Origin of the sequence: Pseudomonas sp. LAMO17WK12:I10, from assembly GCF_900215185.1 — a bacterium.
Taxonomy (GTDB): Bacteria; Pseudomonadota; Gammaproteobacteria; order Pseudomonadales; family Pseudomonadaceae; genus Aquipseudomonas; species Aquipseudomonas chlororaphis.
Map to the genome: position 1 here is coordinate 114,330 of NZ_OBDX01000004.1, position 109,267 is coordinate 223,596.

A 109,267-nucleotide genomic window follows, 5' to 3' on the forward strand; every position below is an offset into this window, starting at 1 on the left:
AACGGAAATCAATGATTGTGAATGCGGGGTCGGAAGCCGGGCTGTGCGCTGATTTATTGTCGTATTTCGTTACATTTTGGCGGTTTGTGCCGCAGCCTCAACCAAAGCGGCATCCAGCTCCTACAGAAAAAAGACGATTCAGGGAATGCCATTGCGTCCATGCAGCAGGAAGGCCGGGCGTTCGCTGAGCCGTGCGTAATAGGCGGCGACGGCGGGGAAGTCGGGGCGCTCCATGGGCGTCATCATCCAGCGATGCACCGACAGCCCGAGGACGATATCGGCCAGGCTGAACTGCTCGCCGAGCACATAGTCGCCGCTGCTCGCCAGTTGCTGTTCGAGCAGGGCCATCTTGGCGTTCCAGCCGCGCAGGCCGGCGGCGATCCGCTGTGGGTCCTGGAAGTCCGGGTTCTGCCGGACCAGGGCGACGAAGGCGTAGCTCCACGCGGGATTGAGTTCCGTGGCCTGCCAGTCCATCCATTGCTCCACCAACGCCCGGGCCCGGGGTTCGCCGGGCAGCAGCCGTTGCCCGGCGACCTTGCCGGTCAGGTACCGGCAAATACTGTTGGACTCCCAGAGCGCGCCGGCGTCATCGACCAGCACCGGCACCTGGGCGTTGGGGTTGAGCCGGAGAAACTCCGGTGTGTGGGTCGACTGGAAGCCGCTGCCCCAATCCTCGCGTTCGTAGGGCAGGCCCAATTCCTCGCAGGTCCATAGCACTTTTCGGACGTTGATCGACGAGGCTTTACCGAGAATTCTCAGGGTTCCCATGCAAGCTTTCCTTGGCGGGTGGAGGGCCCTGGAAATCTAACAGTGTGCCCCGCCTTAGGCGATGCCAATTTGCGCCGGGATGCTCAGGCCGGGTCCGGCAGTGCAGACGCCGGCAGGCCGAAGACCCGGTCGAACAACCAGTTGAAGACGAAGGTGTAGCAAGGAATGAACAGGATCAGCGCCAGGTCCAGCAGGAAGGCCTGTACCAGGCTGATGTGCATCCACCAGGCGATCAACGGAATCAGGAACAGGATCAGCGTCATCTGGAAACCCACGGCGTGGGCGATCCGCCGCTTGACCGTGCGGGTCCGCGAGACCTGGCGGCTTTCCCAACGCTCGAACAGGCTGGTGTAGATGAAGTTCCAGGTCACCGCGATGCTGGTGATCACCACCGCCAGCGAGCCGGTGCTGCTCGGCGAAGTGCCGGACAGCAAGGCCAGGCCCAGGGCCGAGAAGGTCATGCCGAACACCTCGAACAGTGACACGTAAACCAGTTTGCGCTTGATGCCTTGCATGTTTTTTCCTCCGCGTTCGTTGGCCCGGGCCGCTCCTTTTGCAGGAATGGCTGGCGAATGCGGCGCAAGATAGCTTCAATATGCCTGACAGAAAAAGTCAGTAGCTTTCAGGTTTACTGATAGGTCGACCTCCTAGACAGGCGTCTGCATGAATTTCTCCAGCGACAGCATCCAGTTGTTTCTCGCCGTGCTCGAGCGCGGTTCGTTTTCCGCGGCGGCCCGGGCCCTGGGCAAAGTGCCGTCGGCGGTGAGCATGGGTATCGCCAACCTTGAGGCGGAGCTGGGCTACCCCCTGTTCGACCGCAGCCATCGCGAGCCGGTGCCCACCGCCATGGCCAATGCCCTGGCGCCGCACGCGCGGCTGATCGCCGAGCAGCTCAAGCACCTGCAGGTGCATGCGGTGGAGTTGTCCCTGGGGTTGGAAAGCCGGCTGTCCATCGGCGTGGTCGAGGACATCGACAAGTCCCGGGTGCTGGCGGCGATCAAGTTGATCGCCGAGCGTCATCCGTTGCTCGACATCGAGGTACTGAGCGCACCCCAGGACGATCTGTTGCAACTGCTGCACACTGGCCGGGTCGCGGTCGGCGTGGCCTTCGCCGGGCTCAGCCTGAACGTGCTGGAGTATTTCCAGTACGTCGGCAGTGAACGGATGATCGCCTGCATTTCCGCGCGCCATCCGTTACCCGAGGCGCCGGACGCCACCCTCTATCTGGAAGAGCTGGTCAACGTGCGTCAGGTGGTGGTTGCCAGCCGCGATTTGCCGATCCGCGACACCCGGCCGCTGATCGCCGAGTCCTACTGGCGCACCGACAGCCTGGCCATGGCCCTGGACATGGTCGAGTCCGGCATCGGCTGGGGCAATTTCCCGCTGTCGGTGATCGCGCCCTTGCTCCAGGCCGGAAGGCTCAAGCGCCTGACCTTCAAGAACATCGACAACGGCCTGCTGCTGCCGGTGCACGCGGTATGGCTGAAGAACCAGCCCCTGCAAAAGGCCGCCCAGGCCTTCGTGCAGTTGCTGGGTGGGCAGGACCCGGCGCTGGCCCCGGTGATTCATGCAGAGGTGAGGCCGTAAGCGCGTGCGCTTATGGGGCTGGGCGGGTGGCGTCGTGCTGCTCGCTGCCTAGCGCCTGGTGATGCAGCCAATCGAGCAAGCGGGCGATGGGCGAGTCCGGGTCGACGGCCTCGGGCGACAACAGGTAGTAGGCGCTGCCGTCGGCGATAAAACCGAAAGGCGCGACCAGCAGGCCCGACTCCAGGTCGTCGCGCACCAGTTGCCAGGGCGCGATGGCCAGCCCCAACCCAGCCACCGCCGCTTGCAGGCTGAAGTAGAAATGCTCGAAGACCTGCTCCGTGCCCGGCGCCTGTTGCATTCCCTTGAGGGTCAACCATTGCTCCCAGGCCGCTGCCCGGGTCGCGCTGTGCAGGCGTGGCGCCGTATCCGATAGCCGTACTCTGCCGCTTGCGTCGCGGGTCCAGCCGACGGCCTGGTCCGGGCGACACACCGGGCCGATTGCTTCATCGAACAGCCACTGCGCGTGGGTGTGCGGTGGCCAGGGAAAGTCGTTGCGGCGGATCGCCAGGTCGATGCCTTGAGCAAAGGCGAAGGGCCCGCCGCCGGCCACCAGTTGCAGGGGGATATCCGGATGAGCGGCGAAGAAGGCCGGGATCCGTGGAATCAGCCAGCGCATCAGCAGGGTCGGTTCGCAGGACAGCACCAGGGCCGCGGCCTTGTCCGGCGTTCGCAGTTTGCGGGCGGCGGCGTCGATCAGGTCGAAGGCATGCTCCACGCTGTGCAGCAATTCGCGGCCGGCCTCGGTGAGAAAGACCCGATGGCTGCGACGCTCGAACAGCCGTGTGCCGAGGTCTTCTTCCAGGGTGCGGACGGCACGGCTGATGGCGCCGTGGGTCAGGTGCAGGGCTTCGCCGGCGCGGGTGAAGCTCTCCAGACGGGCGGCGGCCTCGAAACAGCGCAGGGCGCTCAGGGGCGGCAGGCGGCGATGGGTTGTCTGTGAGTTTTTATCACCGGGAATGTCAGTTTTCATCGTTCGCTCTGTGACGGTTCGTGCCCATAAGGTATGGGCCGGATTCTATAGCGAAGGCGCTTGAAAATGACTGAACTGTTAGTAGTAATCACCATTACCATCCTCGCGGTGCTCAGCCCGGGGCCGGATTTCGCCATGGTCACGCGTAACAGCCTGGTGCTGTCGCGTCGGCATGGGGTGTTCACGGCGCTGGGGATCGGGCTCGGGGTGATGCTGCATATCGGCTACACGCTGTTGGGTGTCGGCCTGCTGGTCAAGGAATCGCTGCTGCTGTTCAGCGTGCTGAAAATCGCCGGGGCGCTGTACCTGGTTTATCTCGGTATCGGCATGCTGCGCAGCCGCGCGGTCGAGGTAGAGGTAACGGTCGATGCGCCGCGGGTCTCGGCGTGGGCGGCGTTGCGTACGGGGTTTTTGACCAATGCGCTGAACCCCAAGACGATGATTTTCGTGGTCAGCCTGTTCATGCAGGTGATGCAGCCAGGTACCGCGCCGGGTGTGCAGATCGGCTATGGCGCGATCATTGTCCTGGCCCATGTGCTGTGGTTCGTGGCGGTGGCGCTGTTCTTTTCGGCGCCGGGCATCCGGGCCCGGCTCATCGCTTACAAGCGGCGTATCGACCAGTTGTTCGGCGTTCTGCTGGTGGGCTTCGGCGTGTTGCTCAGCGCCCTGAGCCTGCGTTCCTGAACGCGGCTCAGGTGCTCTCGCGCACCATCAGCTCGAAGCCCATGTCCACCACCGGCTTGGCCACGCTGTTGCCGGCCATCAGGGTCAGCAGCTGTTCCGCGGCGCGGCGGCCGATGGCTTCGCGCGGGGTGCTGATGCTGCTCAGGCGCGGCACCATGTGCGCCGAGGCGGGCAGGTCGTTGAAGCCCATCACCGCCACTTGCTCGGGGATCCTGATGCCGCAGCGCATGGCTTCCAGCAGGGCGCCGTGGGCCAGGTCGTCGTTGCCGAAGAAGATCGCGTCCACATCCGGGTGACTGTGCATCAGTTGCAGGAAGAGTTCGCCGCCCAGGCCCACCGACGAGGGGCGCGGGGTGAGGACTTCCAGTTTCGGGTCGTAGAGGCCGGCTTTCTCCAGGCCGCGGCGGAAACCTTCGCCGCGCATCAGGGTGCGCTGGTCGAGTTGGGCGCCGATATAGGCCAGGCGCTTGCGCCCGCGGGAGATCAGGTGCTCGGCGGCGGTTTCCCCGGCGTTGTGCTGGGAGAAGCCCACGCAGTTCAGGCCGGCCTCGGGGTTGAGGTCCATCATGTAGACGCAGGGGACGTTGCTGGCTTCGACCATCCGTCGGGCGCTTTCGGTCCGGTCGAAGCCGGTCAGCAGCAGGCCGCGGGGCTGGTAGGCCATGTAGTTGCGCAGCAGGTTTTCTTCTTCGTCGGGGGAATAGTGGAAGTTGCCGATCAGCACTTCGAAGCCCTTGGGCCGCAGAACCTGATGAATGGCTTCCAGGGTATCGATGAACAGCAGGTTGGACAGCGACGGCACCAGCACCACCACCGAATGGCTCTGGGCCGAGGCCAGGGCGCGGGCGGCGGGGTTGACCACATAGTTGAGTTCGCGGGCGGCCTTCTGCACCTTTTCCACCAGTTCGGTGGCCACCGTGTCGATGCCGCGCAGCGCTCGCGAGGCGGTGATCGGGCTGACGCCGGCCAGGCGCGCGACTTCGTTGAGGGTAGGGCGCCCCGTGGTGCGGGTATTTTTATCGTTCTTGGAGGAGGTCATCAGACGGCTTGCCAAACAAAATTCAAGTCACTAAGGTAGCGCTGTCTCGAAACAGCTGCAATGCGTGAGCGCGGTCGGCCTGACCCGCACTCTTTGGTTTCGCGGCCTATATACGCGGCAACCCACAAAAATGACAAGAAGGCGTCGGCAGAAACTATTTTTGCACTAGAGTTTCGAAGAGCGAAGGTAGCGCTGTCTGCGCGCTGAGGTGTTTCATGAGTCAACCCATCACCGCCCTGGTCATCATGGGCGTTGCCGGCTGCGGCAAGTCCAGCGTCAGTCAAGCGCTGTGCCAGCGCAGCGGCGCCACGGCCATTGAAGGCGATACGTTCCACCCTGCCGCCAATATCGCCAAGATGAGTGCCGGTATTCCCCTGAACGACGACGACCGTGCCGGCTGGCTCGACAGCCTGTGCGACGAGTTGCGTCGCGCCCTGGCCGCCGGACAACGTCCGGTGCTGACCTGCTCGGCGCTCAAGCGCAAGTACCGCGACCGCTTGCGCAGCGCCACGCCCGGCCTGGGCTTCGTTTTCCTGCAATTGACACCACAGGTGGCCGCCGATCGCGTGGCCCACCGTCCGGGGCATTTCATGCCTTCGACCCTGATCGACAGTCAGTTCGCGACCCTCGAATCTCCCGTGGGCGAACCCCTGACCCTGGCATTGGACGCCACCATCCACAGCGTTGACCGGCTGGCCGAACAGGCCCATGGCTGGTGGCTGGAGCACGGGCTGGACTCACCCCGATAAGCTTCGGTTCACACAGATAGCGCTATCCCACTCGGCTCACGTTTTTAACGCTTGAATAAAAACAACAAACCGGAGGCAACCCCATGTTTGGCATGTCCCAAGAGACCTATCTGCTGGTAGACGCAGTGGTCACCATTATCGGGCTGATCGTGCTGATCACCCGATTCAAGCTGCATCCCTTCATCGCCCTGACCATCGCCGCGGGTTTCCTCGGCCTGACGTCGGGCATGCCGGTGGACAAGATCATCAAGGCGTTCCAGGACGGCTTCGGTGGGGTACTCGGTTTCGTCGGGATCATCCTCGCGCTGGGCACCATGCTCGGCAAAATGATGGCCGAATCCGGCGGCGCGGATCAGATCGCCCAGACCCTGATCCGCTCGTTCGGCAAGGAGCGGGTGCAGTGGGCGATGATGTTCGCCGCCTTCCTGGTGGGCATCCCGCTGTTCTTCGAGATCGGCTTCGTGCTGCTGATCCCGCTGGTGTTTATCGTCGCCCGGCGCACCGGCGTGTCGATCATCAAGATCGGTATCCCGCTGCTGGCCGGCCTGTCCGCGGTGCACGGCCTGGTGCCGCCGCATCCGGGCCCGCTGCTGGCCATCGGCGTATTCGGCGCCGACATCGGCAAGACCATTCTCTACGGCCTGATCGTAGCCCTGCCGACCGCGATCATCGCCGGTCCGATCTACGGCACCTTCATCGCCAAGCACATCCCGGGTCATCCGTCCCAGGAGCTGGTCGACCAGCTGGCGCGCGAGAACACCTCGGCCAACCTGCCGAGCTTCAGCGTGACCCTGCTGACCGTGCTGCTGCCGGTGTTCCTGATGCTGCTCAAGACCTTCGCCGACGTGGCCTTCCCGGACGGGCATTTCTTCCGTATCTGGATGGACATGATCGGTCACCCGATCAGCGCGCTGCTGCTGGCTCTGCTGCTGTCGCTCTACACCTTCGGTTCGCGCCAGGGCATCGGCTCCAAGCAGATCCTCAAGCTGCTCGACGCCAGCCTGGCGCCAACCGCGGCGATCATCCTGATCATCGGTGCCGGCGGTGGCTTCAAGCAGATGCTGGTGACCAGCGGCGTGGGTGACGTGATCGGCCACATGGCGGTCAACGCGCAGATCTCGCCGATCCTGTTGGCGTGGCTGGTGGCGGCGGTGATCCGGATCGCCACCGGTTCGGCGACCGTGGCGACCATCACCGGCGCGGGCATCGTGGTACCGGTGGTCGGCATGATCCCTGGGGTCAACCGCGAGCTGCTGGTGCTGGCCACCGGCGCCGGCTCGCTGATCCTGTCCCATGTCAACGACGCCGGTTTCTGGCTGGTGAAGCAGTACTTCAACATGACCGTGGCGGAAACCTTCAAGACCTGGACCGCGATGGAAACCATCCTCTCGGTGGTGGGCCTGATCTTCATCCTGCTGCTGTCGCTGGTGGTGTGACCCGAACCCTGTAGCCGCTGCCGAAGGCTGCGATCGGCCGGTACGGCCGTAGCGATCTTGCAATCGCTGAAGGCCCTTCGGTCCTTATCGCAGCCTGCGGCAGCGGCTACAGGATCATGTCGGCTGGTTATTAGCCGGACACAAAAAAACCGCATCGCTGCGGTTTTTTTGTGCCTGCTTATAGGGCGACGCGGATCAGCCTTTCTGCACCAGGCCATCGGCGCGGAACATGCCACGGATGCCGCGCACGGCCTGGCGGATGCGGTCCTGGTTTTCGATCAGGGCGAAGCGCACATGGTCGTCGCCGTACTCACCGAAACCCACGCCCGGCGAGACGCAGACCTTGGCCTCGGCCAGCAGCTTCTTGGCGAACTCCAGCGAGCCCAGGTGCGCGTAGGCTTCGGGAATCTTCGCCCAGACGTACATCGAGGCCTTGGGATTCTCGACCATCCAGCCCAGCTCATGCAGGCCCTTGACCAGCACATTGCGGCGCTGGCGGTACTGCTCGGCGATATCTTTCACGCACTGCTGGTCGCCTTCCAGCGCAGCGATGGCCGCCACCTGCAGCGGGGTGAAGGTGCCGTAGTCGTGGTAGCTCTTGATCCGCGCCAGGGCGCTGACCAGCTCCGGGTTGCCGACCATGAAGCCGATGCGCCAGCCGGCCATGTTGTAGCTCTTGGACAGGGTGAAGAACTCCACCGCGATGTCCTTGGCGCCCGGCACCTGCATGATCGACGGGGCTTTCCAGCCGTCGTAGACGATGTCGGCGTAGGCCAGGTCGTGGATCACCAGCACGTCGTACTGCTTGGCCAGGGCGATCACCCGCTCGAAGAAGTCCAGCTCGACGCACTGCGCGGTCGGGTTGGACGGGAAACCGAGGATCATCATCTTCGGTTTCGGGATCGAGCCGCGGATGGCCCGCTCCAGCTCGTCGAAGAAATCCACGCCCGGCACCAGCGGTACCGAACGCACCTGGGCGCCGGCGATCACTGCGCCGTAGATATGGATCGGGTAGCTCGGGTTGGGCACCAGCACGGTGTCGCCCTGGTCCAGGGTGGCGAGCATCAGGTGCGCCAGGCCTTCCTTGGAACCGATGGTGACGATGGCTTCGCTTTCCGGGTCGATATCGACCTCGTAGCGATCCTTGTACCAGCGCGAAATGGCCCGGCGCAGACGCGGAATACCCTTGGAGGTGGAGTAGCCGTGGGTGTCTTCGCGCTGGGCGACGGTGACCAGTTTCTCGACGATGTGCGGCGGAGTCGCACCGTCGGGGTTACCCATGCTCAAGTCGATGATGTCTTCGCCGCGCCGACGCGCAGCCATCTTCAGCTCGGCAGTGATATTGAATACGTAAGGGGGGAGTCGATCTATACGCGCAAAGCGGCGCGGCGAACCTTGTTCGGCCATTGTTGCCTCGAGTACGTGAGCGCCCGGAACCGTCCGAGCGACGTCGGCCACTGCGGTGGCCTGGGGGCAGACGATAAGGGCTGTGGCGCCAGGCTGTCCAGAGGGGCGCGGCAACTATTTTTTTGCCGGCAGTGGAGTTGCCTGGACAGGGATTTGCATCATGCAGGCTGGATTCGCAGTCCGCGCATTGTGTTTTCCGGGCCCTCCCGCGTTAAATACCCCCCACTCGAACAACCGCATCGAACAGGATGAATGATGGAGTTTACCAGCGGCTTTCTGCTGAGCCTTTCGCTGTGCCTGGACATAGGCGTGGCCAATATCGCGATGATTACCCTGGCCATGCAGCGTGGTTATTTCCAGGGTTTCTGCCTGGGCCTGGGCACCTGTGTCGGTGACCTGATCTACGCCGTCTTGGCGCTGGCCGGCATGACCGTGCTGCTGCAGTACGAAGCGGTGCGCTGGGTGCTGTGGATCGGCGGGTCGGCGCTGCTGGTGTACTTCGCGGCGAAGATGATCTATTCGGCGATCCACCACAGCGCGGTGCTGGCCGAGGCCGGGGAGGTGGACAACGATTCGCCGCGCAAGGAGTTTTTCCGCGGCATCTTCCTGGCCATGTCGTCCCCCAGCGCGATCCTCTGGTTCGCCGCGGTGGGCGGTACCCTGATTGCCCGTTCCGGCGGCGGTGACCTGCTCAGTTCCGGGCTGTTCCTCAGCGGTTTCTTCTGCGCCGGGCTGGCCTGGGTCGTGGGTCTGTGCTTTGCCGCGACCCAGGGCGGCAAGCTGCTGGGCGACAAGCTGTTGCGTTACTCTTACTTGGCATCTGCGGCGATCTTCTGCTATTTCGCGGTCTACGTGATCCTTTCCGGTTACCAGGAATTCATCGTCGGCGCGGCGGTCGCGGAGCTTCCCGCACTCTGACCCAGCGATTCGGGTTTGGCCTCTATACTCCCTGCCGAACCCATTTTTCAGGCAGGAGTCGCATCATGGATGAGCAAAAACAGGTCAGCGGGCCGGTGCCGCGTTTCGAGAAGGGGCGCTTTCTGCTGATCGCCGGTCTGGGCGGGCGTTTCACTCCCGAGACGACGCAGGGCATTCCTGAACTCTGGGAACGCTTCATTCCCCATATCGGCAAGGTTCCCGGCCAGGTCGGGGAGGAGACCTACGGCCTCTGCTGCAACCCCGACGGCAAGGGCGGGTTCGAATACATCGCCGGGGTCGAAATCAGCAAACTCGACGATTTGCCCGAGCTGTACCGCTGGGTCGAGGTGCCGCCGCAGCACTACGCGGTGTTCGAGCACCAGGGGCCGCTGGCGAGCCTGCCGCAGACCTTCCAGTACATCTGGAAAACCTGGCTGCCGCAGTCCGGGCGCGAAGCCGCCGATGCGCCGGAATTCGAACGCTACAGCGCCGACTTCAACCCCGACACCGGCCAGGGCGTGCTGGAAATCTGGCTGCCGCTCAAGGAACAGTGAGCCGCGCCGCGAGCACCGGCCGGGCCCGCGGTGGGCCCGGTCATTTGCCTTTGTTCGGCCGGCGGGCGCGCCACAGGTCGATGGACAGGGTGACGAAACCGAACGCACTGATACCGAACAGCACCAGCAAACCGATCTGAACATTGCTCATGGCGACTTCCGTACTCGACCAGGATGGGATTGATTGAGCCCTGATAAATAACCCGGTCGGTGCGCGGATGACAGCGACTCTACGCAGGTTTTACGGGCTTGCCGTCATTCGATATGCAAGCCTTATTACTTTATGATCGGCGGCATTTCCCATAGCCGATCCGTTCCCCATGACCTTATCCAGCCTGTTGATCCGTCAGGTCGCCGCCGCTGACCTGGACCGCTGCTTCGCCATCGAAACCCTGGCCTACGAAGGCGACGAAGCCGCCACCCGGGAAAAGATCGCCACCCGCATCGCCACCTGGCCCGAGGGCTTCATCGTCGCCGAAGTGGAGGGCGTGGTGGCCGGCTTCATCAATTCCGGGGCGGCCTTCGAGGTCGAGATGGCCGACGAGGCCTTCAAGGAACTGATCGGCCACGACCCGGCCGGGCCCCATGTGGTGATCATGTCGGTGGTGGTGCACCCGGACTATCAGGGCCAGGGTGTTTCCCGGCGTCTGCTGGAGGCCTTTATCGAGCGCATGCGCGGCCTGGGCAAGGCCAGCATCAACCTGATGTGCAAGGAGCGGCATGTGCCCTTGTACGAGCGCTTCGGCTTCGTCTACCTCAAGGCTTCGGCGTCGGACCATGGCGGCATGGCCTGGCACGAGATGGTGCTGGAGTTGTGAGGTCGTAACACAGGTCGTAACGCCACGGCGCAGGAGCCAGGCTTGCCCGCGAAAAGGGCGCCGCGGTCTGGCCGATGTACCGCGTCAGCCTTCATCGCGAGCAAGCTTCGCTCCTATAGAGCCTTCAATACAGGCTGTTCTGCACCCGCTCCGGCATTTCCCGGTCGTAGCGGTCGGCGTCGAACTGGCCGTCGCAGAGGCGCTTGAGGATGGCGCCGGCCGAGGGCAGGGCCGAGCGTTCCAGGTAGTGCTCGGGGTTCCACAGGTCGGAGCGCACGATGGCCTTGGAGCAGTGGAAGTAGGCCGCCTCGACGTCCACCAGGATCACCGTGCGCGCCGGCTTGCCATTCACCGCGAAGCTGTCCAGCAGCGCCGGCTCGGCCGAGATCCGCGCCCGGCCATTGACCCGCAGGGTCTCGCCGATGCCCGGAATGATGAACAGCAGGGCCACCCGCGGGTCGCTGACGATATTGCGCAGGCTGTCGATGCGGTTGTTGCCCGGGCGATCGGGCAGGGCCAGGGTGCGCTCGTCGATGATCCGCACGAAACCCGGGGTATCGCCGCGGGGCGAGCCGTCCATGCCGCCTGGGCCGCTGGTGCTCAGGATCACCAGCGGCGAGGCGCGCACCATGGCCTGGTAGTCCGGGTTGAGGAAGGGGATTTCCTTGCGTACGGCGCGCTCAATGGGCTGGCCGTAGATTGCTTCCAGTTGCTCGAGGGTGGTCAGCATCATGCTTCTCCTGGGTAACGTCAGAACATCAGGGCCAGACGGCGTTCATAGCCGATGCGGCCCCTGTAGGCCTCGCCGCTGTCGACCCAGCCTTGCTTCAGATAGAGGCTGAAGGCCGCGGCGTTGTCCGCGTCCACCGACAGCATCAGCCCCTTGATTTCTGGCCACGCCTGGCGCGCGGCGGCGGGCAGGGCTTGCAGGCAGGCCCGGCCGTAGCCCTGGCCCTGGACCCGCTGATCGACCTGCAAGGCATGCAGGGTGGCGGTGTCGGGGTCGGCCCAATGGGGCAGGAACGGTGGGCGCTTGAGCAGCAGAAACGCCACCGGGACCTCGTCGGCCAGCAGGGCGAAGCCCTTGATCCCGGGCTCCGGCGCCTTGAGCAGGGTATGCAGCGCGGTGTAGATATCGCCGGAATAATGCTTCTGTCGCGGGTGCACTTCGAGCGCGTCGAGCTGCTGCAATTGCCTGGCGTCGAGCTGTTCGTAGGGCACGAGTCGGGTGGTCACTGGGCTGTCCATATCCGGGCACTGAGGGGGCTGGGTAAGTGGCGATTCTAGCGATTTTGCCCAGGGTTCCGGTTTTTTTTCCTGGCCCTGTCGATTGAGCGGGCGGCCAGACGACTAAGGGTGTCTTCACGATTTAACGGTCGCCTGCGGCGGCCACCTTGAGCCCGTATCACTCAATCGCAAGGAGAATCGCCATGAACGCCCAAACCACCGAAAGCGAAATCCGCAGCCTGATCGACGCCTGGCGCCAGGCCGTGATGGCCAAGGACATCGAGCGCATCGTCAGCTATTACGCCGACGACATCACCGCGTTCGACGCCGTGACCGCGTTGCAATTCAAGGGCAAGCAAGCCTACCGCGCGCACTGGAAAGCTTGCATGGAAATCTGCCCTGGCCCGGGCATTTTCGACTTCGAGCAGCTGCACATAGTCGGCGCCAGCGACAGCGCCTTCGCCCACTGGCTGGCCCACTGCGGCGGCACCGACGACAAGGGCGAGACCAAGGCCTGCTGGATGCGCGTGACCGCCGGTTACCAGCGCCTGGGCGGCCAGTGGAAAGTGGTCCACGAACACTGGTCGGCGCCGTTCGACATGCAGAGCGGCACCGCCTTGTTCGACCTGCAACCCTGATCGTCGGGTTTTTCGCCAAAGCCTGAAACTGCAGCCATAGTTGATCAGCCCGATCGAGGAGAGCCCCATGAAATACCTATGCCTGGTCTACAGCGACGAACAGCTGTTGCACAGTCTGCCGGAGAGCCCGAAGGACGCCGAGTGCATGGCGTACGCCGAGTCGGTGCAGGGCAGCGGCCGGATGCTCGCCGCCGAGGCCCTGGAGTCGGTGCAGACCGCGACCACGGTGCGCATGCGCGGCGGCCGGCTGTCGATCACCGACGGCCCGTTCGCCGAAACCAAGGAACAGTTGGCCGGGTTCTACCTGATCGATGCCAAGGACCTCAATGAAGCCATCCAGGTCGCCGGCAACATTCCGGCGGCCCGGGTCGGCAGCGTCGAGGTACGCCCGGTGCGTGAGTTGAATCCCTGATCGCCACCCTGGAAAACGAGCCCTGAAAAAACAAGCATAAGCAGGAGTTTCGCCATGACCGAGCACAGCGTGGGCCGTGCGCCCGCCCAATATGAGTTGTCCATCAGCCGCCTGATCGATGCGCCGCCCGGCAAGCTGTTCCGTGCCTGGACCGAACCTCAGTTGTTGGTGCAATGGTGGGGACCCCACGGCATGACCACCCCGGAGTGCGAAATGGACCTGTGGGTCGGCGGCCAGTTTCGCACCCTGATGCGCGCCCCGGACGGCAACGAATACCCGACCATGGGCGTGTTCCTGGAGATCGTCGCGCCGCGGCGGCTGGTGTTCACCGATGCCTTCCTGCCGGGCTGGATTCCTTCGGGCAAGGCCTTCATGAGCGCCGAGGTGACCTTCGACGACCTGGACGGCAAGACTCTCTACACCGCTCGCGCCATGCACTGGAGCGAAGAGGATCGCCAGGCCCATGAAGCCATGGGCTTTCACGAGGGCTGGGGGCAGAGCCTGGATCGCCTGGAAAGCCTGGTGACCCGAGGCATGCCGGACTGATGCCGACGGCAACGCAAGACAGCGTCAAGGCGCTGGTGGAGACGGTCTACCGCAACGAGTCGCGGCGGATACTGGCGACCCTGATCCGCCTGCTGGGGGATTTTGACCTCGCCGAAGAAGCCTTGCACGAGGCGTTCTTCGTCGCGGTCGAGCGCTGGCAGCGCGACGGCGTACCGGACAACCCGCGGGCCTGGCTGGTGTCGGCCGGGCGTTTCAAGGCCATCGACGGCTTGCGTCGGCGGGCGCGTTTCGCCGCGTCCCAGGCGGCGCTGGTCAGCCAGCTCGAAGAGCTGGAGCAGGCAGACTGGAGCGAGGAAGACCTGGAAGACGACCGCCTGCGCCTGATCTTCACCTGCTGTCACCCGGCGCTGGCGGCGGACGCCCAGGTGCCGCTGACGTTGCGGGAGATCTGCGACCTGACCACCGAGGAAATCGCCCGGGCCTTTCTCTCGGCGCCGGCCACCATCGCCCAGCGCATCGTGCGCGCCAAGGCCAAGATCCGCGATGCACGGATTCCTTATCAGGTGCCGTCCCTGGGCGAACTGCCCGAGCGCCTGGACAGCGTGTTGCGGGTGATTTACCTGGTATTCAACGAAGGCTATTCGGCGTCGATGGGCGCCGAGCTGACCCGCGAAGACCTGACCCATGAGGCGATCCGTCTCGGCCGTCTGTTGCTGGAACTGCTGCCGGAGCCTGAAGTGATGGGCCTGCTGGCCTTGATGCTGTTGCATGAGTCGCGGCGCCTGGCGCGAACCTCGGCCACCGGGGAGCTGGTGCTGCTGGACGAACAGGATCGATCGCTGTGGGACCGCGAATTGATCGCCGAAGGCTGCGCCCTGGTGGAGCACGCCCTGGGCACCCGCCGTTTCGGCCCGTACTGTCTGCAGGCGGCGATCGCCGCGGTGCATGCCGAGGCGGTGACCGCCGGGGAAACCGACTGGCAGCAGATCGTCGGTCTGTATGACGTGCTGTTGCGCGCCATGCCCTCGCCGGTGATCGAACTGAACCGCGCGGCCGCCATCGCCCAGAGGGACGGACCGCTGGCCGGCCTGGAGCGGGTCGAGGCGATCCTCGCCCGGGGCGAGTTGCAGGATTACCACCTGGCCCATTCGGCGCGGGCCGAGTTCTGCCGGCAATTGGGCCGCATCGAACTGGCGCGGGAAGCCTATCTGCGCGCCCTGGAACTGACCCGCCAGGAACCGGAGCGGCGTTTTATCGAGAGCAAGCTCGAAGCCCTGAAAACCCTCTGAACGCCTGCCGAGCCGAAGACTGCGGTCGGCCGAGCGGCCGCCAGCGGGGCGAGCCTCTGCAAAAAACGCTTATTCCAGCATCCGCCCCAGCAACCAGCTGCCCGCCGGACCTGGCGGGTGCAGGCGCGACCACAGGGCATCGACCGCCACGTTGCGCGGCCAGCCACGGGCATCGAGCTCCACCAGGCTGTCGGCGCCGAAACGCTCCACCAGCCAGCGCGGCAGGGGCGCCCAGCCAAAGCCGCCCTGGGCCATTTCCAGCAGCATCAGGTAGCTCGGCGCCGACCACACCCGGCCCCGTGCCCGGCTGTCATAGGGGTTGACGATGGTCGCCAGGCGCAGCTCGCGGTGCTGTTGCAGGCGCGCCTGATCGATATTTTTCAGCACCGCCAAGGGGTGGTTGCGCGACACGAACAGGGCGATTTCGGTGCGCTCGTCCACCGTCGAATGGTCGAGGTCCGCCGGGTATTCGGGCTGCATCTCGGCAAAGGCGATCTGTGCCCGACCGCGCTGGACCAGCTCGATCAGGTCGTCGCATTCGGCGATCAGGCATTCCAGCTCCAGGTCCGGGTAGCGTTGTTCGAAGGCGCTCAGCGAGGTTTCGAAACGATCCGACTGATAGGTGTCGGACAGGGCCACCGTGAGCTTGGCTTCCACGCCCTGGGCCAGCTGGCTGGCGGCCATTTCCAGGCGGCTGGTGGCGGCCAGGATGTCTTCGGCCCGTTGCAGCATGACGTGGCCTTGCGGGGTGAGGGCGGGCTTGCGGCTGCTGCGGTCGAACAGCTGCAGGTCGAGATCGATCTCCAGGCTCGCCACCGCCGCGCTGATGGTCGACTGGCTCTTGCCGAGCTTGCGCGCGGCCGCGGAAAACGAGCCTTGGGTGGCCGCCTGGACAAAGGCCAGCAGTACTTCGTGTGAGGCCATAAACTATCGCCTTGCTCGATGGTTAATGGTTATGAAGTATCGGAACCTAAGGTGATCATGGCAACCACATTCACTTGCGGGAGCCAGATCATGAGCAGCACCAAATCCTTGACCGAACGGGTTTTCCAGGCCGTGGGCTTCGAGCTGCTGGCGTTCGCGCTGTGTACGCCGCTGCTGGCCTGGATCATGGACAAACCCTTTGTCGACATGGGCGTGGCGACTATCGCCATCGGCCTGATCGCCCTGGCCTGGAACGTGGTCTTCAATGGCCTGTTCGACCGCCTGCTCAAGCGCCTGGCCCTGGCGCCCAGCGGCTGGACCCGGGTCGCCCATGCGCTGCTGTTCGAAGGTGGCCTGGTGGCGGTAAGCGTGCCGCTGATTGCCTGGTGGCTGCAGGTCAGCCTGATGCAGGCGTTGATTCTTGACATCGGCGTGCTGCTGTTCTTCCTGCCGTACACCTATGTCTATCACTGGGGTTACGACCTGGTGCGGGAGCGGTTGATGCTGCGTCGCCCGCTCGATCGCGCCAGTTGAAAACCGCAGGGGTCAGCGGGCGGCGTGGTGCCGCTCGATGGCCTCCAGATAGGCCTTCATCGCCCTGGGGACTTCCTGCAACAGCAGAATGCTCTTGAGCTGGCTATTCTCCAGAGCAACCTGGAACAGGCCAATGGGCAATCCGCGCATGGCCGTCACGTAAGCGTCGCGCTCCGCGGCGCTGGCGGTGGGCAGGCGCAGGGCGAGCATGCGGTCGTAGGTTGCCTGGATCCGCGCATGCACGTCCGGGGCCTGGAGCTGGCCGGGGGCGAAGGTGGGGCTGATCATCTGCAGCAGGTCGGGATGGGTCTCGAGGTATTCCATGATCGGCATGATCATCCGGTCGATCACCTCCTGGCTGCTCGACTCGACCCAGGTGGCCGGGTCGATGGCCAGGAGGTTGGCGGTGATCCGGTCGATGGCGTCGATATGGCGCTGGCCCAGGGCGTCGAGCACGCTCTGCTTGTCGCTGAAGAAGTGGTACAGCGAACCGATGGAGGTGCCGGCCTCGCGCGCGAGGCCATGCATGGTCAGGCTGGCCACTCCCTGGCTGACCAGCAGGTGGGCGCAGGCGTCGAGAATCGCCGTGACCCGTTCATGGCCACGAGTCTGTTTCGGCGAGCGCGGGTTTTTGGTCGGGAGCATTTTTGAATCGTTCATGGTCTGAAAGGCAGCAAGGGGCATACATTATGGCGCACCGGGGCGTTTGCAGTCCTCAGGTAAAACTAGACACCATCCTCTACTTTTGCAGAGAATACGCGCCATGGATCAGCGCCTTCCGCTGTCCCACCTGACTCGAAGACCATGACGCTCTCTCCCAGCTGGATCATCTGCGAGCATTGCGATTCGCTGTACGAATCCGTGCCGCTTGCAAAAGGCCAGACCTCCCAGTGCTCGCGCTGCGGGGCGGTGCTGGAGCGTGCCCGGCACCTGAACGTGCAGCAGCTGCTTGCCCTGTCGATCACCGCGGCGCTGCTGTTCGTGTTCGCCAATGCCTTCCCTGTGATCGGCATCAGTCTCGAAGGCCTGAGCAACGAAGCCACCCTCTGGCAGTCGGTCGAAGCCCTGGCCCAGGGCCGCATCAGCCTGATCGCCGCCGTCACCGGCCTGGCCATCATCCTTGCCCCCGGCCTGCAGATTGCCCTGCTGTGCTGGGTGCTGGGCTTTGCCAACATCGGGCGCGCGGCGCCGGGCTTCAAGGCCTGCATGCGGGCTCTGGAACACCTGCGGCCGTGGAGCATGCTGGAGGTGTGCCTGCTGGGCATCCTGGTGGCCATCGTCAAGCTGGCCGGCATGCTCGACGTGCACCCGGGCCTGGGGCTGTGGTCGCTGGCGATGCTGACGGTGCTGATCATCCTGATTTCCGGCAAGGGCATCCGCCGCCTCTGGGACGACCTGGAGGGCCGCTACTGATGAGCCAGCCCCCCTATGCTCGCGATCTGGGCCTGATGCTGTGCCACACCTGCGGCCAGACCTGCCCCCGGGACGTTCACTACTGTCCGCGCTGCGAGGCCGTGGTGCATGCGCGCAAACCCAACAGCCTGAGCCGTACCTGGGCCTTTCTCGTGGCCAGCCTGATTCTCTACATCCCGGCCAACGTGCTGCCGGTGATGTATACCCAGATCTTCGGCAGCGGCAGCGAAAACACCATTCTCAGCGGCGTGCTGGAGTTCTGGCAGCACGGTTCCTGGGACATTGCCCTGCTGATCTTCATCGCCAGCGTGGTGGTGCCGTGCAGCAAGTTCCTGGTCCTGGGGATGCTGCTGATCACCTGCCAGCGCCGCAGCCATTGGGCGATGCGCGAACGCGCCAGGCTGTACCGCTTCATCGAGGTGATCGGTTACTGGTCGATGCTCGACGTGTTGGTGGTCGCCCTGGTGGCGGCGCTGGTGCAATTCCACGCCCTGAGCTCGATCGAGCCGCGCATGGGCATTCTGTTCTTTGGTTTGGTCGTGGTCTTGACGATGTTCGCGGCCATGAGTTTCGATCCTCGGCTTATCTGGGATGTAGAGGTTGAAGATGTCTGATCATCCAGGTTCCAACGCTTCAAGCGCGCCAGCTAGGCCGGGCACCCCCGCGGTCAGGACGCGCCGGTTCAATATTTCGCTGGTGTGGATCGTGCCCATAGTCGCGGCCCTGGTCGGCCTGTCGATGCTGGTGCACAAGTCGCTGTCGGCCGGGCCCGAGATCTCCATCAGCTTCCAGACCGCCGAAGGCCTGGAAGCCAACAAGACCCAGGTCAAATACAAGAACGTGGTGATCGGCAAGGTCACCTCCATCGCCTTGAGCAAGAACCGCGGCAAGGTGATCGCCAAGGTCGAGCTGGACCAGTCGGCGGAGTCCTTCACCGCCGCCGACTCGATGTTCTGGGTGGTGCGCCCGCGCATTGGCGCGGGCGGTGTGTCCGGTGTCGACACCTTGCTGTCGGGGGCCTTTATCGGTGCCGACGCCGGCCAGGAAGAAAAACGCAAGAAAAGCTTCGTCGGCCTGGAAACGCCGCCCCCGGTGACTTACGGGCAAAAGGGCAAGCGCTTCACCCTGCGCACCGATGACCTGGGCTCGCTGGACGTCGGTTCGCCGGTCTATTACCGGCGCATCGAGGTGGGCCAGGTGATTTCCTACAAGCTGTCGGATAACGGCAAGGGCGTGGACGTGCGGATCTTCGTCAACGCGCCCAACGACCAGTTCGTCACCACCGACTCGCGTTTCTGGAACGCCAGCGGCGTGGACGTGACCCTGGGCGCCAATGGCCTGAAGGTCAACACCGAATCCGTGTCGTCGATCCTCGCCGGCGGCATTGCCTTCGTCGAACCCAAGTACAGCCCCAACGCCAAGCCGGCCGAGGAAAACGCCAGCTACCAGCTGTTCGCCGACCAGGACACCGCGCTGGCGCCGCCCGATGGCGACCCGTACTACATGCGCATGCGTTTCGACCAGACCCTGCGCGGCCTGGCGCTCAATGCGCCGGTGGAGTTCCTGGGGGTGAACATCGGCCGGGTGGTGTCGATGGACCTGGATTACGACGAGCAGAAAAAGACCTTCTCCACCGTGGTCGGCGTGGTGATCTACCCGGCACGCCTGGGCAAGGTCCATCAGCAACTGGAGAAGCTCAGCGGTGCCGACGAAAGTCGCGCGGGCTACCTGATCAGTACCTTTGTCCAGCACGGCTTGCGGGCCCAGGCGCGCAGCGGCAACCTGCTGACCGGCCAGCTGTATATCTCCATGGACTTCATCCCCAACGCCAAGCCGGTGACTTTCGATGCGACCGCGCGGCCGCTGGAAATTCCCACCGTGCCGGGCGGCCTCGACAAGCTGCAGGAGCAGTTGCAGCGAGTGGTGGAGAAGATCAGCAAATTGCCGATCGATGCCATCGCCAATAACCTCAATGGCAGCCTGACCGAGATGCAGAAGACCCTGGAGAACGTCAACGGCAAGGTATTGCCAGAAATGCGCGACACCCTGGAGCAGACCAAGAAAACCCTGACCACGGCCAACGACAGCTTCGCCGAGGACTCGCCGCAACGTCTGCAACTGGGCCAGGCGATGGACGAAGTGCAGCGCACCGCCCGTTCGGTGCGGGTGCTCACCGACTTCCTCAGTCGTCATCCCGAAGCACTGATCCGTGGGCGGCTCAAGGACAATCAGCCGGACGCCTACAAATCCTCGACCTCGTCTTCTCGTGAGCCTGAATCGGAAGTCCAGCCATGAAAAAAACTCTAGTGTTGCTGATCGCGTCCCTGGGCCTGGCGGCCTGCAGCTCGGCGCCGACCCATTACTACACCCTGATGCCGCCGGCGCCCGAGCCGGCGGCTGCTGGCGGCGCGGCGTCGGGCCTGCAATTCGAAATGGCCGGGGTGCGCATTCCGATGCAGGTCGACCAGCCGCAACTCGTGGTGCGCCAGGACGGCGGCACCCTGGCGATCCTGGAAACCGCGCGCTGGAGCGCGCCGCTGGTGGATGAGTTCCACGATGCCCTGGCCAGCCAGATGGAGCAGCAATTGGGCACGCGCAACCTGGAGGGTCTGCCCAAGTCCGCGGGGCAGCCGATCCTGTCGTTGCAGACCGATGTGCGCCGCTTCGAATCGGTACCGGGGCGTTATGCGCTGATCGACGTGGTGTGGAACCTGCGCCTGCGCGGTGACGGCGTCGAGCGTCGCAGCCTGACCTGCAGCAGCCGCATCAGCCAGCCGGCCAGCGTCGAGCTGTCGAGCCTGGTCCAGGCCCACCAGCGGGCCATCGACGAGCTGGCCAAGCGCATTGCCGGTACCGCCAAACGCTGGGCGCAAAATCCCGCCACCCGCTGTTCCTGAATCTCCCGGTGCGCCGTGGCGTTCAACCGCTTAGGGTTGAGCGTCTGGCCCGTCAGGAGCTCCCCAGACGGCCACAGTCCATGTAGCCGCTGCCGAAGGCTGCGCTGGGCCGCGAAGCGGCCCCAAAACCTGACCCCGCGATCTTCCTGACATTGCGTGTTGTCCCGTTGGCCAGTCCTGCGGACTGGATCGCAGCCTGCGGCAGCGGCTACAGGTGATCGCGGTGTTCAGTACAATTGGGTGAACAGCCAGTACAGGCTGCCGGATAGCAGGATCGCCGCCGGCAGGGTCAGTACCCAGGCCATCAGCAGGTTGCGGATGGTCTGCATCTGCAGGCCGCCGCCGTTGGCGACCATGGTCCCGGCCACACCCGAGGACAGCACGTGGGTGGTGGACACCGGCAGGCCGAACATATCGGCGGCGCCGATGGTCAGCATCGCCACGGTTTCCGCCGAGGCGCCCTGGGCGTAGGTCAGGTGGGTCTTGCCGATCTTCTCGCCGACGGTGACCACGATGCGTTTCCAGCCGACCATGGTGCCCAGCCCCAGGGCGATGGCCACGGCGATCTTCACCCACAGCGGAATGAAGCGCGTGGCGTTGTCGATCTGCTGCTTGAACAGTTGCAGCTTGCCCTGGGTGTCGGCGTCGAAATCGCCGACCTGGTTCTTGTCCATCAGGCGGATGGTTTCGCTGCTCAGGTACATGTCGTTGCGCACGTTGCCCATGGCTTCAGCCGGCACCTTGGCCAGGGAGCCGTAGCCCTTCACTTCGTCACCGATATGACCGGTCAGGGCGGCCAGGGCCGGGACCAGCTGCGGCGTGGCTTCCTTGCTGCGTACATAGTCGGAAAGCACCGCGCGCGGGTCGGCCGGAGCCGGCTGCGGGGCGTTTTTCACCAGGGCTTGTTGGGTGACTTCGGCCACCGCGGCGAATTGCAGGGCCTGGTCGGCCGGCATGGTGCGATTCAGCGCGTAGGCCATGGGCAGGGTGCCGACCAGGATCAGCATGATCAGGCCCATGCCTTTCTGGCCGTCGTTGGAGCCGTGGGCGAAGGACACGCCGGTACAGGTGACGATCAGCATGCCGCGAATCCACCACGGCTGCGGGGTATTGCCCTTGGGCGCCTTGTACAGCGCGCGGTTCTTGACGAACAGGCGCAGGGCCAGGAGCAGCAGGGCGGCGAAGGCGAAGCCGATCAGCGGCGAGAACAGCAGGGCGTAGCCGACCTTGGTGGCCTGGCTCCAGTCCACGCCGCTGGTGCCGTCGCGGCCGTGCATCAGGGCGTTGGCCACGCCGACGCCGATGATCGAGCCGATCAGGGTGTGGGACGACGAGGCCGGCAGGCCCAGCCACCAGGTGCCGAGGTTCCACAGGATGGCGGCGATCAGCAGGGCGAAGATCATGGCGAAGCCGGCCGACGAGCCGACCTGCAGGATCAGCTCCACCGGCAGCAGGGCGATGATGCCGAAGGCCACCGCGCCGCTGGACAGCAGCACGCCGAGGAAATTGAAGAAACCCGACCAGACCACCGCGAAATGCGGCGGCAACGAGTGGGTGTAGATCACCGTGGCCACGGCGTTGGCGGTGTCGTGGAAACCGTTGACGAATTCGAAGCCCAGGGCGATCAGCAGCGCCACGCCGAGCAGCAGGAACGGGGTCCAGGTGGTGACCGTGGTGCCCAGCTCATGCATGTCGTGCATCAGGCTGTAGGCGGTGAACAACAGGCCCATGGCGAGGATCGCGAAGAACACCACCAGGGTGAAGGGGCTGGCTTTTTTGTCCAGCTGCGGTCTGGCTTCGAGGGCGGGGGAAGGGGAGGCGGCGGTCAGGGAAGGGGTGGCCATTGCCGGACAATCCTGTGGCAGGGAGGAGTGTCGCCCATGATCGTTGCCAAATATTACAGAGAGACTGCCTCAGGTCAGTGTTTGGGTGAATCCTTTAACCACTGGTCAAGAAGCCGCGCCATTTTCTGTAGGAGCGAGCGGGCGGCGATCCGACTTGCCCGCGATGGCGTCTGCAGCCGCTGCCGCAGGCTGCGATCGGTCTGGGCCGGCCGTGGGGCGGCCTTGAAATCGCCGGAGGTCCTGCGGACCTTGCGCAGCCTGCGGCAGCGGCTACAGCGAATAGGGCCTACATATCCTGGCGCTTGCGAAACGCCCAGCGGCCGGCGATGACGGTAAAGGTGGCGACCAGCGCGACGAGGATCCAGAAGCCTTCCGGGTCGGCGGAGAAGGGGATGCCGCCAACGTTCATGCCGAAGAAGCCGGCGATGATGTTGATCGGCAGCGCCAGCACCGTGACCACGGTCAGGGTGAACAGGGTGCGGTTGGTCTGTTCGTTGATATTGGCGGCGATCTCTTCCTGCAGCAGCTTGATCCGCTCGCCGAGGGCGGTGAGGTCGTTGATGATCAGGGCGAACTCCTCGGTGGACTTGCGCAGCTCCTTGACGTCCTCCTTCTGCAGCCATTGCGGCGGCCGGTTGAGCAGCCGCAGCAGCGAGCCCGGCTCCAGCGCCAGCAGGCGTTGCAGGCGCACCAGCGCCCGGCCCCCAGCTCGGCACGGTTGGTGGAGATCCGCGCGGCCAGCAACTGGTCTTCGATCTGGTCGACGTTGAGGCTGGTCTTGCGCACGATCTGGGTCAGCACTTCGCCCTGGTCGCGCAGCAGGTGCACCAGCAGTTCCAGGGGCGAGCGGAAACGTTCGCCGGCCTTGACCGAGGAGCGCAGCTTGTCCACCGAATGCAAGGGTTGCAGGCGCGCGCTGACGATCAGCCGGCTGCGCACGCAGACCCACAGGGTGGAGATGTCCGAGGAAACCATGCTGCCGAAGTTGAACACCACGTCGTTGACCACCGCGAGCAGGGCCGAGTCCACATGCTCGATACGGGTCGAGCGCGAGCCTTCGTGCAAGGCCTCGAAGAATTCCTCGGGCAGGGCCAGGTGAGTCTGCATCCAACGTTCGCAGGCGGCATGGGCCAGGTTCAGGTGCAGCCAGAGAAACGCCTCGCCATCGTCCGGCTGTTGCAGGGCTTGCAGGGCCTTGGCCGAATCCAGTTCGCGACCCCGCTCGCCGGGGCGGAACGCAAAGCCGTAGAGCAGGCCGAACAGATCCGAATCGCGATGGGCATGGTCGATGCTGTGGTTCATGGAGGCTCGCAGGAGGGAAGGCACCTGTAGGCGGTTTTACAGGTTCACTTGAGCCCGATCATCGCAAGGCTTCATGACTGTTTTGTGACGGTTCGAAGTGCAATATTCGGCGGTTATAACCGGCTGTCGGAGGCGCTCAAGAAAGCCTCTTCCAGGCCGATCACGCCTGTGACGACTGCGCGACCGGCTTGCCCCGGTTCGCCTGACAGGGATGTTCGCATGCTACCCATGCCCGCCTCGGGCGTGCTCTATCCCTGTTGAGAGATCTCATTCGATGTCCTTGCAAAAATCCCTGAGAGCGCAAGTCCTGGCTTTGTTGAGCGGCAGCCTGCTGGCGGTGCTGCTGATCGCGCTGGCGTGTTTTCACTTCTTGTCCAATGGCGTGCAAGGTTATCGCGAGCTGATCGAGGGGCCGTTGCGCACCTCGCAGTTGATCGATGAAGCCAACCTGCAATTCAAGGTCCAGGTGCAGGAATGGAAAAACGTGTTGCTGCGGGGCAAGCAGAGCGCCGAGCTGAGCAAATACTGGCAGCAGTTCGAGGAGCGCCAGCGCGATGTACAGGGCATTCTTGGCCAGCTGGCGGCCGAGCCCGGCATAGACGCGGCGCTCAAGGGCCGTATCGAGCGCTTGCGGGAAGAACATCGGGTGCTGGGCACGGCGTACCAGAAGGGCCGCGATGCCTTTATCGCCGCCGGTGCCGATCCGGCCGTCGGCGATGCCGCGGTCAAGGGCGTGGACCGCGCCGCCAGCGAGCAGATGAGCGAACTGGTGAGCGAGCTGCGCAAGCAGGGCAGCGAGCGGTCGCGCGACATCAGCGCCGCCGCCCAGCGCACGGTGTGGATCGGCCTGCTGGTGATGCTGGCCTCGGGTTTGTTGATCGGCCTGCTGAGCCTGTGGCTGGTCAACCGCAGCCTGGTGGAGCCGATCCGCCAGTTGATCGACTACGTGGCGCAACTCAGCCGTGGGCGGATTGCCGAGCGCGTGGCCAGCAGCCGCCAGGACGAGTTGGGCAAGCTGGCGGTGGCCGCCAACACCTTGCGGGATTTCCTCGCTGAAACCTTCAGCCGCCTGCAGCGCAGCGCCACCGACCTGGACAGCTCCAGCGGCGAACTGAATGCGATTGCCACCCTGATGTCCCAGGGCACCAACGATCAGTTCAATCGCACCGACCAGGTCGCCACGGCGATGAACGAAATGTCCGCCACCGCCCAGGAAGTAGCGCGCCATGCGGCGGATGCGGCGCGCGCCGCCGATGACGCCGACCAATCGGCCCAGCAGGGCGAGCAGGTGATGCAGGGCACCATCCACACCATCACCCTGATGCGTGGCGAAATCGCCAACACCGCCGAGGTGATCCGCCGCCTGGAGGCCGACAGCGGGCGTATCGGCAAGGTGCTGGAGGTGATCCGCGGCATCGCCGAGCAGACCAATCTGCTGGCGCTCAACGCAGCCATTGAAGCGGCGCGGGCCGGCGAGGCCGGGCGTGGTTTCGCCGTGGTCGCCGACGAGGTACGCAGCCTGGCGCAGCGCACCGCGGCGTCGATCATCGAGATCAACCAGATTATCCAGAGCGTGCAGACCGGCGCGCTGGACGCTGCCTATGCGATCGAGAGTGGCCAGGCGCGCAGCGATGCCAGCGTCGAGCAGGTGACCCAGGCCGGCGCCATGCTGGAGCGGATCACCGAGGCGGTCGAGGCGATCCGCGACATGAACCGGCAGATCGCCACGGCGGCGGAAGAGCAGACCTCGGTGGCCGAGGACATCTCGCGCAACCTGACCGAGATCACCACGATCGCCAGCACCAACCTGGATAACGTGCAGCGTACCGAGCGCGCCAGCCAGAACCTGCACGAGCTGTCGGGGCAGTTGAATGAGGTGACGGCACGCCTGAGTGCCTGATGCGCCAGCGCATGAAAAAGCCGCGTGGCCTTTCGGCCACGCGGCTTTTTTTGTCCTGAAGAATTACTTGTCTTGCTTGTTGCTCAGGACCTTGCCGGTCTTGGCATCCAGATCGACGTCCCACTCGACGCCCTTGGCGTCACGCAGTTCCACTTGGTAGACGTAGGCGCCGGCCGCTGTCTGCTCAAGCTCGGTGTCGGTGATGTTGGCGGCGGTGGTGCCAGGGTGTTCGGCCAGGGCCGCCTGGTTGAGTTTTTCCAGGTCCATGATGGTGCCGGCCTTGAGCAGGCCCGGGATCAGGTCCGGGCGCACGTCGGCCTGGGCCAGGCCAGCGGTCAGGGTCAGGGCGGTAGCGGCGAACAGGGCAGTCAACGTTTTCATAGGGTCTTTCCTTGGGGTGATTCGTTTAAGTGGGTTCAGGTTAGCCGGTACAACTTAATTCACCCTTAATTCAGCGCAAGCTTTGCGCCGTTTGTTCAATCGCCGTGGCCCTCGGGTCTTTCAAGCTGTGCTCTCGAACAGGAGAGGCAGTGATGAAAGCAATGATCAAAGGCTTGTACGGTCCGGCGTTTTTCGCCGGCTTCATCGGCGCTGGCGTGTGGGTGATGGGCACGCCGGGGCTGGCCCCGGGCTGGTTGCTGCTGGTGTTCGCCGGGGCGCTGGGGGTGTCCTTTGTCGCGGAAGGGTGGTTGCCCTATGAGGTGGACTGGAACCGCCCGCGGCAGGATCGCCTGCGTGACGTGTTGCACGCGCTGGTCAATGAAAGCCTGAACGCCCTGGGGTTACTGCTGTTGCCGGGGCTGGTGAGCCTGCTGGCGTTCGATGGCCTGTGGCCGCGCGGCTGGTCGCTGTGGGCGCAGTTGGCGCTGGCGATGGTCGTCGCCGACTGCGGCCTGACCCTGGCGCATTACTTCAGCCATCGGCTGCCTTGGTTGTGGCGCCTGCACGCGGTGCATCACAGCGTGCAGCGCTTGTATGGCTTCAACGGCTTGATGAAGCACCCGCTGCATCAGTTGCTGGAAGCCAGCGCCGGACTATTGCCGCTGCTGTTTTTGGGAATCCCGTTGCCGGTGGCGCAACTGCTGGCGTTTGCCATTGCCATCCAGCTGCTGTTGCAGCACTCCAATGTCGACATGCGCCCCGGTCCCCTGGGCTGGGTGTTCGCCTGGGCGCCGATGCACCGCTTTCACCACATGAAGTACGGCACCGCCGGCAATGTGAATTTCGGCCTGTTCCTGAATGTCTGGGACTGGCTGCTGGGCACGGCGTTTTATTCCTCGGCCTACCCGATCCGCCAGGGCGACCTGGGCATTGGCAGCCAGCCGGATTATCCGCAGGCGTACTGGCGACAATTGTTGGCACCCTTCAGCAGGCAAGCCGTGCATGAGGAACCGCCGGTGCCCTTGCCGTTGCGCCGTTGAGTCAGTCCAGCAGGCGCAGCTCGATGTGTTGCAGGGCTTGGCGCGCGGTGACGCCGAACAGGGTTTTCAGGGTGCGAGAGAAGTGTGCGGAATCGGCAAACCCGGCGCCATGAGCCGCCTCGGTGATGGCCTGGCCTGCGAGCACCAGGCCCATCGCCAGGCGCAGGCGCCGCCACAGTACCAGGCGCCGCACCGGCAACCCGAGCTGGCCGCTGAACAGCCGTTCGAGCTGGCTCAGGGACAGGTGCGCATGGGCTGCCAGGGCGCTGGCCGAGACCTTGCCGGCCAATTGTCGGTCGAGGACCGCCAGGGCCTTTTCGATCCGCCGGTCCTGCAAGATTCGGCGCGGGCAACGCCGCAGCGCTTCGGTCAGTGCCGGCAGCGTCAGCTCGACACACAGCAGGCTGTCTTGCAGGGCTTGGGCGTCAATCGTCAGCGGTTCGGCGTAGAGGGTGAACAGGGTTCCGGGCGCGTCGAGGATCGCATGCCGTTGCATGGCCGGGATGAACACATGCTTTGCGGTGCAGGGCTGGTCGTCGAGGCTGACGGTGACCGGTGCGGCGGGGGCGAGGATCAGTTGATGGGCGTAGTGGGCGTGGGGCACGGTACGCCCCAGCTCGCCCTGGATCAGTCCGTAGTCACGCCCGAGCCACAGCTGGCCTGTCCACTCGGGCGTGCGCACGGCGACCGGCTCAGTAGCCGTTGGCCTCGAGCAGCTGGCTGACGCTGCCGCTGGCCGGACGCTTGGCGTACTTGAGCAGCTCCGCGGCGCGGTTGGTGAAGATGCCGTCGACACCGGAGTCCAGGACCTTCTTGAAGTCCACCGGCTCGTCGATGGTGTAGACGTGCACCAGCAGGCCCTGGTCGTGGGTGAACTGGTTCATCCAGGGTTGCACCAGGTCGAAGTAGCTCTGGTCGCCACCGTTGGCCAGTGCCGCCGACGGGCCGGTGCCGATGGCGCCCTGGGCCTTGGCGTAGCTGACCCACTGCTCGAACTCGGCCTTGTCCTTGGGCTCCTGCTTGGCGTAGTAGGCCGCCTTGTCCTTCTCGCCGCTGTTGGCGAAGGTCACGTCGGACTTGGGCTGCATGCCGCCTTCACCGATCCACAGCAGGAGGATCTTCGGCACCTTGGGCATTTCTTTCTGCAGCAGTTCCAGGCTGCTCTTCTCGAAGGTCTGCAACACCACCTTGCCTTTGCCCTGGCCTACCGCCAGGTCGCTTTTCGCCAGCTTGGAGCCGGCCGGGCTGAGCCAGCCGCGGTCCTGGAGTTTTTCCTTGAGGTCACGCTCGATGCCGGGGAACTGCTTGGGCTCCTTGGTCTCGATGTACAGGCCGGGCTTGTGATGCGGGTTGCTCTGGGCGATGTCGATGATTTCGTCGAGGGTCAGGATCTTCAGGCCGACGTAGCTCGCACGGGCACGGTCGGGATAGGCCTGGTTGAACCAGCTGCCGGCGTCGAGGGTTTTCAGCTCGGCCATGGTGAAGGCGTTGGCCGGGCTGTCCTTGCGCTCGGGAAACTTGCTGGCGACGTCGGTGGTGCGCTGCAGGTTGTTGTCGTGCAGGGCGAACAGCACGCCGTCCTTGCTGCGTTGCAGGTCCATTTCCAGGTAGTCGGCGCCCAGGTCGCGGGCCAGTTTGTAGGCGGCGGCGGTGGACTCCGGTGCATCGAAGGACGCGCCCCGGTGAGCGATCACCGCGGGGTGTGGAATGCCTTGGCTGACAGCCAGTGCGGTGGGGCTTGGGCTGGCGGCCTGTGCCTGGCCCAGGCCAAGCATCAGGCTCAGCATCAGGGCGCTTTTGGTGAAGGTGGCAGGCATGGTCGAGGTCCTTTCGTGGAGGGCGATTTTCAAAGGACTACCTTTTAACAATTGAATGGCCGTTGTGCTATCGCGAAACCGACATAAATCTGCAGGTGCGGCAAATTTTCCGACGCTTTTGCGGGGTGCTTTGCAGTACGCTTGCGCCCTGAAGTTTCCCCGTCAGAGGGAAGCGCGAAAACATTTCCACCCTTGCCTGGCGTGTAAACCATCGATCACCTGTCCTTCGGGACACTCAGTGAGGTTTACCATGCGCATCACATCCGAACTCATCTGCCAGGCCGCCGACCAGCTCAAGGGTTTTGTCGGTTTCAACCGCAAGAGCGGCCAGCACATCGTGCGCTTCAGCGAAGACTCCTTCGGCATGGACGTCGCCGACGACGCCATCACTCCCGCCAGCGAATTCGTCTGGGCCAGCGCCGAGGGCCAGGTCATGGTGCTCAAGCGCGAGCTGATCCAGTTGCTGCTGGAACAGAACATCGACGACCGCATCAACATCAGCGAACCCTTGCGCGTGTACATGCGCCGCACCGACCTGCCGGAGATTTCGGCGGTGCGCAGCCTGGTGCCGGCGGCGCAATAACCGGGATGCGCGGTGGCCGGGCTGGCGATCAGGTCTCAGCGTTCGAACAGGTAGGCGCGTTCGACCTTGCACACCCGGGTGTGACAGGCCGCGTACCAGTCGCTGCGCCCGCGTTCGCGGGCGATGCGGTGTTCGGCCTGCTGCTTCCAGGCGAGGATCGAGGCCTGGTCCCGCCAATAGGAGACCGTGATGCCGAAGCCGTCCTCGTTACGCGCGAACTCCAGGCCGAGAAACCCTGGTTGCTGCCGCGCCAATTCGACCATGCGTTCGGCGGCCTGCTCGTAGGCCGGGTCCGGCTCGCGGCGCTGGGCGCTGAAAATCACCGCGTAGTAGGGCGCCTCGGGTGTGCGGGCGATCATGCGTGCCGCTCCAGGCAAGCGGCGAGCAGGGCGCTGACCAGGGGCGGCACGACGCCTTTGAGCGCTGCTCGTTCTGGCTGGAACAGGGTGGCGACAAAGAACCGATGGTCGCGCAGTTCCATCGCCCGCAGGTCGCCGGCCGAGTCGTAGCCGCTGGGGCGCAGGTCGTGCTTGAGCAGTTGCGCCGCGAACTGCGGATTGACCCCGTAGCGACAGCGATAACCTTCGCTGATCTGCTGCTCGCCATAGGCTTCGGCGATGCGGCTGCCTGCGCACAGGTGAATGCTGTCGGTGGCTTCCACTAGGGCGCAGGTCAATGGTGTGAGCACGGCGCGCTCGGCCTCGGGATGGGTTTCACCGTGCTCGGCATCGGCCCAACCCAGCACGTTACGCGCGTACTCCAGCACCGCGTGCTGAAAACCGCCGCAGGTGCCGAGGAAGGGCCGCTGCTGCTCGCGGGCAAAGCGGATCGCCCGCAGGGCACCGTCCATCGAGCGGTAGGGGCTGGCGGGCACACACCAGATGCCGTCGAACTCTTGCAGTGGCGCGTCGCTGGTCAGGCTGTCGGTGGCCAGCCAGCGGTAGTGCACCTTGAGGCTGGTTTCCTCGGCGGCCATTTCCAGGGCCAGGGGAATGGCCTGGTGCGCGATGACCTGAGGGTCGTAGTCGCCCACCAGGGCGATGTGCAGGGTCGGCGGATGTGCGATGTGCGGCATGGATTCTCCTGGTAGGGCCAACGCTTGTCGGTTGCTGGATGCCACTATAGATTGGCGCTCACGCACTCAATATTGGCGTTTATCCAAGTGATCAATGCAGCCACGCACTATCGGCTCGACTACTCCGACCTGTCGCTGATCCTCGCCCTGGTGCGTGGCGGCTCCCTGGCCCGTGCGGCGGCGTTGTTGAAGGTCGATGTGTCCACGGTGTTTCGTGCGGTGCGGCGCCTCGAGGCCGCGCTGGGCCAGCAGCTGTTCGACAAGAGCCGCGCCGGCTACCTGCCCACCGGCCTGGCCCGCACCCTGGCCGAGCAGGCCGAACGCGCGGAACAGGCACTGGACGCGGCACAGGTCGGAGTGGAGCAGGGCGGCGCGGTGGTCAGCGGCACGGTGCGCCTGACTTGTACCGACTCGGTGCTGCAGGGCCTGTTGTTGCCGGCGCTGGCGCACTTCATGCCGCGCTATCCGGCACTGGCCCTAGAGCTCAGCACCTCCAATGATTTCGCTAACCTCAGCCGCCGCGACGCCGACCTGGCCCTGCGCCTGACACGCACGCCGCCCGAGCACCTGGTGGGCCGGCAGTTGCGGGCGGTGTCTTACCGGGTCTGTGCCAGCCCGGCCTACAGGCAGTCGGTCGCCTCGACGGATCTGGCCGGGCTGACCTGGATCGCCCCGGACGATTTTCTCCCGGACCACGCCACGGTCGCCTGGCGCCGGCAGGCGTTGCCCGGTGTGGTGCCGGGCTATCGCTGCAACAGCATGCTGGCGGTCAGCGAGCTGGTGAAGGCCGGGCTGGGCGTGGCGGTGTTGCCGGATTTCCTGCTCGACGACACCACTGCCCTGCAACCCCTGAGCGACCCGCTGCCGGGCTGCGACACCGCGCTCTGGTTGCTGACCCGGGCCGACTGCCGGGCGTTGCGCGCGGTGGTGACGCTGTTCGACGAATTGAGCCAGCGTCTGCGCGCGCCGCAGTGAGTCATGCCTGGGGCGGGTCCTTGTGCAGGACGTGCCGGTGCATTTCCGAGGTCAGGCCCTCGATGCGTTCGCTCAGCTGTTTGGTCATCTCGGTCAGGCGGGTGTTCTGCTCCAGCAGTTCGAGCAGTTGCGCGCTGTGTTGCGCGGCTTGCGCCTGACGTTCGCTGTTGGCGATAGCGATGGCTTCGCGGTGCTGGGCATCGGCGTCGGTCTGGGCTTTGTCGCGCGCGGCCTGGCGAGTCTGGGCCAGCAGGATCAGTGGCGCGGCATAGGCCGCTTGCAGGCTGAAGGCCAGGTTGAGGAGGATGAAGGGGTAGGCGTCGAAGTGCGTCACCCCGCTCAGGTTGAGCCCGACCCAGATCAGCACGATCAGGGTTTGCGCGCCGAGAAAGGTCGGGGTGCCGAAAAAGCGGGCGAAGGCTTCGGCCTTCAGGGCAAAGCGGTCGGTGCCGAAGGTCGGGGCCAGATGGGCATGGGGACGGTGGAAACGTAGGTGGTCGACAGGGGCGGCTGAGGCTGTTGCGGATGGGGTCGGGTTCATGGCGGGCTCGGGGCGATGGGACTGCCGGTCACTATAGCCCGTTGCCCGACACCTTCCCTGGCGTCGACATCGTTGATTCAGGGGCGCCGGCTCAGAGCGTGGCACGCTCGTTGGCAAACATGCTCACCGCCTGTACCGCCTCGCTGGCACCGTCGCGAATCTGCAGGATCACCGTGCCGGCCTGATCCGCCAGGTCCACGCCCTTGGCCGCCCGGTCCCGGGTCCCGTCCATGCTTTTGATGGCCTGCTGGGTTTCTTGCTGGATCATGTCGATCATTCCCGAGATTTCCGCGGTCGAGCCGCTGGTGCGGGCGGCCAGTTGCCGGACTTCGTCGGCGACCACGGCAAACCCCCGGCCCTGTTCGCCAGCGCGCGCGGCTTCGATCGCGGCATTGAGCGCCAGCAGGTTGGTCTGCTCGGCGATGGCGCGGATGGTGTTGACGATGGCGGTGATCTGCTCGGAGCGCTCGCCGAGCTTGGCGATCAGGGTCGAGGAGTCTTCGATGTTGGCGGCGATTTGGCGCATCTCGCTGGCCGCCTGCTGGATCACCGCGGTGCCCTGTTCGGCGACTTGCCGGGTTTCCACCGAGATGTGATAGGCCTGGGTCGCGCTCTGGGCGTCCTGGGCGTGTTTCTCCACCCTCGCGGTCACGTCGGAGGCGAACTTCACCACCTTGCACAGGCGCCCGGCGGCGTCATACACCGGGTTGTAATTGGCCTCCAGCCACAGCGATTGCCCGCGTTTGTCGACACGCTCGAACTGCCCGCTGAAGAACTCGCCCTGGTTGAGACGCTGCCAGAAGTCCTGGTAGGCGCTGCTGTTGGCCAGCTCGGGCTTGCAGAAGATCCGGTGATGCTTGCCCTTGAGTTCGGCGAGGCTGTAGCCGAGGCGATCGAGGAAGTTCTGGTTGGCCGTGATGACGCTGCCGTCGAGGTTGAACTCGATCACCGCCATGGCGCGGTCGATGGCGTGCAGCTTGCCCCTGGACTCGCTTTCCTGTTGGACCTTTTCGGTGACGTCGAGAGCGTACTTGACCACCTTGAAGACCTTGCCGTCGGCATCCCTGATCGGGTTATAGCTGGCTTCCAACCATACCGGCTGGCCTTGGGCATTGACGCGTTCGAAGGTCCCCGATTGGAACTGGCCGTTTTTCAGGCGCGTCCAGAGCTCGCGGTATTGATTGCCGCGGGCGAATTCGGCATTGCAGAACTGCCGATGGGGGTGGCCGATGACCTGCTCCGCGCGATAGCCCATGGTCTTGAGGAAGTTGTCGTTGGCCCGCAGGACCGTGCCCTCCAGGTCGAACTCGATCACCGCCATCGAACGGTCGATGGCCTCGAGCAGGCTGGCTTGCTGGTTGATGGTGTGGTGTAAGGCGTCGATGGTTTTGTTATGGCGGTTGAATAACATGATGGCTGGTGCTCAGTGGGAAAAACCTGGAGTCAGTCCCTGTTGTCTGCGCCTGCATGCCGAAAGCCCCCTGGGCCTCGGCCTTGTCTGCTCAATGCCAGCATTCCATGACTGACAGATACCCCTTGGAAGGGCACGCCCCTGTCCGGCGCGTACCCTTGCTCAACGTCTGAGGTGAGACGCTGGGCCTGCGAGTCAATTTAGGGAAGTTATGTTGCACGGCGGCGAATGTGCCGCGCGGCTTTTTGGGTCACCGCATGGCGGCATTATGCCGGCTTGGTGGGGAGCGATGCGGGTAAAAATTGTACAAATCTGCGGTTTTTTACATTTTTGTACAACTTTCAGGAGCCGGTGGACACCGCGAGGAGCGCGTCGTTTATCGGGGTGGCGGCAGCGACTTTGTTGCGCCCGGTGTTTTTCGCGGCATACAGGGCTTTGTCGGCCTCCATGAGCCACATTGCGGCATCGCGCAGCCCCGGGTGCCAGGCGGCCAGGCCGATACTCAGGCTGACCCGGAGTGACGGCACGCCCGGATGGCGATAGTTGCTGAAGACTTGCCGCAGTCGTTCCATCACTTCGTGGGCCTGCTGGATCGAGGTCGTCGGCAGGATCACGCAGAACTCGTCGCCGCCATAGCGCCCGGCCAGGTCGTCCTGGCGCAGGTTGAGCTTGAGGTCCCGGCTCAATTGATGCAGCACGGCATCGCCAAGGATATGGCCGTAGCTGTCGTTGATGTGTTTGAAGTGGTCGATGTCGATCAAGGCAATGGTGCCGTGACAGCGTTGCTGCTGGCATTTGGTGAACTTGAGCTGCAGCAGGTCTTTCCACGCGCCGTGGTTGAGCAGGCCGGTCAGGCTGTCGGTGCGGCTCAGCGCGCTGAGGGTGCGCTTGTGCTCGGCGAGCTTGATCGCCAGCCGGTAGCAGACCATACCCACCGCCATCGGGTAGAGGGTCAGCATCGGCAGGCAGGCGTAGATCTGCAGCTGGGTGGCATCCCCGGTGAAGGCAGGACCGAGCAGCAACCACGACAGCAGTATCCCGCTCAGTTGTGCCATGGAGCCATGGATGAACAGGCGCAGGCCACCGGCCGCGACGTTGTTCATCGCCATCATGGCCAGAATGGTCACCGTGGGGAGCGGATTGAACTGCATCGCCGCCGCCCAGAAACCACCGAAGAGCGAGTCGCACAACAGGTTGCGGCGTTCGGCCTGATAGGGGAAGGCCGCGCGGGTCGAGATCAGGTACGCCAGGTGCGGCCAGATAAAGCCGTTGAACAGCAGGAGCAGCCAAACCCAGGTCGGTTGCGGCAGCGGGTACAAGCCGGCGAATACGCTGAGGCTGCCAATCCCCAGCCCGACGATCCTGGGCAGGTAAATACGTTTGGCAAATGACAGCCCTTTGCCTTGTTGGTTATCCATAAATTTCTGCGCGAGCCCGGGTTTGAAACACTTTGTGGTGTTTTTATTGGCCGTCACCCTTCATTGGGCAAGGCGGCGAATATTGTCATTTATTCCAACAAGAATAATCAGTGTCCTTGCAGGCCATTTAGTGGAACGAGCGTACGCAAATGCCCATTGCAGAGCACTCGGTGCAAGTCATGGCGGTCGCCAGATCCGCTGTCGGAGCAAACCGGGGGAGAAGGGAATCAGGCTTGATAGCAGGCCAGGAACATGTCCAGCGTGGACTCGACGACGCGCTGCTGTTCGTCTTCCTTGAGGGGCGGCTGATTCATGGTGATCTGTGGCCAGAAGGCAAACGCCTTGAGCATGCCGTGGAGCTGCTGGGCGGCGAAGTCCGGGTCCAGCGGCTTGAGCCGGCCGTCCGCCCGGGCCGAGCGAATCCACACCATCAGGCTTTCTTCACGCTCGCCCATGCGCGCCACCATGTACTGGGCGCGCTCGGGGGAATGCAGGGTCGCGGCAATGGCGACCCGCGCCAGGTTGAGGAAGTTGTCATCGGCCAGCAGTTGCAGCTTGGCCATCAACAAGTCCCGCAACTGTTCACGCAGGGTTAATCCGGGGTGGTAAAGAATGTCCGCCCGCGCCCTGATGCTCGCCCATAACTTATGCATGATCTCGGTGAACAACTCCTCCTTGCTGGGGAAGTGGTTGTACACCGTGCGCTTGGACACTCCGGCGGTTGCCGCGATCTTGTCCATGCTGGTGATATCGAACCCGCTGGCATGGAATTCGGTGATCGCCGCCTGGATGATGGCTTCGCGTTTGAGGTCGGTCAGGCGCTTGGGAGCTGTCATAAGTTGGGTTCGATGGCGGTCGTTGGCAGTTATCCGGGGGCAGTTTACTTAGTCCCGGGTTTGTTGCAATCTAGAAAAACTACACTGTGCAGTGTAGATCATGGCAGAAAAAATGATGGTCGGCTGACGCTTGCGTGCATTGGCCTTTGTCGTTCCGCAGAGAATCACCGGAGCCTTGTCGGGTTCCTTGGAGTCACTGATTCATGGCCACTCTCTCTTCCCGTGCAGACAGCGTCTCACGCCCCGAAACGTCCCTGCAGGAACAAGGGGCGTTCCGTAATCACGCGCCGGTCCGGCGTGCCGGGCTGGGCAAGACGCTGAGTATTTTCTGGCGCATGTTGTTCCACAAACCGCGTAATACCCGCCCGGTCGGGGCCATCCCGGTGCAGCCATTGACCCACGAACAGCTGCTGGCGGCGCCGAACCAGAGCGTCTACCGCCTGGGGCATTCGACGGTGCTGTTGAAACTGCACGACAAGTTCTGGATCACCGATCCGGTATTCGCCGAACGCGCATCGCCGGTGCAATGGGCCGGTCCCAAACGTTTCCACCAGCCGCCTATCAGCCTGGAGCAGTTGCCACCGATCGAAGCGGTGATCCTGTCCCATGACCACTACGATCACCTGGACCACCAGACCGTGCTCAAGCTGGCGGACAAGACCCGCCATTTCCTCACCCCCCTGGGCGTGGGCGATACCCTGGTGAAGTGGGGCGTGCCGGCCGACAAAGTGCGCCAGCTGGACTGGTGGGAAGGCACGGAAGTCGATGGCATTCGTTTTATCGCCACGCCTTCCCAGCATTTCTCCGGCCGTGGCCTGTTCGATGGCAACAGCACGCTGTGGGCCTCCTGGGTAATGATCGATGGCGACAGCCGGATCTTCTTCAGCGGTGACACCGGTTACTTCGATGGCTTCAAGCGGATTGGCGAGCGTTACGGCCCTTTCGACCTGACCCTGATGGAAACCGGCGCCTACAACGTCGAGTGGCCGGGCGTGCACATGCAGCCAGAGCAGACCCTACAGGCGCACATCGATTTGAAGGGCCGCTGGTTGTTACCCATTCACAACGGCACGTTCGACCTGTCGATGCATGCCTGGTACGAACCGTTCGATCGCATCCTCTCGCTGGCCTGGGAACGCAGCATCGCCATTGCCACGCCGCAGATGGGCGAGGCCTTCAACCTGGCGCACCCGCAACGGGGGCACGCCTGGTGGATGGAGGTCGACCCCGTGGCCGAGCAGGTAACGGCAAGCGATCTGTAGACCCTTCATCGGCTACTCCCCGAGCCCGGCTATCGCCAGGTTGCCGTGTCCGGGCCTGGGGAGTATCTAGAGAACTCCCCCCAATACCCTCGACGGACCTGGTGATGGCTTATCGGCTTCATCTGTTTGGCGCGTCTGGTTCCGGCACCACGACCTTGGGCCAGGCGCTGGCCCAGCGTTTGGGTATCGCCCACTTCGATTCCGATAACTTCTTCTGGCGCCCCAGCGAACAGCCTTTCAGCCTGCGCCGTCCCCGGGACGAGCGCATCCAGCTGTTGCAGCAGCAGGTGGCCGGGTTGGACAGCTGGGTGCTGTCCGGCTCCTTGTGCGGTTGGGGCGACCCGATGATTGAGGCTTTCACCCATGCCATTTTCCTCCGCCTGGACCCCGAGGTCCGCCTGCAGCGTTTGCGGGTGCGCGAGTTTCAGCGTTATGGCGAGCAGATCCATGAGGGCGGCGAACGCCATCTCGCGACTCAAACCTTTCTTGCCTGGGCGGCTGGCTACGACACGGGAGGCCAAGGTACGCGCAGCCTGCGCCGGCATGAGAGCTGGATCACCGGGCTGAGCTGCCCGGTAATCCGCCTCGATGCCACTCACCGCTCGGTGCAGGCATTACAGGAAGAGGTATTGAGCGCCCTGGATCACTCGATCATGGCGTAGTCGGGCCGTTCCATCGGGTTGGGCGTCGCACCCTTGATGTTCATGCCACGCCCCGGAGCGAAGCCGGGGAAGAACACCAGGCCTTCTGCTTCCAGGCGAAAGGCCAGGGCCAGTCGGGTCACGTCGAGCAATTCGCCGCCCGCCTCGAAGCGGTGAATGGCGGCTATCGAGACGCCGGACTCCTGTGACAGCTGTTCCTGGCTCCAACCCAGCATGGCGCGGGCTTGAATACAGTGTTCTGGGGTGAACTGGAAGAGGGCGATACGTTCCAGGGTGACTTTCATCGCGAGTGCGGCCATGGGATTTCTCCGGAAGCAGGTGAAGATGAGTCGATAAAGTACTGTTAATTTGTACAGTTGTTTTGCTCCCGGATCAAACTCATTTTGCCGATCGCCTCAACGCCTTCGTGACAAGTCTTGTCCCGGCGCTATGCCCCGGTTTCCAGGTAGGCGCTGGGCGGTTGCCCCGCTACCCGGCGGAACATGGTGGAAAAGGCGGCGGGGCTGTCATAGCCGAAATCGAGGGCGATTCGCGTCACCGCCTCGCCTGCGGCCAGTCGGGTCAAGGCCCTGACCACGCAGGCGCGCTGGCGCCACTGGACGAAACTCATGCCGGTCTGCTCGCGGAACAGGCGGTTGAAGGTGCGCAGGCTGATATGCAGCCGTTGCGCCCATTGCTCGGGAGACTGGTGGGCATCGGGTTGTTGCAGGAAGGCCTGGCACAGGGTGAGCAGGCGTGGCATTTCGGGCAGGGGAATGTGCAGGGGCAGACGGGTGGTACGGCTCAGTTCATGCAGCAACAGACTGACCAGCACGCCGTCGCGTCCGTTCTCGTCGTACGCCAGCGGCAGATCCACCGCCTCCATCAGCAACTGGCGCATCAGTGGCGACACGCTGATCACCTGGCACTCATCGCCCAGGGCCGGCATGGCCGCCGGCTCGATGTACAGGCTGCGGGTACTGACCCCGAGCATCAGCACCTCATGGGCCACCCGCGGTGGAATCCATACCGCGCGCTGTGGCGGCACCACCCAGCGGCCATTCGTGGTGCTGACCTGCATCGCCCCGGTGGCGCCATACAACAGTTGCGCGCGACGATGGCTGTGGCTCGGTAACAGGTGGCCCTGGGGGTAATCGGTGCCGATCGCCACCACGGCGCGTGGGGTGTGATCCAGCAGATCGATCGAAGTGTTACGCATGGTGTCGGCGTCCGCGGGTTGGCGTGAATGCAAACAGTATTGGCTGACTTGCTAAAGCCGGCCAAGCCCTGGCGCTCTATCGTCGAGGTCTTCTGCTAACGGAGAACCCTTCAATGTTTTATCTATGGCTGGCTGTGTTCGGCTGCATGAGCGGGATCAGTGCGGTGCTGTTCGGTTTTGGTGGCGGCTTTGTGGTGGTGCCGCTGCTGTATCGCATGTTGCTGAGCAGCCATGGCGCTGACGATGCCGTCGCCCAGTCGGCCATGCATATAGCAGTCGCCACCTCGACCTGCGTGATGATCGTCAACGCGCTGATGGCCACCGGCAAACACCGCCGCGCGGGCAACCTGATACGACACTATCTGTGGCCGCTGGGTGGCTACATCGGGCTGGGAGCGATAGCGGGGGCGGTCCTGGCAATGGCGGTGAGTGGTGAGGCGATGCGCTATGCCTTTATCGCCTACCTGGCGCTGACCATTGCCGATTGCCTGATGCGTCGTGGCTTTCTTGAACAGGGCGACACCCGTGCGCCGCGCTGCCTGGGGCGACTGGAAAACACCGGAGGCCTGGGCATCGGGGCCATTGCTACCTTCCTGGGTGTCGGCGGCAGTGTGATGACCGTGCCCCTGCTGCGCCGCTGTGGCTTGAGCATGACCCAGGCCACCTCCATGGCCAACCCGCTGAGCGTGCCGGTAGCCCTGGCCGGGACCTTGACCTATATGGCCATGGCCGGCTTCAGCCGCTTCGATCTGGGCCCCTGGTTTATCGGCTATATCGACCTGCTGGCCTTTGCCGTGCTGACCCTCGGCTCATTGCTGGGCATGCGCCTGGCCTCACCGTGGATCGGGCGCATTCCCGACCAGTTGCATGCGCGGGTGTATATCGGCCTGCTGGTGCTGGTAATGCTCGGCATGCTGGTCCGCTAAGGGTTAGCCCAGTGCCAACCCCGGCGCTTCACGAATGATGAAGTGGTCGAGGTTCTCGATGTTGGCGCTGAATACCCCGAACGTCTGTTCGGGGTGTTTTTTGCTTGACACCTGTTTCAGCTCCGGGGTCACGCCATAAAAGAAGCAATACAGCTCTTGTTCGCTGTCGATCGCATGCTTGATCTCTTCGAGGAAGGCTTTGCGCTTGCGGTAGCTCTCGATCAGTTTTTTGCTCAGATAGACATTGACCGAGTAGGGCTTCTTTTTCGCCTCGTCCGCCTGTTTGAACCAGACCTTCTGTTCGAAGTCGATGCGAAAGCTCTGGGTGTAGTCCTTGATTTCCTTGATCTTGCCCCAGTAGATCAACCCCTTGTTGTCCAGCAGGTATTCGATCTTCTTGAAGAACGAGGCATAGGACGCCGTGTGTTCGCCAATCTTCAGCGGCATGCGCTTGAGCAACTCCTTGTCGTCGATATTCGACACAAAACACTCCACCGGATGAGCGAAGACACTGGTCTTGTCTGGGGGGCCGGCCTGAGCCGGGGCCGGCGTGCGCGGGCTGGAGGAGGGGGCTGGCGCGGCAGTTCCTGGCGTATCGCCATCCGCTGCGGGGCTGGCGGGCTTGCGCACATATTCGCGGCGGGCCAGCAGCAATTCCGATGGGAAATGCTCCTCCCGATCATCCTCGTCCGGCGTACCCTCCACCCCGGCTGCCAGCGTCCTGCTGGTGCCATACGGGCAGCCGTCGATATGCCGGGTGCCAGGCAGGTTCTTGAAATGCGGGGTGCGGATGTAATTGACGTTCTTGGCATTGAAGGTCCCCAACTGATTGTCAGCGGCAAAGGCGGCGCGACAGGCATCGTTGGGGCACTGGAACTGTTCCTTGGCCGAGTCGAAGGCCATGGTCTCGTCGAAATTCAGATCGCGCACGTCATAGATCGACAGCTTGTCGTCGAGGCTGATGCAGTAGGCGGTGTCGAATTTCATGGGGGCTCGGGTCCTTGAGTGAAGAAGGCTATTAATAGCGGGTGGCGCAGGGCAGTGCACTGATCTTTTCAAGCATGGGCGCTGATCTCGGCATAACCTTGTAGGTAGCACGTTCCACTCATCACCGGAAAAGGCTCAGGTTCATGTCTGACGGTAATCGCATCAATATCGGCTCCATTGGCGATGCCAACCACATCAACATTGCCCAGAATCAGGCGCCCGAGCGCACCAGCATTCAGTTCGTCATCGACCCCAGGAGCGTCGAGCGGGTGAACCGGGGCAGCGTCATCAAAGGCGCGGTGGCGTTTTTTCTATCGCTGCCGGCGCTGGCGCTTTCGGTCATGTCGATCCTGGCCGACGCGTTGGGCATCCTTTCCTACTTCAATGTGGAATCGCGGATCCTGGCCTACCTCATCATGGCCGCCGCCATGGGCGGGGTGATGCTGTGCAACGGCAAGCGCAAGATGGCCACCGCCAGCATTGCGCCCGACCAGGCCCGATTCATCGATGGGCGTTGGGTCGAACGTGATGAAAGTGGCGATTACCTGCTGTATCGCAATACCGCGCCCTGCAATTACGAAAACTGCCACGGTACCGTGCGTATCCAGACGCCACCGCCGCGCGAACAGCATAACCACGATCTGATCGGCGTCTGCGATATCGGAGGCAAGCAACACACCTATCGTGTCGACTTCAATGGCGTCGGCGAACGGCAGCATTTCGACTGGCGTCCACTTGAACAGAACAAGCCATGACCCCGTTCCAACCACTCCCTTGGTAGGGCGAGCGTGCTCGCGAAAAATCCCCTGTCAGGACCCATCAAACTGACAGCCTTCCTGAGTCTTTCCAGGTCATCGCGGCTGCATGAGGGGCACGAAATTTCCTACAGTTCTAATTTACAAAACTCTCACCATATAGAGACGAGTCCTACGCGTTAAAGCTTGTAAAAACAAAAGCTTAGGTGCCTTGATCAGTCCTGGCAGAGAACGTCACAGCTTTGGCAAGGAGGGACAAGTAAGCCTCGAACAAATGGCCGATAAGAAGGCGCCGGCCTCATGAATGAAGGCCCGGTGGGAACCAGCCAGACGGCTTTTCCCCTCACAATAACGAGGACCTTCATATGCCTGTTGTTGCGCGTTCATTGTTGTTTTGTCTGGCCCTGTCCGGCACGGGGACCGTCCTGGCGGAGCAGGCAGCCTTGCCTTATCTGCCGGCCAATCAGTTCCGGCTGGCTGACTACCTGCCACCGCCTCCAACTGTTGATTCATCGTTGCAACAAAGCGATTTAACAGCCGTGCTGGCGGCCCAGGCAGCACGCAGTAGCGCTCAGATGAGCCGGGTCCAGCAGGATGATGAATGGGAAGACAGCGTGTTCCACTTCGCCAGGGAATCCCTCGGCGCCGGTTTCAGCATTGAGCGCCTGCCCCTGACCCGGGCCTTCTTCCGGCGGGCCCAGGAAGACCTGGTGCAATTCCTGATGCCGGCCAAGCACAGCTATGGTCGGCCGCGTCCTTACGAAGCCTCGGCACTGGTGAAGCCGGTACTGCCGCCACCGGAGGGCGATTCCTACCCCAGCGGTCATTCGATGAACGGCTATCTCAATGCCACCTTGCTGAGCATGGCGCTGCCGGAGAAACGCAGCGAGTTGTTCAGCCGCGCACAGATCAATGCCGACAGCCGGGTCATCGCCGGCGTGCATTTTCCCAGCGACCTGGAGGGCGGAAAGATCAGTGCCGCGGTATTGGCGGCCCGGCTGCTGGACGATCCCCGCGCGGCGGCGGATTTCGAGGCGGTGAAACAGGAGATCCGTGGTGCCTTGGCCTCCGCCGATTGAGTTCCGGGTTGGATGATTTGCCTGGAGTCGGGGATACCGGGTCCCAATAAAAAAGCCCTGAGCAAGTCAGGGCTTTTTGATCTTTCGTTGTGCCGATTCAGATCGAAATCGAGATCGGCACAGGGCTGGAGCTTGGAATCAATCCCAGCTCAGCGCGCCGCCAGTCTGATACTCGATCACGCGAGTCTCGAAGAAGTTCTTCTCTTTCTTCAAGTCCATGATTTCGCTCATCCATGGGAACGGGTTGGTGGTGCCTGGGTATTCTTCTTTCAGGCCGATCTGCGACAGACGACGGTTGGCGATGAACTTGAGGTAGTCCTCCATCATCGCCGCGTTCATGCCCAGTACGCCGCGCGGCATGGTGTCGCGAGCGTATTCGATTTCCAGTTGGGTGCCCTGGAGGATCATCTGGGTGGCTTCTTCCTTCATCTCGGCATCCCACAGGTGCGGGTTTTCGATCTTGATCTGGTTGATCACGTCGATACCGAAGTTCAGGTGCATGGATTCGTCGCGCAGGATGTACTGGAACTGCTCGGCGACGCCGGTCATTTTGTTGCGGCGACCCATGGACAGGATCTGGGTGAAGCCGCAGTAGAAGAAGATGCCTTCCAGAACGCAGTAGTAGGCGATCAGGTTGCGCAGCAGTTCCTTGTCGGTGTCGACGGTGCCGGTTTCGAACTTCGGATCGGAGATCGAACGGGTGTACTTCAGGCCCCAGGCCGCTTTCTTGGCGACCGATGGAATCTCGTGGTACATGTTGAAGATCTCGCCTTCATCCATGGCCAGGGATTCGATGCAGTACTGGTAGGCGTGGGTGTGGATCGCCTCTTCGAACGCCTGGCGCAGGATGTACTGGCGGCATTCCGGGTTGGTGATCAGGCGGTACACGGCCAGCACCAGGTTGTTGGCAACCAGAGAGTCGGCGGTGGAGAAGAAGCCCAGGTTGCGCATCACGATGCGGCGCTCGTCGTCGGTCAGGCCTTCCGGGTTTTTCCAGAGGGCGATGTCGGCGGTCATGTTGACTTCTTGCGGCATCCAGTGGTTTGCGCAACCGTCCAGGTACTTCTGCCAGGCCCAGTCGTATTTGAATGGCACGAGCTGGTTGAGGTCGGCGCGGCAGTTGATCATGCGCTTTTCATCGACGGCGACACGGGCGGAAGCACCTTCCAACTCGGCCAGGCCTTCGGCGATGTCGAGCTGGTCCAGAGAGGCCTTGGCACGGGCAACGGCAGCGGAATCACTGGCGGTTACGGCGCGGGCTTCGAGAGCGGCGGCACCGCCGGCGCTGTCGAGTTTGTCCATGGCAGCTTCGGCAGCGTGGCCGGCGTTGGCGCCTTTAACGGCGACTTCGCCTTCTTCTTTGTCGAATTCGTCCCAGCTCAGCATGACGTGTCGTCTCCTGCGTGAGGGCCAGATGCCCGTGTGAAAACTGATGGTTGGCTTTTCACACGGCCGAACTGGCCGCGTTGGATCTTAAGGAATCGTTTGTTGCAGCAGCTAACGCAGGCAATAAACAAAAATATGTACGGGAGTTCCGAGGCGGTTATGGGCACAGAGGACCGAGTCGACTCCTGCGCGGGCTTCGGATTGGCTGTTTATCCCTGTAAGGGAATATTGCAGGCCCGTTTTAAGGCCGCATTATAGGGATTTTTTTGCCGCTGTGGTGCGACGAAGTGGCTCACGATTCGGTCGGCGAGGGGCGTGATCGCGGCGGAGCGAGGGTTTACAAGGCTTTGGCCGGCAAAGATTTTTTTTCACCCGGTTTCGCGGGTTTTTGCCGCCTGGAAACGATCCGAGACCTCGGCTTTTTCGTGCAATGCTCTACAAGCCCCGTAGTACATGGCTTACAGAGAAGGTCGTGGGCTTTGGTAGACAGGATTGTGTTCAATCCATGGTGCAAATTGTCATTCGGATAATTTGCTCAAAAAATAAGCAAAAAAACGCTTTTGCCACTACATCTTGTGTTGGGTGGTCAATTTTTGACCTTTGAAACACTACTTCCCGGGTTGCCACTCGAGGTCGTTCTTGATGCTCGAGAAGGCATTTTCGGACCATCATCAAGCCCCTTGGGGCAATACGGAAACGCTCCCTGCAAGGTGGCTCGACAGATGAAAAAGGGGAGTGCGAAAGCCGTGGTCGCACTGCATTGGGCGATGGCTTGCAACCAGTCTGGATTCAGTTGTGCGTCTGGCCATCTTTGCCGCAAGAAAGATCTCTTGCGGCCGGCAATTGTTAGAACTTGAAGAGCAACTTGAGTATCAGCCGTTAGAGCAGCCGTTACCCATGACGTGGTATTGCAGGATATGTCGCAGGCCTTTCGAATCTTCATATTCCATACGCGCAGGTACAACTTCGCATACATTTGGAACTTCGCTCATGGATATAACTTTGGCGATGTCCAGGTCGGACGAGTAAGAGTATTCCTCTACGGCTGGTTGCTGGCTTGCGACATCAGTCGGGATCTCGTCGGCCATTGCTGTAACGCAAAGACTGCTGAGGGCCAGAACTAATAAAGCTTTCATTTTGATTTCACCTTTCTAAGGTCGTGTAGGGTCACGCAGCCTTTGTGGGGCTGCGTGTGGAACTTGAGTAGAAGTCTGGATTAACTGCCTTCGTGGGGGCTGTAACTTGGTTAATCACATTGCCTTGTTGGCGAGGTTGATTTTAGGCGCCTGAGTAGGCGCTATACAGGCGTGCTTTTGATAAACACTATTGACGGTTTTTGTAACAATCCCGGTAAAAACGACCCCCAGTGACCTGGCAGCGGTCTTCTACTTGCCGCAGAAACTGCCGCAAGTCCCGTAATAGAGGGGGTAAAGCACTTTCCAGAGGGATCGGCTGGGGGTTGTTACTACCATCGTCGAATGGTTCTATAGGCCCGCCCCGGCTACAACGGGGTCATACAACAACAACTATGTCACCGAGGTAAGAAAGATGAGTGCGGCTTCTCTGTATCCCGTTCGTCCCGAGGTTGCGGCCAACACGCTGACTGACGAGGCGACCTACAAGGCCATGTACCAGCAGTCGGTCGTCAACCCGGACGGCTTCTGGCGCGAGCAAGCCAAGCGCCTCGACTGGATCAAGCCTTTCACCACGGTGAAGCAGACCTCCTTCGACGATCACCATGTCGATATCAAATGGTTTGCCGACGGCACCCTCAACGTTTCCTACAACTGCCTGGATCGCCATCTGGCCGAGCGCGGCGATCAGATCGCGATCATCTGGGAAGGCGACGATCCTTCCGAAAGCCGCAACATCACCTACCGCGAACTGCACGAACAAGTCTGCAAGTTCGCCAACGCCCTGCGTGGCCAGGACGTGCACCGCGGCGACGTGGTGACTATCTATATGCCGATGATTCCCGAAGCCGTGGTCGCCATGCTGGCCTGTACCCGGGTCGGCGCGATTCATTCGGTGGTGTTCGGTGGCTTCTCGCCGGAAGCGCTGGCCGGGCGGATCATCGACTGCAAATCCAAGGTGGTGATCACCGCCGACGAAGGCATCCGCGCGGGCAAGAAGATTCCGCTCAAGGCCAATGTCGACGATGCGCTGACCAACCCGGAAACCAGCAGCATCCAGAAGGTCATCGTGTGCAAGCGCACCAATGGCCAGATCAAGTGGAACCAGCATCGCGACATCTGGTACGAAGACTTGATGAAAGTGGCCGGTACCGTCTGCGCGCCAAAAGAAATGGGTGCCGAGGAAGCGCTGTTCATCCTTTATACCTCCGGCTCCACCGGTAAGCCCAAAGGCGTGCAGCACACCACTGGCGGCTACCTGTTGTACGCGGCCCTGACCCATGAGCGCGTATTCGATTACCGTCCGGGGGAAATCTACTGGTGCACCGCCGACGTCGGCTGGGTCACCGGGCACACTTATATCGTCTATGGCCCGCTGGCCAATGGCGCGACCACCGTGCTGTTCGAAGGCGTGCCGAACTACCCGGACGTGACCCGCGTGGCGAAGATCGTCGACAAGCACAAGGTCAATATCCTCTACACCGCGCCGACCGCGATCCGCGCCATGATGGCCTCGGGTAACGCCGCCTGCGCAGGCGCCGATGGCAGCAGCCTGCGCCTGCTGGGTTCGGTGGGTGAGCCGATCAACCCGGAAGCCTGGGACTGGTACTACAAGAACGTCGGTCAATCCCGTTGCCCGATCGTCGATACCTGGTGGCAGACCGAGACCGGCGCCACCCTGATGAGCCCGCTGCCGGGCGCCCATGCCCTCAAGCCGGGTTCGGCGGCGCGTCCGTTCTTTGGCGTGGTGCCGGCGCTGGTGGACAACCTGGGCAACATTATCGAGGGCGCCGCCGAAGGCAACCTGGTGATCCTCGATTCGTGGCCAGGCCAGGCGCGTACCCTGTATGGCGACCACGATCGTTTCGTCGATACCTACTTCAAGACGTTCCGTGGCATGTACTTCACCGGTGACGGTGCCCGTCGCGATGAAGACGGTTATTGGTGGATCACCGGGCGTGTGGACGATGTGCTCAACGTCTCCGGCCACCGCATGGGGACTGCCGAGATCGAAAGCGCGATGGTCGCTCACCCGAAAGTCGCCGAAGCGGCGGTGGTCGGTGTGCCCCATGACATCAAGGGCCAGGGCATCTATGTCTACGTCACCCTCAACGGTGGCGAAGAACCGAGCGAAGCATTGCGCCTGGAGCTGAAGAACTGGGTGCGCAAGGAGATCGGTCCGATCGCCTCGCCGGATGTCATCCAGTGGGCGCCAGGCCTGCCGAAGACCCGTTCCGGGAAGATCATGCGCCGTATCCTGCGCAAGATCGCCACGGCGGAGTACGACAGCCTGGGGGATATCTCTACCCTGGCTGACCCGGGCGTGGTGCAGCATCTGGTCGATACCCACAAGACCATGAACGTCGCCTGAGACGGACCTGTGTCAGCGAAAGCCCCGCCCGGCCTTGCGCCGGGCGGGGCTTTTTTGTGAACGCTATCGGGGGCTTCTGTAGCCGCTGCCGAAGGCTGCGATCGGCTCCGAAGGAGACGCGCTCTTGAAGGCCCTGAAAGGCCCTTCGGGCCTTATCGCAGCCTGCGGCAGCGGCTACAGGCAGCGGTTTTTCGATCGAATAAATATCGGTATGTCCATCAGGCGTATCTGAATGTTACCGGCGGGAGGGAATGTGTAACCCGCTGCCCGGATTCGGGGCAATGAGAAACGCCAAGCCCTGTTTCAGGGCCTTTGCGGGGTCGGTAAAAAATAAGTCATAACGCTGCGCTTGCCGGAATAGAAGGCTTTGCGAATAATAGGCCCGCAATTTGCAACACAGATTGGTTTACCGTCTTTTGCTCTTGCATAAATCTGAAGAGCTGTCAATGTGCTCGGCCTGGTTTCTCAGTGCTTCTGTAATTTGTTGTCGCATTGAGGAAATATCGGCTTCGGGCCTGTCGTTAGAATGCCGATCACTCGCTCGTCGTTGCCTGCCCGGGAACCCGCATGGGGTTCGTGGCCAGGTCCTCAAGGACGCAGCACCGCTATCAGGTTCCACCCATTCGCATATTGGGCTGTCGCTCACTCTGCCGTTTTCGCCCTTTACCGATGGAGTCCTAAGATGAAGAAACTCGTGCTTCTTGGCGCCCTGGCACTGTCCTCCGTACTTTCCCTGCCGACGTTCGCCGATGAAAAGCCTCTGAAAATTGGTATCGAAGCGGCTTACCCTCCATTCGCCTCCAAGGCTCCGGACGGCAGCATCGTCGGTTTCGACTACGACATCGGCAACGCCCTGTGCGAAGAAATGAAGGTCAAGTGCGTGTGGGTCGAGCAGGAGTTCGACGGCCTGATCCCCGCACTCAAGGTACGCAAGATCGATGCGATCCTGTCGTCCATGTCGATCACCGACGACCGCAAGAAGTCCGTGGACTTCACCGGCAAGTACTACAACACCCCTGCGCGCCTGGTCATGAAGGCCGGTACCCAGGTCAGCGATGGCCTGACCGAGCTCAAGGGCAAGAACATCGGCGTGCAGCGCGGTTCGATCCACGAGCGTTTCGCCCGTGAAGTGCTGGCTCCGCTGGGTGCCGAGATCAAGCCATATGGCTCGCAGAACGAGATCTACCTGGACGTGGCGGCCGGTCGCCTCGACGGCACCGTGGCAGACGCTACCCTGCTGAATGACGGCTTCCTGAAAACCGACGCCGGCAAAGGCTTCGCGTTCGTCGGCCCGGCGTTCACCGACAGCAAATACTTCGGCGACGGCGTGGGTATCGCCGTACGCAAAGGCGATGCGCTGAAAGACAAGATCACCGGTGCGATCGCCGCCATTCGCGAGAACGGCAAGTACAAGCAAATCCAGGACAAGTACTTCGACTTCGACATTTACGGCCAGTAAATCGTCGAATCAGCAAGTCCGAGATGGCGCAAGCAGCAGAATCTCTGAAGTTTGCGCCATTTTTTCATCCCAATTTTCGAGGACCTGAATCATGTTGAAAGGCTACGGGGCTGTCATCCTCGATGGCGCTTGGCTGACGCTTCAGCTTGCCTTGTCGTCCATGGCCCTGGCCATCGTTCTGGGTCTGATCGGGGTCGCGCTGCGTCTCTCGCCGGTGCGCTGGCTGGCGTGGCTGGGCGACCTGTATTCCACGGTGATCCGCGGGATTCCCGACCTGGTGCTGATCCTGCTGATCTTCTACGGCGGCCAGGACCTGCTCAACCGTGTCGCGCCAATGCTGGGTTACGACGACTACATCGACCTGAACCCGCTGGCTGCCGGTATCGGCACCCTGGGCTTCATCTTCGGTGCCTACCTGTCGGAAACCTTCCGCGGCGCCTTCATGGCGATCCCCAAGGGGCAGGCGGAAGCGGGCATGGCCTATGGCATGAACAGCTTCCAGGTGTTCTTCCGGGTGCTGGTGCCGCAGATGATCCGTCTGGCGATTCCGGGTTTTACCAACAACTGGCTGGTACTGACCAAGGCCACCGCGCTGATTTCGGTGGTGGGCCTGCAAGACATGATGTTCAAGGCCAAGCAGGCGGCTGATGCCACCCGCGAGCCTTTCACCTTCTTCCTCGCGGTGGCGGCGATGTACCTGGTGATCACCAGTGTCTCGTTGCTGGCATTGCGTCACCTTGAGAAGCGCTACTCGGTAGGCGTAAGGGCGGCTGATCTATGATCTTCGACTACAACGTCATCTATGAGGCCTTGCCGCTGTATTTCAGCGGCTTGCTGACCACCCTGAAACTCTTGGCCCTGTCGCTGTTCTTCGGCCTGCTGGCGGCGTTGCCCCTGGGGTTGATGCGGGTGTCCAAGCAGCCGATCGTCAACCTCAGCGCCTGGCTCTACACCTATGTGATCCGCGGCACGCCGATGCTGGTGCAACTGTTCCTGATTTACTACGGCCTGGCGCAGTTCGACGTGGTGCGTCAGAGCTTCCTCTGGCCTTGGCTGTCCAGTGCGACCTTCTGTGCCTGCCTGGCATTTGCCATCAACACCAGCGCCTACACCGCCGAAATCATCGCCGGCAGCCTCAAGGCCACGCCGAACGGCGAGATCGAAGCGGCCAAGGCCATGGGCATGTCGCGCTACAAAATGTATGCCCGCATCCTGCTGCCGTCGGCCTTGCGCCGGGCACTGCCGCAGTACAGCAACGAAGTGATCATGATGCTGCAGACCACCAGCCTGGCCTCCATCGTGACCCTGATCGACATCACCGGTGCGGCCCGTACGGTCAACGCGCAGTACTACCTGCCGTTCGAGGCCTACATCACCGCCGGCGTGTTCTACCTGTGCCTGACCTTTATCCTGGTGCGCCTTTTCAAGCTGGCCGAAGGCCGCTGGCTGCGTTACCTGGCGCCGCGGAAGCACTGATATGGAACGCATTGACCATCCATTACCGTGGAGCCACCTGGGCAGCGAACGGCAGATCTCGGTGTTCCGTTTCGGCCATGGTGAGCGCAAGGCCTATATCCAGGCCAGCCTGCATGCGGACGAACTGCCCGGGATGCGCACCGCCTGGGAGCTGAAAAAGCGCCTGGCCGAACTGGAGGCCCAGGGTGCGCTGAACGGTGTGATCGAGCTGGTGCCGGTGGCCAACCCGATGGGCCTGGGCCAGCTGTTGCAGGGCAATCACCAGGGGCGGTTCGAGGCCGGTAGTGGCAAGAACTTCAATCGGGATTTCGTTGAGCTGAGTGTGCCGGTCGCGGCCCGCCTGGAAGGGTGCCTGGGAGATGATCCGCACGCCAATATCCAGGTGATTCGCCAGGCCATGAATGATGTGCTGGCCGAACTGCCGGCGCCATCGAGCCAGCTGCAAGGCATGCAGCGCATCCTCCTGAGCCATGCCTGCACCGCAGATGTGGTGCTGGACCTGCACTGCGATGCGGAGGCGGCGCTGCATATGTACGCCTTGCCGCAGCATTGGCCGCAGTGGCGTTCGTTGGCGGCCCATCTGAATGTGCGGGTCGGCCTGCTGGCGGAAGACTCCGGCGGCAGCTCGTTCGACGAGGCCTGTTCGCTGCCCTGGCTGCGCCTGTCGCGCCAGTTCCCGCAGGCGCAGATTCCGCTGGCCTGCCTGGCGACCACCCTCGAACTGGGCGGTCAGGCCGACACCGGTCGCCCGCAAGCCGAGGCGCACGCCGAAGGCATCCTGGCGTTCCTCGCCGAGCAGGGGCTGATCGCGGGCGAATGGCCGGCGCCGCAGCATGAAGCGTGTGAGGCCATGCCTTTCGAAGGCACCGAATTGTTGTTTGCGCCGCATCCCGGCGTGGTGAGTTTTCTGCGTCCGGCCGGTAGCTGGGTGGAGAAGGGCGAGCCGATTTTTGAAGTGATTGATCCCTTATCCGATCGGGTCAGCACCCTGTGTGCTGGCACCAGCGGCGTGTTGTTCGCCGTTGAGCGGCTGCGTTACGCCCAACCCGGTTTCTGGCTGGCCAAGGTGGCGGGGCGCGAAGCGCTGCGGCACGGGCGCTTGCTCAACGACTGACTGCTTTTGTGAGAACCGACAGCATGTACAAACTTGAAGTCCAAGACCTGCATAAACGCTATGGCAGTCACGAAGTGCTCAAGGGCGTGTCCCTGAAAGCGGCGGCTGGCGATGTGATCAGCATCATCGGCTCCAGTGGCTCCGGCAAATCCACCTTCCTGCGCTGCATCAACCTGCTGGAGCAGCCGCACGCCGGCAGGATCCTGCTGAACAACGAAGAGTTGAAGCTGGTGGCGAACAAGGACGGCGCCCTGAAGGCGGCCGATCCAAAGCAGTTGCAGCGCATGCGTTCGCGTCTGTCGATGGTGTTCCAGCACTTCAACCTGTGGTCGCACATGACCGCCATCGAAAACATCATGGAAGCGCCGGTGCATGTGCTCGGCGTACCCAAGGCCGAAGCCCGTGCAAAGGCCGAGCACTACCTGGCCAAGGTCGGTGTGGCGCATCGCAAGGATGCCTACCCGGGCCACATGTCCGGCGGTGAGCAGCAGCGCGTGGCGATCGCCCGGGCGCTGGCGATGGAGCCTGAGGTCATGCTGTTCGACGAACCGACTTCGGCGCTCGACCCCGAGCTGGTGGGCGACGTGCTGAAAGTGATGCAGGCCTTGGCCCAGGAAGGCCGGACCATGGTGGTGGTGACCCACGAAATGGGCTTTGCCCGTGAAGTTTCGAACCAGCTGATATTCCTGCACAAGGGCCTGGTGGAAGAGAGCGGCAACCCGCGCGAAGTGCTGGTCAATCCGCAATCGGAACGTTTGCAACAATTCCTCTCGGGCAGCCTGAAGTAAATCGCTCCCGTAATGCACCCAATTAGGTCATGCTGCGCACCGCGCGCCAGATGGTCTAATTTGGTTGCAGCCGCCTTTGGCCTCTAACACTGTTTTCGTTTCGGATTGCCCGCCATGACTGCCCATCGAATTGGTTTCCTGATTTGGCCCAGCACTAAAGCCTTGACGCTGGCGCTGGCCGAGGAGGCCTTGCGTGTCGCTCAGCGCGTGCATCCGGAAGTGGTCTACGAACTGGCCTTCCTGCAGGCCGAGGCGCCGGCCGACGGTGCCTGGCAACTGCCGGGCGAACCTTGGTCGGGCAAGCTCGAAGGCTGCCAGAAACTGTTCCTGCTGGCCGATGAGCCGCCTGCCACCCTGGCGCCGGCCCTGAGCAGCGCGCTCAAGCAACTGGTGCGTGCCGGCTGTGTGATCGGTGGCTTGTCCGCCGGTGTGTATCCCCTGGCGCAGCTGGGGCTTCTCGACGGTTATCGGGCGGCGGTGCACTGGCGTTGGCAGGACGATTTCGCCGAGCGCTTCCCCAAGGTCATCGCCACCAGTCATCTGTTCGATTGGGATCGCGATCGCCTGACGGCCTGCGGCGGGATGTCGGTGTTGGATCTGTTGCTGGCGGTGCTGGCCCGTGACCACGGCGCGGAACTGGCCGGCGCGGTCTCGGAAGAGCTGGTGGTCGAGCGGATCCGCGAAGGCGGCGAGCGCCAACGCATTCCGTTGCAGAACCGCCTGGGTTCCAGCCACCCGAAGCTGACCCAGGCGGTGCTGCTGATGGAGGCCAATATCGAGGAGCCGCTGACCACCGACGAAATCGCCCAGCATGTGTGCGTCTCGCGTCGGCAACTGGAGCGGATTTTCAAGCAATACCTCAATCGTGTGCCGAGCCAGTACTACCTGGAGTTGCGCCTGAACAAGGCGCGGCAGATGCTGATGCAGACCAGCAAGTCGATCATCCAGATCGGCCTGTCCTGCGGTTTCTCCTCGGGGCCGCATTTCTCCAGCGCCTACCGCAACTTCTTCGGCGCCACGCCGCGGGAAGACCGCAACCAGCGGCGCAGCAGCAGCCCGTTTGAACTGTCTTCGGTGCCTTCCGAGCGCGGTTGATCCACCTCTTCGTTTTGTCTGTCAGTTTTTATCGCGAGCAATCGAGCGTCGACCGGCTGTTCCTACAGAAGATCACTTCCTTTTGTAGGGGCGGGCTTGCTCGCGATGGCGCCGTAATGTGTGGCGCAAATCGTTGGACAATCCTGCCGTTAAAGCCTCCAGCAGTTTAAACTGCGCCTTTGCGACGCTATTTGTCGCATTGCCGTAAACCCGCGTAAAACCGGGGTTGGCGCTATAAGAAGTTGTCGCTTGGCGACAAGGCCGGGCAGAAAACTGTCCTTACAATCCCCCCATCGCTCGCCAGTTTCAGGCAGGCGTTCCTCTTCAGGAGACTCCGATGTCCGTTGAGCAAGCTCCGGTGCAACGCGCCGATTTCGATCAGGTCATGGTTCCCAACTATGCACCTGCGGCTTTCATTCCTGTGCGTGGCGCGGGCTCCCGAGTCTGGGATCAGTCGGGCCGAGAGCTGATCGACTTTGCCGGCGGGATCGCGGTCAACGTACTGGGCCACGCCCATCCGGCGCTGGTCGCGGCGCTGACCGAGCAGGCCAACAAGCTGTGGCACGTATCCAACGTCTTCACCAACGAGCCGGCCCTGCGCCTGGCTCACAAATTGGTCGACGCCACCTTTGCCGAGCGTGCGTTCTTCTGCAACTCCGGGGCCGAGGCCAACGAGGCCGCCTTCAAGCTGGCCCGTCGTGTCGCTTTCGACCGTTTCGGTGCGGAAAAATACGAAATCATCGCGGCCCTCAACAGCTTCCACGGTCGCACCCTGTTCACCGTGAACGTCGGCGGCCAGTCCAAATACTCCGATGGCTTCGGTCCTAAAATCACCGGTATCACCCACGTTCCTTACAACGATCTGGCGGCATTGAAAGCGGCGATTTCGGACAAGACCTGCGCGGTGGTACTGGAGCCGATCCAGGGCGAAGGCGGTGTATTGCCGGCCGAGCAGGCTTATCTGCAAGGCGCCCGCGAGCTGTGCGACGCGCACAACGCGCTGCTGGTGTTCGACGAAGTGCAGACCGGCATGGGCCGCAGCGGCGAGCTGTTCGCCTATATGCACTACGGCGTGACTCCGGACATCCTGACCAGCGCCAAGAGCCTGGGCGGCGGTTTCCCGATCGCCGCGATGCTGACCACCGAGGCGCTGGCCAAGCATCTGGTGGTCGGTACCCACGGCACCACTTACGGCGGCAACCCGCTGGCATGCGCGGTGGCCGGCGCGGTGATCGACGTGATCAACACGCCCGAAGTGCTGAACGGTGTGAAGGCCAAGCACGATCGCTTCAAGACCCGCCTGCTGCAGATCGGTGAGAAGTACGGCTTGTTCACCGAGATGCGTGGCCTGGGCCTGCTGCTCGGTTGCGTGCTCAGCGATGCCTGGAAAGGCAAGGCCAAGGACGTGTTCAACGCCGCTGAAAAAGAAAACCTGATGATCCTCCAGGCCGGCCCGGACGTGGTGCGTTTTGCCCCGAGCCTGGTGGTCGAGGAAGCGGACATCGAAGAAGGCCTGCAGCGCTTCGAGCGCGCGGTCGCCAAGCTGACCCAGGCCTGATTCGGGCCGCGGTACTTCTCGGCGCTTGTCTGCAGGGCAAGCGTCGAGCCCAATTTTCGGTGCCGGGCTGTCCCGGCATTTTTTTCCCTGAGTCGGCCTCCTGGCCGGCCTGTTTCGAGTAAGGAGTGACACCATGCTGGTGATGCGCCCCGCGCAAATGGCTGATCTGGGCGAGGTACAGCGTCTGGCTGCGGACAGCCCGATTGGTGTCACTTCCTTGCCGGATGACGTGGAACGCCTGAGCGACAAGATCGCCGCAAGCGAGGCTTCGTTCGCCGCCGAGGTGAGCTTCAATGGCGAGGAGAGCTATTTCTTCGTCCTCGAAGACACCGAAACCGGCAAGCTGGTCGGTTGCTCGGCCATCGTCGCCTCGGCCGGTTATTCCGAGCCGTTCTACAGCTTCCGTAACGAGACCTTCGTGCACGCCTCCCGCGAGCTGAAGATCCACAACAAGATCCACGTGCTTTCCCAGTGCCACGACCTGACCGGCAACAGCCTGCTGACCAGCTTCTATGTGGTCCCGGAGCTGGTGGGCTCGCCGTGGTCGGAACTCAATTCCCGCGGCCGCCTGCTGTTCGTCGCCAGCCACCCGGAGCGTTTCGCCGATTCGGTGGTGACCGAGATCGTCGGCTACAGCGACGAGAATGGCGACTCGCCGTTCTGGGACGCCATCGGCCGCAACTTCTTCGACCTCAACTACGCCGCCGCCGAGCGTCTGTGCGGGCTGAAAAGCCGCACCTTCCTCGCCGAGCTGATGCCGCATTACCCGATCTATGTGCCGCTGTTGCCGGATGCGGCGCAGGAAGCCATGGGCCAGGTGCATCCGCGGGCGCAGATCACCTTCGACATCCTGATGCGCGAAGGCTTCGAGACCGACCATTACATTGACATCTTCGACGGTGGCCCGACCCTGCACGCCCGGGTCTCGGGGATCCGCTCGATCGCCCAGAGCCGCGTGGTGCCGGTGAAGATCGGCGAGGTCGCCAAGGGCGGCGGACGCCAGTACCTGGTCGCCAATGCGCAGTTGCAGGATTACCGCGCGGTGATGCTGGAGCTGGATTACGCGCCGGGCAAGCCGGTGACCCTGGATCTGCAAGCGGCCGAAGCCCTGGGCGTCGGCGAAGGTGCCAGCGTGCGCCTGGTGGCGGTTTAACGGCTGCGGCAAATGCCGGAAGAATCCTGGAAAGCAGCGAGTTTCGCGGGGGCCGTCAGCGGCGCCCGTCTGAGGAGATAGCATGATCGTTCGTCCCGTACGCAGCAGCGACTTACCCGCTCTGATCGACCTGGCCCGCAGCACCGGCACCGGCCTTACCACCTTGCCAGCCAACGAAGAGCGCCTGAAACACCGCGTGGGCTGGGCGGAAAAGACCTTCCGTGGCGAAGCCGAGCGGGGCGATGCGGATTACCTGTTCGTGCTCGAGGACGACAACGGCCGCGTGGTGGGGATTTCCGCGATCGCCGGCGCGGTCGGCCTGCGCGAGCCCTGGTACAACTTCCGGGTCGGCCTGACCGTCAGCGCTTCCCAGGAGCTGAACATCTACCGCGAGATTCCGACGCTGTTCCTGGCCAACGACCTGACCGGCAATTCCGAGCTGTGCTCGCTGTTCCTGCACGCCGATTACCGCACCGGCCTCAATGGCCGCATGCTGGCCAAGGCACGCATGCTGTTCATCGCCGAATTCCCGCAACTGTTCGGCAACAAGATCATCGCCGAGATGCGCGGTATGTCCGATGAAGCCGGGCGTTCGCCATTCTGGGAAAGCCTGGGCCGGCACTTCTTCAAAATGGAGTTCAGCCAGGCCGACTACCTGACCGGCGTCGGTAACAAGGCGTTCATCGCCGAACTGATGCCGAAGTTCCCGCTGTACACCTGCTTCCTCTCCGAGGGCGCGCGCAACGTGATCGGCAAGGTGCACACCGATACCGAGCCAGCGCTGGCCATGCTCAAGAGCGAGGGCTTCAGCTACCAGGGTTACGTCGACATCTTCGACGCCGGCCCGGCGGTGGAGTGCGAAACCGCCAAGATCCGTGCGGTGCGCGATAGCCAGGCGCTGGTGTTGGCCATCGGCACGCCGGGCGACGACGCCACGCCTTTCCTGATTCATAACCGCAAGCGCGAGGACTGCCGAATCACCGCCGCTCCCGCGCGCTTCGCGTCGGGCACCCTGGTGGTTGATGCGCTGACCGCCAAACGCCTGCAACTCAATGCGGGCGATCAGGTCCGTGCCGTTGCGCTGTCTGCTTCCCGGGAGTCGAAATAATGAACACGCTGTACATCGCAGGCCAATGGCTGCCAGGCCAGGGCGAAGCCTTTGAATCCTTGAATCCGGTGACCCAGCAGGTGCTGTGGTCGGGCAACGGCGCCACCGTCGCCCAGGTTGAAAGTGCGGTGCAGGCCGCGCGCCAGGCATTCCCGGCCTGGGCCAAGCGTTCGCTGGACGAGCGGATCGTGGTGCTGGAAGCCTTTGCCGCCAGCCTGAAAAGCCATGCCGACCAACTGGCGCGCTGCATCGGCGAGGAAACCGGCAAGCCGCTGTGGGAAGCCGCTACCGAAGTGACCAGCATGGTCAACAAGATCGCGATTTCGGTGCAGAGCTACCGTGAACGTACCGGCGAGAAGAGCGGCCCGCTGGGCGACGCCACCGCGGTATTGCGCCACAAGCCTCACGGTGTGGTGGCGGTGTTCGGTCCTTACAACTTCCCAGGCCATCTGCCTAACGGGCATATCGTTCCTGCGCTGCTGGCGGGTAACAGCGTGCTGTTCAAGCCCAGCGAGCTGACCCCGAAAGTCGCCGAGCTGACCGTCAAGTGCTGGATCGAAGCCGGCCTGCCGGCGGGTGTGTTAAACCTGCTGCAAGGCGCGCGGGAAACCGGTATCGCCCTGGCTGCCAACCCGGGGATCGACGGTCTGTTCTTCACCGGTTCCAGTCGCACCGGCAATCACCTGCACCAGCAGTTCGCCGGCCGCCCGGACAAGATCCTCGCGCTGGAGATGGGTGGTAACAATCCGCTGGTGGTGGACCAGGTCGCGGACCTGGACGCGGCGGTCTACACCATCATCCAGTCGGCCTTCATTTCCGCCGGCCAGCGTTGCACCTGCGCGCGCCGCCTGCTGGTGCCCCAAGGCGCCTGGGGCGACCAGTTGCTGGAGCGCCTGGTGGCGGTCAGCTCGACCATCGAGGTCGGTGCGTTCGACCAGCAGCCGGCGCCGTTCATGGGCTCGGTGATTTCCCTTGGCGCGGCCCGCGCGCTGATGCAGGCCCAGGAAAACCTGTTGGCCAATGGCGCCGTGGCGCTGCTGGAAATGACCCAGCCGCAGGCCCAGGCCGCGCTGTTGACCCCGGGTATTCTCGACGTAACCGCCGTGGCCGAGCGCCCGGACGAAGAGCTGTTCGGCCCCTTGCTGCAAGTGATTCGCTACGCCGATTTCGAAGCGGCGATCGCCGAGGCCAACGACACCCAATACGGCCTGGCAGCGGGCCTGCTGTCGGATTCCGAGGTGCGTTACCAGCAGTTCTGGCTGGAAAGCCGGGCCGGTATCGTCAACTGGAACAAGCAGCTGACCGGTGCCGCGAGCAGCGCGCCGTTCGGCGGTGTGGGTGCTTCCGGCAACCATCGCGCCAGCGCCTATTACGCGGCGGATTACTGCGCGTACCCGGTGGCGTCGCTGGAAACCGCGAGCCTGACCTTGCCGAGCGCGCTGACGCCGGGTGTACGCCTGGGGTGATGGGTTGCGCCGCAGATTGCTGGACGGTCCCGCGGACCTTATCGCAGCCTGCGAAGCGGCTACAGAGAGCGGCGGGGCGTCGGTGGTTGTGGTAACCCTGTAGCCGTGCCGCAGGTTGCGATCGTCCCGCGAAGCGGGCGCCGACAGCCTCAAGACATGTACTGATACCGATGCCTATAACAACAGATTCTCGTGGAGCCTCGCTGATGAAATCCTATGAAGTCAATTTCGACGGTCTAGTGGGGCCTACCCATAACTACGGCGGCCTGTCCTACGGCAACGTCGCGTCCCAGAGCAACAGCCAGCAGTCTTCCAACCCCAGGGAAGCCGCGCTGCAGGGCCTGGCAAAAATGAAAGCGCTGATGGAAATGGGTTTCCAGCAAGGCGTGCTGGCGCCACAGGAACGCCCGGACGTGGCCGCCCTGCGTCGGCTGGGTTTTGCCGGCAGCGATGCACAGGTCATCGAGCGCGCCGCCAAGGATGCGATGCCGCTGCTGGTCGCCAGTTGCTCGGCGTCGAGCATGTGGGTGGCCAACGCCGCCACGGTCAGCCCGAGCGCCGACACCCGCGACGGTCGCGTGCATTTCACCGCCGCCAACCTGAACTGCAAATATCACCGCAGTATCGAGCACCCGACCACCAGTCGCGTGCTGGGGGCGATGTTCGCCGACCAGAAACACTTCGCCCATCACGCGGCGTTGCCGGCGGTGGCGCAGTTCGGCGATGAGGGCGCGGCCAACCACACTCGTTTCTGCCGCGACTACGGCCAGGCCGGTGTCGAGTTCTTCGTCTTCGGGCGCAGCGCCTTCGATACCCGTTACCCGGCACCGCAGAAGTACCCGGCGCGCCAGACCCTGGAAGCTTCGCAGGCCGTCGCCCGCCTGCACGGCCTGAGCGACGACGGAGTGGTGTATGCCCAGCAGAACCCGTCGGTGATCGACCAGGGCGTGTTCCATAACGACGTGATCGCGGTGGGTAACGGCGAAGTGCTGTTCTACCATGAGGACGCATTCCTCGAGACCGACAAGATGCTCGCCGAGCTGCAGGCCAAGCTGGGCAAGTGTGGCGGCAACTTCCAGTCGATCTGCGTGCCGCGCTCGCAGGTCACGGTGGAAGACGCGGTGCGTTCCTACCTGTTCAACAGCCAGCTGCTGTCCCGCGCCGATGGCTCGATGCTGCTGATCGTGCCGGAAGAGTGCCGCGGCAACGAGCGGGTCTGGCAGTACCTGCAAAGCCTGACCAGCTCCGGCGGCCTGATCCGCGAAGTGAAAGTCTTCGACCTCAAGCAGAGCATGCAGAACGGCGGTGGCCCGGCGTGCCTGCGGCTACGGGTCGCGCTCAATCAAACCGAGCTGGCGGCGGTCAACTCAGGGGTTATCATGACCGCGCCGTTGTACGACACGCTGACCCAATGGGTCGACAAGCACTACCGCGATCGCCTGAGCGAAAACGATCTGGCGGACCCGCAATTGCTGCTTGAGTGCCGGACGGCACTGGATGAACTGACGCAAATCCTTAAACTGGGCGCGGTTTATCCATTCCAGATCAATTAAAAGCCCGCGCCTGCTTCTGCTAATCCAGGCGCGCCGCTTTACCTCCAGATGAGAGCGTAATAAATGAGCGATACCCTGCAGCTGATCCTTGAAGACACCGACGGCACTCAACTGGAAACTTCCTGCACCCGCGTTGCCGTGATGTGGCAAGGCAAGGAACTGTGGATCCAGCAGGACGGCCGCGGCCAGCTGCTGATCGGCGTGGACGTCGAGGAAGGCGACGAGGAATACGCCAACCTGCTGCTGCGCCCATTGGCGACTAATCTGGTAAGTCTGCAACTGGAAATGGAACCGGCCGACGCGGGTGACGATGATCACGTGCACGGCCCTGACTGCCAGCACGACCATTAAGGAATAACGTTCTATGCTCGCCCTCGGCAAACTGCTTGAACTGACCCTCGCCGGTCGTGAACCGGCGGAGAAGACTCAACTGACTGTCGACGGCGTGCGGATGCGCTGGCTGAGCGAAGGTGCGCTGGAAGTCCGGCCACCCCAGGCGCGCGACAATGGCATGGACCTGCTGCTGTCAGCCGGCATCCACGGTAACGAGACGGCACCGATCGAGTTGCTCGACCGTCTGTTGCACGACATCGCCCGCGGCGACCTCAAGCCGTGCGCACGCATTCTGTTCCTGTTCGGCAACCCCGAGGCCATGCGCCGCGGCGAGCGTTTCATCGAGCAGGACATCAACCGGCTGTTCAATGGCCGTCACGAACAAAGCAGCGGCAACGAAGCCCTGCGCGCCTGTGAGCTGGAGCGCCTGGCGGCGAGTTTCTTCAGCCTGCCGGAGCGTACCCGCCTGCACTACGACCTGCACACGGCGATCCGCGGTTCGAAGATCGAGCAGTTCGCCCTGTATCCGTGGAAAGAAGGTCGCCAGCACTCGCGCCGGGAACTGGCGCGCCTGCGGGCCGCGGGCATGCAGGCGGTGCTGCTGCAGAACAAACCGTCCATCGTGTTCAGCTCCTATACCTACGACAAGCTGGACGCCGAGTCTTTCACTCTGGAGCTGGGCAAGGCCCGGCCGTTCGGGCAGAACCAGGGGGTGAATGTCGAGCGTCTGGAAACCCGCCTCAAGCAGATCATCGAAGGCCGCGAACCGCCCATGGCGCAGGAGAAGCTGGATGGCTTGCAGCTGTTCAGCGTCGCTCGGGAAATCATCAAGCACAGCGATACCTTCCACCTGCATCTGCCGGCGGACATCGAGAATTTCTCCGAATTGGAAGTGGGTTACCTGCTGGCCGACGATATCGCCCAGACCCGCTGGATAGTCGAGGAGGAGGGCGCGCGGATCATTTTCCCCAACCCCAAGGTAAAGAACGGCCTGCGTGCCGGGATCCTGATCGTGCCGACCACGGCTGACGGCCTGGCCTGACCTGTAGCCGCTGCCGAAGGCTGCGATCGACCGCGTAGCGGGCGCCGCTTTTGAGGTTAATTAGAAGGCCCTGCGGGCCTTATCGCAGCCTGCGGCAGCGGCCACAAAAAAACATCGCGAGCCAGCTCGATCCCTGTAGGAACGAACTGGCTCGCGATTTTGCTTTCAGCGTCTGACGCTTACACCGCTACCCGCTGTTCAGGACGACGCAGGGCGCGAGTCTTGTGCAGGGTGTCGGCGCAGGTCTTCGCGGCTTCCTGGCCCTTGTGCACGAAATGCTCGAAGAAAAACTTCTGATGTTCTTCGCCGGCGTGGAAGTGGTGCGGGGTCAAGACCACCGAGAACACCGGCACTTCGGTTTCCAGCTGGACCTGCATCAGGCCACTGATCACCGACTGGGCGACGAACTCATGACGGTAGATACCGCCGTCCACCACTAGGCCCGCGGCAACGATGCCGGCATAACGACCGGACTTGGCCAGCAGCTTGGCGTGCAGTGGAATTTCAAAGGCGCCGCCGACTTCGAAGAAGTCGATATCACTTTCCTGATAACCCTGGGCAAGCATTTCGCTGACGAACCCTTTGCGGCTCTGGTCGACGATTTCCTTGTGCCAGCAGGCCTGGATAAACGCCACGCGTTCGCCGTGATGCTGTTTGCTTTTGCTATCGATTGCGGTGGGTTGCATTGGTTCTGACTCCTGTTTGTGTGAAAACAGGGCGTTATGAATCGAAAGGGATTTAAGGGTACGTACAGGCCAGGCGCACAAGCAGCCATGCGCAGGTCTGTGGACGGCCCTTTGGCACCAATCCCGTTCTCTCTTCATCCGGACTATGACCGTCGGCCCCGGGATCACACCGGGTCTGCTGACCTTGCCGTCATTGGCCGCCGAAGCGGTGCCTGTCGCCAAGCGCTCGCGGGCTATGCGCATTGCGCGCAATTACCGCCGGTGGGGAATTACACCCCGCCCTGAGAACGTTGCCACCGGACTTGCGGCGGCGGTGAGTTTGTAACACATATTTTTCAGCGGTGCATTGCGGCGTTTGGATGATAAACATCGGTTTTTCATGTCCATCGGTGGGCTTTTCCCGGGCGGGCCTTGATAAATCGCGGTTGTGCCCGTAGTAATTCAGTTCGAAAGAATTTCCTTATCCGCAGCGACGTTCGCGTCCCCTTGCCGAGGCCTGATTCATGAGCGTTATCGATCTTCGTAGTGACACCGTTACCCAACCCACGGCAGGCATGCTGGAAGCTATGGCCACGGCGGCCACGGGCGATGATGTCTACGGCGAAGATCCGACGGTCAACCGCCTGGAAGCTGAACTGGCGCAGCGCCTGGGGTTCGCCGAGGCGCTGTTCGTGCCGACCGGCACCATGAGTAACCTGCTGGGCTTGATGGCCCATTGTGGACGTGGCGACGAATACATCGTCGGTCAGCAGGCGCATACCTATAAGTACGAGGGCGGCGGCGCGGCGGTGCTGGGTTCGATCCAGCCACAGCCACTGGAAGTCCAGGCCGACGGCTCGCTGGACCTAGCCCAGGTGGCCGCGGCGATCAAGCCGGATGATTTCCACTTTGCCCGTACCCGCCTGCTGGCGCTGGAAAACACCATGCAGGGCAAGGTGCTGCCATTGAGCTATCTGGCGCAGGCCCGGGCCTTCACCCGTGAGCATGGCCTGGCCCTGCACTTGGACGGCGCGCGGCTGTACAACGCGGCGGTCAAGCTGGGTGTCGATGCGCGGCAGATCACCCAGCACTTCGATTCGGTTTCGGTGTGCCTGTCCAAGGGCCTGGGCGCGCCGGTGGGCTCAGTGCTGTGCGGTTCGGCGCAGCTGATCGGCAAGGCCAGGCGCCTGCGCAAGATGGTCGGCGGTGGCATGCGCCAGGCCGGAATCCTGGCCGCGGCGGGCCTGTATGCGCTCGATCATCACGTAGCGCGCCTGGCCGATGACCACGCCAATGCTCAGCTACTGGCCGAGGGGCTGCGTGAAGCGGGCTATGACGTCGAGCCGGTGCAGACCAACATGGTCTATGTCGCGATGGGCGACAGGGCCGAAGCGCTCAAGGCCTTCGCCGGCGAGCGCGGGATCAGGTTGAGCGCCGCGTCGCGGCTGCGGATGGTCACCCATATGGACGTCAGTCGTGCACAAATCGAGCAGGTCGTCGGGACTTTTATCGATTTTTCCCGCAACTGACAGTGTTAGCCGTCCAATTGACCGTCTCTATCGTATAAACACGCTGTACCCCAAGCTCAGGGCCGATATAATGCGGCCCTTTGCCGTCGTTTCGTCTGATGACGTTTCGCACAGGCCTTTGGCCGCAGTCTCCGTGGAAGAACCTAATGAAAAGCGCAGAAATCCGTGAAGCCTTCCTTCGCTTCTTCGAAGAGCAAGGCCACACCCGTGTAGCCTCCAGCTCTTTGATTCCGGGCAACGACCCAACCCTGCTGTTCACCAACGCGGGGATGAACCAGTTCAAGGACTGCTTCCTGGGCCAGGAAAAGCGCGCCTATACCCGCGCCGTAAGCAGCCAGAAATGCGTACGCGCCGGCGGCAAGCACAACGACCTGGAAAACGTCGGTTACACCGCCCGTCACCACACTTTCTTCGAAATGCTGGGCAACTTCAGTTTCGGCGATTACTTCAAGCGTGACGCCATCACCTTCGCCTGGACATTCCTGACCTCCGACAAGTGGTTGAACCTGCCGAAAGAAAAGCTCTGGGTCACCGTCTACGCCAGCGATGACGAGGCCTATGACATCTGGACCAAGGAAGTCGGGGTTCCGGCCGAGCGCATGGTCCGTATCGGCGACAACAAGGGCGCGCCATACGCCTCCGACAACTTCTGGACCATGGGCGATACCGGCCCGTGCGGTCCTTGCACCGAGATTTTCTACGATCACGGCGCCGACATCTGGGGCGGCCCACCGGGCTCGCCGGAAGAGGATGGCGACCGTTACATCGAGATCTGGAACAACGTATTCATGCAGTTCAACCGCACCGCCGATGGCGTGTTGCATCCGTTGCCAGCGCCGTCGGTGGACACCGGCATGGGCCTGGAGCGGATCAGTGCGGTCCTGCAGCACGTTCACTCGAACTATGAAATCGACCTGTTCCAGAGCCTGCTGAACGCGGCGGCCAAGGCCATCGGTTGCACCAACGACGCCCAGGCGTCTTTGAAAGTCGTGGCCGACCACATCCGTTCCTGCGGCTTCCTGATCGCCGACGGCGTGCTGCCTTCCAACGAAGGCCGCGGTTATGTCCTGCGTCGCATCATTCGCCGCGCTTGCCGTCACGGCAACAAGCTGGGCGCCAAGGGTAGCTTCTTCTATCAGATCGTGGCTGCCCTGGTCGCCGAAATGGGCGAAGCCTTCCCGGAACTGAAATCCCAGCAGGCACACATCGAGCGCGTGCTGAAAGCCGAAGAAGAGCAGTTCGCCAAGACCCTGGAGCAGGGCCTGAAGATCCTCGAGCAGGACCTGGCCGAACTCAAAGGCACGGTGGTACCGGGCGATGTGGTGTTCAAGCTGTATGACACCTACGGTTTCCCGATGGACCTGACTGGCGACATCGCCCGTGAGCGCGAACTGACCCTCGACGAGGAAGGTTTCGAGCGCGAGATGGAAGCCCAGCGCGTACGTGCCCGTTCCGCCAGCTCCTTTGGCATGGACTACAACAGCCTGGTCAAGGTCGATGTGGCCACCGAATTCACCGGTTATCACGCCACCAGTGGTTCGGCCAAGGTGGTTGCTCTTTATAAGGAAGGGCAATCGGTCGACGTGCTGAGCGAAGGCGAAGAGGGCGTTGTCGTTCTCGACCAGACGCCTTTCTACGCCGAGTCGGGCGGCCAGATTGGCGACTGCGGTTACCTGCAAGCGGGTAATGCGCGTTTCGACGTGCGCGATACCACCAAGACCGGCGGGGCTTTCCTGCACCACGGCGTCTTGGCCTGCGGCAGCCTGACCGTTGGTGCGCCGGTGCAAACCCAGGTCGATGCCGAGGTGCGTCACGCCACTTCGCTGAATCACTCGGCCACCCACTTGCTGCACGCCGCTCTGCGCCAGGTTCTGGGTGAGCATGTACAGCAGAAGGGTTCGCTGGTCGACAGTCAGCGCCTGCGTTTCGACTTCAGCCATTTCGAAGCGATCAAGCCTGAGCAGATCAAGGCCCTGGAAGACATCGTCAACGCCGAGATTCGCAAGAACACCGCGGTGGAAACCGAAGAAACCGATATCGACACCGCCAAGCAGAAGGGCGCCATGGCGCTGTTCGGCGAGAAGTATGGCGACAGCGTGCGTGTCCTGAGCATGGGCGGCGATTTCTCCGTTGAACTGTGTGGCGGTATCCACGCCAACCGTACCGGCGATATCGGCCTGCTGAAAATCATCAGCGAAGGCGGCGTGGCCTCTGGCGTACGGCGTATCGAAGCCGTCACCGGTGCCGCGGCACTGGCGTACCTGAACGCTGCGGAAGAGCAACTCAAGGAAGCGGCGACCCTGGTCAAGGGCAGCCGTGACAACCTGATCGACAAGCTGTCGGCCGTGCTGGAGCGCAACCGTCTGCTGGAGAAACAACTCGAGCAGTTGCAGGCCAAGGCGGCCAGTGCCGCTGGCGACGACCTGTTGGCGCAGGCGCTGGATGTCAAAGGCGCGAAAGTGCTGGCGGCGCGCCTGGACGGTCAGGACGGCAAAGCGCTGTTGGCGCTGGTCGATCAGTTGAAAAACAAACTCGGTCGCGCAGTGATCCTGCTCGGCAGTGTCCATGAGGAAAAGGTCGTACTGGTTGCGGGCGTAACCAAGGACCTGACTGGCCAACTCAAAGCCGGTGATTTGATGAAGCAAGCCGCTGCGGCAGTGGGCGGGAAGGGCGGTGGTCGTCCGGACATGGCGCAGGGCGGTGGTGTCGATGCCGCTGCGCTGGATGCCGCGCTGGCCCTGACCGTTCCGTTTGTCGAGCAGGGGATTTAAGGTTCCAAGCCGAGCCCGTCGTCTAGTGGCGGGCTTTGGAGCTGCGCAGTTTGATTGATTAATGGGCGCCCCTTTACGGGCTGAGGCGGCTTAGAAATGGCTTTGATCGTACAGAAATTTGGAGGCACCTCGGTCGGTTCCGTCGAAAGAATCGAGCAGGTCGCCGACAAGGTGAAAAAATTCCGCGAAGCCGGTGACGACCTGGTGGTTGTGCTGTCGGCCATGAGCGGCGAAACCAACCGTCTGATCGACCTTGCCAAGCAAATCAGCGGCGACGGTCAGCCGGTTCCTCGCGAGCTGGATGTGATCGTTTCCACCGGTGAGCAGGTGACGATCGCACTTTTGGCCATGGCGCTGATCAAGCGCGGCGTGCCGGCAGTCTCCTATACCGGCAACCAGGTGCGGATTCTGACCGATAGCGCGCACAATAAAGCGCGCATTTTGCAGATCGACGATCAGAAAATTCGCGGTGACCTGAAGGCTGGTCGCGTGGTTGTGGTCGCAGGTTTCCAGGGCGTCGACGAGCACGGCAACATCACTACCCTCGGTCGTGGCGGTTCCGACACCACCGGCGTGGCACTGGCGGCAGCCCTGAAGGCTGACGAATGCCAGATCTACACCGATGTCGACGGCGTCTACACCACCGATCCGCGCGTGGTGTCCGTGGCCCAGCGCCTGGACAAGATCACCTTCGAAGAAATGCTGGAAATGGCCAGCCTGGGTTCCAAGGTGCTGCAGATCCGCGCGGTCGAGTTCGCCGGCAAGTACAACGTTCCGCTGCGCGTACTGCACAGCTTCAAGGAGGGTCCGGGTACCCTCATTACTATTGATGAAGAGGAATCCATGGAACAGCCGATCATTTCCGGCATCGCTTTTAACCGCGATGAAGCCAAGCTGACCATCCGTGGCGTGCCAGACACTCCCGGCGTGGCCTTCAAGATTCTTGGCCCGATCAGTGCCGCGAATATTGAAGTCGACATGATCGTGCAGAACGTTTCGCACGATAACACCACCGACTTCACCTTCACCGTGCACCGCAACGATTACCTGGCAGCCCAGCAAGTGCTGGAAAACACTGCCCGTGAAATCGGCGCCCGGGAAGTGGTAGGCGATACCAAGATCGCCAAGGTCTCGATCGTTGGCGTCGGCATGCGTTCCCACGCGGGTGTTGCCAGCCGCATGTTCGAAGCACTGGCCAAGGAAAGCATCAACATCCAGATGATCTCGACCTCGGAAATCAAGGTTTCCGTGGTGATCGAAGAGAAGTACCTGGAACTGGCTGTGCGCGCTCTGCACACGGCTTTCGAACTGGACGCTCCGGCCCGACAGGGCGAGTGATGCGTTGCCCGAAGGGCGCGGTTTACCGCGCCCTTTGTTTTTTTGATCGGCGTGACAGAAAACTGTTCTTTTGCTCGCGCTAGTCAATACTTAGGCGTGTAGGGCTACGGCCGTCCTGGTTGTAGGTCGATACCCTTTTTTTTGCAGACTGTTGTCCCTGAAATGAAATGCGTGAGGAGAAAGGTATGCTGATTCTGACTCGTCGGTGCGCAGAAAGCCTGATTATTGGTGATGGCGAAATCACCGTGACCGTGCTTGGCGTCAAAGGAAATCAAGTGCGTATCGGTGTCAACGCCCCTAAAGAGGTAGCGGTGCACCGGGAAGAAATTTACCTGCGGATAAAGAAAGAGAAGGACGAAGAACCAAGCCATTAATTTTTATCGTTTTTTTTGTTTGCAAACGGGGAGAAAGCTGGTTAATATACGCCCCGTGTTGCGGAGAGCTGGCCGAGTGGCCGAAGGCGCTCCCCTGCTAAGGGAGTACACCTCAAAAGGGTGTCGGGGGTTCGAATCCCCCGTTCTCCGCCATTATTTGCTTAGTTCGTTGTAATCTGGCTTCTTCTGTAAGTTGTTGAAATTACTAGAAAAAGTGCTTTACAAAAAGATTTAACGGCCTATAATGCGCGGCAACAAATGCACTCGTAGCTCAGCTGGATAGAGTACTCGGCTACGAACCGAGCGGTCACAGGTTCGAATCCTGTCGAGTGCACCATTTAAGAGTTGTTTGCAGTAATGTGGATAACTTGGCTTCAGCCAGTTGTGGTCTGGTCTAAAAACACAAATTGCACTCGTAGCTCAGCTGGATAGAGTACTCGGCTACGAACCGAGCGGTCACAGGTTCGAATCCTGTCGAGTGCACCATATACCAAGAAGCCCGCATTTATTGCGGGCTTTTTGCTTTCTGCCGTTTGGATTTTCTCCCTTCTTTATTGGTTCCTCTGTTTGAACGTCGCGATCATTCTGGCGTCGTATTCAGCGTGTGCCTGTCCTTTTGATGTGGCCTTTCGAAAACTCCCGGCAATTGTGAATCGATAGCGGGAGCGCGTTCCGGGCGCAGTTTTTTCGTCGGGGGTGTGTTTTCTTTTTCGGATGGTGCGTCGCAGCTTCATAGATTCAGCGCTTCTTCAGCTTTGCGCCGCAAGCGCTTGTTCTTGCCATGATTTTTTAACGTTTAAAGCCGTCAAGCGGTGTATGATTGCGCCCGTCAGCCCCGCCGGGGCTTGTGGAATACCTCCATGGACTTACCCAGTAGTTACTCAGTATCCCGTTTTTACAATCATGAATTGACTGATTGATCCTTCCGGCGTGCTCCTCTGCTGGGAGTGGAGTTCGCCTATGACCGAAGTAGAAGTAAAGAAAACACAAGACAGCCTGCAGGATCGCCTCGCTCAAGTCGTTGAGCTGCTGCAGCGCCAGCGGGTGGTCGAAGACCTGACTCATCGTCAGGAAGGTCATCATCAGGATCGGGTCGAGAACCTGGTCCACCGGCAAAACCTTGTCGAGCTGCAACGCAAGCTCGACGATCTGCACTCTGCCGACGTTGCCTACATCCTTGAAGCCTTGCCGCTCGACGAGCGTCTGACTGTCTGGCAGTTGGTCAAGGCCGAGCGTGACGGCGACATCCTGCTCGAAGTATCCGATTCCGTACGTGAAACCCTGATCGCCGACATGGACGATCATGAGCTCCTGGCTGCTGCCAAGGAGATGGACGCCGACGAACTTGCTGACCTGGCCCCCGAGCTGCCGCGAGACGTTGTCCATGAGCTGATGGAGGCGTTGGACGGCCAGCAGCGCGAGCGCGTTCGTTCCGCCTTGTCGTATGACGAGGAGCAGGTCGGTGCGTTGATGGACTTCGAGATGGTGACCATCCGTGAGGATGTCAGCCTTGAAGTGGTTCTACGTTATTTGCGCCGCCTCAAAGAGTTGCCAGGCCATACCGACAAACTGTTCGTCGTCGACTATGACGGCGTGCTCAAGGGTGTGCTGCCCATCAAGCGGTTGCTGGTGAATGATCCGGAGAAACAGGTTTCGGAAGTCATGGCCAGCGACCCGGTAAGTTTCCATCCGGACGAAGATGCCTACGACGCTGCGCAGGCATTCGAGCGCTACGACTTGATCTCGGCGCCGGTGGTCGACAAGAACGGCAAATTGATCGGCCGTCTGACCATCGACGAAATGGTCGACCTGATTCGTGAGGAGAGCGAGACCGAAGTCCTCAACATGGCCGGTCTGCGTGAAGAAGAAGACATTTTTGCCTCGGTCTGGCGTTCCCTGCGCAACCGCTGGGCCTGGCTGGCAATCAACCTGATCACCGCATTTGTCGCTTCGCGAGTAATCGGTCTGTTTGAAGGCTCCATCGAAAAGCTGGTGGCCCTGGCGGCCCTGATGCCGATCGTGGCGGGTATTGGCGGCAACTCGGGTAACCAGACCATCACCATGATTGTTCGCGCCATGGCGCTGGACCAGGTCAGCACCGGCAATACCTCGCGTCTGATGCGCAAGGAACTGGCGGTGGCCTTGATCAACGGCCTGGTCTGGGGCGGAGTCATCGGTGTGGTGGCTTACCTGCTCTACGGCAGTTGGTCGTTGGGTGTGGTGATGACGGCGGCCATGACGCTCAACCTGTTGCTGGCGGCGCTGATGGGTGTTCTGATTCCGATGACGCTGGCGCGTCTGGGGCGCGACCCAGCCATGGGAGCCAGCGTCATGATCACGGCCATGACCGACAGTGGCGGCTTCTTTATCTTCCTTGGGCTGGCCACCATCTTCCTGCTTTGATCCCGCATACAGCCCCTCTAATGGGGCTGTATCGTTTTCTCCATCCTCTTGCCATCCAGACTTCTGTGTTTGTAGCGTTCGAGCAACAAATTTCGCGCAAAAAAAAGCCAGCACAAGGCTGGCTCTAGCTTTCGAGGTCGAATCAGGAAGCGTCTGCGGCCATTTCGGCGTCATGGGCGATCAGCGAAACGAGAGCATTCTGCTGGCGGTGGGAAAGTTGACGGAAACGTTGAAGCAGTTCGCGTTCATGCAAGGAGAGTTCTGGGCTGTCCAGGCGCATGCTCAACTCTTCACCCAAGGCGCCTTCCTGAATAAGACTCTGTTCCAGGCGCGCGATGATTTCGGAGTTCATGCTGCGGTGATGATTGCGAGCCACCTCGGCAATGCGTTCACGCATCCCGTCGGGTAGACGTACGACGAACTTGTCAGCCGTACGGCTGGAATAAATTGCCTGTTTCAATGGGCGCATATATTTAACCGGTTAGTTCAGGGGAGCGGTTCTCGGAATTGGCCGCGGGATGTCAGTTAGGACAAGCGTTGCTGCCAAATGTTCAACCTGAATTGTTAAGAGGCCCGCATCATGCCTCAAAATAGCCAGATCCTTGGCGTCAATTCTGTGACAAATATTGAACTGGGTAAAGGCGTTATGCCAGCACCAATTATCAGAAATGCGGACTGGTTTGAAAAGATTGCCTGGTCCGCCTATCTGCCCGCGTCCTGATGTCCGATGGTGGTGCGCTTGTGCGTCGCCAGACGGGCATGCATGCGGATCCGATCATTGTTTCCTACCTTGTACAGGATAGTGGCAAATTGCCGATTTACTAGGTTGTGAGTGCCATGGAGTCTTCGAATGCCAGGCAGATTGATTTATTTGATGGGGCCTTCCGGATCGGGAAAGGACAGCCTGATCGAGGCTGCGCGCCGTCCTCTGGCGCAGCTCGGCTGTGATGTGGTGCGGCGGGTAATCACCCGTTCCGCGGAATCTGTGGGGGAAGCGGCCCATGGGGTAAGTGCTGACGAGTTCGAGCGCCTTGAGCGGCAGGGCGCCTTTGCCTTGTGCTGGCGGGCCAATGGCCTGGCCTACGGAATTCCCGTGCAGATCGACGAATGGCTGGCCAGTGGGCGTCATGTTCTGATCAATGGCTCCAGGGCTCACCTGGATCAGGCTCGCCAGCGTTATCCGGAGCTTTTGGCGATTCTGTTAACGGTGGACATCGACGTGCTGCGGCAAAGACTGATGAACCGCGGTCGCGAAAGCGCGACGCAGATCGAGGCGAGGCTCAAGAGAAGCGCTCTTTTTTCCGCTGAGGGCGGGTCTGTGCTGGGAGAGTCTGTGTTTTTTCTGGACAACTCGAGCGAATTGTCCGTGACGCTTGAGCGTTTCCTGAAGCTATTGAGATCGCAGGGGATCAGCGCAATACAGGGTCGAACTTGATCTTACGTCCCAACGCCAGCGCCAGCAGGAACAGGCCGGAAAAAACACCACAGGCAACCAAGGGCGCATCACCCAGAGTATTTTCAGTGGTGAAGCAAGCCAGTGTGGCACTGAGTATTGCCAGGATGAGAAGGCCTTTGGCAAGTCGGGACATTAACAGGCTCCTGATGGGGGATATTCAAAATACCCAGCTTTCGGGTCTTGGATTGGCAGGTAGAACAACGGCTTCTGGGGCGTCGGCGACCTGTGCCATGCCAGGACTCTCCGATGCGCTGCTCATCACAGCCAATTGCGGGGCCTGGTATTGCACGTAATGGGCCCTGTACTGGGTGCTCTGATCCGCGTAGCCATCAGGCTGAAAGTGGAAGATCACCAGTACGGCGATGGCAATGGCGTTCGATAGAAGAAGGGCGCTGTTCATGGGCTTTGATCTCCACTGTTCTTTCATAGAGAGGAAGCAGCGCTCATGCCAAGAGTCTAACCTCTAATAAACTCTTTAAAAACAATGATTTATTAGGGTTTTTATAAGACGGTGGATTGCATTCTGCAATGATGGCTTTTTGCAGTGATGCAATTTGCACGGCAGCTCTGGCAAATTGCCTGATGGTCAGGGGCCGCCACCGGTTAAAAAGCCCTACTCACAACATGACAAAAGCAGGGCTGACCGTTAACATGCACGCCGTCCTTTGCGCCGCGGCAGTACACGCGGTGGTCAATTTGTCCCAGTAGCTCAATTGGATAGAGCATCCCCCTCCTAAGGGGAAGGTTGGCAGTTCGAACCTGCCCTGGGACACCATCTATTTCCGGGCTTTCAGGCCAAACGTGGTTTTCGTCTTTATTTCCTGGTAACGGCTACGTTTGGTACACGCAGTTCTCGATGCTGTGGAGTCACCCATGATTGTCATTGCTGGAAAAAACAATATTTCGGTATTTGGCCTGGAACGGGCTCTGCGACAATTTTCGCCCGACGAAATTGCCGTGGTCTGCAACCGTAACGATACGGGCGTCGATGGTTGGCAACGTTCGTTGCGGGCGGCCGCGCAAAAGTATGGCGTGCGTGAGATCAGCCTGGAGGCGGCTTATGAAGTCGCGTCCATCGCATTCATTTCCCTGGAGTTCGACCGGATCGTCGTGCCAGGGCGCTTCTCCATCAGCCGTGTGTTCAACATTCATTTCTCGAGGCTGCCCGAATACAAGGGTATGTTTACCTCGGTCTGGCCGTTGCTGGAGTCCAGGGCCGAGGCGGGTGTGACCCTGCATTTCATTGACCGGGGTATCGATACCGGGGACATCGTCGCGCAGCAGGTATTTCCGATCCCGTCCTGGTGGACCTGCCGCGATCTCTATTTCGCCTTTAACCAGCATGCCGGCCAGTTGTTGGAGCAGTGGTTTGCCAGGTTGCTCGATGATGGTGTCAGAGCGCAGCCACAGAGTGCGGTGGGATCCAGCTACTTTTCAAAGGACGCCATCGACTATGGGGCGTTGAAGATCGATCCGCTGTCGACGGCCTGGGCGCTGCGCAACCAGATCAGGGCGTTTGCCTTTCGTGAATATCAATTCTTGCGCTGGGATGGGAAACCGGTGGTCTCGGCGACGATTCTGCCTGGGCGTTCGCAATTCAAGGCCGGGACCCTGATCAGCACAACTGACGATTATGTCGAGCTCTGCACCATCGATTATGACGTCCGGCTGAATTTTGATCGGTTGCCGGAGATGCTCAAGGCTTGTGAACGAGGAGATCTGGAGGCGGTGGTGGCACTGCAGGCCAATATTGCCGGTTACAACGATGCCAACCCGCAAGGCTGGACGCCGCTGATCGTCGCCAGTTATGCGGGTGCCTATGAGGTGGTTGACTGGCTGTTGCAGCAAGGTGCCGACCCGGAGCGGCCCAACAACAAAGGCACGACGCCCTTGATGTATGCCAAGGACGCCTACCTCGCCGGGCGTTGTCGTAGAACCTTTCAGTTGTTGCTGCGCAAGGAGCGAGGCTGGAGGCTGCCGACCATTGCGGTCGGGCACTCGCCGACTATGTGACGAGCGAGCAGTTCGCTCAGTTGCGAGGTGCTGTCTAGGCACCTCGCAACAGGCGCATCAGTGGGCGGTGAACTGGTTGATGGCGGTGACAATGTGTTGCTGTTGTTCCTGGCCCAATGTCGGGTAGATCGGCAATGACAGGATCGAGTCATGCAGCGGCGCCCGGGATGCCTGGGAGGTCCTGGCCAGATCACGGTAGGCCCGCTGCTCGGTGATCGCCAGTGGGTAGTGAACCAGGCATTGGATGCCAAGCTCGGCCAGATGCGCCTTCAGCTGATCGCGCCATGGGCAGGTAATGACATACAGGTGCCAGACATGGGCGCTCGCAGTCGTCACCGAGGGCAGGGTGATTCCCGGGTGCCGGATGTGTTCGCCGTAGTAGCGGGCGATGCTGCGTCGACGGGCAGTATCGCTGTCCAGGTGTGCCAGCTTCACTCCCAGCATCGCGGCCTGGATTTCATCGAGGCGGCTGTTCACCCCCTGATGATCGTGCTGGTACTTGACGCGCGAACCGTAGTTGCCCAGCGCCCGGACCAGGGTTGCCAGCTCGGCGTCGTTGGTAGTGATGGCTCCGCCGTCGCCCAAGGCTCCGAGGTTCTTCCCGGGGTAGAAGCTGAAAGCCGCGGCATCGCCCCAGTTGCCGGCCTTGCGCCCGGCCAGCTCGGCGCCATGGGCCTGGGCGGCATCTTCGAGCACCAGCAGGCCATGCTTGTGGGCCAGCGCCATGATCTGCGGCATCGGCGACAGCTGCCCATAAAGATGCACTGGCAGGATCACTCGGGTTTTTTCCGAGATGGCCCGTTCGACGGCCTCGATCTCCAGATTGTGGGTGGCAGGGTCGACATCTACCAGGATCGGCGCCAGATCGTTTTCCAGAATGGCCGAGATGGTGGCGATAAAGGTGTTGCTCTGCACTACCACTTCATCACCGGCCTGCAGCCGGCCTTGCTCTTTCCAGGCGCGCAGGATCAGGGTCAGGGCATCCAGGCCGTTGGCGACGCCGATGGCATGCCGGCTGCCGCAGTAATCGGCGAACGCGGCCTCGAATTGCTCAAGCTCACGCCCCATCAGGTACCAGCCGGAGTCGATCACACGGCTGCAAGCGGATTTGAGCTGGTCGGCATATTCGTGATTGATGCCTTTCAAATCCAGAAACGGAATATTCATCATTTGAGTCATTGTCCGACCATCTCCATGAACTGGGCATAGTCTCGAACATAGTCGCCTTCTTCGTAGAGTTGATCGGCCAGGACCATCAGCACACAGTCTGGAGAGAAGTCATACATTTCACGCCAGATAAAGGATTCGATCAGCAGGCCCTGGCAAGGATTGTCCAGGGTGATGTCGATTTTTTCCCGACCGTCGTCCAGCAGGAAACGGCACGAGCCGCGTACGGCGATGGCCACCTGCTTGAGGGTCTTATGAGCGTGGTAGCCGCGGCGAACCCCTTCACCGGTATTGAACATGTAGTACACCCGCTTCACCGGGAAGGGGATGTTTTTCCCCTCTTCCAGGGCGATCAGCGAACCACGGTCATCGCCGTGGGTCTGCAGCGGCAGAATGTGAATCTTCATCGCGTCTCCCCTTCGAGCCGTTTCGACAAATGCTGTTGCAGCCAGTTTTCAACGCTCTTGGCGTCGACCCGATAATTTCGGTAATACAGTTCTCGGGAGTCGGTCGAGCCCACCCGGTAAGCGATGTAGTCCATTTCCACGCCGACGATTGCCGCCAGGTTGGAAAAACACGACAACTGCCCATACTCCTCGGCCATCCAGCACAGCGCGCGGGCGTTTTTCGAGGCGAAAATCAGATTGGTCCAGGCCGCGCCGGTGGGGCCGACTATGACTTCGGCAGTGGCCATGATCGCCACTTGATGGCTAATGTCCTGTTCCTCCATGTACACGCAGGTAAACCCATAGGGTTCCAGCAGCTTGAGGATTTCGGCCTGGTTGTAGTGCCGGAGAAAGCCTTTGCGGGCTAGGAATACTCGCTTGGGGAGTTCGCCGGTGGGGATGTCATGGGCCAGGCGCAGGGCTTTTTCCCGCAGGAAGTTGATCGATTCCGGGCGTGCGAAGCCGCTGCTGGCGCTGTTCTGCGCCACGCCTTTGAAGTTCGGGATCATGTTGTTGGGCGCGCTGATCAGCAGCAGGTCGGCCACCTGATAGCTGGTGATGTTGTCCAGGAGTACCAGCGGGCGGTCAACGCCAATCGCCTCGATCATGGCCTTGATCGAGGGAATGTTCTGGCTGCTCTTGGAGATCAGCAGTGGATAGTCCGCATATTGCGGTGGCAGTTCGGCCACGAATTGCAGTTGAGACAAGACTTCTACCGTCCAGTGGTAATAGTTCTGCTCGTTACAGCCGCTGATCAGCAGGCCTTTTTCCAGCTCGATGGGTTTGCCGGTCCTGACCAGGGCCAGGCGCTGGCCGTGGTAGAGCAGGTGCGCAGCACTATAGTCGGCTTGCGAGGATTTTGCCGTGGGCACTCGCTCCAGCACCAATTGCCCATTTGGCAGTATCACCGAACGGGACACCGAACAGACCTGCCCCTGGCGGAAGTGGTAGAGAGCGACCTCGGGTAATTCCAGGGTGATCGCCGGTGTCGATTGATGGACGAACCGTGGCGGCTGGCTGGTGCCCGGTTGGCTCGGGCGAAACACATGGACCTTGTGCTCGTCGCTTTCATCCAGCCAGCGCAAGGCCAGGCGCCGGGTATCCTGGCGTCGAAAAAACAGTCGATACAGCAGGTCGCTGATCAGTCCCGGCTGCTTGCACATGCGTTCATAGCCCAGTTGCTCCAGGCGTTTGCCAATGCGCTGGAGCCATGGGAGTTGCGAGCTGATCTGTGCGCCATGGAACACTTCAATGCGTTGTTCATCGATCGCCAGCTTGTCGGTGAGCTGCGGGTAGATCTCACGGTAGTAATCGCTGGCGATGATGATTTTGTCGAAAACCAGCGCGCTCAGTTGCTGAGGGGAGTGGATCAACTTGCCGAACAGATGCTGGCCCTGCTTCTGCTGATTGTTATCGACGAAGCCGATCACCCGGTAGCGGCGGCGGTTGTACTTGTAGAAATTGATGCCGCCGGCGCCGGTGCCGAATATCAGCACCCGCGCTTTTTGTCCAAACCCTGTTGACACATTGACCTCGTCTTACTGGTGCAGCCGCTGGTAAATCGTCACCCGAGCGGTTCGCCCGTTCGCTTCAAGCGGTGACGCTAGCCATTGTTATTGATGATGTTGCCCTTGATCTGGGCGATACCCTTGGCGTTCAGGTCGCGTCGGGTCCTTACCGGTTGCAACTCACCCTGGATCGCACCGTTGATGGTGTCGATCGCGGTCTTGCCGGTATTGCCTCGGGACTTGCCCAGCAGATAACGCAGCGACAGTCGGAACTGCTCCGACTCGTTGGCCACCGGCCGTGTGCCATGCAAGGTGCAGTTATGCCAGAGCCCGACGTAACCCGGCCCGCCGGTCAGCCGGAAATCCTGGCAGGTCATCTGCTGCCCATGATCGTCGGCGTAGGTCCACCGATCGTGCTCCTGATGTTCCAGTCGATGCGGGAACAGCGTGGCGCCAAAGCGGTGAGTGCCGGGCATTAGGTGCAGGGGCGAGTCGTTTTCGGTGACGTCGTGCAGGTATACATACAGGGTCAGAAAGGTCGAGGGATCGAGTTCCACCCGGCCCTGGGGCCAATCGATGATGTCCTGGTGGAAGTCGATCCCGCGAAAGTAGGTGATGTCGCGAAAGGGTTTTTTGATATAGGGCCCCAGGTTCGCCACATTCACATCGCGGATCTTTTCCCGCACCCAGTCCGGCAGCCATGAGTCCGGTACGCCGCACACCGCTTTCTTGATCACCACCTCATAGTCGGCGCCGAGCACTTCATCGAGGACCGCAGTGAGGCGCGGATCCTGCTCGATGAACTGCAACTGCGACTCGAAGCCATTGAGGAAGTTGAAGGTCTTGTTCGGGTTGGCGTTGAGGTGGTTTTCCTGGGCCAGGTATTCAGCCTCGTCCATGAACAGCCCGGCCCCGAAGGCCCGTGCGGCGATCATTTCGCGGTACAGCGCCTGCGTGCGGTCAGCGTCCAGGATCTCGCCGAAGATATGGGCGCCCTGGTCGATGAGGTTTTGGATACAGGTTTGCATGTTGCGCTCGTTTTGACTGTTGCTGTCTGTCTGCAAGGTATCGGCGTGGCTGGCTTAAAGTTGATGCCGTGCGGCTGATATTCCCGATGGAGTTGCCGCAACCGGAGCTGGCGGGCGGCGCGAGCAAGGATATCGAATGCTTTTGGCAACTATCTATAAGGGAACGCCGGAATCGGCCGATAACCCCATGGATGTTGTTGCAGGTCAAATGGCGGGGCCATGGACCGAGTGTCCGGCGAGAGCGGGCGGGCGCCATTGTAGGTTGATGTAGAATGCATTGATGGCTTGTGGCTATTATCGTTGTCCGGGGGCAACAAGGGTGACGACCTTGAGCGTGTCCTGCTGTTGCCGCGGGCTTCATCTTTTTTACGGGTCTGGAATCTTCGATGCTGGCGTACCACCAAAAAAGCTTTTTGATCGTCGATGATTTCTCGGATTTCCGCAGTTCTGTCCGGTCCATGCTGCGTGAGCTGGGCGTCAAGGACGTAGACACTGCCGATACAGGCGAGCAGGCGCTGCGCATGTGCGCGCAAAAGCGTTATGACTTCATCCTGCAGGATTACCACCTGGGCGACGGTAAGAAGAATGGTCAGCAGGTGCTCGAAGACCTGATGACCGACAAGCTGATCAGCCATGAAAGCGTGTTTCTCATGGTCACCGCCGAGACCAGCCAGTCGATGGTGCTCAGCGCCCTCGAACACGAGCCGGACGCCTATCTGACCAAGCCTTTCAACCGCTCCAGCCTGGCTCAGCGGCTGGAGCGGCTGCAGCAGCGCAAGTCGTTGCTCAAGCCGATCCTGCAGGCGCTCGATCGCGGCAAGCCGCTCGAGGTGCTCAATGCCTGCATAGCCCTGTGCAAGCAGGATCCGCGTTATTCGCCGTTGTGCCTGCGCTACCGGGCCGATGCCCTGCGTGACATGAATCAGAACGAGGCGCTGGAGCGGTTGTACGAGAGCATCCTGGCGGATCGCCCGTTGCCGTGGGCCTATGTCGGCCTGGGGCGTCTGCTGTTCAAGCGTGGCCAGGTGACCCAGGCCAAGGCTGTCTATGAAAAGGCCTTGAAGGCCTTTCCGATGATGCCGGCGCTCTACGATGGCATGGCCGATGTGTTGCTCGCCGAGGGTGATTCCAAGCGCGCCCAGAGTGTGCTGGAGGAGGCGGTGCGCCTGTCGCCGCTGGCCGTGCGCCGGCAAGCGCTGCTGGGCAAGCTGGCGATGACCAACGAAGACTTCGAGACCGCATCCAAGGCGTATCGCCAGGCGGTGTCGCAAGGCGCGCAATCGCGTTTCAAGGATCCGGAAAGCAACCTTGGCCTGGCCCATGCGTTGATCAGCAAGGGCAGCGAGAGGGGCCTGGATACCCGCACGCGCCTGGAAATCAACAGCACCCTGAGTGCGGTGGCCAAGGAAAACCCCAGCGATCCGGGGCTGCAGATTCGTGCGCGCCTGATGAAGGCCACCAGCTTGTTGCTCAACGATGCTGAAACGGCGGAAAAACTCACCGAGCAGGCGATGCTGCGTCTGGACGGGATGGAGCAATTCATGAGCCCGGAAGCGGCGTTGCTGGTAGCCAAGCAACTGCAGATGCTGGGACAGGCCGATGCCGGCGCATCGATGCTGAAAAACTGTGCGGAAATCTACGGCGACGACCCGAAGGTGATGGAAGGCATCGCCAAGCTCACCGATGACCCGGTGATCCTCAACTCCGCCAACGCCGCGGCGGACATGAACCGTCAAGGCGTGCGCAGCTACAAGGCCGGCGCGTTGGGCGAGGCCCGGGATCTGTTCCGTCGGGCCCTGGCCATGCAACCGAAGAACATCAGTATTGCCCTGAACATGGCGCAGTCGCTATTGCACGGCACCGACATCACCCAGGACACGGCACTGCTGGAGGAGTGCCGGACCTGCCTGAAAATGGTCGGCCTGATGCCCGATACCGACGCGCGTTATCCGCGTTATCAGAAGCTGCGAAGCAAGGCGTTTGGCGAATGAATACCCACGAACAGGCTCTCGACTTTTCCACGGTGATCGCCTCTACCGTGCACGACATGAAGAACTCCCTGACCCTGCTCATGCAGGCCCATGCCCAGTGGCTGGCGGCACTGCCGCAGGCGCACCAGGGCACGCCGGAGCAGGGCGTGATGGAGTTCGAGTTTGCCCATCTCAACGGCATGCTGGTGCAACTGCTGGGGCTCTACAAACTGGGGGTCAACCAGTTGCCGGTGCAGCCGGGTTACCACGAACTGGATGACTTCATCGAGGCGCAACTGGTCAGCCATCAGGATGTATTTGTCAGTCGTGGCATTGCCGCAACCTATGAGGTCGATCCCTTGACCCCCCTGGGGTTCTTCGATCGGGAATTGATCGCCTCGGTGCTGGACAACTGCATCAACAACGCCATTCGTTATGCGCGCCATGCGTTGCTGGTCAGCGTGCACGATGAGGGCGGGCAGACGGTGCTGACCATCAATGACGATGGCGAGGGTTATCCGCAACCGATGATCGATAACCAGGCCGACTACGTGCAAGGCATCAATCACAGCAGCGGCAGCACCGGTCTGGGGTTGTACTTCGCCGGGCGCATTGCCGCGCTGCATCAGCGCAACGGTGTCTGCGGGCGCACCGAGATTCGCAACGGCGGGCCTTTGGGCGGCGGTGTGTTCAGTCTCTACCTGCCCTGAGCCAGCTGCTGTTGCGCTTGCTCCAGGGCCTGTAGAAAGCAGGTCAGGGCGGCTTTCGGCTCCTGGCCCTGGCGGGTGATGCAGTGAAAGGTCGAACGATAGGCCAGGCGCTGCGGTAACAGGGCGCGCATTTGGCCCCTGGCCACCCAGTTGGCGGCATAGTGGCTGGGCAGGTAACCCAGATAGCTGTCGGAAAACACCAGGGTGGCAATCGCTTCCATGGTGTAGACGGTGGCGCTCTGCAAAAAATAAAGGCCATGGGGGCGCTGGTTCTCAGCCATGTAGCCACGGCCGACATAGGGTGTGTTGCATATTTCTTCCAGGGTCAGGTCGGTGTCGCTGCGTTGAAACAGCGGGTGCCCAGCAGCGCAATAGAGGTTTTGTTCCTCCTCGAACAACGGTTGGTAGCGCAGCCCGGAGAGCTGGTGGTGGAAGGCTCCGATGGCCAGGTGCAGGCGCTCGTCGAGCACGGCCTGTTCAAGCTCGTCGGGACGCAGTATGTGCAGGCCCAGGCGGACTTCCGGCAGGCGCTGGCGGAACAGGTTGATGGCCAGGGGCAATGGCGCACAGGGCAGGCTGAGCATGCTGTCGACATTGCCGATCTGCAGATGGTCGCGTGCCGGCCCGCCGAGTTGGTTGGCCTGCTGCCGAAAGCGCTCGATGTCGCGAAACAGCAACTGCGCAGCATCGAACAGTTCCAGGCCTTCCTCGGTCAATTGGAAGCCACTGCTACCGCGTCGGCACAGCGAGCAGCCCAGGCGCTCCTCGAGATCGCGTACCACCACGCTCAGGCGCGACAGGCTGGTATTGAGCCTGGCCTGGGCCGCGGTGAAACCACCGGCGTCGACTATGGTGCAAAAGACCCGCAGCATGCGCAGGTCGATATCGGATAGGCTGCCCAGCACATTGGCCTCCATCAGGCGCGGCAAGGGGATGGGCAAAGCCTACACCGGCGCGGATCTGCGAGTCAGCGGCGAGAGGCGATGGACTCGGCCAGCAGGCACATCAGCTCGAACATCATGGTCGCCCCCACCAGCGCCGTGGCGCCGCCGACGTCGAAGGGCGGCGACACTTCCACCACATCGGCTCCGATCAGGTTCAGGCCGCGCAGGCCACGGATCAAATGCTGGGCCTCCAGGGTGGTCATGCCGCCGATTTCCGGGGTACCGGTGCCGGGGGCGAAGGCCGGATCCAGCACGTCGACATCGAAGCTGACATAGGTCGGGCCGTCACCGACTACGCGTCGTACCTCGGCCAGGGTGGCGGCGACGCCGATCTCGGCAAACTCTTCCATATGGATCACGCGGATGCCGGTCTCGGCAGCGAAGGCCTCGTCATCGGCCGAATAGACCGAGCCACGGATACCGATCTGCACGGTGCGTCGCGGGTCCAGCAGGCCTTCCTCCACGGCACGACGGAACGGTGTGCCGTGGGTGTAGGGATTGTTGCCGAAATAGCGGTCGTTGGTATCGGAGTGAGCGTCGAAATGCACCATGCCGATTGGCCGCTGGCGGGCCAGGGCGCGAAAGATCGGCAAGGTCACCAGATGGTCGCCGCCAACGGCCAGGGGCACGGCACCGGCTTCGTGCAAGTCGCGGAAAAAGGCTTCTATGCGCGACAGCGAGTCCTGCAGGTCAATGGGGTTGACGGGAGCGTCGCCGAGATCGCCGATGCGCACCAGGTCATAGGGGGCAATACGGCTGACATGATGCACCTTGCGCATCAGGCTGGAGAGGTTGCGCACTTCTCGCGGGCCATGCCTGGCGCCGGCGCGGTTGGTGGTGCCTCCGTCCCAGGGCACTCCGACCAGGGCGATCTGCACCTGGGCCGGGTCATCAAAGACGGGCAGGCGCATGAAGCTCGGAATCCCGGCGAAGCGTGGCACCAGCGCTGCGTCCACGGGTTGGGGAAAATCATTGGGCATGGTGGAGCTCCTGTGGCGAATGGGAGCGGCATGTGGCTGCTCCCTGGGTAAGCGCTGTTAATGGATTTCGATGGACGGCGCGGCGGCCGGGCTGGTCAGCAGAGGCCTTGCGCATGCTCCACCAGCCGAGCCCGGCCAAGCGAGTGGGCGGGGGCGAAAAAATCATAGGGCAGGCGTGGCAGGCCGATAAATCATCAGCTCGGCAAGCTGGCTTGTGTTTTGTGACAAGTTCCTTGAGAGCGCTCCTTGCGAAGGCATGCCGGATGATGGTTGTCTATCCGGGTATTTCGAGTGGCCCTGCTTGATATTCCGAACAGCCGGAGCCTATTTTGTACGGGTCGCCGTTCTCGGCTCGTACAACAACAAGGATTGAGTCATGACAACCGATGGCCGCAGTTCACTCGCTCAGCGATTGACGGGCATTGACGAGATTGAATGTGTCACTCCGGATCTGAACGGCGTGCCACGGGGCAAGGTGATGACCGCCGAGGGTTTCCTCGAAGGGCGGCGTCTGCAGATGGCCCGTGGGGTGCTGTTGCAATGCATCATGGGCGGCTATCCACCCGCGCGTTTTTACGGCAGTGACGACGGCGACCTGGCGCTCACTGCCGATCCGCAACAGATTCATCGCCTGCCCTGGAGTTCGCAGCCACGTGCGCTGGCGATTTGCGATGCGCACGAGTTGAGCGGTGAAAGCTCGCGTCTTTCCACCCGGGGCCAGCTCAAAGAGGTCATCGCGCGGTACGCCGCTCGCGGCCTGGCGCCAGTGGTGGCGACCGAGCTGGAATTCTTCGTGTTTGCTCCCAATACCGATCCGACCCAACCCTTCCAGCCGCCCCTTGGCCTGGACGGTCGTCGCGAGGATGGGCATTCGGCGTTCAGCATCAGTTCCAACAACGGTTTGCGGCCGTTCTTCAGTGAGGTCTATGCCTGCATGGCGGCATTGGGCTTGCCGCGTGATACCTTCATGCATGAAATGGGCGTCAGCCAGTTCGAGATCAATCTGCTGCACGGCGATCCGCTGTTGCTGGCCGACCAGACATTCCTGTTCAAGCACTTGCTCAAGGAAGTGGCGCTCAAGCATGGCCTGACCGTGGTGTGCATGGCCAAGCCGCTGGCGCACACGCCGGGCAGTTCGATGCATATTCACCAGAGCCTGGTGGAGTCGGCCAGCGGCCGTAACGTGTTCAGTGATGAGGCAGGAGAGCCGACCGCGATGTTCCGCCACTTCATTGGCGGGCTGCAGGCGGGGATGGCGGATTTCACTGCGCTGTTCGCTCCGAACGTCAATTCCTACCAGCGTCTGTGCCATCCTTACGCGTCGCCGAACAATGCCTGCTGGTCCCATGACAATCGGGCGGCAGGCCTGCGCATTCCGGCCAGTTCGCCGGTGGCGCTGCGGGTCGAGAATCGCTTGCCGGGCGCCGATGCCAACCCGTATCTGGCGATCGCCGCGAGCCTGGCGGCAGGTTTGCACGGTATCGAAAACGAGCTGGAACCGACGCCGGCGATTCAGGGTGAGTTTGCCGTGCCGGACAGTTTATCTCTGCCTTGTACCTTGCATGCCGCTCTTGAGCGTCTGAAACGTAGCCAGTTGGCCAAGGAATTGTTCGGCAATGAGTTCGTCGAAGGTTACGTCGCTTCGAAGACCATGGAGTTGACCAGTTTCTTTGATGAAATAACTCCCTGGGAGCGGCGCGTCTTAGCGGCCCAGGCTTAACCGAACCATCGCAGTCGGGCTATCGTCCAGATGGCCCGACACTCAATTCAAGGAGCCGCTCGGAACGCCGATGCGCCAAATCTGGAAATCCTTTCGAGCGCTTTATTTCGCCTCGCTGATGATGTTGATCGGTTCGGGCTTACTCAGTACCTACTTGGCATTGCGCCTGGCCGCCGATCATGTCGACGGGTTATGGGTGGGGGCCTTGATGGCGGCCAACTATTTTGGCCTGGTGCTGGGCGGGAAAATCGGCCACCGCCTGATTGCCCGGGTCGGCCATATCCGTGCCTACGCCACCTGTGCCGGGATCGTCGGCGCGGCGGTGCTGGGGCATGGTCTGGTGGACTGGTTGCCGGCCTGGCTGGTGCTGCGGATGATCGTCGGCCTGGGCATGATGTGCCAGTACATGGTCATCGAAAGCTGGCTCAACGAGCAGGCCGATGCCAAGCAGCGCGGGCTGGTGTTCAGCGGCTACATGATCGCCTCATATCTGGGGCTGGTCCTGGGGCAGTTGATTCTGGTCATGCACCCGGCCCTCGGGCTTGAGTTGCTGATGCTGGTGGCCCTGTGTTTTGCCCTGTGCCTGGTGCCGGTGGCCATGACCCGGCGTATTCACCCGGCGCCTTTGCATCCGGCGCCCATGGAACCGCGCTTCTTTATCAAGCGCGTTCCGCAGTCGCTGAGTACGGTGCTCGGGTCGGGGCTGATTGTCGGTTCGTTCTATGGTTTGGCACCGCTGTATGCCTCCCAGCAGGGCTTGAGTACCGAGCAGGTCGGCCTGTTCATGGGGAGCTGCATTTTTGCCGGGCTGGTGGTGCAGTGGCCGTTGGGATGGCTGTCCGACCGTTATGACCGGGCCCTGCTGATTCGCTGCTTTGCCTGCTTCCTGGCGGTCGTGGCCTTGCCGTTGGCGATTCTGCCCCAGGTGCCACTGGAGGTGCTGTTCGCCCTGGGGTTCCTCTGTTCGCTGGTGCAGTTTTGTCTGTACCCGCTGGCGGTGGCGTTCTCCAACGACCATGTCGAAGGCGATCGGCGGGTCTCGCTGACGGCGATGCTACTGGTGACCTATGGCGTCGGGGCCAGTGTCGGGCCTTTGGTGGCGGGGGTGCTGATGAAGTTGTTCGGCAGCCAGATGCTCTATGCATTCTTCAGTTTCTTTGCCCTGGTACTGGTCTGGCGCATCCGGCCGAAAGCCGTGACTAACCTGCATCAGGTCGATGATGCGCCGCTGCATCACGTGGCGATGCCGGACAGCATGTCCAGTTCGCCATTGGTGGCCGCGCTCGATCCGCGGGTCGATGAGCAAGTGGTGCAAGATCAGATGCAACAGACCAGCGCGCCGGAAGCCGAGTCTCAGGTCGAGACGCCGGCCACGGATGAGGTTGAGGCTGAGGAGCCGGTAGTGAAACCGGATGAGCCAGGGCCGGACCAGTTCAGTGGGGCCAGGCCCTAGCAACGCAAAACGGGCAGCCCCGCAAGGGACTGCCCGTTTTTTATCGACGCTCGAATCTCAGAGGTCGTCTTTGTCGAAGCGTCGGGCTTCGCGTTGCAACTGATAGACGAAGCGCTCGACCTGGCGTTGAACCAGGCCGCTCATGTTGTGAAAGCGCACACCGGCGAAAGTCGTGTCGATCTTCTCTTCGTGGTGCAGGTAACGCAGTTCCACTGGCGCAGTCATGCTGCCGAAGGGCAGGGCGGCGATAAAACGCTCGTAGACCTGGCCTAGTTGCAGGCGGCTGGAGATGTCGCCCTCGAAGCGCAGCTTGCAGCCGGTGGCGGAGATATCCAGCAGCTTGCCGGCGATCGGCGCCTTGAGTTTTTCGCCGCCCAGTTCGATGTTGACCAGTTGGGCCAGCTTCAGGGCTGCGCGAAAGGCATTGCGGCGCTGGTGATAGACCACTTCGTCTGGCAGGGTGCCGCGGTAGCATCGCCCACCATTGGATTCGTCGATAGTCGGGATGCCATTGCTTTCCCAGGCGATGCGCACGCCTTCGTGAAAGCCTTCGACGCGAAACGGTTCGCCGGCGAGCATGAAGCGTTCGCCATCGCGGGGGATCATTTCGTCCAGGGCAATCATGTTGCTGTCACGATCGATCTCGACCAGATAGCTTTGAAAGCGCTGGCTGCGTTCGTGGAAAGTGATGATAAGCGGGTCATGGCTGTCTTGCAGCAAGCGCAGCGTGGAGTTGATTTCCAAGGGGGTGGTCAGCACCTTGGGTGGCTGCGGCGCATCTTCTGCGTTTACGGCATTGAACACGGTTCATCAATCTCCAGACAAAATACGACTACACGCAAAAGCCGGCATTTTGCCAGCATGTTCCGCGACTTGATAGGGCGTGCTCATCTCTGGGGTCAAGCCTGGCTAAGCGGGCGAGGCTTGGCCAGCTTGGCGGTTGAGCCACGGGCATCATAGAGAGCTGGAGGCTCGCCACCGGTGAGGATTTTCAATTGATTGGCGGTGGTGGCCTGTTGAACCTGGATCGAGCGACCGTTGAGTTCGTTCGCCGCCTGGCAATCGGCAAGCATTTGGGTCAGCACGTCACTCTGGGCCAGTAACTGGTCGCCAATCGAGGAGTGGCTGGCCAACTGTTCCAGGCCGGCGCGGCTGGCAGGAAGGTTCAGGCTGGCGAGGAGTTCGCTGCGTTTGCGGCCATGCTGCTCGAGCAAAATGATCAGGGCTTGTTTCTGCGCGAGAATCTCTTCCAGCAGCGGCATGTCGCGACCGTGCAGGGCTAGGGATTCGGTGCGCAGCAATTCCAGCAATTGTTGAGCTGGAGCAAAGTCGTCGGTGATCAGTTGCAGCAAATTAGTGTCGTGCATGTATGGCCTTGGGTTTTAAGCGTCCAAAAAACTGGCGCAGGCCTTATTGGCTAGCGCTGGGCTTCGAAATTAAGCAGTTTGCTGGCTACACGGTTGCTGTCGACTTTATAGCTGCCATCGGCAATCGCTTGCTTCAACTCGGCCACGCGGGCGTTGTCGACGGCAGGCTGGTCGCGCAGCTTGTCAGTGATCTTCTGCAACTGTTGAGCCTCATTACTGAGGTGTACCGACTCCCCGCTGGTGCTGGCCTGTTCGGCCGGAGCGTTCAGCGGCGCGGATTTGTCGGCGTCGCCGGTTTCCTTGCTGGCGCTGGTGCGCGTGCTGCCGGTGAGTGAGGGAGAGCTGTTTAAACGGCTGAAATCGATGACCATGGTAAAAAAACCTCTGGGTATTTGGACGCTTGACTTGTTTTCGGCAATACGCCGGAAAACTTTAGGCTCAAATATCGATAAGCCCGCACGCGCCGCTGTTGCCCTGCATGGGCCACAGTTTAGGGGGCAACAGTGCACAGCGCCAGTCGTCTACATGGCGACTTCCACCTGTCCCGGCGCGGTGATCCGCGCTTTGATGACCCGTTGTGAATTGAGGTTCTTGACCCGGACCTGCTCGCTCATGCCGCCATTGGACAAGGCTTCACCGGGCATTTTCACGTTCAGCGTGCCGCTACGGGCAGAGATCACCACCTGATCGCCCTTGCGTACAACCTCCGCCTGTTCCAGGTGAACCAGGGTGACGAGTTGGTCGGCGACCATTGGTCGGACAAGCTTCTGCCCAATGGCCTGGTCCACTGAAGTCAGATAGCCCTGGTTGATCTGGCCGATATCGCGCTCGCGCAGCATCACGTCTTCGGGGCTGATGATGCCGGCGCGCTTGAGTGGCCGGGTGGTGGTCACCACCTCGCGGAACAGCTTGACCTGGGCGGGCACGAATACGGTCCAGGGCGAGGCGCCGTCGCAACGGACGCGAACGGTCACGCGTCCCAGCGGCTGTGCCGGGCTTTCCAGGGTTGCTGTCAATTCCTTGTCGCAATGCGGCATGCGCAGCCGCGGGTCGAGCTGATTGACCTGGATCTCGTAGCGCCCAGGCGTTTGACTGGTTTCCAGATAGTCTTCTACGGTGAATTCAAGAAACCCCTGAGTGACGCCGATAAGTAGATCAGGCAGGGTTACCGAGTCAGCAACGGCAGGATGGCCAGGGTTTAAAAAAAACAAAGCCGACAGCCCGTACAGCAATCTGCGGTAGTTTGATGTCAGGCGTCGGGAAAATGTCGTTTTGGCGTTCATAACAGTTAAAAAGCAAGCGCCGTGCCGTTTAGCGATGAGCGCGTCGGATCTTAAGCTTTGGGGAGTCTGGGCATGGCTGGTGTAATGGATTCGGTGAACCAGCGCACGCAACTGGTAGGGCAGAATCGCCTTGAGCTGTTGTTGTTCCGTCTCGACGGGCAGCAGCTCTATGGGATCAACGTGTTCAAGGTTCGGGAGGTGCTGCAATGCCCCAAACTGACGTTGATGCCCAAATCCAGTCCTGTGGTGTGCGGTGTCGCGAATATTCGAGGGGCGACCATTCCGATCCTGGACCTGGCAATGGCCACCGGTTCAGGCGGGTTGCAGGATCTGAGCAACCCCTTTGTCATCATCACTGAGTACAACACCAAGACCCAGGGGTTTCTGGTGCGGTCGGTCGAGCGCATCGTCAACATGAACTGGGAGGAGATCCATCCGCCACCCAAGGGGACGGGGCGTGATCACTACCTGACGGCGGTGACGCGGGTCGACAATCAGTTGGTGGAAATCATCGACGTCGAGAAGGTGCTGGCCGAGGTCGCGCCGACGCCCGAGACCATTTCGGTGGGCGTGGTGGATGTCGAGACTCAGCATAAGGCTGTTTCACTGCGCGTGCTGACGGTCGATGACTCGTCGGTGGCGCGCAAGCAGGTCACGCGTTGCCTGCAGACCGTGGGGGTCGAGGTGGTGGCCTTGAACGACGGTCGACAGGCGCTGGATTACTTGCGCAAGCTGGTCGACGAGGGCAAGAAACCTGAAGAAGAGTTTCTGATGATGATCTCCGACATCGAGATGCCGGAGATGGACGGCTACACCCTCACGGCCGAAATACGCAACGATCCACGCATGCAAAAGCTGCACATCATCCTGCATACTTCGTTGTCAGGTGTATTCAATCAGGCGATGGTGAAGAAGGTCGGTGCCGATGACTTCCTTGCCAAATTTCGTCCTGATGACCTGGCATCCCGGGTTGTCGACCGGATCAAAGCAGCAGATAACAGCTAGGGATATCCATTCCTGGCGGTCACACGATTTAAGAGGCGGCATCATTGTCTACGGGTAATTTGGATTTCGAACAGTTCCGGGTGTTCCTGGAAAAAGCCTGTGGGATCTTGCTGGGTGAGAACAAGCAATATCTGGTGTCGAGCCGTCTCAACAAACTGATGGAACAGCAAGGCATCAAGTCCCTCGGGGAGCTGGTTCAGCGCATTCAGTCCCAGCCGCGCAGCGGTTTGCGAGAGATGGTGGTCGACGCCATGACCACCAACGAGACCCTGTGGTTTCGCGATACCTATCCATTCGAGGTGTTGAAGAACAAGGTCTTGCCGGAGGCGATCAAGGCCAGCCCCAACCAGCGCTTGCGCATCTGGTCGGCGGCCTGTTCCTCGGGACAGGAACCCTATTCGTTGTCCATGTCGATCGACGAGTTCGAGAAGACCAACATGGGGCAACTGAAGATGGGGGTGCAGATCGTTGCCACCGACCTGTCCGGGACCATGCTGAACAACTGCAAGACCGGCGAGTACGACAGCCTGGCGATCGGTCGCGGTTTGTCGGCTGACCGCCTGCAGCGCTATTTCGATCCCAAGGGGCCGGGGCGCTGGGTGGTCAAGGCGCCGATCAAGAGCCGGGTCGAGTTCCGTTCGTTCAACCTGCTGGACAGCTATGCCAGCCTGGGCAAATTCGACGTCGTGTTCTGCCGCAATGTGCTGATCTACTTCTCCGCCGAGGTGAAGAAGGACATCCTGATGCGCATTCACAGCACCCTGAAGCCGGGTGGTTACCTGTTTCTCGGGGCTTCCGAGGCGCTCAATGGATTGCCCGACCACTACCAGATGGTCCAGTGCAGCCCTGGGATCATCTACCAGGCGAAGTAAGATTGTCGTTGTTGAAAAGAGAGGCCTTCGGGCCTCTTTTTTTGTGCCCGCGATTTTGCCAGCGCAGAAGAGGCGGCAACCGCTGCATTGCCGCTTTGCTGACGTTTCGCGGAAATGCCTTGCCGCTTTTCTGGCATTGCCGCTTTGCCGCTGCCAGCAAAGCCTTGATTTACGGGCTTTGAGCACTTGGCACGCGGCTTGCTATATCCCGTTTACGAAAAATCTGGTCGAAGGTTTCCCGACATGAGCATCAGCTTCGATAAAGCGCTCGGCATTCATGAGCAGGCTCTTGGCTTTCGCGCCAAGCGTGCCGAGGTGCTGGCCAACAACATCGCCAACGCCGACACCCCGAACTACAAGGCTCGGGATCTGGACTTCTCTGCCGTGCTCGCCGAGCAGAACGAGAAAGCCAAGAACGGCACCTTTGCCCTGAACATGACCAACAGCCGGCACATCGAAGCCGAAGGCCTGGGCAGCGGCGACGAATCGCTGCTGTACCGCACACCGATGCAGCCGTCGATCGACCAGAACACCGTGGATGCCCAGCTGGAACAGTCGAACTACGCCGAGAACTCGGTGAACTTCCAGGCCAGCTTCACGCTGCTCAACAGCAAATTCAAAGGGCTGGTGTCAGCCCTGCGCGGAGAGTAATCCATGTCCCTCGCCAGTGTTTTCAATATTGCCGGTAGTGGCATGAGTGCCCAGACCACTCGCTTGAACACCGTCGCCAGTAACATCGCCAACGCCGAGACAGTCTCCTCGAGCATCGACCAGACCTACCGTGCGCGCCACCCGGTGTTCGCCACCATGTTCCAGGGCGCGCAAAGCGGTGGCAGTGAGTCGCTGTTCCAGAATCAGGACGCGGCCGGTCAGGGCGTTCAGGTGCTGGGCGTGGTCGAGGACCAGAGCAACCTCGAGGCGCGTTACGAGCCTAACCACCCGGCCGCCGATGCCAAGGGTTATGTCTACTACCCCAACGTCAATGTGGTGGAAGAGATGGCCGACATGATTTCCGCCAGCCGCTCGTTCCAGACCAACGCGGAAATGATGAACACTGCCAAAACCATGATGCAGAAGGTCCTGACCCTCGGTCAGTGATAAGGGGCGACTCAGATGAGTGTTACCGATACCACCAGTGGCCTGACGCTCAAGGAGATCCTTGCGAACTCCTCGAAGAAAACCCCGACCACCAGCAATGACGGCCTGGCCGCGGCCACCAATAGCGTCAAGGGGAAAAATGAGCTGGGCAAGGACGCGTTCCTGAAGCTACTGGTGACCCAGCTGAAAAACCAGAACCCGCTGGACCCACAGGACAACAGCGAGTTCGTTGCCCAGTTGGCGCAGTTCTCCACCCTGGAAGGGATCACCACCCTCAATACCTCGGTGAACTCCATCACTGGCAACTATAAGTCGTCCCAGGCCCTGCAGGCTTCGTCCCTGGTGGGGCGTTCGGTGATCGTCCAGGCCGGTACCACCCAGGTCGACACCACCAAGAGCATGACCGGTTCGGTGACAGTGCCTACCGGAGTCAGCGGCGTCACCGTGACCATCACCGACAAGGATGGCAAGACGGTCAAGACCCTCGACCTGGGAAGCCAGAAGGCCGGCAGTACCAGTTTTGTCTGGGACGGCACCAAGACCGACGGCACCAAGGCCGATCCGGGCAATTACACCTTCAAGGCCAGCACAAAGATCGATGGCAAGGCGACCGACCTGGTCACCTACCTGCCGGCGACGGTCAACAGCGTCACCATCAGCCAGACCGGCGGTGAGCTGATGTTGAACTTCGCAGGACTGAGCAGCCCCGTGGCGCTCTCCAAAGTTCAAACCATTGGTATCTAGAGCCGACTAACGCGGCACAAGGAGTGGAATATGTCTTTTAATATCGGCCTTAGCGGTCTCTATGCTGCCAACAAGCAACTGGACGTGACCGGCAACAACATCGCCAACGTGGCGACCACCGGCTTCAAATCGTCCCGTGCCGAGTTCGCCGACGTCTACTCGGCCACCAAGCTGGGCACCGGCAGCAAGACCGTGGGCAACGGTGTGCGTCTGGCCAACGTTTCCCAGCAGTTTGGCCAGGGCGATGTGAACAACACCGGCAACGTACTGGACATGGGTATCCAGGGTTCGGGGTTCTTCGTGCTGAGCGACAACGGTTCGCTGACCTACACCCGCGCCGGTACCTTCAAGACCGACAAGGACGGCTACATCACCAACACCGATGGCACTGCCCGCCTGCAAGGTTATGCGGTCGATGCCAATGGCAAGATCGTCAACGGCGTGCTGACCGACCTGCGCATCGACACCTCGAACCTGTCGCCGAAGGCCACCAGCTCGGTGTCCTCGACCATCAACCTGAACTCCACCGCGCCGGTCATCGACCAGAGCGTGACAGGTTTTGCCTTCGATCCGACCAAGGTGGAAACCTACACCAAGCAGTTCAGCACACCGATCTATGACAGCCAGGGCAACGAGCACAAGCTGGACCAGTACATGGTGAAAACCGGTGCCAACACCTGGAAGACCTACACCCTGGTCGATGGTCGTAACCTCGATGGCTCCGCTCCGACCACTACCGGCGCTACGGCTCCAGTCGCATCGACCATGAATTTCGACTCCGCCGGCAAACTGGTTTCGGTCATCACGCCGCCTGCCACCACGCCTAATCCGGGTAACAACCTGACCCTGGCGGGCTGGGTGCCAGGTACCGTGACCAATGGTGTATGGGCGGCCAACGGTGCCAGCGCCAATGCCGGCGGCGTGACCATCTCCATGACCAGCACCACTCAGTTCAACGCCGATACCGCGCGTTCGCTGCCGGTGCAGGACGGCTACGCCACTGGCCAGATCACCAACCTGACCATCGACGGCACCGGTACCCTGTTCGCCAACTTCAGCAACAGCCAGAACAAGGCCATCGGGCAGATCTCCCTGGCCAGCTTCACCAATGAACAAGGTTTGCAGCCGGTCGGCGGCACCAGCTGGAGAGAAACCTACGCCTCGGGCGTACCGGGCTACGATGCTCCACAAACCGGCACCCTGGGTTCGATCGTGTCCAACTCCCTGGAAGAGTCGAACGTCAACCTGACCAACGAGCTGGTGGACCTGATCAAGGCCCAGAGCAACTACCAGGCGAACGCCAAGACCATCTCCACCCAGAGCACCATCATGCAGACCATTATTCAGATGACCTGATAATGGCTGGCTGACAGCGCTCGAAAAAAGCCCCTCACCGCAGGGGCTTTTTTGTGCCCGCAAGATTCATCCACCGCAATCTGCTTCTGTAGGAGCGAAGCTTGCTCGCGATGAGTCATGACGCTCAGATGGGGGGGGCAGCCGGTAGCGGCTGCGGAAAATGGAGAGGGCGGCTTTTCCCCAGGCCAAAGAAAACCCCCGGCAGGCAGGGCCTGTCGGGGGTTCGGATAAGCGCCGGGAGGCGCCTATCGGTTCAGCTTATTGGCAAGCTTCGCAATCCGGCTCGTCGATGGCGCAAGCCTTCGGCACTGGAGCTGGACCGGCTGGAGCCGCCAGGACCGAGTCGTCACCGTGGTTGCCGCCGCTGGAAACAGCGTTCAGCTTGCCGGTGTTGATGGTCGACTTCTCGGTGCTGGTCGCGGCCAGGGCACGGAGGTAGTAAGTGGTTTTCAGGCCACGGTACCAGGCCATGCGGTAGGTCACGTCGAGCTTCTTGCCCGAAGCGCCGGCGATGTAAAGGTTCAGCGACTGAGCCTGGTCGATCCACTTCTGGCGACGGCTGGCGGCGTCGACGATCCACTTGGTTTCCACTTCGAAGGCAGTCGCGTAGAGCTCCTTGAGTTCTTGCGGGATGCGCTCGATCTGCTGCACGGAACCGTCGTAGTACTTCAGGTCGTTGATCATGACCGAGTCCCACAGGCCACGAGCCTTGAGGTCGCGAACCAGGTACGGGTTGATCACGGTGAATTCGCCCGACAGGTTCGATTTCACATACAGGTTCTGGTAGGTCGGTTCGATCGACTGCGACACGCCGGTGATGTTGGCGATGGTCGCGGTCGGCGCGATGGCCATGATGTTGGAGTTACGAATACCTTTCTGTACACGGGCGCGCACCGGTGCCCAGTCCAGGGTTTCGTTCAGGTCGACATCGATGTACTTCTGGCCACGGGACTCGATCAGGATCTGTTGCGAATCCAGCGGCAGGATGCCTTTGGACCACAGCGAACCCTGGAACGTCTCGTAGGCGCCACGCTCGTCGGCCAGGTCGCAGGAAGCCTGGATCGCGTAGAAGCTCACCGCTTCCATGGACTTGTCGGCGAAGTCGACAGCGGCATCGGAACCGTAAGGGATGTGCTGCAGGTACAGCGCGTCCTGGAAGCCCATGATCCCCAGGCCGACCGGACGGTGCTTGAAGTTGGAGTTCTTCGCCTGCGGTACCGAGTAGTAGTTGATGTCGATCACGTTATCGAGCATGCGCACCGCGGTGTTCACGGTGCGTTGCAGCTTGGCGGTGTCCAGCTTGCCGTCGACGATGTGGTTCGGCAGGTTGATCGAGCCCAGGTTGCAAACGGCGATCTCGTCCTTGTTGGTGTTCAAGGTGATCTCGGTGCACAGGTTCGAGCTGTGGACCACGCCCACGTGCTGCTGCGGGCTGCGCAGGTTGCACGGGTCCTTGAAGGTCAGCCAAGGGTGGCCGGTTTCGAACAGCATGGACAGCATCTTGCGCCACAGGTCTTTGGCCTGGATAGTCTTGAACAGCTTGATCTTGCCGTACTCGCACAGGGCTTCGTAGTACTCGTAGCGCTCTTCGAAGGCCTTGCCGGTCAGATCGTGCAGGTCCGGCACTTCCGATGGCGAGAACAGGGTCCACTTGCCGTCGTCGAAGACGCGCTTCATGAACAGGTCAGGGATCCAGTTGGCGGTGTTCATGTCGTGGGTACGACGACGATCGTCACCGGTGTTCTTGCGCAGCTCGATGAACTCTTCGATGTCCATGTGCCAGGTTTCCAGGTAGGCACACACAGCGCCTTTGCGCTTGCCACCCTGGTTCACGGCTACCGCGGTGTCGTTCACCACTTTCAGGAACGGCACGACGCCCTGGGACTTGCCGTTGGTGCCCTTGATGTAGGAGCCCAGCGCACGCACTGGAGTCCAGTCGTTGCCCAGGCCACCGGCGAATTTCGACAGCATGGCGTTGTCGTGGATGGCGCCATAGATGCCCGACAGGTCGTCCGGCACGGTGGTCAGGTAGCAGCTCGACAGCTGTGGACGCAGGGTGCCGGCATTGAACAGGGTCGGAGTCGAAGCCATGTAGTCGAAGGACGACAGCAGGTTGTAGAACTCGATGGCACGGTCTTCGCGTTGTTTTTCTTCGATCGCCAGGCCCATGGCCACGCGCATGAAGAAGATCTGCGGCAGTTCGAAACGCACGCCGTCCTTGTGGATGAAGTAACGGTCGTACAGGGTCTGCAGGCCCAGGTAGGTGAACTGCTGGTCGCGCTCGTGGTTGATCGCCTTGCCGAGTTTTTCCAGGTCGAAGTCGGCCAGCACAGGGTTCAGCAGTTCGAACTCGATACCTTTGGCGACGTAGGCCGGCAGTGCCTTGGCGTACAGGTCGGCCATCTCGTGGTGAGTGGCGCTCTCGGCCACTTCCAGGAAGCTCAGGCCTTCGGCGCGCAGGGTGTCCATCAGCAGGCGGGCGGTCACGAACGAGTAGTTCGGCTCACGCTCTACCAGGGTGCGCGCGGTCATCACCAGGGCGGTGTTGACGTCCTTGAGCGCTACGCCGTCGTAGAGGTTCTTCAGGGTTTCGCGCTGGATCAGGTCGCCGTCGACTTCTTCCAGGCCTTCGCAGGCCTCGGTGACGATGGTGTTCAGGCGGCCCATGTCCAGAGGCGCGAAGCTGCCGTCGGCGCGGGTGATGCGGATCGACGGGTGAGCCTGTACCGGCTCTTCGCTTGGCGTGCGGGTGGCGCGCTCCTTGGCGCGCGAGTCACGGTAGATCACGTAGTCGCGGGCAACTTTCTGCTCGCCGGCGCGCATCAGGGCCAGTTCGACCTGGTCCTGGATCTCTTCGATATGGATGGTGCCGCCCGAAGGCATGCGACGCTTGAAGGTGGCGGTGACCTGCTCGGTCAGGCGAGCGACGGTGTCGTGGATTCGCGACGAAGCGGCAGCGGTGCCGCCTTCAACTGCGAGAAACGCTTTGGTGATGGCGACGGTGATTTTGTCATCGGTGTAAGGAACGACAGTGCCGTTACGCTTGATCACTCGCAGTTGGCCAGGCGCGGTGGCAGACAGATCCAGATTGGAATCGGCAGCCTGCGGCGCTTTGGCCTGCGGGTTCTCGCGAGTTGTGTCGGTTTGCATGGGTGTCTCCACGTTCTCTATGTTTGTTTGGGCACCCTTTGGGTGCCCACCGTTCCGTCCTGAAGCACTACAACCGGCGCACGCCGGGCATAACGACTTCGGGACAGTTCAGGAAGGGGGGCTGTTGGCGCCGCTTCCATGCCGAAGTCATAGGTCGCGAGCCAGTGGCTCGTGACCGTATTCCTGGTGGGTGACAGTCATGTACTGCAACACCCGTACCGTTTTCCTCGCCGTGGGCTGGAAAACCGCAGCCATCCGCACGCGCGGTTTGGCTTCTGAAAATCCGATTGGTTCCACCAAACGAGTGCAAGAAAAGCGCTTGAGTTTCTTGTCTGATTTGTGTTTGGTTTTTGGCCTGAAACCCTAGATGTAGGGTTTTTTTGCGGCCGAGCTACAAGATAATGCGTTTTTGGGGGTGATTGCAACGTACAGCCTGTGGATAAGGTTGTGCGTAAATTGTGTATGAAGCAGGTAAACCTCACGCAGGCCGCAGCAGGGCTGGATCCTACCGTTTGTCACTGTTTTTTACCCTGCAAAACTGCCTGGGGCGGATTTTTGCGGGCGCGAACCCTATCACAAAAAAACGCCTTTACCGAGCGCATTCAGCGCCTTGTGTTCACGGCCTTCGCCGTTGCTACAATCGGGCCTTCCAGACATTGTTTTATCCATCTCACATTACAAAAAGACGGGCGGATTCTTCCGGAGCCCGAATCTGGCAAGCAGAGGTCACCGTGGAGCAAGAAGCGTGGCAGATATTGATCGTCGAGGACGATCAGCGACTGGCCGAGTTGACCTGTGAATATCTGCAGAGCAATGGATTGCGTGTCGCCATCGAAGGCAATGGCGCCTTGGCCGCGGCGCGGATCATTGCCGAACAACCCGATCTGGTGATCCTCGACCTGATGCTGCCCGGCGAGGATGGCCTGAGCATTTGCCGCAAGGTCCGCGATCGCTACGACGGGTCGATCCTGATGCTGACCGCGCGCACCGACGACATGGACCAGATACTGGGGCTGGACACTGGTGCCGACGATTACGTGTGCAAGCCGGTCCGTCCGCGCCTGTTGCTGGCCAGGATCCAGGCCCTGCTGCGGCGCAGCGAACCGGTGGAAAGCAGCGTGCCGGAGAAATCCCGGCGCCTGCAATTCGGTCCGCTGGTGGTGGACAGCGCCTTGCGCGAGGCCTGGCTGCACGATGCCGGGATCGAGTTGACCAGCGCCGAGTTCGACCTGCTCTGGCTGCTGGTGGCCAACGCCGGGCGCATTCTGTCCCGCGAGGAAATCTTCACCGCCCTGCGCGGCATCGGCTATGACGGCCAGGACCGCTCCATCGATGTGCGCATTTCGCGGATCCGCCCGAAAATCGGCGACGACCCGGAACACCCGCGGTTGATCAAGACCATCCGCAGCAAGGGTTATCTGTTCGTCCCCGAAGCCGCTGCCGACCTGTCGCCGTGAACTCCATATTCCTGCGCATCTACGGCGGCATGTGCGCCGCGCTGATTCTGGTGGCGCTGTTGGGCGTACTGGCGCTGCACCTGCTCAACCAGGTGCGTAGCGAGCAATACCGCGAGCGCCTGGCCCACGGCACGTTCTCGCTGATGGCCGACAACCTGCAACCCATGAGCGCAATCGAGCGCCGCCGCGCCCTGGCGGTGTGGGAGCGCTTGTTGGGCATCCCGCTGACCCTGCAGACCTTCACCCAGACCGGCCTCGACCTCGGGCAGCGCAACCGCGTTTTGCGCGGCCAGGCCCTGGTGGAGCAGACCGGGCCTTACGCGGCACGGGTCTACCGCCTGGTCAGCGAACCTGAGCAATTGTTGCTGACCGGTGAAGTGCAGCAGATCAGCGAACAACTGGCGCGGGCGACTATCTATCTGCTGGCCGACGAGTTGGTGCGCTTTCCGGTGGCCGAGCAGCCGGAACGCCTGGCGGCACTGAAAAAGAACAAAGGCTTTGGCTTCGACATGCACCTGGTCACCCAGGACGACGCGGACATGGACGAGGACCAGCGTCGCCGGGTGGCCGAGGGCGATACGGTGATGGCGCTGGGCAAGGGCGGCGATTCGATCCGTGTGTTCGCAGGGATGGTGGGCACGCCCTGGGTGCTGGAAATCGGCCCGCTGTACCAGATGAATCCCTACCCGCCGCAATGGCTGGTGTTGATCGCGGTGCTGGGCCTGAGCCTGATCGGCCTGATCGTCTATTTATTGGTACGCCAGCTGGAGCGGCGCTTGCGTGGCCTGGAATCGGCGGCCACGCGCATTGCCAAGGGCAGCCTGGAAGCCCGGGTGCCGGCCGGTGGCGCCGATTCCGTGGGCCGGTTGGCGGCGGCCTTCAATGGCATGGCCGAGCATTTGCAGCGCTTGCTGGCGATCCAGCGCGAGCTGGTGCGCGCGGTGTCCCATGAGTTGCGCACGCCGGTGGCGCGCCTGCGCTTTGGCCTGGAGATGATCGGCTCGGCGACCACCCCACAGGCCCGGGACAAGTACATGGAGGGCATGGACAACGATATCCAGGACCTCGACCGGCTGGTGGACGAAATGCTCACCTATGCGCGGCTGGAACAGGGTTCGCCGGCGCTGAACTTCCAGCGCATCGACCTGGACGCGCTGATCAACCAGGTGATTAGCGAGCTGGCGCCGTTGCGCGCGCAGGTCAAGGTACAGCGTGGTTCGTGCCTGTCCGCGGCGGATTGTGATGGCGCCTGGGTCGAGGCTGAGCCGCGCTACCTGCATCGGGCGTTGCAGAACTTGGTGAGCAACGCCATGCGCCACGCCGAGTCGCAGGTGCTGGTCAGTTACCAGGTGGGGCAGATGCGTTGCCGGGTCGATGTCGAGGACGATGGTCCGGGGGTTCCGGAAAGCGCCTGGGAGCGGATCTTCACCCCGTTCCTGCGCCTGGATGACAGCCGTACCCGCGCTTCGGGTGGGCACGGCCTGGGGTTGTCGATCGTGCGGCGGATCATTCACTGGCACGACGGCCGGGCGTTGATCAGCAGGAGCAAGACCCTCGGCGGCGCCTGCTTCAGCCTGAGCTGGCCACGGCATCAGGATAAAGGTTGAGGGCTTGCGCTCAGGTTCGTCCGGGCATCAAGCCCGGATGCTGACCAGGCTCAGCAGTTGCCCGTCCTGCAGGGCGAATTGCGCATCCAGTTCACTGCCATTGCGCCATTCGCTGGACAGGTCCGTCAGCAGGCGCAGGCGGACCTGGCCGCTGGCCGTCCACTCCAGCACTTCGGCGTGTTCGAAATAGAAGCGTTGCTGGACGATCGGGTACAGCGCCTTGAACAGGCTTTCCTTCACCGAAAAGGTCAGGGTGACCCAGAGCGCCAGTTGTTCCCGCGGGGCGGCGGCCATGCGCTGCATTTCGGCCGGGATGAGGATTTCCCCCGCCAGGCGTTCCGCCCGTTCGCTGTTGAGCAGGTTCTCCAGGTCCATGCCCAGCCCCCGCCAATGCTCCTTGCGCGCGACAATCGCCGCGGCACGCCCGGTGCTGTGGGTGATCGAGCCGCTGATGTGCGTCGGCCAGACCGGCGCCCGGTCCTCGCCGATCGGCGGAATGCAGTCCAGGCCGTCCAGGCGTTGCAGGGCGGCGCGGGCGCAGAAGCGACCGGCGAGAAACTCGGCCTGCCGTTTCGCCACCGAACGTTGAATGCTCGCGGGCGGCTCGATGGCGCTGAGCTGGAAGTCGTTGCTGGCCAGGCGCGAGGCATCGAAATGCGTGCCGAGCAGGACGACGTCCGGCAGGGCGTCGGGCAGCGGCCACTGGTCGTCGAGTGGGGTGCAGCAGGCGGGGAGGGTGGGGATGAGATTCATGCCAGGCATTTTGCCGGGTTGTAAGGCTGGAGGGTAGCCTGGCAAGCACTGGCCTCGATGCCGCCGCCCCGGGAATTGAGGCCTCGGGGCGGTCGACGCGGGGTCAGCCGAACAGCTTCTTGAAGAACGCCTGCATATCCGCCCATGAGCGTTCATCGGCGGCCTTGCTGTAGCCGATGTCCAGCCCGCCATGTTCGCTATGGCTCATGCGGTCGGCATCCGGATTGCTGAAGCTGTGCTTGGCGCCCTCGAGGTTGACGAACCGGTAGTCGGCGCCGGCCTTGTCCATTTCTGCCTTGAAGGCGCTGACGTTATCGGCGGTGACCATGCTGTCGAGGGCGCCGTGCTCCACCAGGATTTTCGCCTTGACGCTGCCAGGAGTGGCCGGGGTGCTGGTGACCAGGGCGCCATGGAAACTCACCACGCCGAGCAGGGGCAGGCCCTGGCGCGCCGCGTCCAGCACCACCTTGCCGCCGAAGCAGTAGCCGATCGCGGCCAGCTTGGCCGGGTCGGTCTGTGGTTGTTTTTTCAGCAGGTCGAGCCCGGCCTTGAAGCGCGCGCTGGCGGCGGCATTGTCTTTCGAGGCGGCCTGCATGAAGGCCATGGCGTCTTTCGGGTGCTCGGTGTTCTTGCCGTCGCCGTACATATCGATGGCCAGGGCGCTGTAGCCCAAGGCCGCGAGATCCCGGGCCCGGCGTTTGGCGTAGTCGTTCAGGCCCCACCACTCATGCACCACCACGACGCCGGGACGAGGCCCTTGCAGGCTGTCGTCATAGGCGTAGTAGCCGATGAGCCGGGTACCGTCGGGGCTCTGGTAGGGGATTTCCTGGGTCTTGATGGCTGCCTGGCTCAAGCCGCAGAAAGCCAACAACAAGCAAGCGAAAAGCGCGCGCATGGTCCGTTCTCCTTTTAAAAGACTGCCAGACAGCCTAGTCGATTTGATTCAGCCGAGGTTCAGAGTGTGTTCAGGGGGAGTTCAGGGCGGGGTCGGTAGTCTGGCTCCCGTACCCAAAAACACATAGCGAATGAGGAAACACCCCATGACTACTTTCAAGAAGATGATCCTGGCCTTCACTGTTCTCGGCGCCAGCGCTGTCGTCCAGGCCGCCGACAGCAACTTCGCCAGCCTTACCTATGGCCAGACCAGCGACAAGGTCAAGAAGTCCAGCCTGCTCAACAGCAACCTGAACAACCCGAACGCCGACGGTGTGATCGGCAAGGACAACACCTGGGGCGTGCGCCTGGGTCAGCAGAATGACCAGCACCGCTACTACGCTACCTACGACAATGTCTCCGGCTCGCACAATGGCATTAAACTGCGCCAGGAAAACCTGCTCGGCAGCTACGATGTGTTCCTGCCGGTGACCAGCAGCACCAAGCTGTTCGGCGGCGGTACCGCGGGCCTGACCAAGCTGACCCAGGATTCCCCAGGCTTCAGCCGCGACAGCGATATCGGTTATGCCGTCGGCGTGCAGGCCGGTGTCCTGCAGCAGGTTTCACAGAACACCTCGGTCGAACTGGGTTACCGTTACCTGCGCAGCAATGCCAGCACCGAGATGAGCGAGCGCAGCGGCAGCAAGCAGGGTTCGCTGAGCCTGACCAGCAGTGCCCAGACATACCTGTCGGCCAACTACGCTTTCTAAAATATTGTCCTGGTTCTGACCGCGCCGGATCTGCCAAGGCAGGATCCGGCGTTGCCATATATACGATCAGGGCGCCTGAGCGCCCTTGGAGATGTCGAATTTTGCCTGGGAGAGCTGCATGAAACTGCTCGTCGTTGAAGATGAGGCGCTGCTGCGCCATCACTTGCAAACCCGCCTCACGGACAGCGGCCATGTGGTCGAGTCTGTGGCCAATGCCGAGGAGGCGCTGTATCAGACCGAGCAGTTCAACCATGATCTGGCGGTGATCGACCTGGGCCTGCCGGGCATGGGTGGGCTGGACCTGATCCGCCAGCTGCGCTCGCGGGGCAAGGCGTTTCCAATCCTGATCCTGACGGCTCGCGGCAACTGGCAGGACAAGGTCGAAGGGCTGGCCGCCGGTGCCGACGACTATGTGGTCAAGCCCTTCCAGTTCGAGGAGCTGGACGCGCGCCTGAATGCGCTGCTGCGCCGCTCCAGCGGGTTCACCCAGTCGACCATCATCGCTGGTCCGCTGCTGCTCGACCTGAATCGCAAGCAGGCCTCGCTCGACGAACAACCGCTGGCGCTGACCGCCTACGAATACCGGATTCTCGAGTACCTCATGCGCCACCATCAGCAGGTGGTGGCCAAGGACCGCTTGATGGAACAGCTGTACCCGGACGATGACGAGCGCGATCCGAACGTGATCGAGGTGCTGGTCGGCCGCCTGCGGCGCAAGCTGGAAGGCCCTTCGGGCTTCAAGCCCATCGATACCGTGCGTGGCCTGGGTTATCTGTTCAACGAGCGCTGCCGATGATTCGATCGTTACGCCTGCGCCTGATGCTGGCGGCCACGACGCTGGCGGTGCTGTTCATGCTGGCGTTGTTGCCGGCCATGCAAGGCGCGTTCAGCCTGGCGCTGCAGGATTCCATCGAGCAGCGCCTGGCCTCCGATGTGACCACGCTGATCTCGGCGGCCCGGGTCGAGAACAATCACCTGCAAATGCCGGCGCAACTGCCGGACGAGCGTTTCAACCTGACCGACAGCCGTCTGCTGGGCTACATCTATGACCGGGAGGGGCGGCTGGTCTGGCGCTCCAAGGCGACCCAGGAAGAGAACATCAACTACAAGCCGCGTTATGACGGCCGCGGCAATGAGTTCGCGCGAATCCGCGAAGCCAACGGCCAGGAGTTTTTTGTCTACGACGTCGAGGTCAAGCTGCTCGGCGGTAAGAGCGCGGCGTTCAGCATCGTCGCCTTGCAGCCGGTGCGTGAGTACCAGCTGACCCTGGAAGGGGTGCGGGAAAACCTCTACCTCGGTTTCGGCGCCGCGTTGCTGGTGCTCCTGGCGCTGCTCTGGCTCGGCCTGACCTGGGGCCTGCAAGCCTTGCGCCGGCTGAGCCAGGAACTGGACGAAATCGAAAGCGGCACCCGGCAAAGCCTCAGCGAAGAACATCCGCGCGAACTGTTGCGCCTGACCGGCTCGTTGAACCGCTTGCTGCACAGCGAGCGCGAGCAACGCAGCCGTTATCGCGATTCCCTGGATGACCTGGCCCACAGCCTGAAGACCCCGCTGACGGTATTGCAAGGGGTCAGCGAGGACATGGCCCTGCGTCCTCAAGACCGCGAACAGGCCTGGGTGCTGCAGACCCAGATCGAACGCATGAGCCAACAGATCAGCTACCAGCTGCAGCGTGCTAGCCTGCGCAAGAGCGGCCTGGTGCGCCACCAGGTGCGTTTGCGTCCGGTGTTGAAAAGCCTGTGCGACACCCTGGACAAGGTCTATCGCGACAAACAGGTGCGGGTCTCGTTCGACTTGCCGGAGCGCTGCTATGTGCCGATCGAGCATGGCGCCTTGCTCGAATTGCTGGGCAACCTGCTGGAGAACGCCTACCGCCTGTGCCTGAGCGAGGTGCGCATCAGTGTCCGCCAAGACCTCCACGGCGCGCAGTTGTGTGTCGAGGACGACGGGCCGGGCGTGCCGCCAGACCAGCGGGCGCGGATTCTCCAGCGCGGCGAACGGCTGGATCGCCAGCATCCGGGGCAGGGGATCGGCCTGGCGGTGGTCAAGGACATCATCGACAGCTACGGCGCGCAACTGACCCTTGGCGATTCCACCCTGGGCGGGGCGGCGTTCCGCATTCACTTCCCGGTAATTTGATCGGCGCGCTCAGGTTTCCTGGGCGCGGTAGGCGCCCGGGGTCAGCCCGGTCCACTTCTTGAACGCGCGGTGAAAGGCCGATGGCTCGGAAAAGCCGGTCTGCTCGGCGATCTGTTGCAACGACAGGTCGGCCCGACGCAGATGGTAGATGGCGATATCGCGCCGCAACTGATCCTTCAATTCCTGAAAGCTCGTGCCTTCTTCGCGCAAGTGCCGGCGCAGGGTCTGTGGGCTGATGTGCAGGTGCTGGGCGATGCTTTCCAGGTCCGGCCAATGGTTGCTGTCGCGGCTGAGCAGGCGGCGTAGCTGGCTGCTCAGGCTGTCGCCGTCGTCCGGGCGGGCCAGCAGGTCGGCGGGGGAGCGTTCAAGGAAGTGCTTGAGGGTTCGTTCGTCCTGCAGCAGCGGCATGCTCAGGTAGCGACTATGGAATAGCAGGCTGCTGCAGTCGCGGGAAAACACCAGGGGGCAGGGGAACAGCAGGTCGTATTCGTTGCCGTGCTCGGGTTTCGGGTAGCTGAAACAGGCCTGCTCGAGGCGGATGCGCTGGCCGATCAACCAACTGCCGAGGCGATGCCAGATCACCAGCAGGCTCTCGCTGAGGAAGTGGTCCGGGTCCCACAGCGCGGCGTCATCCAGGCTCAGGCGGGTCATGTCCCCTTCGCGCGTCAGGCTCAGCCGCGGTGCCTGGGGGAACAGGCTATAGAACAGCAGGCCGCGCTGCAGGGCCTTCTCCAGGTTGCTGCAGTGGATCAGGGCGTGGCACATCATGGCGAAGGTGCCGCGCTTGCTCGGGCCGTCGCCAAACCCCAGGTACTCGTCGTCCAGGACTTGCCAGAGCTGTTGCAGCAGGCTGGCGAACTGCTCGGGGGCGATACGGGCCTTGGGTTCGTTGAGCAGTTCGAGGCTGATGCCCAGGGTCTGCAGCAACTCCGAACAGTCGTAGCCCCGCCGACGCGCCCCGCCCAGGGCGGCGCGGGCGAAATGACTGGCGATGGTGCGTTCGCGCATGAAGGTTGATCCGTCCATTAAGTGGCGGATGTTAACAGCCGACAACGACTGGGCAAGGCGGATATCCGCCAAATTGTAGGACGAGCGTCGGGCGATGGGCGGAAATCCGCCACTTCATGTAGGGGCAGGGAGAGCGAGGGCGAGCGCAAACCCTGATGTCCAAAGGCCTTCAGGGTTTTTCGACAAGCTGGCACGGGCTTTGCGATAGCGAGCAAGGAGAAGGGAGCAGCGAAAGGTGTTCCCCGCCGCTCTACACAACAAATCCCTCCAGTGCAGGAGGGTTCGCACTTTAGGCGTCGTGTGCATCGATGGATGGTGTGCAACGGTGCTCTTGAGGAACTTTGCAATGACGACTCGTCAGCCACTGTACAAATCCCTGTATTTCCAGGTGATCGTTGCCATCGCCATCGGCATCCTGCTCGGTCACTTCTACCCGCAGACCGGTGTGGCCCTCAAGCCGCTGGGTGACGGGTTCATCAAACTGATCAAGATGGTCATCGCGCCCATCATCTTCTGTACGGTCGTCAGCGGTATCGCGGGCATGCAGAACATGAAATCGGTGGGCAAGACCGGTGGCTACGCGCTGCTGTACTTCGAAATCGTTTCGACCATCGCCCTGCTGATCGGCCTGGTCGTGGTCAACGTGGTGCAACCGGGCAACGGCATGCACATCGACGTGTCCACCCTGGATGCCTCGAAAGTGGCGGCCTACGTCACCGCCGGCAAGGACCAGAGCATCGTCGGCTTCATCCTCAACGTCATTCCGAACACCATCGTCGGCGCCTTCGCCAACGGCGACATCCTGCAAGTGCTGATGTTCTCGGTGATCTTCGGTTTCGCCCTGCACCGCCTGGGTGCCTACGGCAAGCCGGTGCTGGACTTCATCGACCGTTTCGCCCACGTGATGTTCAACATCATCAACATGATCATGAAGCTCGCGCCGATCGGTGCGCTGGGTGCCATGGCCTTCACCATCGGCGCCTACGGCGTGGGTTCGCTGGTGCAACTGGGCCAGCTGATGATCTGCTTCTACATCACCTGCGTGCTGTTCGTGCTGGTGGTGCTGGGCGCCATCTGCCGTGCCCACGGTTTCAGCGTGCTGAAGCTGATCCGCTACATCCGTGAAGAGCTGCTGATCGTGCTGGGTACTTCCTCGTCTGAATCGGCCCTGCCACGCATGCTGATCAAGATGGAACGTCTGGGCGCGAAGAAGTCGGTAGTGGGCCTGGTGATCCCGACCGGTTATTCCTTCAACCTCGACGGTACTTCGATCTACCTGACCATGGCGGCCGTGTTCATCGCCCAGGCGACCGACACCCACATGGACATCACTCACCAGATCACCCTGCTGCTGGTGCTGCTGCTGTCCTCCAAAGGCGCCGCGGGCGTGACCGGTAGCGGCTTCATCGTGCTGGCGGCGACCCTGTCGGCCGTGGGGCACCTGCCGGTGGCCGGCCTGGCGCTGATCCTGGGTATCGACCGCTTCATGTCCGAAGCCCGCGCGCTGACCAACCTGGTGGGTAACGCGGTAGCCACCGTAGTGGTCGCCAAGTGGGTCAAGGAGCTGGACGAAGACAAGTTGCAGGCCGAGCTGGCTTCCGGTGGTCGTGCTATCAGCGACACCCGCGAAGAAGATGACCTGGGCGTTGCCGAAGGCCCAACCCCGACGTCCGTGAAGTAACTTCACCGCGTCGATGAAAAACCCGCTGCGGCGGGTTTTTTCATGCCCGGGGTTTGAGCGCAACGGTCAGCCCGGGTGGCGCTTGTGGTGATTGCCGGGCCTCGAGACGCTGCCTACTCTGTGGGCAGTCAATCGGCAAGGGAGGGTGCTCATGCAAGGGCCACTGGCGTCACTCAAGGTACTGGATTTCTCCACGCTGCTGCCGGGGCCGTTCGCCTCCTTGCTGCTGGCGGACATGGGCGCCGAGGTGCTGCGCATCGAGTCGCCGACCCGCATGGACCTGCTGCGGGTGCTGCCGCCCCACGATCAGGGTGTCTCCGCCAGCCATGCCTACCTCAATCGCAATAAACGCAGCCTGGCGCTGGACCTCAAGCAGCCCGAGGCGCTGGAGGTGATCCGCCAACTGGTGCTGGAGTACGACATCGTCCTGGAGCAGTTCCGCCCCGGGGTGATGGAGCGCCTGGGGCTGGGCTACGAGGCGCTGAAGGCGCTCAACCCGAAGCTGATCTATGTCTCGATCACCGGTTACGGCCAGACCGGCCCGTACCGGGACCGCGCCGGCCATGACATCAATTACCTGGCCCTGGCTGGCCTGGCCAGCTACACCGGGCGCAAGGACAGCGGGCCGCTGCCCCTGGGCATCCAGGCGGCGGATATCGCCGGCGGTTCGCTGCATGGGGTCATCGGCCTGCTCGCGGCGGTGATTGCCCGCCAGCACAGCGGCCTGGGGCAGCACCTAGACGTGAGCATGACCGATTGCGTGTTCAGCCTGAACGCCATGGCCGGAGCCGGCTACCTGGCGTGCGGGATCGAACCCGCGGCGGAGCAGCAGGTGCTCAATGGCGGCAGCTTCTATGACTATTACCGCAGTCGGGATGGTCGCTGGCTGTCGGTGGGCAGCCTGGAGCCGCCGTTCATGCAGGCGCTGTGCAAGGCCCTGGGGCGTCCGGAACTGGCGGCCCAGGGGCTGTCACCGCAGCCGGAACAACAGCAGGCGCTCAAGCAGGCCTTGCAGGTCGAGTTCGAGAAGCACGATTTTGCCGAGCTCTGCGAGTTGTTTGCTGGGGTCGACGCCTGCGTCGAACCGGTGCTGGGCCTGGCGGAGGCGGTGGCGCATCCGCAGTTGCAGGCACGACAACTGGTCAGCCAGGTGCCGCGTGGCGATGGCAGCTACCAGGCGCAGATGGCCTGTCCGCTGAAGTTTTCCCAGGGGCTGCCGGAGCCGCGGCATATCGGGGCGGAACTGGGCGCCCATAGCGACCAGGTGCTGGCCGAGCTGGGTTACAGCGCGCAGCGCATCGCTGAGCTACGCCAGGGCCGGGTCATCCTGTAGGACGCCAGGGCCGGGTTCACTCCACCCGCATCTCGCCGCTGAATACCAGGGTGTGCCGGCAACGCCGGCACAGATAACGCCGGCCCTGGGCGACCAGGCGATGGCGCTGGGCGGAAAACGGGAAGTCGTTGTCGCAGGGGCAGCGGTAGATGTAGCGGGTCACGCTGCGGCGCTGGATCTCGTAGGTGTGGCAGCGATTGGGCGGCAGTTCGTACACGCCGCGCATGATCAGTTGCCATTCTTCGCCGTGGGGCTGAATGCGCTCGCCGAACAGTTGGTGGGCGATCAGGTGCGCGACTTCATGGGCCACGGTCTGTTTGAGGAAGTCTTCGGTGTTTTCCCGGTACAGCTGCGGGTTGAAGCGCAGCAGGTTCTCGTGCAGGTGGGCGACACCGGCTTTCTGGCCGAGCAACTTGAGGCTGACCACCGGGCGTTTGAAAGGTCGTTTGAAAAAGGATTCAGCGAGTTGGAAACAGTCTTCGACGCGGGTATTGAGTT

General features: G+C 61.9%; 107 protein-coding genes, 4 tRNA genes, 1 pseudogene and 1 riboswitch (1 of these 113 running past the window's edge). Of the genes and pseudogenes, 68 read left to right on the forward strand and 44 right to left on the reverse strand.

What is annotated here, in order from left to right:
• Positions 1-138: 138 nt before the first annotated feature.
• Complete coding sequence (locus tag CRO75_RS06585; protein WP_085532008.1) at positions 139-768, reverse strand: glutathione S-transferase; 630 nt, start codon at positions 766-768, stop codon at positions 139-141.
• Between the two features lie 83 nt (positions 769-851).
• A complete protein-coding gene (locus CRO75_RS06590) occupies positions 852-1,283 on the reverse strand; it encodes a PACE efflux transporter (protein ID WP_097134793.1) in 432 nt (143 codons plus the stop codon).
• A 148-nt stretch (positions 1,284-1,431) separates the two neighbouring features.
• Here CRO75_RS06590 and CRO75_RS06595 point away from each other — a divergent pair, with 148 nt between their 5' ends.
• Entirely contained in the window at positions 1,432-2,355 is a 924-nt protein-coding gene (locus CRO75_RS06595) for a LysR family transcriptional regulator (protein ID WP_097134794.1), read from the forward strand.
• A 10-nt stretch (positions 2,356-2,365) separates the two neighbouring features.
• Here CRO75_RS06595 and CRO75_RS06600 read toward each other — a convergent pair whose 3' ends face one another.
• The gene (locus tag CRO75_RS06600) at positions 2,366-3,325 is read right to left on the reverse strand and encodes a LysR family transcriptional regulator (RefSeq protein ID WP_097134795.1); all 960 of its coding nucleotides are present in this window, start codon (positions 3,323-3,325) and stop codon (positions 2,366-2,368) included.
• A 66-nt stretch (positions 3,326-3,391) separates the two neighbouring features.
• On the opposite strand from CRO75_RS06600, the gene CRO75_RS06605 reads away from it, so the two are divergent.
• Positions 3,392-4,009 carry a LysE family transporter gene (locus CRO75_RS06605; protein WP_097134796.1) on the forward strand — a complete coding sequence of 206 codons (618 nt, stop codon included), beginning with the start codon at positions 3,392-3,394 and terminating at the stop codon, positions 4,007-4,009.
• Between the two features lie 7 nt (positions 4,010-4,016).
• Here CRO75_RS06605 and CRO75_RS06610 read toward each other — a convergent pair whose 3' ends face one another.
• Positions 4,017-5,048 (reverse strand): LacI family DNA-binding transcriptional regulator, encoded by a 1,032-nt coding sequence (locus tag CRO75_RS06610; RefSeq protein ID WP_007925129.1) that lies wholly within the window; start codon positions 5,046-5,048, stop codon positions 4,017-4,019.
• 215 nt (positions 5,049-5,263) lie between these two features.
• Between CRO75_RS06610 and CRO75_RS06615 the strand changes: the two genes are divergently transcribed.
• Both CRO75_RS06615 and CRO75_RS06620 read left to right on the forward strand, forming a co-directional pair.
• Positions 5,264-5,797, forward strand: coding sequence for a gluconokinase (locus tag CRO75_RS06615; RefSeq protein WP_097134797.1), 534 nt, complete (start codon positions 5,264-5,266; stop codon positions 5,795-5,797).
• Positions 5,798-5,880: 83 nt separating this feature from the next.
• Positions 5,881-7,233, forward strand: coding sequence for a GntP family permease (locus CRO75_RS06620; protein WP_009050373.1), 1,353 nt, complete (start codon positions 5,881-5,883; stop codon positions 7,231-7,233).
• A gap of 195 nt (positions 7,234-7,428) precedes the next feature.
• On the opposite strand, the gene alaC is transcribed toward CRO75_RS06620, so the two are convergent.
• Positions 7,429-8,640, reverse strand: a complete 1,212-nt coding sequence (gene alaC, locus CRO75_RS06625) for an alanine transaminase (RefSeq protein ID WP_007925133.1) — start codon at positions 8,638-8,640, stop codon at positions 7,429-7,431.
• Positions 8,641-8,895: 255 nt separating this feature from the next.
• On the opposite strand from alaC, the gene CRO75_RS06630 reads away from it, so the two are divergent.
• From CRO75_RS06630 to CRO75_RS06640, 3 genes are all read left to right on the forward strand, one after another.
• Positions 8,896-9,558 (forward strand): LysE family transporter, encoded by a 663-nt coding sequence (locus CRO75_RS06630; RefSeq protein WP_097134798.1) that lies wholly within the window; start codon positions 8,896-8,898, stop codon positions 9,556-9,558.
• Between the two features lie 65 nt (positions 9,559-9,623).
• Complete coding sequence (locus CRO75_RS06635; protein WP_085531996.1) at positions 9,624-10,112, forward strand: GyrI-like domain-containing protein; 489 nt, start codon at positions 9,624-9,626, stop codon at positions 10,110-10,112.
• 320 nt (positions 10,113-10,432) lie between these two features.
• The gene (locus CRO75_RS06640; protein ID WP_009045201.1) at positions 10,433-10,930 is read left to right on the forward strand and encodes a GNAT family N-acetyltransferase; all 498 of its coding nucleotides are present in this window, start codon (positions 10,433-10,435) and stop codon (positions 10,928-10,930) included.
• Positions 10,931-11,054: 124 nt separating this feature from the next.
• Here CRO75_RS06640 and CRO75_RS06645 read toward each other — a convergent pair whose 3' ends face one another.
• Both CRO75_RS06645 and CRO75_RS06650 read right to left on the reverse strand, forming a co-directional pair.
• Positions 11,055-11,660 (reverse strand): pyridoxamine 5'-phosphate oxidase family protein, encoded by a 606-nt coding sequence (locus CRO75_RS06645; protein ID WP_097134799.1) that lies wholly within the window; start codon positions 11,658-11,660, stop codon positions 11,055-11,057.
• A 20-nt stretch (positions 11,661-11,680) separates the two neighbouring features.
• Entirely contained in the window at positions 11,681-12,166 is a 486-nt protein-coding gene (locus CRO75_RS06650) for a GNAT family N-acetyltransferase (protein WP_177409728.1), read from the reverse strand.
• Positions 12,167-12,360: 194 nt separating this feature from the next.
• Here CRO75_RS06650 and CRO75_RS06655 point away from each other — a divergent pair, with 194 nt between their 5' ends.
• The 4 genes from CRO75_RS06655 (at position 12,361) to CRO75_RS06670 (ending at position 15,003) form a co-directional block, all read left to right on the forward strand.
• Complete coding sequence (locus tag CRO75_RS06655) at positions 12,361-12,795, forward strand: nuclear transport factor 2 family protein (RefSeq protein WP_097134801.1); 435 nt, start codon at positions 12,361-12,363, stop codon at positions 12,793-12,795.
• A gap of 67 nt (positions 12,796-12,862) precedes the next feature.
• Positions 12,863-13,207, forward strand: a complete 345-nt coding sequence (locus CRO75_RS06660; RefSeq protein WP_007925146.1) for a YciI family protein — start codon at positions 12,863-12,865, stop codon at positions 13,205-13,207.
• A 54-nt stretch (positions 13,208-13,261) separates the two neighbouring features.
• Positions 13,262-13,753: an SRPBCC family protein gene (locus CRO75_RS06665; protein WP_053262329.1), complete on the forward strand. Its 492-nt coding sequence runs from the start codon at positions 13,262-13,264 to the stop codon at positions 13,751-13,753.
• The gene (locus CRO75_RS06670; RefSeq protein WP_097134802.1) at positions 13,753-15,003 is read left to right on the forward strand and encodes an RNA polymerase sigma factor; all 1,251 of its coding nucleotides are present in this window, start codon (positions 13,753-13,755) and stop codon (positions 15,001-15,003) included. The genes CRO75_RS06665 and CRO75_RS06670 overlap by 1 nt, the downstream gene beginning before the upstream one ends.
• Before the next feature lie 69 nt (positions 15,004-15,072).
• Here CRO75_RS06670 and CRO75_RS06675 read toward each other — a convergent pair whose 3' ends face one another.
• Entirely contained in the window at positions 15,073-15,927 is an 855-nt protein-coding gene (locus tag CRO75_RS06675; protein ID WP_097134803.1) for a LysR family transcriptional regulator, read from the reverse strand.
• Positions 15,928-16,017: 90 nt separating this feature from the next.
• On the opposite strand from CRO75_RS06675, the gene CRO75_RS06680 reads away from it, so the two are divergent.
• Entirely contained in the window at positions 16,018-16,461 is a 444-nt protein-coding gene (locus CRO75_RS06680; protein WP_009045193.1) for a multidrug/biocide efflux PACE transporter, read from the forward strand.
• Positions 16,462-16,473: 12 nt separating this feature from the next.
• On the opposite strand, the gene CRO75_RS06685 is transcribed toward CRO75_RS06680, so the two are convergent.
• Positions 16,474-17,121, reverse strand: a complete 648-nt coding sequence (locus tag CRO75_RS06685; RefSeq protein ID WP_097134895.1) for a TetR/AcrR family transcriptional regulator — start codon at positions 17,119-17,121, stop codon at positions 16,474-16,476.
• Positions 17,122-17,265: 144 nt separating this feature from the next.
• Between CRO75_RS06685 and CRO75_RS06690 the strand changes: the two genes are divergently transcribed.
• Genes CRO75_RS06690 through CRO75_RS06705 form a run of 4 tightly spaced genes read left to right on the forward strand, consistent with a single transcriptional unit; the run spans position 17,266 to position 20,771 of the window.
• Positions 17,266-17,874, forward strand: a complete 609-nt coding sequence (locus CRO75_RS06690; protein ID WP_097134804.1) for a paraquat-inducible protein A — start codon at positions 17,266-17,268, stop codon at positions 17,872-17,874.
• The gene (locus tag CRO75_RS06695; RefSeq protein WP_097134805.1) at positions 17,874-18,488 is read left to right on the forward strand and encodes a paraquat-inducible protein A; all 615 of its coding nucleotides are present in this window, start codon (positions 17,874-17,876) and stop codon (positions 18,486-18,488) included. The genes CRO75_RS06690 and CRO75_RS06695 overlap by 1 nt, the downstream gene beginning before the upstream one ends.
• A complete protein-coding gene (locus CRO75_RS06700; protein WP_097134806.1) occupies positions 18,481-20,169 on the forward strand; it encodes an MlaD family protein in 1,689 nt (562 codons plus the stop codon). Before CRO75_RS06695 ends, CRO75_RS06700 begins: the two co-directional genes overlap by 8 nt.
• A complete protein-coding gene (locus CRO75_RS06705) occupies positions 20,166-20,771 on the forward strand; it encodes a PqiC family protein (protein ID WP_009045189.1) in 606 nt (201 codons plus the stop codon). Before CRO75_RS06700 ends, CRO75_RS06705 begins: the two co-directional genes overlap by 4 nt.
• A 227-nt stretch (positions 20,772-20,998) precedes the next feature.
• Here the strand turns inward: CRO75_RS06705 and CRO75_RS06710 are convergent, their stop codons facing one another.
• Both CRO75_RS06710 and CRO75_RS06715 read right to left on the reverse strand, forming a co-directional pair.
• Positions 20,999-22,615 carry an inorganic phosphate transporter gene (locus CRO75_RS06710; RefSeq protein WP_097134807.1) on the reverse strand — a complete coding sequence of 539 codons (1,617 nt, stop codon included), beginning with the start codon at positions 22,613-22,615 and terminating at the stop codon, positions 20,999-21,001.
• A gap of 286 nt (positions 22,616-22,901) precedes the next feature.
• Positions 22,902-23,917, reverse strand: a pseudogene (locus tag CRO75_RS06715) (transporter).
• Positions 23,918-24,191: 274 nt separating this feature from the next.
• On the opposite strand from CRO75_RS06715, the gene CRO75_RS06720 reads away from it, so the two are divergent.
• A complete protein-coding gene (locus CRO75_RS06720; protein WP_097134808.1) occupies positions 24,192-25,817 on the forward strand; it encodes a methyl-accepting chemotaxis protein in 1,626 nt (541 codons plus the stop codon).
• A gap of 63 nt (positions 25,818-25,880) precedes the next feature.
• Here the strand turns inward: CRO75_RS06720 and CRO75_RS06725 are convergent, their stop codons facing one another.
• A complete protein-coding gene (locus tag CRO75_RS06725; protein WP_007925169.1) occupies positions 25,881-26,198 on the reverse strand; it encodes a PepSY domain-containing protein in 318 nt (105 codons plus the stop codon).
• Between the two features lie 152 nt (positions 26,199-26,350).
• On the opposite strand from CRO75_RS06725, the gene CRO75_RS06730 reads away from it, so the two are divergent.
• A complete protein-coding gene (locus tag CRO75_RS06730) occupies positions 26,351-27,238 on the forward strand; it encodes a sterol desaturase family protein (RefSeq protein ID WP_097134809.1) in 888 nt (295 codons plus the stop codon).
• Between the two features lies 1 nt (position 27,239).
• Here the strand turns inward: CRO75_RS06730 and CRO75_RS06735 are convergent, their stop codons facing one another.
• On the reverse strand, positions 27,240-27,920 hold the full coding sequence (locus CRO75_RS06735; protein WP_097134810.1) for a helix-turn-helix domain-containing protein: 681 nt from the start codon (positions 27,918-27,920) through the stop codon (positions 27,240-27,242).
• A gap of 10 nt (positions 27,921-27,930) precedes the next feature.
• Positions 27,931-29,055: a glycerophosphodiester phosphodiesterase gene (locus CRO75_RS06740; RefSeq protein ID WP_097134811.1), complete on the reverse strand. Its 1,125-nt coding sequence runs from the start codon at positions 29,053-29,055 to the stop codon at positions 27,931-27,933.
• Between the two features lie 250 nt (positions 29,056-29,305).
• On the opposite strand from CRO75_RS06740, the gene CRO75_RS06745 reads away from it, so the two are divergent.
• The gene (locus tag CRO75_RS06745; RefSeq protein WP_009045181.1) at positions 29,306-29,638 is read left to right on the forward strand and encodes a DUF2025 family protein; all 333 of its coding nucleotides are present in this window, start codon (positions 29,306-29,308) and stop codon (positions 29,636-29,638) included.
• A gap of 35 nt (positions 29,639-29,673) precedes the next feature.
• Here the strand turns inward: CRO75_RS06745 and CRO75_RS06750 are convergent, their stop codons facing one another.
• Both CRO75_RS06750 and CRO75_RS06755 read right to left on the reverse strand, forming a co-directional pair.
• Entirely contained in the window at positions 29,674-29,997 is a 324-nt protein-coding gene (locus tag CRO75_RS06750; protein ID WP_097134812.1) for an antibiotic biosynthesis monooxygenase, read from the reverse strand.
• Complete coding sequence (locus CRO75_RS06755) at positions 29,994-30,713, reverse strand: CTP synthase (RefSeq protein WP_097134813.1); 720 nt, start codon at positions 30,711-30,713, stop codon at positions 29,994-29,996. The genes CRO75_RS06750 and CRO75_RS06755 overlap by 4 nt, the downstream gene beginning before the upstream one ends.
• A gap of 24 nt (positions 30,714-30,737) precedes the next feature.
• Here CRO75_RS06755 and CRO75_RS06760 point away from each other — a divergent pair, with 24 nt between their 5' ends.
• Positions 30,738-31,688 (forward strand): LysR family transcriptional regulator, encoded by a 951-nt coding sequence (locus CRO75_RS06760; RefSeq protein WP_175510553.1) that lies wholly within the window; start codon positions 30,738-30,740, stop codon positions 31,686-31,688.
• A gap of 1 nt (position 31,689) precedes the next feature.
• Here CRO75_RS06760 and CRO75_RS06765 read toward each other — a convergent pair whose 3' ends face one another.
• From CRO75_RS06765 to CRO75_RS06780, 4 genes are all read right to left on the reverse strand, one after another.
• Complete coding sequence (locus CRO75_RS06765; RefSeq protein ID WP_097134814.1) at positions 31,690-32,229, reverse strand: DUF1003 domain-containing protein; 540 nt, start codon at positions 32,227-32,229, stop codon at positions 31,690-31,692.
• 91 nt (positions 32,230-32,320) lie between these two features.
• Complete coding sequence (locus tag CRO75_RS06770; protein ID WP_097134815.1) at positions 32,321-33,640, reverse strand: methyl-accepting chemotaxis protein; 1,320 nt, start codon at positions 33,638-33,640, stop codon at positions 32,321-32,323.
• A gap of 341 nt (positions 33,641-33,981) precedes the next feature.
• Complete coding sequence (locus CRO75_RS06775; RefSeq protein WP_097134816.1) at positions 33,982-35,058, reverse strand: diguanylate cyclase; 1,077 nt, start codon at positions 35,056-35,058, stop codon at positions 33,982-33,984.
• A gap of 227 nt (positions 35,059-35,285) precedes the next feature.
• Positions 35,286-35,894, reverse strand: coding sequence for a TetR/AcrR family transcriptional regulator (locus tag CRO75_RS06780; protein WP_009045174.1), 609 nt, complete (start codon positions 35,892-35,894; stop codon positions 35,286-35,288).
• Between the two features lie 203 nt (positions 35,895-36,097).
• Between CRO75_RS06780 and CRO75_RS06785 the strand changes: the two genes are divergently transcribed.
• A complete protein-coding gene (locus CRO75_RS06785; protein ID WP_097134817.1) occupies positions 36,098-37,156 on the forward strand; it encodes an MBL fold metallo-hydrolase in 1,059 nt (352 codons plus the stop codon).
• Between the two features lie 104 nt (positions 37,157-37,260).
• Complete coding sequence (locus CRO75_RS06790; RefSeq protein WP_085531965.1) at positions 37,261-37,818, forward strand: AAA family ATPase; 558 nt, start codon at positions 37,261-37,263, stop codon at positions 37,816-37,818.
• Here the strand turns inward: CRO75_RS06790 and CRO75_RS06795 are convergent.
• Together CRO75_RS06795 and CRO75_RS06800 are read right to left on the reverse strand one after the other, a co-directional pair.
• Positions 37,800-38,117, reverse strand: coding sequence for a helix-turn-helix transcriptional regulator (locus CRO75_RS06795; protein WP_009045171.1), 318 nt, complete (start codon positions 38,115-38,117; stop codon positions 37,800-37,802). The two genes, CRO75_RS06790 and CRO75_RS06795, sit on opposite strands and share 19 nt — an antisense overlap.
• A 128-nt stretch (positions 38,118-38,245) precedes the next feature.
• Positions 38,246-39,016 carry a helix-turn-helix transcriptional regulator gene (locus CRO75_RS06800; protein WP_009045170.1) on the reverse strand — a complete coding sequence of 257 codons (771 nt, stop codon included), beginning with the start codon at positions 39,014-39,016 and terminating at the stop codon, positions 38,246-38,248.
• Positions 39,017-39,129: 113 nt separating this feature from the next.
• On the opposite strand from CRO75_RS06800, the gene CRO75_RS06805 reads away from it, so the two are divergent.
• Positions 39,130-39,942: a sulfite exporter TauE/SafE family protein gene (locus CRO75_RS06805; protein ID WP_097134818.1), complete on the forward strand. Its 813-nt coding sequence runs from the start codon at positions 39,130-39,132 to the stop codon at positions 39,940-39,942.
• A 3-nt stretch (positions 39,943-39,945) separates the two neighbouring features.
• Here the strand turns inward: CRO75_RS06805 and CRO75_RS06810 are convergent, their stop codons facing one another.
• The gene (locus CRO75_RS06810; RefSeq protein ID WP_097134819.1) at positions 39,946-40,929 is read right to left on the reverse strand and encodes a hypothetical protein; all 984 of its coding nucleotides are present in this window, start codon (positions 40,927-40,929) and stop codon (positions 39,946-39,948) included.
• Between the two features lie 143 nt (positions 40,930-41,072).
• Here CRO75_RS06810 and CRO75_RS06815 point away from each other — a divergent pair, with 143 nt between their 5' ends.
• Positions 41,073-41,684 (forward strand): phage holin family protein, encoded by a 612-nt coding sequence (locus tag CRO75_RS06815; RefSeq protein ID WP_097134820.1) that lies wholly within the window; start codon positions 41,073-41,075, stop codon positions 41,682-41,684.
• Between the two features lie 365 nt (positions 41,685-42,049).
• Positions 42,050-42,763 carry a phosphatase PAP2 family protein gene (locus CRO75_RS06820; RefSeq protein ID WP_097134821.1) on the forward strand — a complete coding sequence of 238 codons (714 nt, stop codon included), beginning with the start codon at positions 42,050-42,052 and terminating at the stop codon, positions 42,761-42,763.
• Between the two features lie 138 nt (positions 42,764-42,901).
• On the opposite strand, the gene CRO75_RS06825 is transcribed toward CRO75_RS06820, so the two are convergent.
• Both CRO75_RS06825 and CRO75_RS06830 read right to left on the reverse strand, forming a co-directional pair.
• Positions 42,902-44,149 carry a ribonucleotide-diphosphate reductase subunit beta gene (locus CRO75_RS06825; RefSeq protein ID WP_007925192.1) on the reverse strand — a complete coding sequence of 416 codons (1,248 nt, stop codon included), beginning with the start codon at positions 44,147-44,149 and terminating at the stop codon, positions 42,902-42,904.
• 872 nt (positions 44,150-45,021) lie between these two features.
• Complete coding sequence (locus CRO75_RS06830; RefSeq protein ID WP_009045165.1) at positions 45,022-45,285, reverse strand: DUF2790 domain-containing protein; 264 nt, start codon at positions 45,283-45,285, stop codon at positions 45,022-45,024.
• Between the two features lie 412 nt (positions 45,286-45,697).
• Here CRO75_RS06830 and acs point away from each other — a divergent pair, with 412 nt between their 5' ends.
• The 14 genes from acs (at position 45,698) to astE (ending at position 61,798) form a co-directional block, all read left to right on the forward strand.
• On the forward strand, positions 45,698-47,653 hold the full coding sequence (acs, locus tag CRO75_RS06835; protein WP_097134822.1) for an acetate--CoA ligase: 1,956 nt from the start codon (positions 45,698-45,700) through the stop codon (positions 47,651-47,653).
• 682 nt (positions 47,654-48,335) lie between these two features.
• Positions 48,336-49,112 (forward strand): ABC transporter substrate-binding protein, encoded by a 777-nt coding sequence (locus tag CRO75_RS06840; protein WP_007921537.1) that lies wholly within the window; start codon positions 48,336-48,338, stop codon positions 49,110-49,112.
• Positions 49,113-49,203: 91 nt separating this feature from the next.
• Complete coding sequence (locus CRO75_RS06845) at positions 49,204-49,893, forward strand: ABC transporter permease (protein ID WP_007921541.1); 690 nt, start codon at positions 49,204-49,206, stop codon at positions 49,891-49,893.
• Positions 49,890-50,588 (forward strand): ABC transporter permease, encoded by a 699-nt coding sequence (locus CRO75_RS06850; RefSeq protein WP_007921542.1) that lies wholly within the window; start codon positions 49,890-49,892, stop codon positions 50,586-50,588. Before CRO75_RS06845 ends, CRO75_RS06850 begins: the two co-directional genes overlap by 4 nt.
• Position 50,589: 1 nt before the next feature.
• Entirely contained in the window at positions 50,590-51,702 is a 1,113-nt protein-coding gene (locus CRO75_RS06855; protein ID WP_097134823.1) for a succinylglutamate desuccinylase/aspartoacylase family protein, read from the forward strand.
• Positions 51,703-51,725: 23 nt separating this feature from the next.
• Positions 51,726-52,490: an ATP-binding cassette domain-containing protein gene (locus tag CRO75_RS06860; RefSeq protein ID WP_097134824.1), complete on the forward strand. Its 765-nt coding sequence runs from the start codon at positions 51,726-51,728 to the stop codon at positions 52,488-52,490.
• 114 nt (positions 52,491-52,604) lie between these two features.
• Complete coding sequence (gene argR, locus CRO75_RS06865) at positions 52,605-53,585, forward strand: transcriptional regulator ArgR (protein WP_009045160.1); 981 nt, start codon at positions 52,605-52,607, stop codon at positions 53,583-53,585.
• Between the two features lie 337 nt (positions 53,586-53,922).
• Entirely contained in the window at positions 53,923-55,143 is a 1,221-nt protein-coding gene (locus CRO75_RS06870; RefSeq protein ID WP_097134825.1) for an aspartate aminotransferase family protein, read from the forward strand.
• Between the two features lie 133 nt (positions 55,144-55,276).
• Positions 55,277-56,296 (forward strand): arginine/ornithine succinyltransferase subunit alpha, encoded by a 1,020-nt coding sequence (aruF, locus tag CRO75_RS06875; protein WP_007921551.1) that lies wholly within the window; start codon positions 55,277-55,279, stop codon positions 56,294-56,296.
• Positions 56,297-56,378: 82 nt separating this feature from the next.
• The gene (astA, locus tag CRO75_RS06880) at positions 56,379-57,404 is read left to right on the forward strand and encodes an arginine N-succinyltransferase (RefSeq protein WP_007921553.1); all 1,026 of its coding nucleotides are present in this window, start codon (positions 56,379-56,381) and stop codon (positions 57,402-57,404) included.
• Complete coding sequence (astD, locus tag CRO75_RS06885) at positions 57,401-58,870, forward strand: succinylglutamate-semialdehyde dehydrogenase (RefSeq protein ID WP_177409731.1); 1,470 nt, start codon at positions 57,401-57,403, stop codon at positions 58,868-58,870. The genes astA and astD overlap by 4 nt, the downstream gene beginning before the upstream one ends.
• A gap of 206 nt (positions 58,871-59,076) precedes the next feature.
• The gene (gene astB, locus CRO75_RS06890) at positions 59,077-60,423 is read left to right on the forward strand and encodes an N-succinylarginine dihydrolase (RefSeq protein ID WP_097134827.1); all 1,347 of its coding nucleotides are present in this window, start codon (positions 59,077-59,079) and stop codon (positions 60,421-60,423) included.
• A gap of 63 nt (positions 60,424-60,486) precedes the next feature.
• Positions 60,487-60,774 (forward strand): hypothetical protein, encoded by a 288-nt coding sequence (locus tag CRO75_RS06895; protein ID WP_007921560.1) that lies wholly within the window; start codon positions 60,487-60,489, stop codon positions 60,772-60,774.
• 13 nt (positions 60,775-60,787) lie between these two features.
• The gene (gene astE, locus CRO75_RS06900) at positions 60,788-61,798 is read left to right on the forward strand and encodes a succinylglutamate desuccinylase (RefSeq protein ID WP_097134828.1); all 1,011 of its coding nucleotides are present in this window, start codon (positions 60,788-60,790) and stop codon (positions 61,796-61,798) included.
• Positions 61,799-61,977: 179 nt separating this feature from the next.
• Here the strand turns inward: astE and CRO75_RS06905 are convergent, their stop codons facing one another.
• A complete protein-coding gene (locus CRO75_RS06905) occupies positions 61,978-62,484 on the reverse strand; it encodes a 6,7-dimethyl-8-ribityllumazine synthase (protein ID WP_007921563.1) in 507 nt (168 codons plus the stop codon).
• Positions 62,485-62,605: 121 nt separating this feature from the next.
• Positions 62,606-62,777: riboswitch (FMN riboswitch) on the reverse strand.
• Positions 62,778-62,987: 210 nt separating this feature from the next.
• Between CRO75_RS06905 and ltaE the strand changes: the two genes are divergently transcribed.
• The 8 genes from ltaE to mgtE all read left to right on the forward strand — a co-directional run bounded on the left by ltaE (position 62,988) and on the right by mgtE (position 70,878).
• Positions 62,988-63,992, forward strand: coding sequence for a low-specificity L-threonine aldolase (gene ltaE, locus CRO75_RS06910; RefSeq protein WP_097134829.1), 1,005 nt, complete (start codon positions 62,988-62,990; stop codon positions 63,990-63,992).
• Between the two features lie 146 nt (positions 63,993-64,138).
• Positions 64,139-66,763: an alanine--tRNA ligase gene (gene alaS / locus CRO75_RS06915; RefSeq protein ID WP_097134830.1), complete on the forward strand. Its 2,625-nt coding sequence runs from the start codon at positions 64,139-64,141 to the stop codon at positions 66,761-66,763.
• A 96-nt stretch (positions 66,764-66,859) separates the two neighbouring features.
• Entirely contained in the window at positions 66,860-68,101 is a 1,242-nt protein-coding gene (locus tag CRO75_RS06920; protein WP_007921569.1) for an aspartate kinase, read from the forward strand.
• Positions 68,102-68,286: 185 nt separating this feature from the next.
• A complete protein-coding gene (gene csrA, locus CRO75_RS06925) occupies positions 68,287-68,475 on the forward strand; it encodes a carbon storage regulator CsrA (RefSeq protein ID WP_002554426.1) in 189 nt (62 codons plus the stop codon).
• 62 nt (positions 68,476-68,537) lie between these two features.
• Positions 68,538-68,628 (forward strand) — tRNA-Ser (locus tag CRO75_RS06930).
• Positions 68,629-68,735: 107 nt separating this feature from the next.
• A tRNA-Arg gene (locus CRO75_RS06935) sits at positions 68,736-68,812 on the forward strand.
• 72 nt (positions 68,813-68,884) lie between these two features.
• Positions 68,885-68,961, forward strand: a tRNA-Arg gene (locus CRO75_RS06940).
• Positions 68,962-69,435: 474 nt separating this feature from the next.
• A complete protein-coding gene (mgtE, locus tag CRO75_RS06945) occupies positions 69,436-70,878 on the forward strand; it encodes a magnesium transporter (protein ID WP_007921578.1) in 1,443 nt (480 codons plus the stop codon).
• Positions 70,879-71,020: 142 nt separating this feature from the next.
• Here mgtE and CRO75_RS06950 read toward each other — a convergent pair whose 3' ends face one another.
• On the reverse strand, positions 71,021-71,347 hold the full coding sequence (locus CRO75_RS06950; RefSeq protein ID WP_003178899.1) for an Arc family DNA-binding protein: 327 nt from the start codon (positions 71,345-71,347) through the stop codon (positions 71,021-71,023).
• A gap of 381 nt (positions 71,348-71,728) precedes the next feature.
• On the opposite strand from CRO75_RS06950, the gene phnN reads away from it, so the two are divergent.
• Complete coding sequence (gene phnN / locus CRO75_RS06955; protein WP_097134831.1) at positions 71,729-72,313, forward strand: phosphonate metabolism protein/1,5-bisphosphokinase (PRPP-forming) PhnN; 585 nt, start codon at positions 71,729-71,731, stop codon at positions 72,311-72,313.
• Here the strand turns inward: phnN and CRO75_RS06960 are convergent.
• Positions 72,288-72,467, reverse strand: coding sequence for a PA3371 family protein (locus CRO75_RS06960; RefSeq protein ID WP_097134832.1), 180 nt, complete (start codon positions 72,465-72,467; stop codon positions 72,288-72,290). The genes phnN and CRO75_RS06960 overlap by 26 nt on opposite strands.
• A 24-nt stretch (positions 72,468-72,491) precedes the next feature.
• Positions 72,492-72,734 (reverse strand): hypothetical protein, encoded by a 243-nt coding sequence (locus CRO75_RS06965; protein ID WP_097134896.1) that lies wholly within the window; start codon positions 72,732-72,734, stop codon positions 72,492-72,494.
• A 298-nt stretch (positions 72,735-73,032) separates the two neighbouring features.
• On the opposite strand from CRO75_RS06965, the gene CRO75_RS06970 reads away from it, so the two are divergent.
• Positions 73,033-73,109: transfer RNA gene (locus CRO75_RS06970), tRNA-Arg, on the forward strand.
• A 98-nt stretch (positions 73,110-73,207) separates the two neighbouring features.
• Positions 73,208-74,347, forward strand: coding sequence for an ankyrin repeat domain-containing protein (locus tag CRO75_RS06975; RefSeq protein WP_239990565.1), 1,140 nt, complete (start codon positions 73,208-73,210; stop codon positions 74,345-74,347).
• A gap of 57 nt (positions 74,348-74,404) precedes the next feature.
• Here CRO75_RS06975 and CRO75_RS06980 read toward each other — a convergent pair whose 3' ends face one another.
• The 4 genes from CRO75_RS06980 to CRO75_RS06995 form a co-directional block, all read right to left on the reverse strand.
• Positions 74,405-75,526 (reverse strand): DegT/DnrJ/EryC1/StrS family aminotransferase, encoded by a 1,122-nt coding sequence (locus CRO75_RS06980; RefSeq protein ID WP_097134833.1) that lies wholly within the window; start codon positions 75,524-75,526, stop codon positions 74,405-74,407.
• Positions 75,523-75,921: an FdtA/QdtA family cupin domain-containing protein gene (locus tag CRO75_RS06985; protein WP_097134834.1), complete on the reverse strand. Its 399-nt coding sequence runs from the start codon at positions 75,919-75,921 to the stop codon at positions 75,523-75,525. Before CRO75_RS06985 ends, CRO75_RS06980 begins: the two co-directional genes overlap by 4 nt.
• Positions 75,918-77,486, reverse strand: a complete 1,569-nt coding sequence (locus tag CRO75_RS06990; protein ID WP_097134835.1) for a glycosyltransferase family 61 protein — start codon at positions 77,484-77,486, stop codon at positions 75,918-75,920. The genes CRO75_RS06985 and CRO75_RS06990 overlap by 4 nt, the downstream gene beginning before the upstream one ends.
• A 77-nt stretch (positions 77,487-77,563) precedes the next feature.
• Positions 77,564-78,496: a phytanoyl-CoA dioxygenase family protein gene (locus CRO75_RS06995; RefSeq protein ID WP_097134836.1), complete on the reverse strand. Its 933-nt coding sequence runs from the start codon at positions 78,494-78,496 to the stop codon at positions 77,564-77,566.
• Between the two features lie 386 nt (positions 78,497-78,882).
• Between CRO75_RS06995 and CRO75_RS07000 the strand changes: the two genes are divergently transcribed.
• Both CRO75_RS07000 and CRO75_RS07005 read left to right on the forward strand, forming a co-directional pair.
• Complete coding sequence (locus CRO75_RS07000; RefSeq protein ID WP_097134837.1) at positions 78,883-80,487, forward strand: tetratricopeptide repeat-containing response regulator; 1,605 nt, start codon at positions 78,883-78,885, stop codon at positions 80,485-80,487.
• Positions 80,484-81,176, forward strand: a complete 693-nt coding sequence (locus CRO75_RS07005; protein WP_097134838.1) for a HAMP domain-containing sensor histidine kinase — start codon at positions 80,484-80,486, stop codon at positions 81,174-81,176. The genes CRO75_RS07000 and CRO75_RS07005 overlap by 4 nt, the downstream gene beginning before the upstream one ends.
• Here CRO75_RS07005 and CRO75_RS07010 read toward each other — a convergent pair.
• Both CRO75_RS07010 and speB read right to left on the reverse strand, forming a co-directional pair.
• Entirely contained in the window at positions 81,164-82,093 is a 930-nt protein-coding gene (locus CRO75_RS07010) for a LysR family transcriptional regulator (RefSeq protein WP_239990566.1), read from the reverse strand. The genes CRO75_RS07005 and CRO75_RS07010 overlap by 13 nt on opposite strands.
• Positions 82,094-82,143: 50 nt before the next feature.
• Complete coding sequence (speB, locus tag CRO75_RS07015; RefSeq protein WP_097134839.1) at positions 82,144-83,100, reverse strand: agmatinase; 957 nt, start codon at positions 83,098-83,100, stop codon at positions 82,144-82,146.
• 478 nt (positions 83,101-83,578) lie between these two features.
• Here speB and CRO75_RS07020 point away from each other — a divergent pair, with 478 nt between their 5' ends.
• Positions 83,579-84,820 carry a glutamine synthetase family protein gene (locus tag CRO75_RS07020; protein ID WP_177409732.1) on the forward strand — a complete coding sequence of 414 codons (1,242 nt, stop codon included), beginning with the start codon at positions 83,579-83,581 and terminating at the stop codon, positions 84,818-84,820.
• Between the two features lie 70 nt (positions 84,821-84,890).
• A complete protein-coding gene (locus tag CRO75_RS07025) occupies positions 84,891-86,273 on the forward strand; it encodes an MFS transporter (protein ID WP_097134841.1) in 1,383 nt (460 codons plus the stop codon).
• A gap of 57 nt (positions 86,274-86,330) precedes the next feature.
• On the opposite strand, the gene CRO75_RS07030 is transcribed toward CRO75_RS07025, so the two are convergent.
• The 4 genes from CRO75_RS07030 to flgA form a co-directional block, all read right to left on the reverse strand.
• Positions 86,331-87,077: a flagellar brake protein gene (locus CRO75_RS07030; protein ID WP_053262279.1), complete on the reverse strand. Its 747-nt coding sequence runs from the start codon at positions 87,075-87,077 to the stop codon at positions 86,331-86,333.
• A gap of 95 nt (positions 87,078-87,172) precedes the next feature.
• Positions 87,173-87,640 carry a flagellar protein FlgN gene (locus tag CRO75_RS07035; RefSeq protein ID WP_007921623.1) on the reverse strand — a complete coding sequence of 156 codons (468 nt, stop codon included), beginning with the start codon at positions 87,638-87,640 and terminating at the stop codon, positions 87,173-87,175.
• 50 nt (positions 87,641-87,690) lie between these two features.
• Positions 87,691-88,011, reverse strand: a complete 321-nt coding sequence (flgM, locus tag CRO75_RS07040) for a flagellar biosynthesis anti-sigma factor FlgM (RefSeq protein WP_009045139.1) — start codon at positions 88,009-88,011, stop codon at positions 87,691-87,693.
• Between the two features lie 150 nt (positions 88,012-88,161).
• The gene (gene flgA / locus CRO75_RS07045; protein WP_097134842.1) at positions 88,162-88,923 is read right to left on the reverse strand and encodes a flagellar basal body P-ring formation chaperone FlgA; all 762 of its coding nucleotides are present in this window, start codon (positions 88,921-88,923) and stop codon (positions 88,162-88,164) included.
• 72 nt (positions 88,924-88,995) lie between these two features.
• Here flgA and CRO75_RS07050 point away from each other — a divergent pair, with 72 nt between their 5' ends.
• From CRO75_RS07050 to flgE, 6 genes are all read left to right on the forward strand, one after another.
• A complete protein-coding gene (locus CRO75_RS07050; RefSeq protein ID WP_007921626.1) occupies positions 88,996-89,928 on the forward strand; it encodes a chemotaxis protein CheV in 933 nt (310 codons plus the stop codon).
• A gap of 44 nt (positions 89,929-89,972) precedes the next feature.
• Positions 89,973-90,800 carry a protein-glutamate O-methyltransferase CheR gene (gene cheR, locus CRO75_RS07055; RefSeq protein WP_007921627.1) on the forward strand — a complete coding sequence of 276 codons (828 nt, stop codon included), beginning with the start codon at positions 89,973-89,975 and terminating at the stop codon, positions 90,798-90,800.
• Between the two features lie 243 nt (positions 90,801-91,043).
• Positions 91,044-91,451: a flagellar basal body rod protein FlgB gene (gene flgB / locus CRO75_RS07060; protein WP_007921628.1), complete on the forward strand. Its 408-nt coding sequence runs from the start codon at positions 91,044-91,046 to the stop codon at positions 91,449-91,451.
• 3 nt (positions 91,452-91,454) lie between these two features.
• Positions 91,455-91,898 carry a flagellar basal body rod protein FlgC gene (flgC, locus tag CRO75_RS07065; protein ID WP_007921629.1) on the forward strand — a complete coding sequence of 148 codons (444 nt, stop codon included), beginning with the start codon at positions 91,455-91,457 and terminating at the stop codon, positions 91,896-91,898.
• Positions 91,899-91,913: 15 nt separating this feature from the next.
• Positions 91,914-92,642, forward strand: coding sequence for a flagellar hook assembly protein FlgD (gene flgD, locus CRO75_RS07070; protein WP_097134843.1), 729 nt, complete (start codon positions 91,914-91,916; stop codon positions 92,640-92,642).
• Positions 92,643-92,672: 30 nt separating this feature from the next.
• Complete coding sequence (flgE, locus tag CRO75_RS07075) at positions 92,673-93,998, forward strand: flagellar hook protein FlgE (RefSeq protein WP_062824962.1); 1,326 nt, start codon at positions 92,673-92,675, stop codon at positions 93,996-93,998.
• Positions 93,999-94,256: 258 nt separating this feature from the next.
• On the opposite strand, the gene CRO75_RS07080 is transcribed toward flgE, so the two are convergent.
• Complete coding sequence (locus CRO75_RS07080) at positions 94,257-97,148, reverse strand: ribonucleoside-diphosphate reductase subunit alpha (protein WP_097134844.1); 2,892 nt, start codon at positions 97,146-97,148, stop codon at positions 94,257-94,259.
• A 199-nt stretch (positions 97,149-97,347) separates the two neighbouring features.
• On the opposite strand from CRO75_RS07080, the gene CRO75_RS32835 reads away from it, so the two are divergent.
• The 3 genes from CRO75_RS32835 to CRO75_RS07090 all read left to right on the forward strand — a co-directional run bounded on the left by CRO75_RS32835 (position 97,348) and on the right by CRO75_RS07090 (position 100,212).
• A complete protein-coding gene (locus tag CRO75_RS32835; protein WP_155274260.1) occupies positions 97,348-97,515 on the forward strand; it encodes a hypothetical protein in 168 nt (55 codons plus the stop codon).
• A gap of 364 nt (positions 97,516-97,879) precedes the next feature.
• Positions 97,880-98,605, forward strand: a complete 726-nt coding sequence (locus CRO75_RS07085; RefSeq protein WP_097134845.1) for a winged helix-turn-helix domain-containing protein — start codon at positions 97,880-97,882, stop codon at positions 98,603-98,605.
• Positions 98,602-100,212, forward strand: coding sequence for an ATP-binding protein (locus tag CRO75_RS07090; RefSeq protein ID WP_097134846.1), 1,611 nt, complete (start codon positions 98,602-98,604; stop codon positions 100,210-100,212). The genes CRO75_RS07085 and CRO75_RS07090 overlap by 4 nt, the downstream gene beginning before the upstream one ends.
• A 27-nt stretch (positions 100,213-100,239) precedes the next feature.
• Here CRO75_RS07090 and CRO75_RS07095 read toward each other — a convergent pair whose 3' ends face one another.
• Positions 100,240-100,965 (reverse strand): 4'-phosphopantetheinyl transferase, encoded by a 726-nt coding sequence (locus CRO75_RS07095; protein ID WP_062824965.1) that lies wholly within the window; start codon positions 100,963-100,965, stop codon positions 100,240-100,242.
• A gap of 103 nt (positions 100,966-101,068) precedes the next feature.
• Positions 101,069-101,860 (reverse strand): dienelactone hydrolase family protein, encoded by a 792-nt coding sequence (locus CRO75_RS07100; RefSeq protein WP_097134847.1) that lies wholly within the window; start codon positions 101,858-101,860, stop codon positions 101,069-101,071.
• Between the two features lie 145 nt (positions 101,861-102,005).
• Here CRO75_RS07100 and CRO75_RS07105 point away from each other — a divergent pair, with 145 nt between their 5' ends.
• The 3 genes from CRO75_RS07105 (at position 102,006) to CRO75_RS07115 (ending at position 104,747) form a co-directional block, all read left to right on the forward strand.
• The gene (locus CRO75_RS07105) at positions 102,006-102,608 is read left to right on the forward strand and encodes a hypothetical protein (RefSeq protein WP_007931772.1); all 603 of its coding nucleotides are present in this window, start codon (positions 102,006-102,008) and stop codon (positions 102,606-102,608) included.
• Between the two features lie 118 nt (positions 102,609-102,726).
• Positions 102,727-103,404 carry a response regulator gene (locus CRO75_RS07110; protein ID WP_007931776.1) on the forward strand — a complete coding sequence of 226 codons (678 nt, stop codon included), beginning with the start codon at positions 102,727-102,729 and terminating at the stop codon, positions 103,402-103,404.
• Positions 103,401-104,747, forward strand: a complete 1,347-nt coding sequence (locus CRO75_RS07115; RefSeq protein WP_097134848.1) for an ATP-binding protein — start codon at positions 103,401-103,403, stop codon at positions 104,745-104,747. Before CRO75_RS07110 ends, CRO75_RS07115 begins: the two co-directional genes overlap by 4 nt.
• A gap of 9 nt (positions 104,748-104,756) precedes the next feature.
• Here CRO75_RS07115 and CRO75_RS07120 read toward each other — a convergent pair whose 3' ends face one another.
• Positions 104,757-105,755, reverse strand: coding sequence for an AraC family transcriptional regulator (locus tag CRO75_RS07120; protein ID WP_085531918.1), 999 nt, complete (start codon positions 105,753-105,755; stop codon positions 104,757-104,759).
• Positions 105,756-106,101: 346 nt separating this feature from the next.
• On the opposite strand from CRO75_RS07120, the gene CRO75_RS07125 reads away from it, so the two are divergent.
• Together CRO75_RS07125 and CRO75_RS07130 are read left to right on the forward strand one after the other, a co-directional pair.
• Complete coding sequence (locus CRO75_RS07125; protein WP_097134849.1) at positions 106,102-107,436, forward strand: dicarboxylate/amino acid:cation symporter; 1,335 nt, start codon at positions 106,102-106,104, stop codon at positions 107,434-107,436.
• 151 nt (positions 107,437-107,587) lie between these two features.
• Positions 107,588-108,769, forward strand: coding sequence for a CaiB/BaiF CoA-transferase family protein (locus tag CRO75_RS07130; protein WP_097134850.1), 1,182 nt, complete (start codon positions 107,588-107,590; stop codon positions 108,767-108,769).
• Positions 108,770-108,785: 16 nt separating this feature from the next.
• On the opposite strand, the gene CRO75_RS07135 is transcribed toward CRO75_RS07130, so the two are convergent.
• Positions 108,786-109,267, reverse strand: partial view of a SprT family zinc-dependent metalloprotease gene (locus CRO75_RS07135; protein WP_097134851.1) — the 3' portion only. The gene runs 10 nt beyond the window's last position; the window shows 482 of its 492 coding nt (coding positions 11-492); the start codon falls outside the window, past its right edge — the gene reads right to left on this strand; its stop codon occupies positions 108,786-108,788.

Bases quoted from the DNA above. Each gene is read 5' to 3' on its own strand.
- CRO75_RS06585 (WP_085532008.1), bottom strand. From the start codon at position 768: ATGGGAACCCTGAGAATTCTCGGTAAAGCCTCGTCGATCAACGTCCGA.
- CRO75_RS06590 (WP_097134793.1), bottom strand. From the start codon at position 1,283: ATGCAAGGCATCAAGCGCAAACTGGTTTACGTGTCACTGTTCGAGGTG.
- CRO75_RS06595 (WP_097134794.1), top strand. From the start codon at position 1,432: ATGAATTTCTCCAGCGACAGCATCCAGTTGTTTCTCGCCGTGCTCGAG.
- CRO75_RS06600 (WP_097134795.1), bottom strand. From the start codon at position 3,325: ATGAAAACTGACATTCCCGGTGATAAAAACTCACAGACAACCCATCGC.
- CRO75_RS06605 (WP_097134796.1), top strand. From the start codon at position 3,392: ATGACTGAACTGTTAGTAGTAATCACCATTACCATCCTCGCGGTGCTC.
- CRO75_RS06610 (WP_007925129.1), bottom strand. From the start codon at position 5,048: ATGACCTCCTCCAAGAACGATAAAAATACCCGCACCACGGGGCGCCCT.
- CRO75_RS06615 (WP_097134797.1), top strand. From the start codon at position 5,264: ATGAGTCAACCCATCACCGCCCTGGTCATCATGGGCGTTGCCGGCTGC.
- CRO75_RS06620 (WP_009050373.1), top strand. From the start codon at position 5,881: ATGTTTGGCATGTCCCAAGAGACCTATCTGCTGGTAGACGCAGTGGTC.
- alaC (WP_007925133.1), bottom strand. From the start codon at position 8,640: ATGGCCGAACAAGGTTCGCCGCGCCGCTTTGCGCGTATAGATCGACTC.
- CRO75_RS06630 (WP_097134798.1), top strand. From the start codon at position 8,896: ATGGAGTTTACCAGCGGCTTTCTGCTGAGCCTTTCGCTGTGCCTGGAC.
- CRO75_RS06635 (WP_085531996.1), top strand. From the start codon at position 9,624: ATGGATGAGCAAAAACAGGTCAGCGGGCCGGTGCCGCGTTTCGAGAAG.
- CRO75_RS06640 (WP_009045201.1), top strand. From the start codon at position 10,433: ATGACCTTATCCAGCCTGTTGATCCGTCAGGTCGCCGCCGCTGACCTG.
- CRO75_RS06645 (WP_097134799.1), bottom strand. From the start codon at position 11,660: ATGCTGACCACCCTCGAGCAACTGGAAGCAATCTACGGCCAGCCCATT.
- CRO75_RS06655 (WP_097134801.1), top strand. From the start codon at position 12,361: ATGAACGCCCAAACCACCGAAAGCGAAATCCGCAGCCTGATCGACGCC.
- CRO75_RS06660 (WP_007925146.1), top strand. From the start codon at position 12,863: ATGAAATACCTATGCCTGGTCTACAGCGACGAACAGCTGTTGCACAGT.
- CRO75_RS06665 (WP_053262329.1), top strand. From the start codon at position 13,262: ATGACCGAGCACAGCGTGGGCCGTGCGCCCGCCCAATATGAGTTGTCC.
- CRO75_RS06670 (WP_097134802.1), top strand. From the start codon at position 13,753: ATGCCGACGGCAACGCAAGACAGCGTCAAGGCGCTGGTGGAGACGGTC.
- CRO75_RS06675 (WP_097134803.1), bottom strand. From the start codon at position 15,927: ATGGCCTCACACGAAGTACTGCTGGCCTTTGTCCAGGCGGCCACCCAA.
- CRO75_RS06680 (WP_009045193.1), top strand. From the start codon at position 16,018: ATGAGCAGCACCAAATCCTTGACCGAACGGGTTTTCCAGGCCGTGGGC.
- CRO75_RS06685 (WP_097134895.1), bottom strand. From the start codon at position 17,121: ATGAACGATTCAAAAATGCTCCCGACCAAAAACCCGCGCTCGCCGAAA.
- CRO75_RS06690 (WP_097134804.1), top strand. From the start codon at position 17,266: ATGACGCTCTCTCCCAGCTGGATCATCTGCGAGCATTGCGATTCGCTG.
- CRO75_RS06695 (WP_097134805.1), top strand. From the start codon at position 17,874: ATGAGCCAGCCCCCCTATGCTCGCGATCTGGGCCTGATGCTGTGCCAC.
- CRO75_RS06700 (WP_097134806.1), top strand. From the start codon at position 18,481: ATGTCTGATCATCCAGGTTCCAACGCTTCAAGCGCGCCAGCTAGGCCG.
- CRO75_RS06705 (WP_009045189.1), top strand. From the start codon at position 20,166: ATGAAAAAAACTCTAGTGTTGCTGATCGCGTCCCTGGGCCTGGCGGCC.
- CRO75_RS06710 (WP_097134807.1), bottom strand. From the start codon at position 22,615: ATGGCCACCCCTTCCCTGACCGCCGCCTCCCCTTCCCCCGCCCTCGAA.
- CRO75_RS06720 (WP_097134808.1), top strand. From the start codon at position 24,192: ATGTCCTTGCAAAAATCCCTGAGAGCGCAAGTCCTGGCTTTGTTGAGC.
- CRO75_RS06725 (WP_007925169.1), bottom strand. From the start codon at position 26,198: ATGAAAACGTTGACTGCCCTGTTCGCCGCTACCGCCCTGACCCTGACC.
- CRO75_RS06730 (WP_097134809.1), top strand. From the start codon at position 26,351: ATGAAAGCAATGATCAAAGGCTTGTACGGTCCGGCGTTTTTCGCCGGC.
- CRO75_RS06740 (WP_097134811.1), bottom strand. From the start codon at position 29,055: ATGCCTGCCACCTTCACCAAAAGCGCCCTGATGCTGAGCCTGATGCTT.
- CRO75_RS06745 (WP_009045181.1), top strand. From the start codon at position 29,306: ATGCGCATCACATCCGAACTCATCTGCCAGGCCGCCGACCAGCTCAAG.
- CRO75_RS06750 (WP_097134812.1), bottom strand. From the start codon at position 29,997: ATGATCGCCCGCACACCCGAGGCGCCCTACTACGCGGTGATTTTCAGC.
- CRO75_RS06755 (WP_097134813.1), bottom strand. From the start codon at position 30,713: ATGCCGCACATCGCACATCCGCCGACCCTGCACATCGCCCTGGTGGGC.
- CRO75_RS06765 (WP_097134814.1), bottom strand. From the start codon at position 32,229: ATGAACCCGACCCCATCCGCAACAGCCTCAGCCGCCCCTGTCGACCAC.
- CRO75_RS06770 (WP_097134815.1), bottom strand. From the start codon at position 33,640: ATGTTATTCAACCGCCATAACAAAACCATCGACGCCTTACACCACACC.
- CRO75_RS06775 (WP_097134816.1), bottom strand. From the start codon at position 35,058: ATGGATAACCAACAAGGCAAAGGGCTGTCATTTGCCAAACGTATTTAC.
- CRO75_RS06780 (WP_009045174.1), bottom strand. From the start codon at position 35,894: ATGACAGCTCCCAAGCGCCTGACCGACCTCAAACGCGAAGCCATCATC.
- CRO75_RS06785 (WP_097134817.1), top strand. From the start codon at position 36,098: ATGGCCACTCTCTCTTCCCGTGCAGACAGCGTCTCACGCCCCGAAACG.
- CRO75_RS06790 (WP_085531965.1), top strand. From the start codon at position 37,261: ATGGCTTATCGGCTTCATCTGTTTGGCGCGTCTGGTTCCGGCACCACG.
- CRO75_RS06795 (WP_009045171.1), bottom strand. From the start codon at position 38,117: ATGGCCGCACTCGCGATGAAAGTCACCCTGGAACGTATCGCCCTCTTC.
- CRO75_RS06800 (WP_009045170.1), bottom strand. From the start codon at position 39,016: ATGCGTAACACTTCGATCGATCTGCTGGATCACACCCCACGCGCCGTG.
- CRO75_RS06805 (WP_097134818.1), top strand. From the start codon at position 39,130: ATGTTTTATCTATGGCTGGCTGTGTTCGGCTGCATGAGCGGGATCAGT.
- CRO75_RS06810 (WP_097134819.1), bottom strand. From the start codon at position 40,929: ATGAAATTCGACACCGCCTACTGCATCAGCCTCGACGACAAGCTGTCG.
- CRO75_RS06815 (WP_097134820.1), top strand. From the start codon at position 41,073: ATGTCTGACGGTAATCGCATCAATATCGGCTCCATTGGCGATGCCAAC.
- CRO75_RS06820 (WP_097134821.1), top strand. From the start codon at position 42,050: ATGCCTGTTGTTGCGCGTTCATTGTTGTTTTGTCTGGCCCTGTCCGGC.
- CRO75_RS06825 (WP_007925192.1), bottom strand. From the start codon at position 44,149: ATGCTGAGCTGGGACGAATTCGACAAAGAAGAAGGCGAAGTCGCCGTT.
- CRO75_RS06830 (WP_009045165.1), bottom strand. From the start codon at position 45,285: ATGAAAGCTTTATTAGTTCTGGCCCTCAGCAGTCTTTGCGTTACAGCA.
- acs (WP_097134822.1), top strand. From the start codon at position 45,698: ATGAGTGCGGCTTCTCTGTATCCCGTTCGTCCCGAGGTTGCGGCCAAC.
- CRO75_RS06840 (WP_007921537.1), top strand. From the start codon at position 48,336: ATGAAGAAACTCGTGCTTCTTGGCGCCCTGGCACTGTCCTCCGTACTT.
- CRO75_RS06845 (WP_007921541.1), top strand. From the start codon at position 49,204: ATGTTGAAAGGCTACGGGGCTGTCATCCTCGATGGCGCTTGGCTGACG.
- CRO75_RS06850 (WP_007921542.1), top strand. From the start codon at position 49,890: ATGATCTTCGACTACAACGTCATCTATGAGGCCTTGCCGCTGTATTTC.
- CRO75_RS06855 (WP_097134823.1), top strand. From the start codon at position 50,590: ATGGAACGCATTGACCATCCATTACCGTGGAGCCACCTGGGCAGCGAA.
- CRO75_RS06860 (WP_097134824.1), top strand. From the start codon at position 51,726: ATGTACAAACTTGAAGTCCAAGACCTGCATAAACGCTATGGCAGTCAC.
- argR (WP_009045160.1), top strand. From the start codon at position 52,605: ATGACTGCCCATCGAATTGGTTTCCTGATTTGGCCCAGCACTAAAGCC.
- CRO75_RS06870 (WP_097134825.1), top strand. From the start codon at position 53,923: ATGTCCGTTGAGCAAGCTCCGGTGCAACGCGCCGATTTCGATCAGGTC.
- aruF (WP_007921551.1), top strand. From the start codon at position 55,277: ATGCTGGTGATGCGCCCCGCGCAAATGGCTGATCTGGGCGAGGTACAG.
- astA (WP_007921553.1), top strand. From the start codon at position 56,379: ATGATCGTTCGTCCCGTACGCAGCAGCGACTTACCCGCTCTGATCGAC.
- astB (WP_097134827.1), top strand. From the start codon at position 59,077: ATGAAATCCTATGAAGTCAATTTCGACGGTCTAGTGGGGCCTACCCAT.
- CRO75_RS06895 (WP_007921560.1), top strand. From the start codon at position 60,487: ATGAGCGATACCCTGCAGCTGATCCTTGAAGACACCGACGGCACTCAA.
- astE (WP_097134828.1), top strand. From the start codon at position 60,788: ATGCTCGCCCTCGGCAAACTGCTTGAACTGACCCTCGCCGGTCGTGAA.
- CRO75_RS06905 (WP_007921563.1), bottom strand. From the start codon at position 62,484: ATGCAACCCACCGCAATCGATAGCAAAAGCAAACAGCATCACGGCGAA.
- ltaE (WP_097134829.1), top strand. From the start codon at position 62,988: ATGAGCGTTATCGATCTTCGTAGTGACACCGTTACCCAACCCACGGCA.
- alaS (WP_097134830.1), top strand. From the start codon at position 64,139: ATGAAAAGCGCAGAAATCCGTGAAGCCTTCCTTCGCTTCTTCGAAGAG.
- CRO75_RS06920 (WP_007921569.1), top strand. From the start codon at position 66,860: ATGGCTTTGATCGTACAGAAATTTGGAGGCACCTCGGTCGGTTCCGTC.
- csrA (WP_002554426.1), top strand. From the start codon at position 68,287: ATGCTGATTCTGACTCGTCGGTGCGCAGAAAGCCTGATTATTGGTGAT.
- mgtE (WP_007921578.1), top strand. From the start codon at position 69,436: ATGACCGAAGTAGAAGTAAAGAAAACACAAGACAGCCTGCAGGATCGC.
- CRO75_RS06950 (WP_003178899.1), bottom strand. From the start codon at position 71,347: ATGCGCCCATTGAAACAGGCAATTTATTCCAGCCGTACGGCTGACAAG.
- phnN (WP_097134831.1), top strand. From the start codon at position 71,729: ATGCCAGGCAGATTGATTTATTTGATGGGGCCTTCCGGATCGGGAAAG.
- CRO75_RS06960 (WP_097134832.1), bottom strand. From the start codon at position 72,467: ATGTCCCGACTTGCCAAAGGCCTTCTCATCCTGGCAATACTCAGTGCC.
- CRO75_RS06965 (WP_097134896.1), bottom strand. From the start codon at position 72,734: ATGAACAGCGCCCTTCTTCTATCGAACGCCATTGCCATCGCCGTACTG.
- CRO75_RS06975 (WP_239990565.1), top strand. From the start codon at position 73,208: ATGATTGTCATTGCTGGAAAAAACAATATTTCGGTATTTGGCCTGGAA.
- CRO75_RS06980 (WP_097134833.1), bottom strand. From the start codon at position 75,526: ATGACTCAAATGATGAATATTCCGTTTCTGGATTTGAAAGGCATCAAT.
- CRO75_RS06985 (WP_097134834.1), bottom strand. From the start codon at position 75,921: ATGAAGATTCACATTCTGCCGCTGCAGACCCACGGCGATGACCGTGGT.
- CRO75_RS06995 (WP_097134836.1), bottom strand. From the start codon at position 78,496: ATGCAAACCTGTATCCAAAACCTCATCGACCAGGGCGCCCATATCTTC.
- CRO75_RS07000 (WP_097134837.1), top strand. From the start codon at position 78,883: ATGCTGGCGTACCACCAAAAAAGCTTTTTGATCGTCGATGATTTCTCG.
- CRO75_RS07005 (WP_097134838.1), top strand. From the start codon at position 80,484: ATGAATACCCACGAACAGGCTCTCGACTTTTCCACGGTGATCGCCTCT.
- CRO75_RS07010 (WP_239990566.1), bottom strand. From the start codon at position 82,093: ATGGAGGCCAATGTGCTGGGCAGCCTATCCGATATCGACCTGCGCATG.
- speB (WP_097134839.1), bottom strand. From the start codon at position 83,100: ATGCCCAATGATTTTCCCCAACCCGTGGACGCAGCGCTGGTGCCACGC.
- CRO75_RS07020 (WP_177409732.1), top strand. From the start codon at position 83,579: ATGACCGCCGAGGGTTTCCTCGAAGGGCGGCGTCTGCAGATGGCCCGT.
- CRO75_RS07025 (WP_097134841.1), top strand. From the start codon at position 84,891: ATGCGCCAAATCTGGAAATCCTTTCGAGCGCTTTATTTCGCCTCGCTG.
- CRO75_RS07035 (WP_007921623.1), bottom strand. From the start codon at position 87,640: ATGCACGACACTAATTTGCTGCAACTGATCACCGACGACTTTGCTCCA.
- flgM (WP_009045139.1), bottom strand. From the start codon at position 88,011: ATGGTCATCGATTTCAGCCGTTTAAACAGCTCTCCCTCACTCACCGGC.
- flgA (WP_097134842.1), bottom strand. From the start codon at position 88,923: ATGAACGCCAAAACGACATTTTCCCGACGCCTGACATCAAACTACCGC.
- CRO75_RS07050 (WP_007921626.1), top strand. From the start codon at position 88,996: ATGGCTGGTGTAATGGATTCGGTGAACCAGCGCACGCAACTGGTAGGG.
- flgB (WP_007921628.1), top strand. From the start codon at position 91,044: ATGAGCATCAGCTTCGATAAAGCGCTCGGCATTCATGAGCAGGCTCTT.
- flgC (WP_007921629.1), top strand. From the start codon at position 91,455: ATGTCCCTCGCCAGTGTTTTCAATATTGCCGGTAGTGGCATGAGTGCC.
- flgD (WP_097134843.1), top strand. From the start codon at position 91,914: ATGAGTGTTACCGATACCACCAGTGGCCTGACGCTCAAGGAGATCCTT.
- flgE (WP_062824962.1), top strand. From the start codon at position 92,673: ATGTCTTTTAATATCGGCCTTAGCGGTCTCTATGCTGCCAACAAGCAA.
- CRO75_RS07080 (WP_097134844.1), bottom strand. From the start codon at position 97,148: ATGCAAACCGACACAACTCGCGAGAACCCGCAGGCCAAAGCGCCGCAG.
- CRO75_RS32835 (WP_155274260.1), top strand. From the start codon at position 97,348: ATGTACTGCAACACCCGTACCGTTTTCCTCGCCGTGGGCTGGAAAACC.
- CRO75_RS07095 (WP_062824965.1), bottom strand. From the start codon at position 100,965: ATGAATCTCATCCCCACCCTCCCCGCCTGCTGCACCCCACTCGACGAC.
- CRO75_RS07100 (WP_097134847.1), bottom strand. From the start codon at position 101,860: ATGCGCGCGCTTTTCGCTTGCTTGTTGTTGGCTTTCTGCGGCTTGAGC.
- CRO75_RS07105 (WP_007931772.1), top strand. From the start codon at position 102,006: ATGACTACTTTCAAGAAGATGATCCTGGCCTTCACTGTTCTCGGCGCC.
- CRO75_RS07110 (WP_007931776.1), top strand. From the start codon at position 102,727: ATGAAACTGCTCGTCGTTGAAGATGAGGCGCTGCTGCGCCATCACTTG.
- CRO75_RS07115 (WP_097134848.1), top strand. From the start codon at position 103,401: ATGATTCGATCGTTACGCCTGCGCCTGATGCTGGCGGCCACGACGCTG.
- CRO75_RS07120 (WP_085531918.1), bottom strand. From the start codon at position 105,755: ATGCGCGAACGCACCATCGCCAGTCATTTCGCCCGCGCCGCCCTGGGC.
- CRO75_RS07125 (WP_097134849.1), top strand. From the start codon at position 106,102: ATGACGACTCGTCAGCCACTGTACAAATCCCTGTATTTCCAGGTGATC.
- CRO75_RS07130 (WP_097134850.1), top strand. From the start codon at position 107,588: ATGCAAGGGCCACTGGCGTCACTCAAGGTACTGGATTTCTCCACGCTG.